Source organism: Mucilaginibacter sp. JRF, assembly GCF_015223065.1.
Lineage (GTDB): Bacteria > Bacteroidota > Bacteroidia > Sphingobacteriales > Sphingobacteriaceae > Mucilaginibacter.
The window spans coordinates 1-115343 of sequence record NZ_JADFBY010000004.1; the positions used below are offsets into that span (position 1 = coordinate 1).

The 115343-nt window shown below is 44.5% G+C and carries 111 protein-coding genes (1 of these 111 running past the window's edge); 49 read left to right on the top strand and 62 right to left on the bottom strand.

Features of this window, described 5'->3' with window-relative positions:
• The 9 genes from IM792_RS11315 to IM792_RS11355 form a co-directional block, all read left to right on the top strand.
• On the top strand, positions 1 to 644 hold a 644-nt coding region (locus tag IM792_RS11315; protein ID WP_228085042.1), incomplete at its 5' end, for a thioredoxin domain-containing protein.
• 298 nt (positions 645 to 942) lie between these two features.
• Complete coding sequence (locus IM792_RS11320; protein ID WP_194101979.1) at positions 943 to 3681, top strand: TonB-dependent receptor; 2739 nt, start codon at positions 943 to 945, stop codon at positions 3679 to 3681.
• Between the two features lie 16 nt (positions 3682 to 3697).
• Positions 3698 to 5044, top strand: coding sequence for a DUF4876 domain-containing protein (locus tag IM792_RS11325; RefSeq protein WP_194101980.1), 1347 nt, complete (start codon positions 3698 to 3700; stop codon positions 5042 to 5044).
• Between the two features lie 6 nt (positions 5045 to 5050).
• Positions 5051 to 6583, top strand: coding sequence for a DUF6850 family outer membrane beta-barrel protein (locus IM792_RS11330; protein WP_194101981.1), 1533 nt, complete (start codon positions 5051 to 5053; stop codon positions 6581 to 6583).
• Between the two features lie 4 nt (positions 6584 to 6587).
• Positions 6588 to 7727 carry a cytochrome c peroxidase gene (locus IM792_RS11335; RefSeq protein ID WP_194101982.1) on the top strand — a complete coding sequence of 380 codons (1140 nt, stop codon included), beginning with the start codon at positions 6588 to 6590 and terminating at the stop codon, positions 7725 to 7727.
• 90 nt (positions 7728 to 7817) lie between these two features.
• Positions 7818 to 8411, top strand: a complete 594-nt coding sequence (locus tag IM792_RS11340; protein WP_194101983.1) for a hypothetical protein — start codon at positions 7818 to 7820, stop codon at positions 8409 to 8411.
• A gap of 46 nt (positions 8412 to 8457) precedes the next feature.
• A complete protein-coding gene (locus tag IM792_RS11345; RefSeq protein ID WP_194101984.1) occupies positions 8458 to 8961 on the top strand; it encodes a hypothetical protein in 504 nt (167 codons plus the stop codon).
• Positions 8962 to 9419: 458 nt separating this feature from the next.
• Positions 9420 to 9689 carry a hypothetical protein gene (locus IM792_RS11350; RefSeq protein WP_194101985.1) on the top strand — a complete coding sequence of 90 codons (270 nt, stop codon included), beginning with the start codon at positions 9420 to 9422 and terminating at the stop codon, positions 9687 to 9689.
• Between the two features lie 343 nt (positions 9690 to 10032).
• Positions 10033 to 10623 carry a hypothetical protein gene (locus IM792_RS11355; protein ID WP_194101986.1) on the top strand — a complete coding sequence of 197 codons (591 nt, stop codon included), beginning with the start codon at positions 10033 to 10035 and terminating at the stop codon, positions 10621 to 10623.
• Here IM792_RS11355 and IM792_RS11360 read toward each other — a convergent pair.
• Positions 10620 to 11171: an AAA family ATPase gene (locus IM792_RS11360; protein WP_194101987.1), complete on the bottom strand. Its 552-nt coding sequence runs from the start codon at positions 11169 to 11171 to the stop codon at positions 10620 to 10622. The genes IM792_RS11355 and IM792_RS11360 overlap by 4 nt on opposite strands.
• A gap of 122 nt (positions 11172 to 11293) precedes the next feature.
• Between IM792_RS11360 and IM792_RS11365 the strand changes: the two genes are divergently transcribed.
• A complete protein-coding gene (locus IM792_RS11365; RefSeq protein ID WP_194101988.1) occupies positions 11294 to 11566 on the top strand; it encodes a hypothetical protein in 273 nt (90 codons plus the stop codon).
• Positions 11563 to 12327, top strand: a complete 765-nt coding sequence (locus IM792_RS11370) for an MBL fold metallo-hydrolase (RefSeq protein WP_194101989.1) — start codon at positions 11563 to 11565, stop codon at positions 12325 to 12327. The genes IM792_RS11365 and IM792_RS11370 overlap by 4 nt, the downstream gene beginning before the upstream one ends.
• A 5-nt stretch (positions 12328 to 12332) precedes the next feature.
• Here IM792_RS11370 and IM792_RS11375 read toward each other — a convergent pair whose 3' ends face one another.
• The 4 genes from IM792_RS11375 to pfkA form a co-directional block, all read right to left on the bottom strand.
• Entirely contained in the window at positions 12333 to 12950 is a 618-nt protein-coding gene (locus IM792_RS11375) for a hypothetical protein (RefSeq protein ID WP_194101990.1), read from the bottom strand.
• Positions 12951 to 13088: 138 nt separating this feature from the next.
• Entirely contained in the window at positions 13089 to 14084 is a 996-nt protein-coding gene (gap, locus tag IM792_RS11380; protein ID WP_194101991.1) for a type I glyceraldehyde-3-phosphate dehydrogenase, read from the bottom strand.
• Between the two features lie 5 nt (positions 14085 to 14089).
• Positions 14090 to 14938 carry a hypothetical protein gene (locus IM792_RS11385; RefSeq protein WP_194101992.1) on the bottom strand — a complete coding sequence of 283 codons (849 nt, stop codon included), beginning with the start codon at positions 14936 to 14938 and terminating at the stop codon, positions 14090 to 14092.
• Positions 14939 to 14941: 3 nt separating this feature from the next.
• Complete coding sequence (gene pfkA / locus IM792_RS11390; RefSeq protein ID WP_194101993.1) at positions 14942 to 15928, bottom strand: 6-phosphofructokinase; 987 nt, start codon at positions 15926 to 15928, stop codon at positions 14942 to 14944.
• A 125-nt stretch (positions 15929 to 16053) separates the two neighbouring features.
• On the opposite strand from pfkA, the gene IM792_RS11395 reads away from it, so the two are divergent.
• Entirely contained in the window at positions 16054 to 16758 is a 705-nt protein-coding gene (locus IM792_RS11395; RefSeq protein WP_194101994.1) for an NUDIX domain-containing protein, read from the top strand.
• A gap of 82 nt (positions 16759 to 16840) precedes the next feature.
• Here the strand turns inward: IM792_RS11395 and IM792_RS11400 are convergent, their stop codons facing one another.
• Entirely contained in the window at positions 16841 to 17701 is an 861-nt protein-coding gene (locus IM792_RS11400; protein ID WP_194101995.1) for an N-acetylglucosamine kinase, read from the bottom strand.
• 316 nt (positions 17702 to 18017) lie between these two features.
• On the opposite strand from IM792_RS11400, the gene IM792_RS11405 reads away from it, so the two are divergent.
• Together IM792_RS11405 and IM792_RS11410 are read left to right on the top strand one after the other, a co-directional pair.
• A complete protein-coding gene (locus IM792_RS11405) occupies positions 18018 to 18509 on the top strand; it encodes a hypothetical protein (RefSeq protein ID WP_194101996.1) in 492 nt (163 codons plus the stop codon).
• A gap of 83 nt (positions 18510 to 18592) precedes the next feature.
• Positions 18593 to 19102 carry a hypothetical protein gene (locus IM792_RS11410; RefSeq protein ID WP_194101997.1) on the top strand — a complete coding sequence of 170 codons (510 nt, stop codon included), beginning with the start codon at positions 18593 to 18595 and terminating at the stop codon, positions 19100 to 19102.
• Positions 19103 to 19124: 22 nt separating this feature from the next.
• On the opposite strand, the gene surE is transcribed toward IM792_RS11410, so the two are convergent.
• Positions 19125 to 19865 carry a 5'/3'-nucleotidase SurE gene (surE, locus tag IM792_RS11415; RefSeq protein WP_194101998.1) on the bottom strand — a complete coding sequence of 247 codons (741 nt, stop codon included), beginning with the start codon at positions 19863 to 19865 and terminating at the stop codon, positions 19125 to 19127.
• 79 nt (positions 19866 to 19944) lie between these two features.
• Between surE and IM792_RS11420 the strand changes: the two genes are divergently transcribed.
• A complete protein-coding gene (locus IM792_RS11420; RefSeq protein ID WP_194101999.1) occupies positions 19945 to 20841 on the top strand; it encodes a diacylglycerol kinase family protein in 897 nt (298 codons plus the stop codon).
• A 194-nt stretch (positions 20842 to 21035) separates the two neighbouring features.
• On the opposite strand, the gene IM792_RS11425 is transcribed toward IM792_RS11420, so the two are convergent.
• The 8 genes from IM792_RS11425 to IM792_RS11460 form a co-directional block, all read right to left on the bottom strand.
• Positions 21036 to 22430: an outer membrane beta-barrel protein gene (locus IM792_RS11425; RefSeq protein ID WP_194102000.1), complete on the bottom strand. Its 1395-nt coding sequence runs from the start codon at positions 22428 to 22430 to the stop codon at positions 21036 to 21038.
• Positions 22427 to 22978 carry an RNA polymerase sigma factor gene (locus IM792_RS11430; protein ID WP_194102001.1) on the bottom strand — a complete coding sequence of 184 codons (552 nt, stop codon included), beginning with the start codon at positions 22976 to 22978 and terminating at the stop codon, positions 22427 to 22429. The genes IM792_RS11425 and IM792_RS11430 overlap by 4 nt, the downstream gene beginning before the upstream one ends.
• A gap of 76 nt (positions 22979 to 23054) precedes the next feature.
• Positions 23055 to 23507 carry a hypothetical protein gene (locus IM792_RS11435; protein ID WP_194102002.1) on the bottom strand — a complete coding sequence of 151 codons (453 nt, stop codon included), beginning with the start codon at positions 23505 to 23507 and terminating at the stop codon, positions 23055 to 23057.
• A gap of 66 nt (positions 23508 to 23573) precedes the next feature.
• A complete protein-coding gene (gene mazG, locus IM792_RS11440) occupies positions 23574 to 24377 on the bottom strand; it encodes a nucleoside triphosphate pyrophosphohydrolase (protein WP_194102003.1) in 804 nt (267 codons plus the stop codon).
• A gap of 192 nt (positions 24378 to 24569) precedes the next feature.
• Positions 24570 to 25247, bottom strand: a complete 678-nt coding sequence (gene mnmD / locus IM792_RS11445; protein WP_194102004.1) for a tRNA (5-methylaminomethyl-2-thiouridine)(34)-methyltransferase MnmD — start codon at positions 25245 to 25247, stop codon at positions 24570 to 24572.
• A gap of 9 nt (positions 25248 to 25256) precedes the next feature.
• Positions 25257 to 26012, bottom strand: coding sequence for a DUF4262 domain-containing protein (locus IM792_RS11450; RefSeq protein ID WP_194102005.1), 756 nt, complete (start codon positions 26010 to 26012; stop codon positions 25257 to 25259).
• Between the two features lie 11 nt (positions 26013 to 26023).
• A complete protein-coding gene (locus tag IM792_RS11455) occupies positions 26024 to 27364 on the bottom strand; it encodes a rhodanese-like domain-containing protein (RefSeq protein WP_194102006.1) in 1341 nt (446 codons plus the stop codon).
• A gap of 239 nt (positions 27365 to 27603) precedes the next feature.
• A complete protein-coding gene (locus IM792_RS11460) occupies positions 27604 to 29649 on the bottom strand; it encodes a M13 family metallopeptidase (protein ID WP_194102007.1) in 2046 nt (681 codons plus the stop codon).
• Between the two features lie 426 nt (positions 29650 to 30075).
• Between IM792_RS11460 and IM792_RS11465 the strand changes: the two genes are divergently transcribed.
• Both IM792_RS11465 and IM792_RS11470 read left to right on the top strand, forming a co-directional pair.
• Positions 30076 to 32814 carry a valine--tRNA ligase gene (locus IM792_RS11465; protein ID WP_194102008.1) on the top strand — a complete coding sequence of 913 codons (2739 nt, stop codon included), beginning with the start codon at positions 30076 to 30078 and terminating at the stop codon, positions 32812 to 32814.
• 204 nt (positions 32815 to 33018) lie between these two features.
• Positions 33019 to 34695, top strand: a complete 1677-nt coding sequence (locus tag IM792_RS11470) for an ATP-binding protein (protein WP_194102009.1) — start codon at positions 33019 to 33021, stop codon at positions 34693 to 34695.
• Here the strand turns inward: IM792_RS11470 and IM792_RS11475 are convergent.
• On the bottom strand, positions 34692 to 35150 hold the full coding sequence (locus IM792_RS11475) for a type I restriction enzyme HsdR N-terminal domain-containing protein (RefSeq protein ID WP_194102441.1): 459 nt from the start codon (positions 35148 to 35150) through the stop codon (positions 34692 to 34694). The genes IM792_RS11470 and IM792_RS11475 overlap by 4 nt on opposite strands.
• Before the next feature lie 119 nt (positions 35151 to 35269).
• Here IM792_RS11475 and holA point away from each other — a divergent pair, with 119 nt between their 5' ends.
• Positions 35270 to 36292, top strand: a complete 1023-nt coding sequence (holA, locus tag IM792_RS11480; protein WP_194102010.1) for a DNA polymerase III subunit delta — start codon at positions 35270 to 35272, stop codon at positions 36290 to 36292.
• 19 nt (positions 36293 to 36311) lie between these two features.
• Here holA and IM792_RS11485 read toward each other — a convergent pair whose 3' ends face one another.
• The gene (locus tag IM792_RS11485) at positions 36312 to 37337 is read right to left on the bottom strand and encodes a hypothetical protein (protein ID WP_194102011.1); all 1026 of its coding nucleotides are present in this window, start codon (positions 37335 to 37337) and stop codon (positions 36312 to 36314) included.
• A 169-nt stretch (positions 37338 to 37506) separates the two neighbouring features.
• On the opposite strand from IM792_RS11485, the gene IM792_RS11490 reads away from it, so the two are divergent.
• Together IM792_RS11490 and IM792_RS11495 are read left to right on the top strand one after the other, a co-directional pair.
• The gene (locus IM792_RS11490; protein WP_194102012.1) at positions 37507 to 37911 is read left to right on the top strand and encodes an EVE domain-containing protein; all 405 of its coding nucleotides are present in this window, start codon (positions 37507 to 37509) and stop codon (positions 37909 to 37911) included.
• Positions 37912 to 37938: 27 nt separating this feature from the next.
• Positions 37939 to 38856 carry a DUF72 domain-containing protein gene (locus tag IM792_RS11495; RefSeq protein WP_194102013.1) on the top strand — a complete coding sequence of 306 codons (918 nt, stop codon included), beginning with the start codon at positions 37939 to 37941 and terminating at the stop codon, positions 38854 to 38856.
• Here the strand turns inward: IM792_RS11495 and IM792_RS11500 are convergent.
• From IM792_RS11500 to IM792_RS11510, 3 genes are all read right to left on the bottom strand, one after another.
• Entirely contained in the window at positions 38853 to 39197 is a 345-nt protein-coding gene (locus IM792_RS11500; protein WP_194102014.1) for a hypothetical protein, read from the bottom strand. The two genes, IM792_RS11495 and IM792_RS11500, sit on opposite strands and share 4 nt — an antisense overlap.
• Before the next feature lie 192 nt (positions 39198 to 39389).
• Positions 39390 to 39950, bottom strand: coding sequence for a hypothetical protein (locus IM792_RS11505; protein WP_194102015.1), 561 nt, complete (start codon positions 39948 to 39950; stop codon positions 39390 to 39392).
• Between the two features lie 166 nt (positions 39951 to 40116).
• Entirely contained in the window at positions 40117 to 40407 is a 291-nt protein-coding gene (locus IM792_RS11510; RefSeq protein ID WP_194102016.1) for a hypothetical protein, read from the bottom strand.
• An 86-nt stretch (positions 40408 to 40493) separates the two neighbouring features.
• Here IM792_RS11510 and IM792_RS11515 point away from each other — a divergent pair, with 86 nt between their 5' ends.
• Positions 40494 to 41639, top strand: a complete 1146-nt coding sequence (locus IM792_RS11515; protein WP_194102017.1) for a tetratricopeptide repeat protein — start codon at positions 40494 to 40496, stop codon at positions 41637 to 41639.
• On the opposite strand, the gene IM792_RS11520 is transcribed toward IM792_RS11515, so the two are convergent.
• Complete coding sequence (locus IM792_RS11520) at positions 41636 to 42220, bottom strand: riboflavin synthase (RefSeq protein ID WP_194102018.1); 585 nt, start codon at positions 42218 to 42220, stop codon at positions 41636 to 41638. The two genes, IM792_RS11515 and IM792_RS11520, sit on opposite strands and share 4 nt — an antisense overlap.
• Positions 42221 to 42275: 55 nt before the next feature.
• Between IM792_RS11520 and IM792_RS11525 the strand changes: the two genes are divergently transcribed.
• Positions 42276 to 42743, top strand: a complete 468-nt coding sequence (locus IM792_RS11525) for an NUDIX domain-containing protein (RefSeq protein WP_194102019.1) — start codon at positions 42276 to 42278, stop codon at positions 42741 to 42743.
• Positions 42744 to 42746: 3 nt separating this feature from the next.
• Here IM792_RS11525 and IM792_RS11530 read toward each other — a convergent pair whose 3' ends face one another.
• The 11 genes from IM792_RS11530 to IM792_RS11580 form a co-directional block, all read right to left on the bottom strand.
• Positions 42747 to 43475, bottom strand: a complete 729-nt coding sequence (locus IM792_RS11530) for a (Fe-S)-binding protein (protein WP_194102020.1) — start codon at positions 43473 to 43475, stop codon at positions 42747 to 42749.
• Positions 43476 to 43489: 14 nt separating this feature from the next.
• Positions 43490 to 44809, bottom strand: coding sequence for an MFS transporter (locus IM792_RS11535; RefSeq protein ID WP_194102021.1), 1320 nt, complete (start codon positions 44807 to 44809; stop codon positions 43490 to 43492).
• A 559-nt stretch (positions 44810 to 45368) separates the two neighbouring features.
• Positions 45369 to 47273 carry a 7TM diverse intracellular signaling domain-containing protein gene (locus IM792_RS11540; protein WP_194102022.1) on the bottom strand — a complete coding sequence of 635 codons (1905 nt, stop codon included), beginning with the start codon at positions 47271 to 47273 and terminating at the stop codon, positions 45369 to 45371.
• 100 nt (positions 47274 to 47373) lie between these two features.
• Positions 47374 to 48603, bottom strand: a complete 1230-nt coding sequence (locus IM792_RS11545) for a cellulase family glycosylhydrolase (protein ID WP_194102023.1) — start codon at positions 48601 to 48603, stop codon at positions 47374 to 47376.
• 48 nt (positions 48604 to 48651) lie between these two features.
• On the bottom strand, positions 48652 to 49848 hold the full coding sequence (locus tag IM792_RS11550; protein ID WP_194102024.1) for a multiheme c-type cytochrome: 1197 nt from the start codon (positions 49846 to 49848) through the stop codon (positions 48652 to 48654).
• A 94-nt stretch (positions 49849 to 49942) separates the two neighbouring features.
• Positions 49943 to 51385: a glycoside hydrolase family 30 protein gene (locus IM792_RS11555; RefSeq protein ID WP_194102025.1), complete on the bottom strand. Its 1443-nt coding sequence runs from the start codon at positions 51383 to 51385 to the stop codon at positions 49943 to 49945.
• Between the two features lie 41 nt (positions 51386 to 51426).
• Positions 51427 to 52884 (bottom strand): glycoside hydrolase family 30 beta sandwich domain-containing protein, encoded by a 1458-nt coding sequence (locus IM792_RS11560; RefSeq protein WP_228085044.1) that lies wholly within the window; start codon positions 52882 to 52884, stop codon positions 51427 to 51429.
• A gap of 127 nt (positions 52885 to 53011) precedes the next feature.
• Entirely contained in the window at positions 53012 to 53872 is an 861-nt protein-coding gene (locus IM792_RS11565; protein WP_194102026.1) for a glycoside hydrolase family 16 protein, read from the bottom strand.
• A gap of 69 nt (positions 53873 to 53941) precedes the next feature.
• A complete protein-coding gene (locus IM792_RS11570) occupies positions 53942 to 55456 on the bottom strand; it encodes a RagB/SusD family nutrient uptake outer membrane protein (RefSeq protein ID WP_194102027.1) in 1515 nt (504 codons plus the stop codon).
• Positions 55457 to 55480: 24 nt separating this feature from the next.
• Positions 55481 to 58561: a TonB-dependent receptor gene (locus tag IM792_RS11575; RefSeq protein WP_194102028.1), complete on the bottom strand. Its 3081-nt coding sequence runs from the start codon at positions 58559 to 58561 to the stop codon at positions 55481 to 55483.
• A gap of 498 nt (positions 58562 to 59059) precedes the next feature.
• Positions 59060 to 59587, bottom strand: a complete 528-nt coding sequence (locus tag IM792_RS11580; RefSeq protein WP_347343813.1) for a DUF481 domain-containing protein — start codon at positions 59585 to 59587, stop codon at positions 59060 to 59062.
• Here IM792_RS11580 and IM792_RS21290 point away from each other — a divergent pair.
• Positions 59538 to 59705 (top strand): hypothetical protein, encoded by a 168-nt coding sequence (locus IM792_RS21290; protein WP_228085051.1) that lies wholly within the window; start codon positions 59538 to 59540, stop codon positions 59703 to 59705. The two genes, IM792_RS11580 and IM792_RS21290, sit on opposite strands and share 50 nt — an antisense overlap.
• A gap of 197 nt (positions 59706 to 59902) precedes the next feature.
• On the opposite strand, the gene IM792_RS11585 is transcribed toward IM792_RS21290, so the two are convergent.
• On the bottom strand, positions 59903 to 60748 hold the full coding sequence (locus IM792_RS11585; RefSeq protein ID WP_194102029.1) for an aldo/keto reductase: 846 nt from the start codon (positions 60746 to 60748) through the stop codon (positions 59903 to 59905).
• Between the two features lie 214 nt (positions 60749 to 60962).
• Between IM792_RS11585 and IM792_RS11590 the strand changes: the two genes are divergently transcribed.
• Both IM792_RS11590 and IM792_RS11595 read left to right on the top strand, forming a co-directional pair.
• Positions 60963 to 62105: a putative sensor domain DACNV-containing protein gene (locus IM792_RS11590; protein ID WP_194102030.1), complete on the top strand. Its 1143-nt coding sequence runs from the start codon at positions 60963 to 60965 to the stop codon at positions 62103 to 62105.
• A gap of 23 nt (positions 62106 to 62128) precedes the next feature.
• Positions 62129 to 62359, top strand: a complete 231-nt coding sequence (locus tag IM792_RS11595) for a hypothetical protein (RefSeq protein ID WP_194102031.1) — start codon at positions 62129 to 62131, stop codon at positions 62357 to 62359.
• Positions 62360 to 62362: 3 nt separating this feature from the next.
• Here the strand turns inward: IM792_RS11595 and IM792_RS11600 are convergent, their stop codons facing one another.
• From IM792_RS11600 to IM792_RS11610, 3 genes are all read right to left on the bottom strand, one after another.
• Positions 62363 to 63022, bottom strand: a complete 660-nt coding sequence (locus tag IM792_RS11600; protein WP_194102032.1) for a YceH family protein — start codon at positions 63020 to 63022, stop codon at positions 62363 to 62365.
• Between the two features lie 102 nt (positions 63023 to 63124).
• On the bottom strand, positions 63125 to 64237 hold the full coding sequence (locus IM792_RS11605; RefSeq protein ID WP_194102033.1) for a serine protease: 1113 nt from the start codon (positions 64235 to 64237) through the stop codon (positions 63125 to 63127).
• A gap of 12 nt (positions 64238 to 64249) precedes the next feature.
• Entirely contained in the window at positions 64250 to 64822 is a 573-nt protein-coding gene (locus IM792_RS11610; protein WP_194102034.1) for a sigma-70 family RNA polymerase sigma factor, read from the bottom strand.
• A 251-nt stretch (positions 64823 to 65073) separates the two neighbouring features.
• Between IM792_RS11610 and IM792_RS11615 the strand changes: the two genes are divergently transcribed.
• On the top strand, positions 65074 to 65274 hold the full coding sequence (locus tag IM792_RS11615; RefSeq protein ID WP_194102035.1) for a hypothetical protein: 201 nt from the start codon (positions 65074 to 65076) through the stop codon (positions 65272 to 65274).
• A gap of 148 nt (positions 65275 to 65422) precedes the next feature.
• The gene (locus IM792_RS11620) at positions 65423 to 65620 is read left to right on the top strand and encodes a hypothetical protein (RefSeq protein WP_194102036.1); all 198 of its coding nucleotides are present in this window, start codon (positions 65423 to 65425) and stop codon (positions 65618 to 65620) included.
• 78 nt (positions 65621 to 65698) lie between these two features.
• Here IM792_RS11620 and IM792_RS11625 read toward each other — a convergent pair whose 3' ends face one another.
• Positions 65699 to 66880: a glycosidase gene (locus IM792_RS11625; RefSeq protein WP_194102037.1), complete on the bottom strand. Its 1182-nt coding sequence runs from the start codon at positions 66878 to 66880 to the stop codon at positions 65699 to 65701.
• A gap of 23 nt (positions 66881 to 66903) precedes the next feature.
• Positions 66904 to 68727, bottom strand: a complete 1824-nt coding sequence (locus tag IM792_RS11630) for a sodium:solute symporter family protein (RefSeq protein WP_194102038.1) — start codon at positions 68725 to 68727, stop codon at positions 66904 to 66906.
• Between the two features lie 454 nt (positions 68728 to 69181).
• On the opposite strand from IM792_RS11630, the gene IM792_RS11635 reads away from it, so the two are divergent.
• Positions 69182 to 70057 carry an AraC family transcriptional regulator gene (locus IM792_RS11635; protein ID WP_194102039.1) on the top strand — a complete coding sequence of 292 codons (876 nt, stop codon included), beginning with the start codon at positions 69182 to 69184 and terminating at the stop codon, positions 70055 to 70057.
• A 44-nt stretch (positions 70058 to 70101) separates the two neighbouring features.
• Here the strand turns inward: IM792_RS11635 and IM792_RS11640 are convergent, their stop codons facing one another.
• From IM792_RS11640 to IM792_RS11670, 7 genes are all read right to left on the bottom strand, one after another.
• The gene (locus tag IM792_RS11640) at positions 70102 to 70443 is read right to left on the bottom strand and encodes a helix-turn-helix transcriptional regulator (protein WP_194102040.1); all 342 of its coding nucleotides are present in this window, start codon (positions 70441 to 70443) and stop codon (positions 70102 to 70104) included.
• Positions 70444 to 70527: 84 nt separating this feature from the next.
• Positions 70528 to 71889 (bottom strand): Mur ligase family protein, encoded by a 1362-nt coding sequence (locus IM792_RS11645; protein ID WP_194102041.1) that lies wholly within the window; start codon positions 71887 to 71889, stop codon positions 70528 to 70530.
• Between the two features lie 87 nt (positions 71890 to 71976).
• On the bottom strand, positions 71977 to 72816 hold the full coding sequence (prmA, locus tag IM792_RS11650) for a 50S ribosomal protein L11 methyltransferase (RefSeq protein WP_194102042.1): 840 nt from the start codon (positions 72814 to 72816) through the stop codon (positions 71977 to 71979).
• Between the two features lie 108 nt (positions 72817 to 72924).
• A complete protein-coding gene (tpiA, locus tag IM792_RS11655) occupies positions 72925 to 73689 on the bottom strand; it encodes a triose-phosphate isomerase (protein WP_194102043.1) in 765 nt (254 codons plus the stop codon).
• 24 nt (positions 73690 to 73713) lie between these two features.
• Complete coding sequence (locus IM792_RS11660; protein ID WP_194102044.1) at positions 73714 to 74904, bottom strand: putative sugar nucleotidyl transferase; 1191 nt, start codon at positions 74902 to 74904, stop codon at positions 73714 to 73716.
• Positions 74905 to 74967: 63 nt separating this feature from the next.
• Positions 74968 to 75216, bottom strand: a complete 249-nt coding sequence (locus IM792_RS11665) for a type B 50S ribosomal protein L31 (RefSeq protein ID WP_194102045.1) — start codon at positions 75214 to 75216, stop codon at positions 74968 to 74970.
• Between the two features lie 92 nt (positions 75217 to 75308).
• Positions 75309 to 75719: a hypothetical protein gene (locus IM792_RS11670; protein ID WP_194102046.1), complete on the bottom strand. Its 411-nt coding sequence runs from the start codon at positions 75717 to 75719 to the stop codon at positions 75309 to 75311.
• A gap of 112 nt (positions 75720 to 75831) precedes the next feature.
• Here IM792_RS11670 and IM792_RS11675 point away from each other — a divergent pair, with 112 nt between their 5' ends.
• The 3 genes from IM792_RS11675 to IM792_RS11685 all read left to right on the top strand — a co-directional run bounded on the left by IM792_RS11675 (position 75832) and on the right by IM792_RS11685 (position 78011).
• Complete coding sequence (locus IM792_RS11675) at positions 75832 to 77043, top strand: IscS subfamily cysteine desulfurase (RefSeq protein WP_194102047.1); 1212 nt, start codon at positions 75832 to 75834, stop codon at positions 77041 to 77043.
• 120 nt (positions 77044 to 77163) lie between these two features.
• Complete coding sequence (gene iscU / locus IM792_RS11680; protein ID WP_194102048.1) at positions 77164 to 77577, top strand: Fe-S cluster assembly scaffold IscU; 414 nt, start codon at positions 77164 to 77166, stop codon at positions 77575 to 77577.
• Between the two features lie 107 nt (positions 77578 to 77684).
• A complete protein-coding gene (locus IM792_RS11685; protein WP_194102049.1) occupies positions 77685 to 78011 on the top strand; it encodes an iron-sulfur cluster assembly accessory protein in 327 nt (108 codons plus the stop codon).
• A 416-nt stretch (positions 78012 to 78427) separates the two neighbouring features.
• Here IM792_RS11685 and IM792_RS11690 read toward each other — a convergent pair whose 3' ends face one another.
• Genes IM792_RS11690 through IM792_RS11705 form a run of 4 tightly spaced genes read right to left on the bottom strand, consistent with a single transcriptional unit; the run spans position 78428 to position 81365 of the window.
• Complete coding sequence (locus tag IM792_RS11690; RefSeq protein WP_194102050.1) at positions 78428 to 78727, bottom strand: hypothetical protein; 300 nt, start codon at positions 78725 to 78727, stop codon at positions 78428 to 78430.
• Positions 78728 to 78771: 44 nt separating this feature from the next.
• Positions 78772 to 79521 carry an ATP-binding cassette domain-containing protein gene (locus IM792_RS11695; protein ID WP_194102051.1) on the bottom strand — a complete coding sequence of 250 codons (750 nt, stop codon included), beginning with the start codon at positions 79519 to 79521 and terminating at the stop codon, positions 78772 to 78774.
• Complete coding sequence (locus IM792_RS11700; protein ID WP_194102052.1) at positions 79521 to 80387, bottom strand: ABC transporter permease; 867 nt, start codon at positions 80385 to 80387, stop codon at positions 79521 to 79523. The genes IM792_RS11695 and IM792_RS11700 overlap by 1 nt, the downstream gene beginning before the upstream one ends.
• The gene (locus IM792_RS11705) at positions 80388 to 81365 is read right to left on the bottom strand and encodes an ABC transporter substrate-binding protein (RefSeq protein WP_194102053.1); all 978 of its coding nucleotides are present in this window, start codon (positions 81363 to 81365) and stop codon (positions 80388 to 80390) included. It lies immediately after the preceding gene.
• A gap of 175 nt (positions 81366 to 81540) precedes the next feature.
• Here IM792_RS11705 and IM792_RS11710 point away from each other — a divergent pair, with 175 nt between their 5' ends.
• From IM792_RS11710 to IM792_RS11735, 6 genes are all read left to right on the top strand, one after another.
• Entirely contained in the window at positions 81541 to 82686 is a 1146-nt protein-coding gene (locus IM792_RS11710; protein ID WP_194102054.1) for a methionine aminotransferase, read from the top strand.
• Positions 82687 to 82743: 57 nt separating this feature from the next.
• Positions 82744 to 83520, top strand: a complete 777-nt coding sequence (locus tag IM792_RS11715) for an amidohydrolase (protein ID WP_194102055.1) — start codon at positions 82744 to 82746, stop codon at positions 83518 to 83520.
• Between the two features lie 119 nt (positions 83521 to 83639).
• On the top strand, positions 83640 to 85883 hold the full coding sequence (locus tag IM792_RS11720; RefSeq protein WP_194102056.1) for a GH92 family glycosyl hydrolase: 2244 nt from the start codon (positions 83640 to 83642) through the stop codon (positions 85881 to 85883).
• A gap of 92 nt (positions 85884 to 85975) precedes the next feature.
• A complete protein-coding gene (locus IM792_RS11725; RefSeq protein WP_194102057.1) occupies positions 85976 to 88303 on the top strand; it encodes a transglycosylase domain-containing protein in 2328 nt (775 codons plus the stop codon).
• 64 nt (positions 88304 to 88367) lie between these two features.
• Positions 88368 to 91589: a DPP IV N-terminal domain-containing protein gene (locus IM792_RS11730; RefSeq protein WP_228085053.1), complete on the top strand. Its 3222-nt coding sequence runs from the start codon at positions 88368 to 88370 to the stop codon at positions 91587 to 91589.
• An 11-nt stretch (positions 91590 to 91600) separates the two neighbouring features.
• Entirely contained in the window at positions 91601 to 92200 is a 600-nt protein-coding gene (locus IM792_RS11735) for a fasciclin domain-containing protein (RefSeq protein ID WP_194102058.1), read from the top strand.
• 154 nt (positions 92201 to 92354) lie between these two features.
• Here IM792_RS11735 and IM792_RS11740 read toward each other — a convergent pair whose 3' ends face one another.
• A complete protein-coding gene (locus IM792_RS11740; RefSeq protein ID WP_194102059.1) occupies positions 92355 to 92714 on the bottom strand; it encodes a GIY-YIG nuclease family protein in 360 nt (119 codons plus the stop codon).
• Positions 92715 to 92796: 82 nt separating this feature from the next.
• On the opposite strand from IM792_RS11740, the gene IM792_RS11745 reads away from it, so the two are divergent.
• The 4 genes from IM792_RS11745 to bioD all read left to right on the top strand — a co-directional run bounded on the left by IM792_RS11745 (position 92797) and on the right by bioD (position 95816).
• Positions 92797 to 93570: a LexA family transcriptional regulator gene (locus IM792_RS11745; protein WP_194102060.1), complete on the top strand. Its 774-nt coding sequence runs from the start codon at positions 92797 to 92799 to the stop codon at positions 93568 to 93570.
• A gap of 68 nt (positions 93571 to 93638) precedes the next feature.
• The gene (locus IM792_RS11750) at positions 93639 to 93998 is read left to right on the top strand and encodes a hypothetical protein (protein ID WP_194102061.1); all 360 of its coding nucleotides are present in this window, start codon (positions 93639 to 93641) and stop codon (positions 93996 to 93998) included.
• A gap of 80 nt (positions 93999 to 94078) precedes the next feature.
• Positions 94079 to 95209 carry an 8-amino-7-oxononanoate synthase gene (locus IM792_RS11755; protein WP_228085055.1) on the top strand — a complete coding sequence of 377 codons (1131 nt, stop codon included), beginning with the start codon at positions 94079 to 94081 and terminating at the stop codon, positions 95207 to 95209.
• Positions 95199 to 95816 (top strand): dethiobiotin synthase, encoded by a 618-nt coding sequence (gene bioD / locus IM792_RS11760; protein ID WP_194102062.1) that lies wholly within the window; start codon positions 95199 to 95201, stop codon positions 95814 to 95816. The genes IM792_RS11755 and bioD overlap by 11 nt, the downstream gene beginning before the upstream one ends.
• Before the next feature lie 78 nt (positions 95817 to 95894).
• Here the strand turns inward: bioD and IM792_RS11765 are convergent, their stop codons facing one another.
• From IM792_RS11765 to IM792_RS11795, 7 genes are all read right to left on the bottom strand, one after another.
• Entirely contained in the window at positions 95895 to 96740 is an 846-nt protein-coding gene (locus IM792_RS11765) for an SDR family NAD(P)-dependent oxidoreductase (protein ID WP_194102063.1), read from the bottom strand.
• A gap of 86 nt (positions 96741 to 96826) precedes the next feature.
• The gene (locus IM792_RS11770) at positions 96827 to 97771 is read right to left on the bottom strand and encodes an AraC family transcriptional regulator (RefSeq protein ID WP_194102064.1); all 945 of its coding nucleotides are present in this window, start codon (positions 97769 to 97771) and stop codon (positions 96827 to 96829) included.
• Positions 97772 to 97854: 83 nt separating this feature from the next.
• A complete protein-coding gene (locus tag IM792_RS11775) occupies positions 97855 to 98829 on the bottom strand; it encodes an ankyrin repeat domain-containing protein (protein WP_194102065.1) in 975 nt (324 codons plus the stop codon).
• A 20-nt stretch (positions 98830 to 98849) separates the two neighbouring features.
• Positions 98850 to 100295 (bottom strand): ankyrin repeat domain-containing protein, encoded by a 1446-nt coding sequence (locus IM792_RS11780; RefSeq protein ID WP_194102066.1) that lies wholly within the window; start codon positions 100293 to 100295, stop codon positions 98850 to 98852.
• On the bottom strand, positions 100285 to 100791 hold the full coding sequence (locus IM792_RS11785; RefSeq protein ID WP_194102067.1) for a CDC27 family protein: 507 nt from the start codon (positions 100789 to 100791) through the stop codon (positions 100285 to 100287). The genes IM792_RS11780 and IM792_RS11785 overlap by 11 nt, the downstream gene beginning before the upstream one ends.
• Before the next feature lie 44 nt (positions 100792 to 100835).
• Entirely contained in the window at positions 100836 to 101540 is a 705-nt protein-coding gene (locus tag IM792_RS11790; RefSeq protein WP_194102068.1) for a hypothetical protein, read from the bottom strand.
• A 90-nt stretch (positions 101541 to 101630) separates the two neighbouring features.
• The gene (locus IM792_RS11795) at positions 101631 to 101963 is read right to left on the bottom strand and encodes a DUF4870 domain-containing protein (protein ID WP_194102069.1); all 333 of its coding nucleotides are present in this window, start codon (positions 101961 to 101963) and stop codon (positions 101631 to 101633) included.
• Positions 101964 to 102180: 217 nt separating this feature from the next.
• Between IM792_RS11795 and IM792_RS11800 the strand changes: the two genes are divergently transcribed.
• Positions 102181 to 104121: a LuxR family transcriptional regulator gene (locus IM792_RS11800; RefSeq protein WP_194102070.1), complete on the top strand. Its 1941-nt coding sequence runs from the start codon at positions 102181 to 102183 to the stop codon at positions 104119 to 104121.
• A 4-nt stretch (positions 104122 to 104125) separates the two neighbouring features.
• On the opposite strand, the gene IM792_RS21410 is transcribed toward IM792_RS11800, so the two are convergent.
• Entirely contained in the window at positions 104126 to 104248 is a 123-nt protein-coding gene (locus IM792_RS21410; protein WP_255521482.1) for a hypothetical protein, read from the bottom strand.
• Between the two features lie 68 nt (positions 104249 to 104316).
• On the opposite strand from IM792_RS21410, the gene IM792_RS11805 reads away from it, so the two are divergent.
• Positions 104317 to 104772: a GNAT family N-acetyltransferase gene (locus IM792_RS11805; protein ID WP_194102071.1), complete on the top strand. Its 456-nt coding sequence runs from the start codon at positions 104317 to 104319 to the stop codon at positions 104770 to 104772.
• Between the two features lie 5 nt (positions 104773 to 104777).
• On the opposite strand, the gene IM792_RS11810 is transcribed toward IM792_RS11805, so the two are convergent.
• Positions 104778 to 107486 carry a carboxypeptidase-like regulatory domain-containing protein gene (locus IM792_RS11810; protein ID WP_194102072.1) on the bottom strand — a complete coding sequence of 903 codons (2709 nt, stop codon included), beginning with the start codon at positions 107484 to 107486 and terminating at the stop codon, positions 104778 to 104780.
• A gap of 207 nt (positions 107487 to 107693) precedes the next feature.
• Complete coding sequence (locus IM792_RS11815) at positions 107694 to 108677, bottom strand: aldo/keto reductase (protein ID WP_194102074.1); 984 nt, start codon at positions 108675 to 108677, stop codon at positions 107694 to 107696.
• A 155-nt stretch (positions 108678 to 108832) separates the two neighbouring features.
• Here IM792_RS11815 and IM792_RS21295 point away from each other — a divergent pair, with 155 nt between their 5' ends.
• From IM792_RS21295 to IM792_RS11840, 6 genes are all read left to right on the top strand, one after another.
• Positions 108833 to 109144, top strand: a complete 312-nt coding sequence (locus IM792_RS21295; protein ID WP_228085057.1) for a hypothetical protein — start codon at positions 108833 to 108835, stop codon at positions 109142 to 109144.
• Positions 109145 to 109167: 23 nt separating this feature from the next.
• Positions 109168 to 109728 carry a response regulator transcription factor gene (locus IM792_RS21300; RefSeq protein ID WP_228085059.1) on the top strand — a complete coding sequence of 187 codons (561 nt, stop codon included), beginning with the start codon at positions 109168 to 109170 and terminating at the stop codon, positions 109726 to 109728.
• 83 nt (positions 109729 to 109811) lie between these two features.
• Complete coding sequence (locus tag IM792_RS11825; protein WP_194102076.1) at positions 109812 to 111209, top strand: sulfatase-like hydrolase/transferase; 1398 nt, start codon at positions 109812 to 109814, stop codon at positions 111207 to 111209.
• A 1001-nt stretch (positions 111210 to 112210) separates the two neighbouring features.
• Positions 112211 to 113050, top strand: coding sequence for a beta-1,6-N-acetylglucosaminyltransferase (locus IM792_RS11830; protein ID WP_194102077.1), 840 nt, complete (start codon positions 112211 to 112213; stop codon positions 113048 to 113050).
• Between the two features lie 18 nt (positions 113051 to 113068).
• Positions 113069 to 113443: an FdtA/QdtA family cupin domain-containing protein gene (locus IM792_RS11835; protein WP_194102078.1), complete on the top strand. Its 375-nt coding sequence runs from the start codon at positions 113069 to 113071 to the stop codon at positions 113441 to 113443.
• Positions 113440 to 114528 carry a DegT/DnrJ/EryC1/StrS family aminotransferase gene (locus tag IM792_RS11840; protein WP_194102079.1) on the top strand — a complete coding sequence of 363 codons (1089 nt, stop codon included), beginning with the start codon at positions 113440 to 113442 and terminating at the stop codon, positions 114526 to 114528. Before IM792_RS11835 ends, IM792_RS11840 begins: the two co-directional genes overlap by 4 nt.
• Positions 114529 to 114603: 75 nt before the next feature.
• Here IM792_RS11840 and prfH read toward each other — a convergent pair whose 3' ends face one another.
• Positions 114604 to 115212, bottom strand: coding sequence for a peptide chain release factor H (gene prfH, locus IM792_RS11845; protein ID WP_228085061.1), 609 nt, complete (start codon positions 115210 to 115212; stop codon positions 114604 to 114606).
• A 14-nt stretch (positions 115213 to 115226) separates the two neighbouring features.
• On the bottom strand, positions 115227 to 115343 hold the 3' end of the coding sequence (locus IM792_RS11850; RefSeq protein ID WP_194102081.1) for an RtcB family protein. It continues 1284 nt past the right edge of the window; the window shows 117 of its 1401 coding nt (coding positions 1285–1401); its start codon lies beyond the right edge, outside the window — the gene reads right to left on this strand; its stop codon occupies positions 115227 to 115229.

A 115343-nucleotide genomic window follows, 5' to 3' on the forward strand; every position in this document is an offset into this window, starting at 1 on the left:
ATAGGGACACAAGAATGATCGCATATGATATAGAAGAATTGATTAATGAATTTGATAAAAATGAAAAAACTACTCTATTATCTAAAGATGAAATTAGAAAGGTTGGTAATGCAAAAGCTACAGTGGCTGCTTTTAAGGCTATAAAGTGTGGCATTGCAGTGGATGGCCCTTATGATGCTAACGTTACAATAATAATGTTCGGTGACTATCAATGTCCGTATTCGGCTAGGGCCAATGAAATATTTGAACTGATTAGATCTCGATATAGAGGACAAATAAGGTTTTCTTTTAGAAATTACCCTTTACCATTTCATAATCATGCATTAAGTGCTGCAAAAGCTACAATAGCCGCATCGAGACAGGGCAAATTTTGGGATTTTCATCATGAATTATTCAAATTAAATACATCCTTAGATAATAATACAATTGATAAAATAGCAATAAAACTTAATCTGAATATAGATTGGTTCCGTCGAGATATTAAAGATCCGGAAATCGCACAATTAATTGCTAATGATATCGCTGATGCAACTCGATTAAACGTCAAGTCTACACCTACTTTATTTATTTCTAATACTGAAATTACTGGTTGTAATAATGAACAAATAGATTCAGTATTATCCCAACTATTAGCAAAAAGATAAGATTCAATTTAGACACGCTGTATTAAACTAGTATTTTCATTCCTTATCAAAAGCGACTCTTGCGGTAGCGATGATAATAGATAAAGCTAATAACCCGTTGCCAACCAGAACATCAGAACTACCCAAGCATTTATAATTCAGACGATTCCGATACTGAAAATATGATTTATGCTATTTAAAACGCATTAATCCGGTATTACTCTGTAGAAAAAATGTTACAAAGTGTAGTAATAACACTTTAGCATTTGTAGATAATTTCAATACTTTTGTGTTTTTATTTAGATTAAGTCCAAATTAATTGAAGATTATTTACTTAATTATTGCTGCTGTTTTTATCCCCTGTTGTGTTGCTCATGCGCAATCAAATGTTATATCGGTATACGGTAAAGTGGTTGATGAAAATAATAACCCCATAGAGTTTTCAACCATTGGCAGTGCCGATGCTAATGCCTCAGCCTTCTCGAACGCTGATGGTGAATTTACCTTAAGGCTAAAAAATACCGGTACCGATTCCATCAAACTGAGTATAAGTTTTGTGGGCATGCGTACCGTAAATATGCGGGTGAGCGGCAAGGCATCTACCCAAAACCTGCTCATCAGACTACAGGCGCTCAGCCTTACGTTAAATGAGGTTCAAATTAGTTCGCAACGTAAAAAGAGTGATATCTCCAACTCGGCCATTGTGTTTGATCGTGAAGCTATTGAGCAGGTGCAGGCCTACAGTTTGGCCGATATTATGAACAATTTGCCGGGCAAACGCATGTCGGCCCCTGATCTGCAATACAATCAGCAACTTACCTTACGCTCTGCAAGTACCGGCGATGCTACCCAACAAAATAACAACGCCCGTGGAGTAGCCATTTTTGTTGACGGTATAAGGCAATCAAACGATGCCAATATGCAAACCCGCAGTGTGGGCGTTAGGGGTGTTAACGGCGGTGCAATAGGCAACGTGCGCGATATACAAACTGGTAGTCCGCAATACGATAGTCCGTTTGGCGGTATCGATATACGCAACATTCCGGCTGATAATATTGAAAGTATTGAAGTGGTATCGGGCGTGGCATCAGCCAAATATGGCGAACTTACTGATGGCGCGGTCATCATCAATCGTATGGCAGGTAAAACTGACTACCGGGTTAACCTTCGCCTCAACGGTGCATCAACCAACGCCTCTATCTCCAAAGGGGTTTTATTAGGTAAACGCGCGGGAGCCATGAACGTGAATTTCAATTACCTGAACAGTATTCAGGACCCTCGCGATAACATGAAGATATACAGCCGCATAAGCGGTGGCGCCATGTGGACGGTTAACCTAACCGACGATATAAAAAACACATTTAGTGTTGATTACAGCCAAAAAATGGATGATGCCAAGCTTGACCCGGATGATGATAATCAGCAAATTATGTACTCAAAGGATCAGCGGATAAGCCTGAGCAACCGCCTCTCGGTGGCGTTGACCAATAGCTCGTGGTTAAGGCGCATTGGTTTCAGCGCATCGTACGATGAAGGATACCAGGAGAGCTACAGGCAACGACAAAACAACGGCGCACCCGTTGGTATTGCCGATAAAGATACCACCGGCATATACGAAGGCTATTTCATCCCCGGTAACTTTACATCAGTTGATCATATCAAGGGCAAGCCATACAACGGCAGCGCGTCGCTTGATCTGAGTAACACCCTCCGTTCGGGTAAAATAACGCACAACCTGTCGTTAGGCAGCAACTTCTCTTTTTCGGGCAACAAGGGCGAGGGCGTAATTGCCGACCCAACCAAACCTTACATCAACACCCCGGGCAATAAAAGCGAGCGGCCTTATGATTTTGATCTGCTACGCGATATATACAGCCTTGGCTTTTACCTTGAAGATAAGGCAAGCACATCGATATTTAACCGCCCGTTAAGCGTTAGTGCCGGTTTACGGTATGATATACAAAACGGTTATGGCAGCTGGCAACCACGTGTTAACGCAAGTTATGATCTGAGTAAAAAATGGGCGGTAAACGCGGCGTTCGGTATGGCCAGCAAAGCGCCATCCATGTCATTCAGATACCCTGCCCCTACCTATTTTGATATTCCGTTGCTTAACCTATATAATGGTTATGTTAACGAGAGTGTATTTTTAGTTTATACCGAAAAAATAATCAAAGATAACAGCAACATCAAACCATCACGATCAAACCAAATGGAACTTGGTGTAAGTTATGATGGAGGCTGGTTCAACTCCTCGTTATTTGGTTACATAAAACGTAACCGCGATGGCCTAACCAGTGCAATGAACTATGTGCTTCGCTACCTCCCCACTTACGATACCGTTATCACTCCCGGCCAAAAACCGGTATACACCCCCACAGGTAATTTGCGTGCCTACCCGGGTTTGCAGGATAACAGCATAACAAACTCCGTACGGTCAGACAATTATGGCATCGAGTGGTTCATCAGCACACGTAAGGTGAGGGCTATACAAACATCGTTTGATCTGAATACCTCGTACAGTTACAGCCGCTACAATAACCTTGGCACATCCATCAGGATAGCAGGCGAATCGTACCTGAACAACAACTTTAAGGCATGGTATGGTATATATCCGGCTACAAATACTAAAAACCGCACCATAACAAGTAAACTTACCACCAACACGCACATACCTAAGCTGGGCTTTGTAGTTAGTTTGATGGCCGATGTTTACTGGCAAAACATTACCGAAACATTGGGTAACAGCAATTTACCAGTAGCTTATATTGACCGCGACGGCAACCTGGTACCTATTGAGGTATACGATGCCAACAATACCGATTACAATTACCTGGCACTTACACCAACCGCGGCCAACAAGTTATCGCAACCGCCATTTGTATACACCAATATGAGCTTAAGGGTATCAAAAGAGATACGCAAAAAAATATGCATATCAGTATACGCCTATAACTTTTTGAACATCATAGTGCGCGATTACAATGAAATACTCAGGAATTTAACAACCTACAATAACCCGGTGAATGTGGGCGCAGAATTATCATTTAAATTTTAATTAATTAATATATAATATGAAACATCTTAATTACTTTTTACTATTTATGGGCATGCTAATATTAGGCTCATCCTGTAAAAAAACCGACAATAATGATGTTGTGCTGGCAAGCCTGTCGGTAACAACTGCATTTGATGCCGATAATGCCAACTTAGGCTTTGACATGACCAATGTTAGCGTTCAGGCTACAAATTTGGTTACCAACCAAGTGTATACCGCCAAAAGTAACGCAACCGGTATAGCTACATTTGAACTACCTGCCGGTAACTACAACATAGCGGCATCAATAACCATTAGTGCTGCCGATTACAATACCAAGGCCGGTACCAATGTTGAGGATGATGTTATTTTTAACGGTACCATCAGCAACCAAAATGTGGTTCAAAGCAGCACGGCATCAATTAGCCTGAGAGCCGGCCGCATTGGCGATTTTGTTATTAAGCAGATATACTATGCCGGATCAAGCACCAGGGATGGCGCCTTATTCCGCGATCAGTTCATCGAGATATACAATAACTCAAACGATACCCTTTATGCCGATAGCCTGTATTTTGGACAAGTAGAAAATGTTAGCACCGCGGTTTCGCGTATCGACTCGACCAGGAGCTACTACCAACGCAGCGGACAATGGAACTGGAGTGAATCATTGAACATGATAGCCACCAACCCAAATACCGATTACATATATGCCGAAACCATGTTCATGATACCGGGCACCGGCAAGCAGCACCCTGTTTTACCCGGCCAAAGCATTATTATAGCCGCCAACGCCATTAACCACAAAGCACCTTACACCAACGCAAGCGGACAAACCGTAACCGTAAACAACCCCGACCTAACCGTTGACCTGCAAAATGCCGATTTTGAGGTTTACCTTGGCAGCCAACCGGGCATTAACCCATTAGCATCAGATGTTGATAACCCTGCCGTTACAAACGTTACCGTGGTTAGCCGTGGTGGTAACCGCGATCTGGTAATGGATAATCTTGGTCGTGAGGGTTTGTACATATTCAAAGCTAACTCTGATGTTAATATGTTGCCTAAATACGCTACGCCCGATCAAACAGCTATTACCACAACTACCGAGCTGTTTATACAAATACCTGCAAGCTTAATTATTGATGGTGTTGGCTTACAGCACGCGGTAACCGCGTCGCGTGTGCCTAAACGTATGCCTGATGTGGTTGATGCCGGCGAAACATTTGTTACAGGCGGTTCATACTCATCGCAATCAGTAGTACGTAAAACACGCCGTACCACTAACGGTCGTGTAGTTTTGCAGGATACCAACAACTCTACTAATGATTTTGGTGTGATACTTAAGGCCGATGCTTCAAAATCAGCTTCATCATTCATAAACTAATTCTGAATGCGAGTATTCATTATACTATTATTATGTACGCTGCCCCTGGCTGTATCTGCACAGATACAGCCGGACAGTGTGCTGCTTTACGGGCAGGACAGGCAATCCGTTAATTTTGCCTCATCTAACGCTACACAGCTCATCAGCGCGCCGTATGTTAAGCTTACTGATAATAGTTTAAGTTATAATACCCAAAGCGGGCATTTCCGCACATCGCAGCAGGCTGAAAATAACTCGGCCATACACTTTAATACCAACGGCATACAGCAGCTTGGCCGGTTCAAGGTTCAGGGATCATTTGATTTTGAACGTATGAACGAGGATAGCCTGGCCAATACCATGCGCGGCCTGAGTACCGATGTTAGCCCTTACTATTACATGGCCTTAAAAGCCGGCCAATACCGCAGGCTTAACTATACCATTAGCGGTATGGTGAGTTATGAGTTGCTGCCCGGTAAGCTATATGTAGCATCGGGTATTAATTATTTGTTCAACACCACATCTCGCTCGGTTGACCCTCGCCCATCAGCACAAACCTATAATATACAGCTTAAGCCCGAGCTGGTTTATCGTAGCGGCAACAATTACCTGGGTTTAGGTACCGATTGGGGCTATGGTAATGAAAATATATCTGTGGGTTACAAAAACTCAACATACGCCACAGGCAATACCTACCCCGACAGATTTTTATACCTGATAAGAGGATATGGCTACAGCGATCGCGCCGACGACTACCGGTTTAAAAAGAACTATGATTTTACGGGCTACCATATCAACTACTCAAGGCAAACGGGCAAGTTAAATATGGGTGTAAACCTTAGCTACAGTAAGCAAAAGGAAGAAAACGTTTTCCCGCTAACCAACTCCGTTAGCGACAGATTGTTCGGCACCTTTCAACTGAATAGCTATGCCACCAGCTGGCTGGCTACCTATACCGGCAAAAATTCAAAGCACCAGTTTTACCTGAATACAAACTGGCAAAACGGCTATGATTTTAACGTAACACTGAGCGGCAGCAACTATAAATACAAAAACAACCTTATTAAAGGCGGCTACAGCATAATTAAGCACAACAGCAATTATGAGCTGGTGCCCGAGGTTGGCTTTAACATACTTTACAACCAACTGCACCATCGTGATATAAGCGCCGGGGTGTTGGTTGATCAGAGTTACGTTCAGCCGGGTTTATTGCTGGCCTTGTATAAAAAATATCGTAACAGCAACAGGGCATCATTAAGGTTTGAACCCGCTTTGCGTTTGCCGCAGCAAAGGTCAATAACTACAACACCGGGCATATTCAGCTATTTTACTGATAACATTGCCTTTCCTGATTATATGTACTACAATACCAAAGCCGGGCTCGTTAATGCCGAACTAACCTTTTTAACCCCATACCTGTTTAAAGGAGTAACCAGCGGACTGAGCGTTAAAACTACATACATACAATCTTTTGATACCAATAAGGTGATGTATGAGTACGCTTTTATGCCATCAGGACATAGGTTGCTTACATCTTTTAGCTTTAATATTTATTTTTGACCCGATGAAGAAGGTTTTGTTTGGATTGACGGCGTTGTTATTGGCGTTGATACAATTTTCTTTTAATAATGCAGGGTTGCTTTCTATACTTCCATCTGCCGACTCGCTACGCGCTATATACAACCGCCCACCTGCCGAATGGCCCAAACCAAATGTTGATAAGGATGTAAAATGGAAAGAGCTGGGTTTGCTGCCCAAGCCCCCGGTTTCGTTACAATCAACCGAGGCTAAGAATATGATAGAGCTGGGCAAGGTTTTGTTTTATGATCCACGTCTGTCGGGCTCTAACCAAATATCGTGCATTAGCTGCCACGCGCCCGAAATGCATTGGTCTGACGGCAGGCAGGTATCATTAGGGCATAATCAAATGGCCAACTCGCGTAATGCACCGTCGTTAGAAAACGTGTGGTATTACCAAAAGCTTTTTTGGGATGGCCGGGCAAAAGATCTGGAAGAACAACTGGTTGGCCCCATATCATCAGACATTGAAATGCACCAGGATTTTAAGGCACTGCCCCAAAAGCTGACCAAAATAAAAGGCTACTTACCCCTATTCGCCGATGCCTTTGGCGATAATAAAATTACCGGTGAGCGTATTGCCAAGGCTTTGGCAACCTATCAGCTAACTTTTACCAGCCGAAAATCAGACTTTGATTACTTTTTGGAAGGGAATACCAAACGCCTAACCGATCAGCAAATTGAGGGCTTACACCTGTTCAGAACCAAGGCCCGTTGCATGAACTGCCACAGTGGGCCGTTATTTACGGATAATGATTTTCATAACGCGGGTTTAACCTATTATGGTCGTGCTAAGTACGAGGATCTGGGCAGGTACAACATCACCAAAAAGGTTGAGGATGTGGGTAAATTTAAAACTCCCGGCTTGCGCGATGTAATGAATACCAAACCATGGTTTCATAACGGCTTGTTTGATAACATGGAAGGCGTGATGAATATGTACAATGCCGGTATGCCCCAACCAAAAGCTAAAGGCGAACAGGTTAACGACCCGCTTTTCCCGAAAACTGACCCGCTGCTAAAACCACTTGGGTTAACTAAAGAGGAACGCCTGGCCATCATCGCCTTTCTGCAATCCATCACTACCGAACCCTGGCGTATAAAAGCACCGGTTATGCCGATGTAATATGGAAGCTTTCTGGTGGTGATGAATCAGGAAGCTTTTTTATTTTAAAACTATATATTAAACCCTAAAATCTGGTAACGCATAAAGGTTATGTCTAAAATTCAAAAGTTCACTACACACCAAAGATCCAAGATCAGGCATTTTGCATATTACTTGGTAAATGGAACATTAAACTTTGATATACTTAATAATCAGCTGACAACTGATTATCATACCTTCTTAGCGACCAATCCGCAAGTATTTTTTAGAGCTTGCTGCGCTTATATAAATCATGAACTTAGATTTAACGCTGATTGGCCGGATGTTAAACGCCTTGGCGGGATGATAGCACAGTGGATAGAACCTGAAAAATTTGCTGAGTTAGTTAATATCGAAGAATGGGAATTAGATGTAAACATAGATCAGGCTGGTTTTAAAGGAGCATTTCAGTCATTCGCTCACTGGATATCCATCGAACATTCAAGAAATCCTTTTGTAGAGAATGCTTATTACAGTGACCTGATAACCGATGGCGCAACCAATGTAGAAACATGCTTTGCAATATGGGCCAACGTAATTGAATTTAAAGATGGATCAGCCATCAATTACGAATATTCATTAACACGGGTTCAAGAGTATTTGAAGATGTATTACGGACAAGGATATGAACCACAACTGGAAGATTGGGAATGGGAACTTCACTAATTTGAGATAGAGTTATATTTTTATTTGATAACATCAACCTTTTTATATGATCGAACTAAATAACCCCTTATGGCAGACTCTTGAAGGTGGTTATAAAGGTATTAAATATGATGCGTCAGTTGCTTTAAAGCAGTTGGAGCAGGCAACAACGTTAAATGAGGCCGACGCGATATACCTGGAGCTTTGGGACGAATTACATCATCAGGGCGATGTTGGTTTAGCATCCTACTATGCGGTTCCGCATCTTGTAAAAATAGCGAGAGATAAACAACTGGTTGATTACAATGTACTCGGCTTAATAACTGTTATTGAGGTGCAGCGCCATAAAAATAACCCACCGTTACCCACCCAATTGATTGATGGCTACAATGAAGCTATTGCAGGGTTAAAAGAACTTGCTTTTTCAGTTGTTGATAAACAAATGGATGTAAGTTCTACATCGGCAATGCTTGCCGCAATAGCGGTATCAAAAGGAGAAATTAAATTGGCTAATGCAATATTGAATTTAGATAGCGAAGATGTGATAGACGAGTTTTTGGAAAATTACTGATCAGCAACCATCCCTCACCACACCTCAAAATACCGTATCACATTCCAAACGGTAAATACTAATAAAAAAAGTAAAATTAGCTCCATGCGCAATTAAAAAAAGCAGGTAAACTTGCGCTTACCTGCTACCACATCACCTACCCAACAATTAAATTCTGTTTTTATCTGCGTTTTTTTTCGAAACCAGAACCACAACATTCGCAATTACCAAACTTGAAATTATAGCTACCATACTACCTCCGTTTATTTGATAAGAGTAAGGCAAGCAGTATACCAAACACTTTTTAGCTTCAAATTGAATAGTTTTGTGGAAACTGGCAGGGGCAGTAGCAGCAGTAATTACACAAATTGAGAAAAGCAATCCTCAACTATTCTCAATTAAGTTACAAAAGCACATAAAGTTTGCTTAATAGTTTAATTGGCGCGATTTTAGACTGATACGTTGTAAATAACATTGCCATGAGAGTACAACTGAACAACAAAAAAACAGCTTATAACTTGCCTGAGTTTATCCCGAACGAGTTATTGAATGAGGAAAGAGCGATCAACAATCATGGCTTATGCCTTAAAAAGATAGATGAGCGCGGCGGAATGCGTGTAGACGAGATAGTTTGCAACATCTTAGGCCTATCAATGGAAGTTAAGCTGGTAATGAACGACAATACCTTTGCCGATTTATTGGCCAATTACCTACGCTTAAAAGGCATGCTTAACCAAAACTTAAATTAATCAACGCTTATTTCCCGGCTGTACAGATACCGCTTTCGGGAAAGCCTGATAAATATCATATGATAATCGTTCTATCCATGCCTGCACATTCAATATGAGTGCAACCGGATGCTATAATAATCTGAACTAACAAAAACCTATAAGAAATCTATACTCTCAATGGTAGATTGCCAATTGCTGCTCAACGGCATAGGGTAATTCATACACGTATTCACAGTTATACTTTGCTGATATTCAAGATCGGGTAATGCTGAAATAATTGACCGTCAATTATTTTTGTACGTCCATTAAACGTTTTATATGTAGTTTTATCAAACCTGTATAAACAAACCAATCTTTTATCATGAAAAAACTTATCCTTTTAGCCGCGATGGTTGTTTTTTTAACCAACGCCGTGCTCGCGCAAAGTAAATCTCCATCATTAAACTTTAATTATCCTGATCTGGCAGGGTTGAAAATACTGCCCAAAAGCACGCGCGACAGTATGATCCGTGAGATACGGAAATCGACAAAACAGATGGCCAAAGAAAAAACGGTATCGGTAAATGGCTCGCAAACAGGTGGTAAAATAGCCAAGGCTACTATGGCTTACTATTCGCAAATAGCCACGTTTATGATACAGGTGCTTGAAAACCCCAATGAAGCCCTTATTAACCGCAATGTGCGCAAGGTTGAACGCCTGAGCGCGCAATTCGAGTTTGATATGAGGTTATATGCCGAAGAAGAACAATACAAGCAGGAACGCCAGCGCATTATAGATGAATTTAACAGCGAAGAATACGAAGATGCCGGGGAGCGGCGCGATGCCCGCAAGGAAATGAAGGAAGACCTTAAAGACCTTGACGAAGACTACAAGGATACCATTAAGGACATGAAGGACGAGCGTAAAGACCGCCTTGAGGAAGAAGCCGAGCAGGACAGGGAAGATGTTTAGGCATTGGCTTTAATAGCCGCCAACACACGCTCAACCCTATCGTCCACCGTAGTGTCGCCGGTTATGCGCAGTACGGGGCAGGCCAATGTTTGCAACCAATTTTGCTGATTTTGCAGCGTGCGGCTGCTGGGCGCGGTATTATCATCGTACCCGGCAGCCCAATCCATAAACTGTACAAATTGTTGGTTACGCGATGCATCGGTATAAATAATATCGCCATAACGCTCGTATTCGCGTTTTTTTAGGCGGGCCATACGTATTTGCGGCGGCAGGTGCAAAAATACCACCAGGTCATACACCAATGGTTCGGCAAAGCCCCAGCCCATTACCGGGCCGCCTAATATCCAGTTACCGTGGCTACGCAGTTCATCCAGCATCATTTGGTTACGGTGAATGATGGGGCGCTTTATGGTATATGGATCGGCTTTGATGGTGTTATCCCAATAGTAAAAATCACTATCAACATAGGCATAGCCTGTTTTGTTGGCCAGGGCCAGCCCCAAGGTGGTTACGCCAACGCCCGAGGCACCTAATATGTTTATACGCATGGCTTTCGGCAGGTTTTATCTGCACGACAAAATTGCACTTTTATCATACAAACGAAAACTTTTTCGCAAACATATCATCCTTACCCTTTCTTTATTATTTTTGGAAGAATACGCTATTTACAATGCTTACACTAACAACCCATACGCTCGAAAAACTGGAGATGCTGTTAAAAACCAGCGGCTACCGGGTGCGTTACGAAAAGGGGAACTTTAAAACAGGAGCATGCCTGCTGCAGAGCAGTAAAATGATAGTTGTAAACAAATTCTCGAACCTGGAGAGCCGCATACAATCGTTAGTGGAGCTGCTGCGCGAGTTGGAGATTGACCATAAGCAATTAGACGAAAAACAGATAGCTTTTTTACATCAACTTAAACAAACCAACCTGCAACTGTGACCATTACTTTTTTAGGAACCGGAACTTCGCAGGGTGTACCTGTTATTGCCTGCCATTGCGAGGTATGCAAATCGCCCGACCCGCATGATAAGCGCCTGCGCAGCTCGATACTGATAGAAACCGGGGGCAAGAATGTTGTTATTGATTCGGGGCCTGATTTTAGATACCAGATGCTGCGTGCGGATGTACAGCACCTTGATGCCATTATATTTACCCACGAGCATAAGGACCATGTGGCTGGCTTGGACGATGTACGCGCCTTTAACTACATACAGCAGGCACCTGTTGATGTTTATGCCATGGAGCGCGTGCAGCAGGCGTTGAAGCGCGAATTCATTTACATATTTGATAACGCGGGTTACCCCGGCATTCCGCAAATTAATTTGCATACCATTAGTAAGGATGCCGGTTTCAATATAGGCAGCCTGGCCGTTACCCCTATTGAGGTGATGCACTACAAGCTGCCGGTATTAGGTTTCAGGGTAGGTGATTTTACTTATATTACCGATGCCAAAACCATTGCGCCCGAAGAAGTTGAGAAAATAAAAGGCACCAAAACCCTGGTGATAAACGCGCTGCAAAAGCAAACCCATATATCGCACTTTACGTTTGATGAGGCCATTGCCTTTGCCCAAAGCATTGGTGCCGAAAAAACCTATCTTACCCATATAAGCCACAGACTGGGCAAGCACCATGTAATATCGCAAGAGTTACCTGATGGTATCGAGCTGGCTTATGATTCGTTGCAGCTGTACCTGTAAATATATTACCGGTTTGTAAATTCTATTTTCTGTACCAGGTAAGCCTTGCCAAAGTGTTGCGGATCGTGTGTAACAGTGGCCTTCGCAGTTTGCCATTTAGGTTCGTGCACGGTTTGCGAATCATCCCGCATCTCCAGCGCATTGGCCCATATTTCGGCCAATTGTTTTTCCACCTCGGTGTTAGCGTAGGTAAATTGTATCTTTTCGGGGATAAAGTAATAATCGTTGTTCGTCTTATTGAGTCTGATCACCGGACCGCCGGGAACGTATGAAACAATAAGTTGCACACTGAATGGTTCGCTCCCCTTATACTGCTCCTTACTTATTACACTCACAAACTCATATCGATAAGGAGAGCCATCAGCCGGAGGATTTTCATCATAATGAAATCTGGCTTTTACTTTATAATTATACCCCACCTCTCTTTCTTCAAATCCAATAAGATAAGCATCTACAGGGTCATTACCACGCGCGGTTAATAAAACATCCTGATCGGCATAATAACGGTGATCAACCAGTAATTCAATTTCCTGTCCGTTCTTTAGGTTCAAAGGCCCGTAGGTAGCTTCCTTTTTGCACGAGAATAAGGTTACAGCAATTAAAAGCAGAATGATCTTTTTCATGTAGATAATGGTTTTGATTTATATTTTATAATACGCCGCAAACATACCAAACGCTACAATCGGGCTAAATAAAACCATCACAAAATAACAAAGCCGGCTTGCGGGCCGGCTTTGTTATTTTATTAAGCGAATAGGCTATTATAATTTGCCTAACTCTTGTACTAAGTCGATCAATTTGTTTGAGTAACCCCACTCGTTATCGTACCAAGAAACAACTTTAACAAAGTTATCATTCAGCGCGATACCGGCTTTAGCATCAAATATTGAAGTACGTGCATCACCTTTAAAGTCTTCTGATACAACTTCATCTTCAGTATAACCAAGGATGCCTTTCAGGTCACCTTCTGAAGCTTCTTTCATAGCGGCTTTAACAGCTTCGTATGAAGTAGCGGTTTTTAAACGAACAGTTAAGTCAACTACTGATACGTCAGCAACCGGAACGCGGAATGACATACCTGTTAATTTACCTTTCAACTCAGGTAATACTAAACCTACTGCTTTAGCAGCACCGGTTGATGAAGGGATGATGTTTTGGTAAGCACCACGGCCACCTCTCCAATCTTTTGCAGACGGGCCATCAACAGTTTTTTGAGTAGCAGTTACCGCGTGGATAGTGCTCATCAAACCTTCTTCGATACCGAATTTATCATTCAATACCTTAGCGATAGGCGCTAAACAGTTAGTAGTACATGAAGCGTTTGAAACGATGTTTTGATCAGCTTTTAATTGCTTGTGGTTAACACCCATTACAAAAGTAGGGGTATCATCTTTAGCAGGCGCGCTCATAACTACTTTCTTCGCACCGGCGTCGATGTGTTTTTGAGCAGTTTCCTGAGTTAAGAATAAACCGGTTGACTCGATGATCACCTCGGCACCAACATCACCCCATTTAAGGTTAGCCGGATCTTTCTCAGCAGTTACACGGATGGTTTTGCCATTAACAACAAGGTTACCACCTTCAACAGTAACCGTACCGTTGAATTTACCGTGAGTTGAGTCGTATTTCAACATGTAAGCCATGTAATCAGGCTCAACAAGGTCATTGATGCCTACAACTTCGATCTCCGGACGTTCAACAGCGGCTCTGAAAGCAAGGCGGCCAATACGGCCAAAACCATTAATTCCTATTTTCATATTGTTTAATTTTTGTTTGCGTAATACGTTAATAAATTATTTATGGGTGACCTGACAATGCTGCTTACGCTTATACCTGCATTGGCAGTTATGGGTTGCAATACGTCCTGAAAGTGCATAGCTACTGATCCTGAAAAATGCACCGGCGCTTCCGGATGCTGTTTGTGTAATGGTATCAAGTAAGTATTCACCATTTTTTCAAAACCTGTAGTCAAAAGGTTCCTGATATATTGATCGTCCTTGTTATCAATAAAGAAGTCATTAAATGAACTCAAAAACAGTGCCGTTTGCTTTTGGCGGTAAACTTTGTCTAAAATGGCATTCCGGTCAAAGTTATACTTCTTGGCAAATTTCTTACATAAACTATCCGGCATATCCTTGCTTATAAATGCTTTTAGCAATTGCCTGCCCAACCAATTGGCTGATCCTTCGTCGGCAAGCACATAACCAAGGCCAAAATTGTTGATTTTTATCTTGCGGCCGTCATACCAGGCGGCGTTGGTACCGCTGCCACAAATACAAACTATGCCTTGTTCGCCTTTACAGCCTGCCAGCGCAACTGCATCAATGTCATGCCCAACTGTAATTTTGGCAAATTTAAAAAAAGCTGTGAAAGCGTTTCTTATTATTTCTTTCATCTCGGGCGATGACAGGCCCGGGCCAAAGAAATATATCTTTTTCACCTCCTCGGCATGGTGTATGAGGTTGATGTTTTTATTGAATATCTGGATGATGTGTTTCTCATCATTAAGATAGGGGTTTATACCAATCGTTTTAAATGATGCCACAGTACGCCCTTTATCGGCAAGGCGCCAGTGTGCATAATGCGATCCGCTATAAACAACTGCTATCATTAATTAGATCGAGAGTATTTCCATCATCTGCATCAAATCGTCTTCCAGTTTAAACTCGTGCTGAGTCAGCGCTTCTTCAAGTGTGGTTAAAACAATGTTGTTTGCCTGCAAGCCTACCATTTGCTGTGTTTTACCGGCTATCATGGCGTTAACGGCGGCAAAACCTAAACGGCTACCCAAAATACGGTCGAAACTGCTTGGGCTGCCACCACGTTGCAGGTGGCCAAGTATGGTAACTTTTATATCGTAGTTCTTAACTTCCTTTTCAACAGCTTTGGCAATATCATAAACACCGCCGTTTTTATCACCTTCGGCAACAATTACAATGCTTGATGATTTTTTGTTGTACTGACCGGCTTTCAGGCTTACGATAAGCTCCTCAATGGCTGTTTCCTTTTCAGGCAGCATAATAGCCTCGGCACCGCATGATATACCTGCACGCAGGGCAATAGCCCCCGAATCACGACCCATTACTTCGATAAAGAAAAGGCGGTCGTGCGCGTCGGCAGTATCACGTATTTTGTCAATAGCCTCAATAACGGTATTGGTAGCGGTATCAAAACCCAGGGTATAGGTTGAGCCGTAAAGGTCATTATCAATAGTGCCCGGTACGCCTATAACCGCTATATCAGGGTATTTGCGAGAGAAACGAAGCGCGCCGGTAAAGGTACCATCGCCACCTATAACCACTAAACCATCAATACCACGTGCCTTTAAGTTTTTGTAAGCCAGCTCCATACCTTCATCAGTACGGAAAGGCAAGCAACGCGCGGTTTTTAAGATAGTACCACCCAGGTTAAGTATATTACTTACCGAGCGGTTATTCATATCGTACATGTTGTTATCAATAAGGCCCTGATAACCCTGCCTTACCCCAACTACCTCTAAACCATTATATAGTGCGGTTCTAACCACGGCCCTTATACAAGGGTTCATTCCGGGGGCGTCGCCACCGGATGTTAAAACAGCTATCTTTGAAAGTTTTTGCATCGCGTTTATTTGGTATCGAAATTCGGTACGAAGATAGTGTGTGCAATTTACACCATTAAATTTATTTTATATTTTTTTGTTTATTATTAACGCATATCTTTATCCAATTGTTATAAACTGATATTTTGGAAACAGTACTACCTAAATTCGACTCTGTATTTTCTATCGACTGTGTGATTTTTGGCTTCGAGGCCGGCGAGTTGAAGATATTACTGATAGAGCGTAACGAGGAGCCATTTAAAGACTGGTACGCCTTACCCGGCAACTTTGTTGGGCAGGAAGAAAGTATTGACGATGGCGCCAAACGTATTTTGTACGAGCTTACCGGCCTGCGCAATATGCCCATTAAACAGCTGCACACCTTTGGTGAGGTAAACCGCCACCCGCAGGGGCGTGTAATTACCGTTGCCTACTTTGCATTGATACGCATTAGCGGCCAAAAGGAGCTTACCCCGGTTACCCAATACGCCCGTAAAGCATTTTGGGTGCCTATTAATGAGATGCCTAAGCTGGCGTTTGACCATACCGAGATATTCCTGAGCGCGTTCAACAAGATCAGGAAACGCTTGAACTATCAGCCCATAGCGTTTGATCTGCTGCCTGAGAAATTTACGCTTACGCAGCTGCAATCGTTATACGAGATCATCCTGAACAAAAAGCTGGATAAACGTAACTTCCGCAAAAAAATGCTGAGCTACGGCTTTTTAAAGGAGCTGAGCGAGAAACAGAAAGGCGTATCATACCGTGCCGCTAAGCTGTATAAGTTTGATCGTCGTAAATACAACAAAATATTCCAGAACGATTTGAATATGGAGGCCATGCCTGCATAGTTACATACATACTAAAGCATATAAAAAATGCCCGTTTCAAATTGAAACAGGCATTTTTTATAATGTATAAAGCTTTTAGCAATTATATCTGGCTCGGAGCAAGATCAAGGTGATACTTCACCAGGTCATCTATAGGCGAGCGGATGATCTTACCTACTACCATACCGTTCTCGGTAACTACCTCTTCCAACACGTTGCGGAAGTTGTAACCTACCGAACCGATGCAATTGAAAGTGTATTTTTGATAGTCGGGATATTTGGTAACCACGTTTTTAAAGAAATCAACAAACGATGAGCGTACCAGGTTACGTGAGTACTCCAGGTGCACATTGTTATCATAAACGAATTTGCTGAAGCTTGCGCAAAAGCGGTTGGCTAACGGCTTGGTGTAAACCTGCTCGTTAACATCATCAGGTGTAAGCTTAAAGGTTTCCCAAAATAGTTTACGTACTGCCTCGGGCATGTAACCGCGCAGGTAATCAACCAAAAGTTTTTTACCAATGTGGCAACCACTACCTTCATCGCCTAAAATGTAAGCGCCCGAGTCGATATTTTGCAGAATGTTTTTGCCATCATAAGTACAGGTGTTCATGCCGGTACCTAATATAGCGGCAAAGCCTTCGGTATGGCCTAATAAAGCACGTGCGGCAGCAAGCAAATCATGACCAATATTTACCTTGGCAGATGTGAACACAACCTGCATTGATTCTTTTATCTGGTTACGCTTCTCCTCGGTTGAACAACCTGCACCGTAGTAATTTACTTCGGTAATTTTGTCCATCTCCAGATCGGTAGGCAGGTTTTCCTGTAACGATTTAATAACGTACTCTTTGCTTACAAAGTAAGGGTTATAACCTTCGGTATTGAAATATACTTTCTTGCCTTCCTCATTTACCAGGCACCAGTTAGTTTTAGTTGAGCCGCCATCGGCAATAATGATCATAATTGTTTTTTATTGATTAGAAATTCCGGTAAATGTATAATTAACTTATTGTAAAACGAACACTTTGGGCTTAAAAAACGATTTTTTTTGAATTAAACAACATATATCGATTGTTTTTATAAATGTTGTTACAACTTTTATTACTTAAGTTTTTCGCGTTGTTTAACGCCCCAAATATAAAGTTTATGTAAACAAACATCAACCTGTGCAGCTTTACATTATTCTTCACAGTATTACCACCAAAAAGTTTGAATGAAGATAATTATATTTAAACCTATTAACCGCCTATTTGTTTAACTCATATAAATTTATCAGGATGAAAAAGTTACTGCTTATGCTACTGTTAACCGGCGCAGTAGTACTACCATCGTTTTCACAAACCCTGCCGCGGATGGACAGGTATGATCTTGAAACTGAAGAAGGCGTTATAGATGCCGACTCCATTGCCCTGCCCCTTGCCGAATACCTGTTTAAGGTACCCGCCATAAAGGATGACCCGGCACGTCTCCGCGCCATGAATTTTTTGAATAAATGGATGGAAGAAACACCAAGCTTCGAGTTTATTTTGGACGAGGACATTATGGCCAACTTTGAGGAAGACCGCGACATAACCGACCTGTACATGGCCGCCCTCACCAAATACCAACTACAAAACCCCGATATTGAGGATGACCGCAAAATATCTATCGGCGCGCTGAAGCTGCTGCTTGATTATGCCGATAACGACGATAACTTTGTGCTGCTGCGCGATGATATGAGCCGGCTGATGGTGGCCTATAAAGAGGGCAAATTAGAGCAGGCGCTATAATATTTGCGGTGCGGATAAGCTGTATTTATGCTATATTCGCACCGTAAACAACGTAAATATTAATAAATAACCTTATCCTTATCATGAAGAAAGCCATTGTACTTTCCCTGCTGGCGATAGCTGTGTATTGCTCTGATGCTAAAGCCCAATCATTACCAGATTATTCTCAAATAAAGCTCGAAACTAAAGCAGATTATAACGATGCTGCCGATAGTGCTGCCCTGCATTCGGCTAATTATGTGCTTGGCACCCCGTACTTAAAAAATGACGTTGAACGCCTAAAATCATTAGAATACATGATAAAGTGGATGACAGGCACGCCTAAATATCAATTTAATCTTGATGAGTCGGCCAGTGCATTTTTGGGCGAGGATGATAATCTTGGTATGTATATGGCAGCCCTTGTAAAAGTGGCCATTAATCAGCCTGAAATAAAAGATCCTAAAAAGGCGGGGTTAGCAGCTACAAAACAAGTTCTGCAATATATGAGCGATCCTAAAAATCAGGTTAAGATGAGTAAAAAGGTAAAGGCGCTTGTTGAAGCCGACAAAAAAGGCGAGTTAGAGCAAACTCTATACAAAACAAAGCAATAACATATTAAAGCACAGCCGATGGTTATAAACCTACCGGCTGTGTTTGTATCATTTTTTTAAGTTCGGCCTCATTGGTCAAATCCAGCCTTAGTGGGGTGATCGATACCAGGTCGTTTTCAACGGCCCAGCGGTCTGTGCCCTCATCGGCAGGCTCAAGCGGGGTAACAGTGAACCAATAATGCTTGCGGCCTAACGGATCAGTACCCGGAATTACAGTACCATCATATAAACGTACCGATTGCCTTGTCCACGTAATATCAGTAGGATGTTCGGGGAAATTCACATTGTATAGCGCCAATGAGGTTTCCTCAAGTAATGAGCTTAGCACCTTCTCAACAAATGGCTCAAGCGCATGAAAATCGGGTTCGGTTTTACCTACAGGCGTACTTAGCGCTATACCTCTTATACCCAGCAATACAGCCTGCTTGGCCGCCGCCAGGGTACCCGAGTGCCACATGGAATTACCCAGGTTTGGCCCCATGTTGATGCCTGATAATACCACATCGGTTTTTGACCATAGGTGTGTGCCCAACGCCACACAATCCGCAGGAGTACCGTTAACCCTATAGGCCTCAATGCCCGGAAACTCGATGGGTGATTTTTTATAGCTCAAAGGGCGTGAGTGCGTAACCGCATGGCCCATTGATGATTGCTCCACGTCGGGCGCTACTACCCTAACCTCGCCAAACTTGCGTGCTATTTGCGCCAGGGCTGCTATGCCGGGGCTATATATTCCGTCGTCATTTGTGATTAATATTCTCATAACTTTTAACAGTTAGTTTATTATTTCAACCACAAAACAAAAGGTATGTTTTAATTGATTGTTAATTAAACATATACCCATGCCAAAAGCAAAACTATTGCATAACCCCCGAGCTGGCGATAAAGACCACTCCAAAGAAAACCTGATAGAACTGATAGAGAGCGAGGGCTTTACCACCAATTACTCATCTATAAAAGAAGATGGCTGGGAACAGATAGAACCCGGCACCGAAATAGTTATAATTGTTGGCGGTGATGGTACCGTACGTAAGGCAGCCAAAGCCATTTTGAAGAATGATGCGCACAACCCATATCGTATCGGTGTTTTACCATTCGGCACAGCCAACAACATTGCCAAAACGTTGAACATTAGTGGCGATATAAAAGATATTGTACACTCGTGGCATAGCAAGAACATTAAGGGTTTAGATGTAACCTATGTTAGCGGACTTGATGAACAAGTGCTGTTTTTGGAAGGATTTGGCTATGGCATTTTCCCACAGTTAATGCGGGATATGAAACAGATCGACAAAAAAAGCCTCGACACCCCCGAAAAGGAAATACAAAAGGCACTGGAAGTTTTAAAGGATATTGTGCTGAATTATGAAGCTCGTGAGTGCATCATTAAAGTTGACGGCGAAACCATTAGCGGCTGTTATTTATTGGTTGAGGCGATGAACATTTGCTCGGTTGGGCCAAATTTAAACCTGGCACCTGCGGCCGATCCGGGGGATGGCTTGCTTGAGTTGGTACTGCTACCCGAAAAACAACGCCGCCAATTTGCCGACTACCTGCAACACTTGATTGATGGTAATGATTGCCCGGCATTTGGCTACCAAACCTACACTGGCAAAAGCATATCGCTTAAATGGATGGGTACCGACCTGCATGCCGATGACGAACTTATAGATTACACACAACCCATAACGCTCGACCTATCAATAAAGCCAGGGCTAATGCAGTTTTTAGTACCATAGATGGGATTTATACCCAGATGTGGGTATTTCAAAATACAGACAAACACTATAGCTTTAAGGAATACACAACGCCTTAACCGTATCCGTTATTTGTTAAGCACTGACCACGCAGCGGGCATGCTTAATTAATAAAGCAGAAGCAACATGCGCGCCAGCATCCGTTCTTCTGCTTTGTTGTTTTAAGGGTATTTAACTTATTTTTTCCGGGTTTGAAAATTCAGTTTCAGGTTGATACCACCCGCGCCAAACTTTATCTGTTGCGCACCGAGCCCATCTAAGGGGTATTTAACAAATGGCTCAATTACCAGGCGGTTACTTTTACCCAGCGGATAACCTATACCAAAGGCCACGTTAAGCGTTTTGGCGAAGTAGAAATTACCTGCGCCCTCCTCTACTCTTTCGGTTACCACACGGTTATCATCACGCGATAGCGACGAGTAATTGTACCTATAATTATAATTTTGATTAAGGAACGTACCCGAACTTAAACCGGCTGATATGTAGGTATCATTTTTCTCCGGGTTGAACTCGTATTTCAAATTCACCGGCACATCAAGCCCCATCAGGCTGGCATTATAATTTTGCAGCGTAGGTGCCGCTATTGATGTATTAAAGGCTTTTTCATCGCCCGCTTTTAACGAGTTAGCCACTACCGATGCATCGGCAGCAGCGTTTGTTAATTGCATTGGGCTGCTAACATTGTAGTTGAACGAATTTTGCGCTATTGATACCCCTGTAGATAGTTTCAGGTTTTTGGTCAGCCTGAAATCAGACGATACACCCGCGCCAACATTCACCCGGTTATCGCTACCCTTGGCATAGTTAACGTAGGTTGCCGCATACACGCCAAAGTTTACCAGCTTTTCGCTTTTTTTCTCCTGCTTTTTGGTGTTGTTTTTGGCATAATCGGCCTCAAACATGGCATCAATATTCTTTTTAGGGGCTGTTACCGTAGGCTGATCTGTACCCGGTTGTTTAGTGGTTGCCACATTATCCGTTTTTTCAACAGGTGCCGCGGCTATGTATTGTTGCTGAGCCGCCTGCGGACGCGGAGTACTGATAACACTGTCTTTTTTCCCCCTATTAACAGTTGATGCAATGAGGCTTGGGGCCTCACTGTTGTTTTCAGCAACTCCGCGCCTTGCCGCAGTTACAGCTTGTTCGGCTAACACGCTCTCAGCAGGTTTGGCCAATGTTGGCGCAGCAGGTTTAAAACCTGTGGCGGCATAATTATCGGCAGTTGGCCTGGTAGCGCTTGTATTATTTTCGGTATTAGTATCTTCTTTTTTAACAGCCGGACTGTCATCAACCTTGCTTACTTCGGGCTGTGCTTTTTTAACCGGTTTGGTTACGGCTATCTGGTTATTTTGATCGGGCTGATCAAAGCGTATCCATAAACCTAAACCCAGGCACAGCAATATAACCGCGGCGGCCGAAAGCCACCACAACTTCATTACACCGCGGTTACGTGCCGGTGCCGGAAACTTCTCTCTGAGCAGCATCCATCCTGCATCAGCGCCCTGGTCTTCGTAATTATCAAAAACCTCGCTGATGCGTCTTTTTAAGTCGTCGTTAAGCTCGTCTTTCATAAGCTTTCTCCTTCCGTACTTAAAATTTTCCTCAACCTCTCCTTAGCCCTGCTCAGGTAAACTCGCGAAGAGCTGACCGGTATATCTAACATCTTGCCTATTTCTTCATGGTTGTACCCGTCTATCTCATATAAGTTAAATATGGTGCTTTGTATCTCAGGCAATAAATTCAGCAGTTTTAAAATATCCTGCGCGTTCATTTTGCTTATTACCGTGGCACCCTCACCAATTGGCGGCGCTTCGTCAATATCAGTGTTCGCCATAAACTTAAGGCCCTTGCGCCGCTGATCAATCGCGGTATTAACCACCACTGTTCGCAGCCAGGCCTTAAATGGCTTATCCTCGTTATATGTATGTATAGCGTTAAAAACCTTTATAAATGCGTCATTAACTACCTCTAAGGCATCATCACGATTAATGCTGTACCGCAAACTAACACCCATAGCATAGCCATAGAACTGCTTATACAGCACTTCCTGGTATCTGAGGTTGCCTTGTTTACATTGACTGATGAGCTCGCTCTCAGCAATGCCTTTGGTTAGATGCATTAACGGTTTCGCCTGATTAGTTGTGTGTTCCCTTTGGGGGATGATAAAGGTAACTAATGACACAATTAATCAGTAGTTAATTAGCCGTTTTAGTCAAATTGTAAACCCATCTGGTAGTATCCGGATTTGAACCACGTGCTATCTGGAATTTTGTACCATCGTAATAGTAGGCATAAATATCAACCAGGTGCTTGCGTTTTGATGTATCAGAGTAAGTTTTATCAGTAAACTTGATGTACGAGTAATCGTAAGCGAAGTTACCGTTGCTGTTAGCGTGTACTAAAGTACTATCGGTACGTAGTGTGTAGCCGCTATCAGCCTTTAAACGTAATGATACAGGGATCTTTTTGGCGGTATCAAAACCGGTACCGTTAGTTCTTCTTTTAAGGATGTAGTATGAGCCTTTAAAATTTCCTGTAAGCTCAGGTAACGGAGTAACATCATTATTGTTATTCTTTAAACACCCGGTGCCTAAAATGCTTACCAGCAAAGCACCTACAACCATCACATTAGTCAGTTTTCTATTCATTTCTCTTAAGCTTTTTAACCATTACGGCAGCTCAGGAAAAAACGATACACCGGTGCTGAAAAATTTTTAAAGTTTTTTCGCTTCGTTCCAAAAAACGTCCATTTCGGCCAGCGTCATATCGTGCAGTTTTTTGCCTTGCTCGTTGGCCTTTGTTTCGAGGTATTGAAAACGCTTGATGAATTTACGGTTGGTTTTCTCCAGCGCATCCTCGGGGTTTATGTTGATGAAACGTGCGTAATTTATGAGCGAGAACATCAGGTCGCCAAACTCACCTTCGGCCTTTTCGTGGTCGATATCGGTGCCGTTATCCACATTAAATTCGGCTTTGAACTCCTGCATTTCCTCCTCTACCTTTTCCCAAACCTGACTTTTGTCCTCCCAGTCAAAACCTACGCCGCGGGCTTTCTCCTGTATGCGCGATGCCTTTACCAGCGCAGGTAACGATGCAGGTACACCACCTAAAACAGATTTATTGCCCTCCTTAAGTTTGATCTGCTCCCAGTTACGTTTTACGGCAGCTTCATCCTCAGCCTCAATATCGCCGTAGATATGCGGATGGCGGTTGATCAGCTTATCGCAAATACCATTCACCACATCGGTAATATTGAATTCATTAGTTTCTGACGCTATGCGCGCGTAGAATACCAGATGCAGCATAATATCGCCCAGTTCCTTTTTAACTTCCTGCAGGTCACCGCTCAGTATAGCGTCGGACAGTTCGTAGGTTTCCTCAATGGTAAGATGCCTGATGCTCTCGATGGTCTGCTTCTTATCCCACGGACAATTTTCACGCAGATCGTCCATGATCTTCAACAAACGTTCAAAAGCTACGGTCGGTGTTGAGCCGGTTACAGGCGGTATCAGAGGCATAATGCTGTGTTTTTGGGCAAAGGTAGTTCCTTATTTCGGATTTCGAATTTTCAATTTCGAATGTTTATTTATTTCGAATTTCGGATGTTCAATTTCGAATTTACTATAATCTTAATTTAGAGTTTAGTATTTAGATCTTAGAGTTTGCTCTTTATATTTTCCTTTTAGAATTTAGGGTTTAGCATTTAGAGTTTAACTCTTTATCGCCCTTAGCATCTCCCTTTTACCGGGCGCTCCGGGGGCTTTTTCAACCTTTAGGCCGAGGGCTTTGATGCTGCGTTTCAGGTTGCCGGTAATGGCGTAGGTAACAAATACACCACCGGGTTTCAAAAATTGCAGGGTGTGTGCAATGGCCGTATTATCCCACATTTCGGGTTGATGGATGGCGGCGAAGGCATCAAAATAAATCACATCAAACTGTTGGGCCGATGTAAAATCAAGCAGTTTGGTATGGGCTATTGTAAGATCACAATAGTCGTTCAGTTGAGCCTCACCTGTTAAGGCATCCGCGTAAGCACCGGTGAATTGATGCCATAATTGCGGCGAGCAATAGGCATCGTAGCCGGTTTGCTCAAGCATCTCCTGCGTTAGCGGGTAGGCTTCAATACCTGTATAGTTTAGTTTGATTTGCTGCGCGAAGCAATAATCGGCACTCAGTAAAAAATTCAAGCCGGTACCAAACCCTACTTCGAGCACCGATACTTCTTTTACATCTTCGCCTGCCAAAAAATAACGCAGACCAGAGTTCAAAAACACATGCTGACTCTCCTGCAAAGCACCATGTTTTGAATGGTAATTCTCGCCCACGGCCGGGTTATAAATGGTTTTGGAACCATCGGCAGTGGTGACTATTTGAAGTTCATGGTTCATGGTTGATAGTTATTGGTCGTCTTCTTCATAAGGTGCATATTGCCATTTTTCTTCTTTCGAACTACGCCATGCGCTCCAACCATATTGTAAATGATAAATATTATTGATGGATGGATCTGATTTTACAATCTCCTCAAGACTGACTATTCTACCATCATCTGTATTCGGATCGTCATTTGAATGAAACTGCCAATCCCCATCCAAATTATGATATACATACAACACAGGTTCTCCATCCAAAACCTGTTTAGTGGTAAAAGCAGTAGTATTTCGTGCTTCGTAAAACTTAAAATCGGTATTCCGATCTAATAACGGTTGAGTAAATACCCAATCCTTGTTAAAATCATCATCCCAAGGGAAATTATGCTGTTTATCAGGCCAAACAAGCTGCACTGCCGGAAAATCAACATCTGCTCCGTAATAATTTATCGCGATGCCCAAATAATCGTCATGGTGCTCTTTAGCAACATCAATAAAAGTCACCTTATAATTATCAAGAAATTCATCGTAAAGCCCTCCCGATTCTAAGCGCTTTCCTTTACTTATTATGTCACAAGCCTCATTGATCAGTTCGTGCATTGTTTCCAGTTTCAACCCAAAGCAGATAATTTCGGGATGACCAAAATTCTTGTACAAACCAATTGAATACGCAAACCCCGGAAGATAACTATCAGCCTGAACCATAGTAACATGGCAGCCATATTTCTCAATATTTTGTTGTATACGTTCAGTATCTACGGGTTGATGATTGCACTCGTATTCCATAAAGTATAAAATTATGAACCAGCTACCATTAACTCTTTTATCCTCTCCCCATAATCATACACCGGCACATTAGTTACAGCAGCCTCAACAATGCTGCTTGCCGCTGCTGAACGATAGCCTGCCGCGCAGTGTACTACAATGGGTTTGTCGGTTGGTATTTCGTTCACACGTTCACGCAGTTCGGGCAGCGGTATGGTGATGGCATTTTTAAATACCTTGCCTTTAGCTGTTTCGCCGGTGTTGCGTACATCAACTATGGTATAGTTGTTTTGATCTTTTACAATGTCGCCGGTAAATTCTTCATCCTGTATTAACTCCCCCTTTAATGCGGTTGACGCAGCTATGATATTCTTTTCGTAACCTATTTTGGCTGCTTTGGCAACAACTTCGTTAATGCAATATTCGCTGGCCGCGATGATGTAAAACTGCTCATCCGGTCCAACTATGGAGCCCAGCCAGGTTTCAAACTTCTCGCCGTCCTGTAAGTTAATGGCACCGGGTAAATGGCCTTTTTTAAATTGCACGGCAGGGCGGGTATCTATTATCAATGCTCCATCCTGAGCATTGATGCTGTCGACTATCTTAACCGCATCAATACCCGGCTTAAAAGCAGGGGCACCGGTTTTATTGGTTTCCACATCGTACCCAAAGTATTTGGGCACAAATGGTTGATCGGCAATCAGCAGCTTTACAAAATTCAGCTCCTCCATTAGTTGCAGGGCATAGTTTTCGCGCAGTTCGCGGCCTATGGTGGTTTGCAGGTCAGCACTAATATTTTTACCGCATAACGAGCCGGGGCCATGTGCCGGGTAAACCGTAACATCTTTAGCCAGGGTCATTAATTTATGGCGGGTGGTATGGTACATCTGGTGCGCCAGTTCTTCCTTTTTCGCCTTGATGTTGCCAGCACTCTCGCGCAGGTCGGGTCTGCCAACATCGCCTACAAAAAGGGTATCGCCAGTGAAGATAGCTGTATCCTTCCCGTTCTCATCCTCTACCAAAATGCAGATAGAATCGGGCGAGTGGCCGGGGGTGTTAATGGCTTTCAACTTAATATCGACCAACTGGATCACGTCGCCATCATCAAATGTTTGGTGCGGGTATTCGGCACCGGCCAGCTTGCTGATATAAACCGTAGCGCCCGTGGTTTGATGTATCTCGAGGTGCGAGCTTACAAAATCGGCATGCAGGTGGGTTTCAATAACGCCTACAATTTCGGCTTCGTGCAGCGTGGCCAGGTCATAATACTGCTGCGGGTTGCGGGCAGGATCAATAACCACCATTTTACCGGCGCGAATAATGCCATACGAGGCATGCGCCAGTCCTTTATCATAAAATTGGTTGATGAACATGATTGCCGCAAAGATAAGTTTTGCGGTATAATTAATGTAAGCACAACATACGGTACAACTAATTTTACAAATGGATAGCTGTGCATGGTAATAAAAAAAAGCCCGGCAACGTACTGCTGCCGGGCTTTTTCAAGTTTCACACTGTCATTTCGAGCGATAGCGAGAAATCTGTCGCTTTGCGATGAACGCAGACAGATTTCTCCTCGTACCTCGTTCGAAATGACATACAAAATATTTATTTACCAAATCCTCGCTCTGTCTTCGGGTTTCTTATACATCTTGTCGCCTGGTTTAACGTCGAACGCTTTGTACCAGGCATCAATGTTTGTTATTGGGGCATTGGTGCGGTGCTCCTCCGGCGAGTGCGGATCTGTCAGGATGCGTTGGGCGGCGGTTTCTGCCAGCTGCTTGCTGCGCCATACCTGCGCCCACGATAAAAAGAAACGCTGATCGGGCGTAAAGCCATCTATCTTTTCTCCGCCCTGGCCTTGCTTGGTTTTTTTCCAAGCATCGTAAGCAATGCTTAATCCGCCTAAGTCGGCCAGGTTTTCGCCAAGCGTTAAACGACCATTCACATGCATAGTATCTAATACGGTAAGGGCATTGTATTGCTCAACCACCTTATCGCTGCGTTGCTTAAATTTATCGGCATCTTCGGCTGTCCACCAATCGCGAAGGGTACCATCAGCATCATATTTACGACCTTGATCATCAAACCCATGTGTTATCTCGTGACCTATAACCGCGCCTATACCACCATAGTTAATGGCATCATCGGCATTAAAATCAAAAAACGGAAAGCGCAGTATACCAGCCGGGAAAACAATCTCGTTATTTACCGAATTATAGTAAGCGTTCACGGTCGGCGGCGTCATGCCCCAGCGAGTTTTGTCAACCGGTTTGCCCAGGCGGGTAACCATGTAATTATATCGCCATACCGATATATTGCGCAGGTTGCCCGCGTAATCATTACGGCTGATGTTCAGGCCATCATAGGTTTGCCATTTATCCGGATAACCAATTTTAACCGTAAAGGCATTCAATTTTTTAAGTGCACGATCCTTTGTAGCGGCACTCATCCAATCCAGATTTTTGATGTGCTCGGCATAAGCAACCTTCAGGTTGTTCACCAATTTTTCCATATACTGTTTGGCCGCAGGCGGAAAATACTTGGCCACATACAGCTGCCCTAACAATTCGCCCAAACTACCATCAACCAATGCCGACATACGCTCGCTGCGCGGAGCCTGTACCTTTTGGCCGCTAAGCACGCTGTTAAAATCAAAGCTGGCCTTTACAAATGGTGAGCTTAATGAGCTTGCCGCACCTTTCAATATATTCCATTTCAGATACACCTTTACATCATCAAGCGGCGTAGCGGTCAATAACGAGTCGGCTGTTTTCATGAATGCCGGGTTTGATACCAGCATAGAGTCCTGTCCCGGTGTTTTCAGCTTGGGTAATAACACAACCCAATTAAGGTTTGGCGTAGTTTTGCTGAAAGCGGCAACGGTGAATTTATTATAAGTAGCATTCGGATCGCGCATGGCTACACGGCTAAGTTGGGCCGCGGCCAAAGTTTTTTCGGCTTGCCAGATGATGGCCGCGTTCTTCTCGGCAACATCGGCAGGCGTGCCTGTCAGAGTAAACAGCTGGATGATGTATTTTTTATACGCATCCTGAATCTTTTGGCTGCGGGCATCGCTTTTCAGGTAATAATCACGATCGGGCAAGGTAGTACCACCTTGACCAAGGCTCACGATGTATTTAGTGGGATTCTTTGAATCCTGGCCTACACCAAAACCAAACAGCGGGCTGCCCAGGCCATTCACCCGTTCGTACACTAATTCGTTAACAACACCTTGTACCGAGGCTATTTTATCAATACGTTTCAGGTCTATTTTAATAGGATTGTAGCCCTTCTTTTCAATAGCGAGGCTATCCATAGCGCTGGCATACAGATCGCCAGTGCGTTGTTTTATGCTGCCTTTGGGGTTATCGCTTTGCTTGCTTACCTCGTCCAGTATGCTGATGAGTTTATCAGTGCTTTCCTGCCTCAGCATAATAAAGCTGCCCCAACGGGTTTGCTTGGCGGGTATTTCGTTATGTTTTACCCAACCACCGTTGGCATATTCAAAAAAGTCATCACCGGGTTTAACGGCGGTGTCCATATTTTGGGTATCAATAAATTTTTGAGGCTGATCTGTTTTGCCACTCTGAGCAAATGTGGCTGAAGTAGTGCATAGCACTGCCGGGAGTGCTAAACTCAGGTACTTTAATTTCATGTTAGTCGGTTAATATGAAATTAAAGTTAGGTAAATGCTTATAAAAACTGCAATTACTATTAACGGTTGAACCAGTTAACCAGAACCTCAAGCCCTGATTTTTTTAACAACTCGTGCACAAACCTATTGAACGACAGTGTTTTCATGTTGATCAAAACTTATGTACTATATATAACTGAGTATTTGTAAAAATATTGTTCTGGTGAAGTAGTCCATAGTCGATGGTCCATAGTCCATGGTAAATAAGGGTGAGTAGTTATGATTTACATATCATGCTGTTGATTAACTATTACCATGGACTATGGACTAATAAGGCTATAAATATCATACTGTTAATTAACTATTGCCATGGACTATGGACCATCGACCATGGACTAATAAAATTGACCACTAACAATAACCGCAGGATTATTATTTTTGCGCACTATGAGTAAATATCAGCCACAGGAATTTGAAGATAAATGGTATAGCTACTGGTTGCAGCAGCAGTTTTTTAAATCGGTACCCGACGAGCGCGAGCCGTACACTATTGTGATACCTCCGCCAAATGTTACCGGGGTGCTGCACATGGGCCACATGCTTAACAATACCATTCAGGATGTGCTGATACGCCGCGCCCGCATGAAAGGCAAAAACGCTTGCTGGGTACCCGGTACCGATCACGCCAGCATCGCTACCGAGGCTAAGGTTGTGGCCATGCTCAAAGAAAAAGGCATCAGCAAAAAAGACCTAACCCGCGACGAATTTTTGAAATACGCCTGGGAGTGGAAAGAAAAATACGGCGGCATTATTTTAGAGCAGCTTAAAAAGCTGGGCGCATCATGCGATTGGGATCGTACCGCTTTCACCATGGACCCGCACATGAGCGAGGCCGTGATCGATACCTTTATTGATCTGTACAAAAAAGGCTGGATATACCGCGGCGTGCGCATGGTTAACTGGGACCCGCAAGGCAAAACCGCCGTTAGCGACGAGGAAGTTATCCGTAAAGAGGTAAACCAGAAGCTTTATTATATCAATTATAAAGTAGTTGGGGCAGAAAGTCAGAAAGACGAAAAGCCACAGGTTGTAATTGGCGATGATGAAAAGCAAGAAGTAATTTCAGCTTTGCAAGATTTACACTCTGATCTACAAGAAAAACTTTCGGACTCTCCGACTTTCGGACTTTCGGACTTCTTAACCATCGCCACCACCCGTCCTGAAACCATTATGGCGGATAGCGCTATCTGCATCAACCCTAATGATGAGCGCTACACGCATCTGCATGGCAAAAAAGTGCTGATACCACTTATTGACCGTGAGATACCGGTAATACTGGATGAGTATGTGGATATGGAATTTGGTACCGGCTGTTTAAAGGTTACCCCTGCACACGATTTGAATGACTACCAGTTAGGCCAAAAGCACAACCTGCAAGTTATTGATATTTTAAATGACGACGGCACCCTTAACGAAAGCGCACAGATATTAGTTGGAGAAGATCGCTTTGCTGCCCGTAAAAAGATAGCTGTGCTGCTGGAGGAAGCCGGATCATTAGCTAAAACTGAGGATTATAAATCACAAATAGGTTTTTCGGAACGTACGGATGCTGTTATTGAGCCTAAGCTATCTATGCAATGGTTCTGTAAAATGGCCGAGATGGCCAAGCCAGCGCTTGATATGGTGTTGAACGGCGAGGTAAAACTGATCCCCGAGAAATTCATTAACACCTACCGCCACTGGATGGAGAACGTGAAAGACTGGAACATCAGTCGCCAGCTTTGGTGGGGGCAGCGTATACCGGCCTGGTACAACGAGAAAAACGAATGGGTAGTTGCCAAAACCGAGGAAGAAGCTAAGGCTGAGTTCGGAAAGGCAGGCATCGCCTTTACCGAACTGCGCCAGGAAGATGATGTGGTTGATACCTGGTTCTCATCATGGTTATGGCCAATATCAGTATTCAACGGTATTGCCGAGCCTGATAACGAGGAGATAAAATACTACTACCCTACTAACGATCTGGTAACCGCGCCCGAGATATTATTCTTTTGGGTAGCGAGGATGATCATGGCCGGCATTGAATGGCGTAAGGAAGTACCTTTCCGCAATGTATACCTTACCGGTATTGTGCGCGATAAGCTGGGCCGCAAAATGTCGAAATCATTAGGCAACTCGCCTGATCCACTTGATCTGATCGAGAAATACGGTGCCGATGGTGTACGTGTGGGTATGCTGTTATGCTCACCCGCCGGTAACGATTTAATGTTTGATGAATCGTACTGTGAGCAGGGCCGTAACTTTGGTAATAAGATATGGAACGCTTTCCGCCTGGTAAAAGGCTGGGAAGTTGACGATAGCTTGCCATGCCCTAATACTACGTCGATTGAATGGTTTAAGAGCCGCTTTAACCAAGCTTTAACCGAGATAGAAGATAACTTTACCCAATACCGCTTAAACGAGGCCTTAATGGCCACTTATAAACTGGTATGGGATGATTTCTGCGCCTGGTACCTGGAAATGATAAAACCGGCCTACCAGCAACCTATTGACAGGCAAACTTACGAAGTGACCATCCGCTACTTTGAGGATATATTGAGGATATTACATCCGTTTATGCCTTTCACAACTGAGGAGCTATGGCATGATGATCTGTTTGGCGAACGTGAGGAAAATGATTGTTGCATTGTGGCACAAATGCCCGCAAATGGGGAAGTAAATACCCAGCTAATCAACGATATTGAGGTAGTAAAATCAATTATTGGGCAAGTGCGAAATGTGAGAAGCAAAAATCAGCTATCTCCTAAAGAAAGTTTACAACTTATAGGAAAAATAAACTCAGGTATTGGGTACACCAATTACACAGGTATTATCCAAAAGCTTGCCAATGTTAGCGAGTTAACCTTTACGGATACCAAAGTGAGTGGCGCTGTGGCATTTATGGCCTACACCGACGAATTTTTTGTACCGCTTGAACTAAACGTTGATGTTGAAGCTGAAAAGAAACGCCTTGAAGATGATAAAGCGTATTTAACAGGCTTCCTGAAAAAAGTTAATGGCATGCTCAACAACGAAAAATTTGTTGCCAATGCCAAGCCCGAAATCATCGAAAACGAGCACCGCAAAAAGGCTGATGCCGAGGCAAAACTGGCCATAATAGAGGCAAGCCTTGCATCTTTGGCCAATTAATTGCAGGTAAAATAGACAGAGAATCCGGCAAAATATGGTTTGCCGGGTTCCCTTACCCTGTTTATTTGAACGTATATATCAATGAGTACCCGGGCTGGTTTTTTAAACTTTTCATTAAAACGCATACTCAATAGCGATCAATCACTACTTGATCAAGCTCGTATTAAGTTACTTTATTACGGATTGATCTTCGTAATTGTTTCAATGCTGATGTTATTAATCAGCGTTAACTCAAAAGAACAACCCGGCATCACCCTTATCTCCGCAGCTTTATTGCTGAGTGTGGTAAGCATGTTTAAATATCTTACCCACAAAGCCGACTGGGCAGGTATTTCGCATTGGTTACTCATAATAGGCACCCTTATCACACTGGGAAATATTTTTGTGATATTGCAGGATGTGAACATGATGACCGTGCAGATCATCATTTTGATCATCATATTCTCTTTTTACATGCTGGGCTATCGCTGGGGTATAGCTTACTCCCTGGCTAACTTGCTGCCTACCCTTGGCTTTTTGTTATTACAGCACGAAACCAGCTATATTATTGATTTTAAGCCCGAAAAGTTTGATCAATCCACCATCATTATTTGCGTATTTGCCAACTTTATACTTACCATATTTGTAATAGGGCATTTTTATAACGCGTTTATCGCCAATATACGTCAGCTTAAAAGCGTTAGCGATGAGCAGGCGCAGCTTAACCGTAAGCTGGAACTGGCTATGCAAAAGGCCGAAAAATCGACCCATGCAAAATCGGAGTTCCTGTCAACCATGTCGCACGAGATACGTACGCCGCTTAACGCGGTTATCGGCATGACTAATTTGTTGCTGATGAACAATCCGCGCGGCGATCAAAAAGAAAACCTCGATATACTTAAATTTTCGGCAGGCAACCTGTTATCTATCGTGAATGATGTACTGGATTTTAACAAGATAGAATCGGGCAAGGTAGCTTTTGAGAATATCCGCATCGATCTGCCTGAATTGCTCAACAACATTTGCGGCGGCTTTATAATCAAAGCCGAAGAAAAAGGATTACTATTCAAACTTGATGTTGATAGTCGCCTCAAAAACAAAGTGTTTTTTGGCGACCCTACCCGCATCACCCAAATCATATTTAACCTGGTAAGCAACGCCATAAAATTCACCCAGCAGGGTAACGTTTGGGTACGCGCCACTTGTGTTGAGGACAGGCATAATACCAGCACCGTTTTATTCTCTGTTAAAGATACCGGCATCGGCATAGCGCAAAATAACCTGGAGGCTATTTTTGAACCCTTCGCGCAGGAAAACATTACCGTTACCCGCCAGTATGGTGGTACCGGTTTAGGCCTGGCCATTGTAAAACGCTTGCTTGAGTTACAGGGTTTGCAGCTTAACGTAAACAGCAAACCGGGTGTTGGGTCGGAGTTTTCATTCCAGATGGAGTTTGATGTATCAACCGAGGTTATTGAACCTGTTGAAGCTCCCAAACCACTGCCCGACGCTAATGACCTGAGCTATTTACAGGTACTGATAGCCGAGGATAACATTGTGAATGTTATGCTGATGAAAAAGCTGCTCTCTAAATGGAAGATCACCCCTACCATTGCCGAGAATGGTGCCCTGGCTGTACAAAAACTGCAATACGGTAATTTTGATATCGTGCTGATGGATTTACAAATGCCGGTAATGGATGGCTTTGAGGCTGCCCGCGAGATACGCAAGCTTGTTGATCCTAAAAAGGCTAATACGCCTATCATCGCGCTTACAGCATCGGCTTTGTTTGATATACAGGAGCAGGTTTATGAATCGGGCATGAACAATTATGTATCAAAACCATTTAAGCCGGAAGACCTGTTCGAGAAAATGCAGGCACTGGTATCCATAGCCAGCTAAAGTTCATTATATCCCGGCAAATCAGCAATAAACTGATAGCTGCCCTGCTCATGGTCAATACGGCAATAATAATGCTGCAAGCCATTGGTAACGGCCAACAAATTCACCTTGTGCGCCATGTTGTAACGGGCAATCTGGTCAAACACCTTTTGATCAATATTTACCGACGGCGCCTTACATTCCACCATTAAAATACGCTCGCCATCGCGGTTAAAAACCACAATATCGGTACGGCGGCTCATGCCATTTAGTTTTAGGCCACCCTCTAACCGCATTAATGCCTTTGGGTATTGCTTTTGGTTGATGAGGTATTGCACATAGTGCTGGCGCACCCACTCCTCAGGTGTTATGATGATGTGCTTTTTGCGCAATTCATCAAACAGGGTGAGCTGTCCGTTAGCTTCGGTAATTTTAAAGGGGTATGGGGGCAGCGCCAACGGTTGCAGCAAACTCATATCAACTATCACAAATAATTTAGCGCCGCAAGGTACAAAAACCTTTAAAGTAATTTTAAAATGGCCGCCCGTGCGCCTCGCCTTTGCCATTTGTATTGTGTAATTTTGACCCTTACGATATGACTGCTACTGATATTTTAAAGGACCTCAAAAACCGTAAGTTCAAGCCCCTGTACCTGTTGCATGGCGAGGAACCTTACTATATCGACCTGATAAGCAATTATATTGAGCACAATGCCCTGCCCGCTGCCGAACGCAGCTTTAACCAAACGGTATTGTACGGCAAGGATACCGAGATGATGACCGTGCTCAACGCCGCCAAACGCTACCCCATGATGGCCGACTACCAGGTGGTACTGGTTAAGGAAGCCCAGGAAATGAAATGGGGTAAGGACGACGACGACAAAAAGCACATAAACCCGCTGCTGGCCTATCTTGAAAACCCGCTGCCAAGCACCATATTGGTATTTTGCTACAAATATGCCAAGTTTGATAAGCGCAAGAAAACTTATAAAGCCATTGAAAAAAGCGGATTGGTATTTGAATCGACCAGTTTGTATGATAACAAGATACCCGGCTGGATAGAGGGATTTGTGCAGGATAAAGGCTATCGCGCCAATCAGCAGGCTACCAATATGCTGGCCGAGTACCTGGGTAACGATCTTTCAAAAATTGCCAACGAGCTTGAAAAACTGATGCTCAACGTACCGCAGGGCGAGGAAATTACACTGAAGCATATTCAGGATAACATCGGCATAAGCAAGGAGTATAATGTGTTTGAGCTACAGGCTGCCCTCGCCAAAAAGGATGTGCTGAAAACCAACCAGATCATCAATTATTTTGAGGCCAACCCGAAAGCCAACCCCATTGTGCTGCTGTTTGGCAACCTGAATAACTACTTTAGCAAGGTGCTGGTGTACCATTACGTAAAGGATAAAACCCCGCAAAACCTGGCTAAAGAAATGGGTGTAAACCCCTACTTTGTAAAGGACTACGAACAAGCCGCCCGCAACTACAACTTTGCCAAAACCATGCAGATCATAGGCCTGCTACGCGAGTATGACCTGAAAAGCAAAGGCGTAGAATCAAACCTCCCCCCCGGTGAATTGATGCGGGAGTTGATGTTTAAGATTTTGCATTGAGAGAAAGTTTTATTATACCTTATTTGAATAAGCTTGCTACAGCTTCAATATTGAGGCTTAGCCCAGCATAAATTGAGTAAAGAGGAGAATATCTGGGAAATAAACCTCGTATATCTGTCCCCAAAACTATCTTAGAATTATTGGACAGCTTTTCTGTAAAATATGCTCTTACAAGATAAAATGTATTCCATTTATCCTGATCACGTCCCCTCCTTCCAAGGTTAGATTGAAAATTTGGGAAATTAGTTGTCCACCCAAATGTCGGTTGAAAGAAGAATGATCCACTTTTTCCAAACTTTAAATCAAAAGTAAATCCGGCTCCAAAATATCCATTTAAATTACTTGTTTTATAAGTAGGAGGATTTGATTCTGTTACATTTCCTCTTGCTACAAAATTACTGGAAGCACTATCAGCAGCGGTAAAGACCAGCGAATCCTGCGCCATAGTAGTGTATGAAGAACTCACCTTTGTATTAAATATTAATAACTCGTTGTGTAGGTGAAACATTACTCGATTAAAATCATCATCACTGTAAAGTGTAAATGTTGGCTGTATGTATAAGCTATAAGCTGTATTCGTGACTATTTTATCATATTTATTTAATTGCCTATTATATGAATCTCCAACCTTAAGGTCTTTAATGGGATTGGTTAAAATATTTTCACGTTGATAAATAATACTACTATCACTATTATAGGATATTTTCATGATACCCGCATTAAACCCTAATTTCCCTCCCCTAATACTGGGGCTATAAATATTTATGTGCCCTAAATAATTGGATTTACCTATACCATTCACATCGAAATCAGCTGCATTAAGAAAACTAAAAACCGTCGTAGTATCTCTTTTACTCGTGTCCTTTTGGACTGTATCTCTTTTGGTCGTATCTCTTTTAAGTAAATCCAATCCGTAAGAAGAAAGACTTAAAAAGATCAATAATCCTGTAACTATGAATCGACTGGTTTTACTAAACAAACTTTTTTCAAAGCAGGGAACAAGATACAATTGTCGTTGTGGTGCTCCACATATTTTCTTTTCCATATGCGATAGGATTTTTTATAAAAATATACCCTATCATCTCATTTTCAAATAACTACAATTAGTCATATTATCAAATAATATCAAAACACATCATCATATTACGGCAAAAAATTTCTTGTACTCATTCTGTTAATTTTTAACATTTTTGCAATTGTTTAATTTTCATAACATGAACTACTGGTTAGTAAAGAGTGAACCGTTTAAATATAGCTGGGAAAAATTCAATGAGGATGGCCGTACTTTTTGGGATGGCGTGCGAAATTACCAGGCGCGTAACAACCTGAAGGGCATGCAAAAAGGCGATCTGGTGATGTTTTACCATAGCAACGAGGGTAAAGAGGTTGTGGGTATTGCCAAAGTGGTTAAGGAGTTTTACCAGGACCCTACTACTGATGATGCCAACTGGGTGGTAGTTGATCTATCGCCGGTGGAAGCGTTGAAAAAGCCGGTTACCCTGGAGCAGATCAAGGCTGATGAACGCCTGAAAGATATTAGTTTGGTGCGTCAGGGTCGCTTGTCGGTTATGTCGCTCAAACCCGAGGAATTTGACCGTATTGTTGAGTTAGGCAGTTAATTATTCATCCCCCAAAACACCTACCCTATGGAATTTGGCCGCGTTACTCCCGAAGAACTTGAAACGATAGATTTCTCGCTCAAAGCTGATCCGCAGATCACCATTGACACCTTAGCGGCATCAAACCGCGAAGGCGATTTGCAGGTGCATGTAGGTTGCGCCAAGTGGGGGCGTAAGGAGTGGGTAGGTAAAATATATCCGCCCAAAACCAAGGATGCCAATTTTTTGGATGAATACGTTAAGCACTTTGATTGTATTGAACTTAACGCCACCTTTTACCAGGTTTACGGCGAGGCCACAATTGCCAAGTGGAAAGATAAGGCCGACCTGAACCCTGATTTCAGATTTTGCCCTAAGTTTTCACAGAGCATCAGCCATATCCGTCGCCTCAAGAATGCCGAGGATATTACCACCAGTTTTTACGAGGGTATTGCCGCTTTTGGCGATAAACTGGGGCCGCTGTTTTTGCAGCTGAGTGATAACTTCACCCCTAAAAGCTTCCCGGAGTTAAAGGCATATTTAGAGCATTTGCCTACGGACGTGCCGGTATTTGTTGAGCTGCGCCACAAGGATTGGTTTGCCGTGCCCGAAAACAGCGAAAGGGTATTTAACTTATTTAAGCAACTGAACATTGGCGCCGTGATAACCGATGCCAGTGGCCGTCGCGATTGTGTGCACATGCACTTACCTACACCGCATGCCTTTATACGCTTTGTAGGCAACAGCCTGCACCGCACCGATTACGAGCGTGTTGATGCCTGGATAGACCGTATTAAGCAATGGAGCGATAAAGGCCTGCAATCGGTGTGGTTTTTTATGCACCAGCATGATGAACGCTACTCGCCCGAGTTGAGCGATTACGTATCTGATCAGTTCAACAAAAAATTAGGATTGAATTTGATGCGCCCCAAATTCATCGGTAAAGACAAGGGATTATTTGATTAAGCCGATTGCGGACGTTCAACCGCCTTGCGTACCAGTTTACCTGTAAGCGCGGCAAAACCGCCAAGCAAGCCGCCTATAACCACCGTTACCAGCAACAAATATAACCAGTGCGGCAGATGGAACAGCGTTGCCATGCGCGTAGCCAACACATTGTTATTAGGCAGGCTTTTTAGCAGTGAGAACGCCAGCCACGCCAACCCCACTCCCGCGAAGCCCGACCAAAACGCGCTCCCGGTTGTTCTAACAAAATAAGCCACCACCAAAGCTATCAGCACAGCAAACCACCAGGGCAAAAATAAGCCGCTGATGAATGTTAATGCGAGTATGATGGCGAATAGCATATTGTTATGTATTGTTTGTGAAACCCCTCCCTGCCCTCCCGGGGGAGGGAATTGATTTAATATACTATTAATATTTGTCATTTCGAGCTATCGCTCGAAATCTGCACACGTTCACAACCCCTCCTAAATCCTCCCCGAAGGGGAGGACTTTGCTTTTTTAAGCCCTCGCTTCGGGAGGGTTGGGTGGGTCCGTTATTTCAACTCAACCCCTACACTTGCACGGGTTTCGTCAAAAAACAAGTTAAGCGCTTTGGGTTTGGCACCTGCCGGTATACGGTAAGTGATCTCGTCAGACTCTGAGGTCGACTCCGGTTGTACCGAAAAATAACCACCGTTGGCTTCATTGATCGAGGTATTGTTATCCAATACCAACCTGAAATTGTTGGTAGCTATGCCAATGCTGTTACCGCCTATCTTCTCTTTATTAGTACCGCTTATTTTAAATTTCAGCTCAATACCTTGCGATTTTCCGTCAGGATCGCTCAGGTCGGTAGCGCTAACAGCAACCAGTTTCAGCAGGGCTTCTTTCTTTTTACCTAATATGGCGCTGTCCGGAGTGAAGGTAACAGTATAAGTTTTGGTTTCGTTAGCAGGCTGAGAGGCTTCGGTTGATGCGGCAGCGGGTTTTTCGGTCGCGGCCTCGGCCGATTCAACAGCGGCGGTGCTGTCGGCAGCGTCTTTGTCTGCTTTTGATTTGCACGAATAAACAACAGTAGCTACGGCTAAAACAGCCATCAAAGTAATTTTTTTCATAAGTGATATTAGTTGATGTGGTGCTAAATTATACTATATTAACAAGTTAAGCAACACCTTTTTGGCCATAATGCTTCAACAGTATATTATTTCGAGAAATATATGAGCAAAAAAATATCCCCGCCTTAACGGGCGGGGATATTTACCAATATTCAGTTACTACTGGTTATACGTTGTTTATTGCTTCCTGCTCTTTCAGGGCAGCAATATTGTTGTTGTTGCTGTACTGATCTGTTTGCTGTGCAAAATCATCAAGTATACCGGCAATGGTATCCAGGTTATCAGCTACACGCTGGTGCATGTCAGGCAGATCTTTCTCTAACCTTTTATCGCCAAGGTCGATATTATCAACCTCAATTTTAGCTATTTTTTGTATCAGCGCCTGCTGACTGTTCTTTAAATCCTCAAGCTCATGGACAATTTTCTCCATCAGCGCGAACTTCTTTAACTTATCCATAGTATTTTAATTATGATGTGCCAGGTATAAAACAATAACTCTGCCAAGATTTGGAATTGTCAATATCAACTAATAACTTAGTTAATATGAAAAGCCTGCTAACCTTTATAATCATAATGTGCCTTTTTACTACTTTAAACGCACAAAATACGCCGAAACATGATGCAACCATATTGCTCGATCATTACCAAAATCAGCGCTATGCCGATGCCTTTAGTTACCTGCATGGTATTTATGGCGATACTGTAGCAGATACCAAAATACTGTCTGCACTGGCATACACTGCGCAAATGAGCGGCAAGCTGCCACAGGCCGAACAATACTACCTGCGCATGCTCGAAACCGATTCACTCAACGTACCGGTGTTATTCAATTTAGGCAATATCAATAACCGCCGGGGCAATAACGCTAAGGCTATCATCTACTACTTAAAAATTCTGAAAAAGGATAGCACCAACTTTAACGTGTACCGCCAGCTAAGCACCCTAGCCAAAAATGTTGGCGATTTTGGTTCATCAATATATTACATGCAGCAGGCCAACAAAATAAACCCGCTGGATGGAGATGTGGCTTTTGACCTGAGTATTTTTTATTTAGGGTTGAAGCAGATAGATGAAGCCGAAAAAGTAATATCACCAGCTTTGGAAGCCGATAGCACTAATCTTACGCTGATACTGGGTAAGGCCAAGATCACCTTTCAGCAAGGTAAAACAGCCGAAACCATTGCCCTGTGTAATAAACTGATGCAGGAAGGCGATCAGTCGGGCGCGGTGATCAGTATGCTGGGTACATCCTATTATCTCGAAAAAAAATATCAGCCATGTATCGATACCTATAATAAACTGGCCGACGATGTACAAACCGAGGCTTCGCTATACTACACCGGCATGGCCTATAAGGGCTTAAAAGATCAGCGCAAGGGCATTGCTTATCTGGAAAAGGCTATTGACAAGGCCATATCCAAATCAGTTGATACGTATTACGGCGAGATAGGTGAAAGTTACGACAGGCTCAACAAAACCAAACTATCGTTATCTGCCTACCAAAAGGCATTGCAATACAACGAGCGACCGGTTACCCTGTACGCGCTGGCTATTTTGTATGATGATAAGTTGAAGAACCGCAAAATGGCTATCAAATACTACAAAAAGTACCTGGCATCAAAACCGCCAAAAAACCATCAGCAATACATGGCTTACAGCACTTCGCGCATTGAGGCGCTGAGCCGTTAGCGCTGCATCAGGCGGGCAACGTATTTGCCTATGATATCGAACTCCAGGTTAACTACCGAGCCAACACGCACGTGCTGCAAATTGGTATGCTCAAAAGTGTAAGGGATAATGGCTACCGAGAAGCTGTTGGCTTTTGAATTAACAACCGTAAGGCTAATGCCATTTACGCAGGTAGATCCTTTTTCTACAGTTACGTTACCTATCGCGCTGTCATATTCAAAGGTATATTCCCAACTGCCGTCATGCTCGGCAAAGGCGGTGCAGATGGCGGTTTGGTCTACATGGCCTTGTACAATATGGCCATCTAAACGGGCATTCATTTGCATGCAGCGTTCCAGGTTTACCAGATCGCCGGTTTTGAGTTCGCCAAGGCTGGTTTTGCTCAGCGTTTCGTCGATAGCGGTAACGGTATGTAAGCCATCAGCCACGGCAACTACCGTAAGGCAAACGCCGTTATGAGCAACCGACTGATCTATCTTCAACTCATGCGCAATGGCCGATTCAACTGTGATGTGCAGGTTGCTTTGCTCCTTTTCGAGCGTTACTACCCTGCCAAGTGTTTCAATGATACCTGTAAACATGCGGCAAAACTAAATATAAAAGCAATGGTTTTAATAGCAAATCAAAATATTGACCATGCCACAACAAAGCGCCGGTATTTTACTGTACAAGATGCTGAATAATGAGCCGATGATATTCCTGGTTCACCCCGGCGGACCATTTTGGAAGAACAAGGATAAAGGCGCATGGTCTATACCCAAAGGAGAACTTGATGAGGGCGAAGATACCCTGACAGCCGCGAAGCGCGAGTTTGAAGAAGAAACAGGCCAAAAGGGTCAGGGTAAATTCATACCCCTGCCACCTGCCAAACAACGCAGCGGCAAAATAGTGAATGCCTGGGCTGTTGAGGGTGATGTGGATACCACTAAGATAGTAAGCAACACCTTCGCGCTACCGTGGCCGCCCAAATCGGGCAAAACCATTGTGATACCGGAGGTTGATAAGGGCGATTTTTTTACGGTAGCCGATGCACGTGTTTACATCAACCCCGGCCAGATACCGTTGATCGATGCTTTGCTTGAAATACTCGTGGGCGATAAATAACTATTACACATTGCCCCAGCCATTAGCCAGTACATCAGCCAGGTGGTAGGTTTTTATAGGCAGATTATTTTTATCGATATATGCTTGCAAGTGCAGCAGACATGAGGCATCCGTTGAGATAATGTAGTCGGCACCGGCAGCAAGGGCATTATCTACCTTTTGCTGGGCCATAGCGCTGGCAATAGCCTCGAACTTTACAGCGAACGTACCACCGAAACCACAGCAGGTTTCGTTATCCTTTAGTTCAACCAGCTCTAAGCCGAATACTTTTGAGAGTAATTGGCGGGGCTCATCCTTAATGTGGCACTCGCGCAGGGCACTGCAACTATCATGGTAAACGGCACGACCATCCAGCTCGGCGCCAAAATAATCGAACTGAAGTATGTTTACCAAAAAATCCGAAAGCTCATATATATTGCTCTGAATGTTGCGGCATTTGTTGTGCACAATGGTATTGGTGAACAGATCGTTATAATAATTTTTCACCATGCCGGTGCATGATGCTGATGGCGTTACGATAATGCTGTCCTGCTCAAAATCGTTCAGAAACTTGTTACCCACCTCTTTAGCCTCATCCCAAAAACCGGCGTTAAAGGCAGGTTGCCCGCAGCAGGTTTGGTTAGGGTTGAACGCCACGTTACAGCCCGCTTTTTCAAGCAACTTTACCGTGTTAAAAGCCGTTTCGGGATATAACTGGTCAACAAAACAGGGTACAAATAACTCTACCTTCATCCGCACAAATAAAATTAATCGGCGCTAAAATCAGCAATTTTCCTGTGTTTTTTCTCTGCCGCTAATAAAACAAATAATAGTATCAGCCCGATAGCGAAGTAAAAACACAGCGCCAGCGTTGAATTACGCATGCTGCCGCTTAGCTCCTCAATAAAACCGAAGCTGAATAAACCGCCTACAATGGCCAGCTTTTCGGTAACATCAAAAAAACTAAAGAACGATGCCGTATCCGGAATGTTTGGCGGAAGATATTTTGAATAGGTTGAGCGCGACAGCGATTGTATGCCACCCATTACCAAACCTACCAGCACCGCCAGTATATAGAATTGTGTGGCCGTAGTAATAAAGTAGGCACACACACATACCACCACCCACAGCATCACCACAAAAAGTAATATGCGCACGTTACCAAACTTAACCGCCAGGCGCGACATTAAGATGGCACCGCCAATGGCCACTAACTGTATGATCAGTATGATGGCGATCAAGGCTTCCTGCGGTAAACCCAACTCCTTTGAGCCGAAACTGGTGGCTACCAGCATTACGGTTTGTACCCCCATCGAGTAAAAAAAGAATGCCGGAAGAAATTTTTTGAGCAGCGGCATCTGCCCTATCTTTTTCCAAACCTTGCCCAGCTCGGCAAAACCGCCTTTGATGATGTTTTTATGGTGAGTTTGTGCATTGGGCGCTCCTTTAGGCAAAATGGTAAACGGTATTTGCGCGAAGGCTATCCACCACACGCCCACCAACAGGAATGATAATCGTGGTGGTAACGATGCATCAGTTATACCGAACCATTCGGGTTTTAATACAAAGGCAAAGCAGATCAATTGCAGTAAAACACTGCCGATATAACCGTAGGTAAAACCCTTGGCGCTCACCTTATCCTGCATATCAACACTGGCAATTTGGGGCAGGTACGAGTTGTAGAACACAAAGCCACCGCAATAGCCAATGGCCGCCATAGCGAAGCAGATGATACCCAGCTCAATGTTATTTTTATCAAACAGGAACAGCAGCCCGCAGCTTATGGCCCCAATCAGCGTGAAGAACTGCATGAATACTTTTTTGTTGCCACGATAATCGGCAATGGCAGTAAGCACCGGCAGCATGAGGGCGATTACAAGGTAGGCGGTCGCCAAAGCGTAATCGGCAAGGGCGGTGTTTACAAAGTTCCACCCAAAAAAGTTAACCCTATTGCTGCCATTATTGGCGGTGATGGTTGTGTAGTAAACCGGGAATATAGTAGTAGTGATAACCAGGTTGTAAGCCGAGTTGGCCCAATCAAACATAGCCCACGACCAAATGGTGCGTTTATTGTCTTTCAGTTGCATTGATGAACTAAAAGTATGTAAATTTTGATATTTCAACGAATTGGTGCCGCTGCGAGGCTTAGCAATGTATGCCAAGAATTTCTGTCATAAAAAACACGTAAACAAAAAACATTAAAATCGCCGAAATAAAGCCCGTAAAGACCTTTCCTGATGACGAAAGCAGAAATTCTTTAACGGCAGATTCAGGGAAAGTTTTGATTATTAACTTCAATATTTTATAGATACCGAAAACCAATAAAGCTGCAATAATGAAAAACGCTATCTCTTGCATTGTAAAGCCTGATAAGTTTTAAATATTAGCAACGTATACCAACAATATTTACCATTACAAATGCGTAAATGCTAAACAATATTACTACCGAAATAAAAATCAGCAAAACCTTTCCGAAAAATGAAAGCATAAATGATTTAAAGCCCGAATCATCAAAAGCTTTGACAATCAGCTTCAATAATTTATATAAACCAAAAACAAGTACAGCAGCAATAACTAAGGGTATAATCTCTTGCATTATAAAGCGCGATAAGTTTTAAATATCAGCTAAGATATAAATTCCCTCCATCAATCATCATCCACATCAATAACCAGCTTGCTCCAGCCTTTGTGGCCGGCGTTGCGGAGTTCTTTCTTTTTCACCTCCATAACTTTTTTTATGCGCGAGCTATAGGCCCAGCAGGTACTCTGGCGAATGTCCAATACTTCTGATAGTTTATGCGATGATATTTTACCCTTGGTAGAGTACATCAAAAATATCATGTAAAAAGCTTTGTTGATAGGTATGCGGGTATTTTGCAATATGGTGTAAGCAATCACCGATTCTTCATACCCGCATTTTGAGCAGCGCCTGCTGTAGGGCAAGTGCCCGCCGCTGTAATGCGTATGCTCGCAACGGCGGCAGTTATAGCCTTTCTCCCATTTCAGCTTAGCCAAAAAGCCAAAGCAGGTTTCGCGGTCGGGGTAAATACGGCTAAATTCTTCAAAATCTACTTCGGCAGACATCACCCTGTCGTGCGTTACCTTTTCAATATCGTTATGCAAGGTAATGTTATCCTTTTCGAGCAGTACGTTAATGCGCGATATTTCTTCGGATTGTTCCTGGAGCAGCAGGTTCATGGCCTTCAACTCCTCGTACTGCTGCTCAATAACTTCTGATTTTACCGATAGCTCGCGCGTACGCTCCATCACCTGCTGTTCTAACTGGCGATTAATATCGTCCTTCAGTTCCTCATTCTGCTTCATCTGCCTGATGATACGGCGCTGTACATAATCCTTCTTCTTTTTAAGGGCACGCACTTTTTCAGCTATCGCGAACGAGATGAACAGCATCTCCATTATAAAACAAAAGCTCAAACTATAATGCGTAACCGGCCCGAAAGGCAGCCAGGGCACATCAAGCGCTATGAGTAGTTTGATGATGAAACCCACGAACAAAAAGCTGTAACCCACTACAAAAAAACGTGCCGGCCAGTAACCTTTGCGCATCACGTAAAAGCCGGTATAACAGGCCAGCAGCAATGGCACTATTTCGATAATTTTGTAATTGAACCAGCTTTTATCGATTAGCAAACAGCATACAAAGAAAACAGAGCGCAGGACTATCGCCCAAACAAATATCCGGTACATTTGCGGGGCGCGGGCCTTTACATGCAGCAGGCTCAAAGTAAATAACATACCCGATACGCTGGCGAAATACAGGGCTACTCCATAAGCGTACTGGTTCCAATGCGGTGAGTTTGTCCACACGTATTGGTAGGCAATACCATCGGTGCACATCTCGTAAAAACCTATGCTTACGTTATACATTACATAGTACAGGTATTGCTTTTGCCTTATGGCGAAGAACATCATGAGGTTGTACAGCCCGAACACGGTAAGCATACCGTAAAAAGCGCCAAAAAACAGGTATTCATCCAGCGCGTAATGGATGAACCAGTTTACCGAGCGCAGCACCACAATAACATTTACCGGCTGGTGCGATACTATGCGGATGTAATAAGTATGCGTACCGGCCAGATCGCTACTGATGTTGTGGGTAAAGTTTTTGTGATGATACTGCCTTTCATCAAAATGATAGGCCGCTCCGAATGATGTTTTGCTATAGCCACCCTTGCGCGGCGAATAAACTGTAATACTGTCAATGGTTTGATCCATAAACTCAAGCAACCAGTTCTTTTTAGATGCCTCGGTATGATCAATGCGGATGCGATACCAGAAGGCCCCTGTTTCACCTGTGGTTTTTGGGGTGGATAGTTCGCTCGGCTTAAATTTAGCGGCGTACTGTTTGCCAAACACCTGCCCAAATGTTAGCGAAGCGGCAGGATCATCCAGCACCTCTATCTCCCTGAAAGTGAAAAAACGCTGATTAACCTCGTCATCCAATGGCACGGCTACCTGTGCCGACAACGTGAAACACGTCAGCATAAAAAACACAATAAAGGCAAAACGCTTTATTAAAGTTTTTGGCATACAGATAGTTAATAGCTTTTGTAAAGCCCCGCTAACGCGAAGCCTTGTTTATAATGGTTTATGCTGCAAACATAGCTTTTTTATCGGCACAATTAAAAAACTATTGTCCGGCTGTAAGTCCCAGCGCTTCAATGTAGCCCTTGTTAGGCTTGGTGTTTACAAATTTGCTGTTCTCCAATACCTTAAAAAGTACTTCCTTTATCTTCTTACGGTCTTCGGGTGTGGCTTTGCGTATGTCCTCAAAGGTTTGGCGGTTCTTCTCGGTATAATCAAATACCTTGTCATAACCTTCCGGCTGCGCGAATGTGCGGAAACCGCGCTCGTTATCCATCTTTTTATATGGCCAGTAATGCCAGCCAATGTTATTTTTCTCCAGCAGTATGCGAAAATCGCGCACCCATTCGTCGGTATTCTCACCCGTTTCACCAACGTATATTGGCACATTGTATTTGTCCCTAAAATCAATATAATCCTTAATTACATCGATAGTGGCTGGTGTCCAGTATTTATGAAAGGTGTAAACCAGCTTATTATCAAACGGTTGGCCGAATGGCTTAAAATTGCTGTCCCACTGTGCGCCACCTAAAAATATCAGGTGGTTCTTGTCAACCGTGCGTACGGCCTGAGTGATCTCTTTGTACAATGGCTCCAGGTATGGGTTCAGGCTGTCAACCTTGAAATAATGGGCAATAGGCTCGTTCAGCAAATCGTAACCCAATATGATGCTTTCGTTTTTGTAGCGATTAGCTATCTCCTTCCATATCTTGATGGTGAGCAACTGGCTCGGCCTGTTCTCAAACAAAAACGGGTAACCATAGCCATCATCAATATTATCGCCGGTTTGGCCGCCGGGGGCGCAGTGCATATCCAGTATCACGTACAGGTTTTCCTTTTTACACCAGGCAATGGCCTTGTCCAGGTATTTGAAGCCACGGGTGGCATCGTTGTCGCCCATGTAATCCTCATTGGTAAAAAGCTTGTAGTTGAAGGGTATGCGTATGGAGTTCATGCCTGTAGTTTTCAGGTAATGAATGTCCTCGGCAGTGATGTAGGTATCTAAAAACTGTTTCCAGAAAACGTGCATATCATCCGGACCTATCATCTCGGCAAATGCCTGGTTAATAAGCCTTGGCGAGTTGATGCCTTTCAGTTTGAACATATATCCCTCGGGCACCAGCCAGTTACCCAGGTTGGTACCTCGTATCAAAAACGGCTTACCATCGGTACCGATAATGTCTTTTCCCTTTACGGATATAAATTCGCTTTGCGCGAATGATCGCACCGAAAATATGGCCAAAAGCATGGCCAATACAGGTAATATTTTCTTCATAAATAAGGCAGTTAATTGGTTCTTAAATATGTGAATTTTATTCGGAATTTACTTCTTGTTCAGGAACGATAAAACCTTTTCCACCTCCTGCGGATATACCGCTATACGGTGCGTGCGTACATAATAAGGGGCAGCCCTGCCCTGCGCTGATGTTTGCACCGCAATAATAGCCGACGGACGTTCGGGCATATGGCAGTCCACACAATTATTTTTTATTGAAACACCTATTTTCGACGCCATTTTGCAAAAATTGTGTCCATCGGCCTTATGGCAGCTCATGCAGCGCTGCGAGTACAGGGCCACATTGCCCTTATCCTTTACATGCGTGTTATGGCATGTGTTACAATCCATTTTACTTTGGATAAAGCATTGGCTGGCACCCAGCATCTGGCTTTGGTTGCCATGCACATCTAACTGCGCGGCATCGGTACGTACAGTAGGATAATAGTCGGTTTCTAAAAAATGCGACAATGTATCGCCCGGTTTAAAAGCAAACATTGACCGTACCGGCATACTGTTATTACCCGAGTGGCACGATGCGCACATGTCTATTTTTTGCTGCCGCGATAACGATGCGTAAGTGGCTATATACTTCGCGTTCTTCTCCTCCGGATAATCGCTGTGGAAATTAACGTGATTAGCCGAAGGGCCGTGGCAACGCTCGCAATCAATACCGTTTATCAGTGTAGCCTTATCAAACTTTACCACAGCGGCAAGGCTTTGCACCTGCCCCGGCAGTTGTTTTATGTACGAGCTATGGCACTCAAAGCAACGCTTGCCTATCATCCGCCCAAAATCAATACGGGTGGTATCATAGCCGGGGCTGTTTGTCCAGTTGTGCAGGCGCTTAAAGTACGATATGGGTAGCTGATAAGTTGTGCTATCCTTCCAATACAAATAGGTTTCGGCCTTTACACCGCCAAATACAATATCAAAACGTTGCTCCTGCTGCTTTTTACCATTAACATAACCAACCTGAAACAAACCGTTAGCCCGCTTTTCCAGCACTACTTTCAGGCTATCGTTAAACGTGAAGCTGTTATGGCCATCCATAAAATTACCCTGAATGGTGCTGTCTGCCGCATCGCGTGTACTTTGAAAATGCGCCGTGTGCAGGTAATTATTATAAACATCGCTATGGCATTTTACGCATGATGCACTACCCGCGTACAGGTTACCACGTGGGTCGGCTTCCTCCTTACTAAACAGATTACCGCATTGCGAGAATATAAAAATGAGGGGCAACAAAAATATCCCTGAAAAAAGAATGATCCTTTTACCCCTCATGTTTGGTTAATACGACTTATTGTTTGGTTATAATGGTAAACAAATTTAACAATTATTGTACAACAAGTGTGGTGATGGAGTGCGGTAAACTTTTGGTTTTAGCAGCGTTACCGGCTATCCATAGTTGGTACGGCAATTCATCATCGCTCAGGTTAAGTACTATTACCACCAGCTTACCTTCGGGACTTACAAAGGCTGTGGTTTGCAATTTATCACGGTTTGATGAGCTGATGATGCGCTTGGCACCCGGCTTAACAAATTTAGAGAAGTGGCCAATGTAGTAGTACGAATTCATATACGTGATCTCGGCGGTTTTGGTGTTGGCATGTACCGGCGCATAGCAAAAATTGCCTACATGGTTAGGGCCACCGGTTTGATCCAAAAATATATTCCAGTCCGTCCATCCTACTACACCATTGTTAAAATCATTCACCATTGATTTGCCGTACATTTCGCCCCACTGCCACTCGTTAATGCGCTCCATGTTAAAGCGTTCGCTGCATCCCTCGGTAAAAATCAGGTTCTTATCCGGAAAGGCTTCCTTTACTCGTTTTACGTTCTCAAAAACATCGTGCACATACCAGTGAAAACCAGTACCCCATACGTACTTGGCCGCTTCCGGATCAGACAGGATGGTGGTAGCACGCTGGTACAACAAGTCGCGGTTATGATCCCACACGATCAAATTTTTGTTAGCCATACCGCTTTTGTGCAGCGTTGGGCCCAGGTAATTCTTCACAAAATCGCGCTCCTCCTCGGCAGTGTACATGCACGATTCCCAGGTTTGTTTAGCCATCGGCTCATTTTGTACCGATAGCCCCCACACCGGTATACCCTCCTTCTCGTAAGCGTTAATAAACTTTACATACATATTAGCCCATGGCTGATAAAAACCGGGTTTTAGCTTACCGCCTTGCAGCATGTTGTTGTTATCCTTCATAAACGCGGGTGGGCTCCACGGACTAACGTACATGGTTATCTTACCCCCCGCAGCCGCTATAGCTTCTTTAATAAATGGTATGCGATACTTTTTATCGTGCTGTATGCTGAAGGTTTTAAGTGCCGCGTCACCCCCCTTTACGTAACTATAGCTCCCGCTCGAAAAATCGCAGCTTTGTATGTTGGTACGGGCAAGCGTGTAGCCTATACCTTTATCGGTATCGTAAAAGTCGGTCAGCAGTTGCTGCTGCTTATCCTTGGGCAACTTGTAAAAGGTTTCGGCCGAGGCATCAGTAAGCGCCGCCCCTATGCCCAATACCGATTGGAATGTTTTTGCCGGGTCGATAAAAATGCAAGCCTCGGTTTCAAAAGGCTGCGGGTTGGGGGTAAAATTCAGCGTTTCGGTTTCGGATAATCTGAACTTGGTATCCTTGGCCGTGGTGTAAACCTTTACCGTTTTACCGGCCACCGGCGAGGCCGCCGTTTGTGCCAGTGCCTGTTGCCATAACTGCTGCGATATAAGCAGCACGGCGGCTAATTTGTGTAAGTTGCGCATGTATTTTGAGTTTTATAAACCTAAGTGGCTTTGTGTTTTTATTACCAGATGTAAGTACCTACCGCCCCGCCTGCCAGCGTGCTCGCGGCAATTTTGTTGTTATACTTAATGTTGAATGTTAGCGTATTGGCGGTATTATTAAATACGATAAGCACCTTTTTGCCCGACGGCGTTTTGTAAGCCACACTTTGCAGATCGTTAATTGAAGTTGAGCCGATACGTACCGACCCCGGCCTTACAAATTTGGAGGCATGCGCCACAATGTAGTACGATACATTGCGCGCTACCGAGTTACCTACCGTGATGGCTCCCTGGCAGGCATCGCAGCCACCAACAGTGTGCGGGTCAAACTGCGGGTCGGAGGCCAGGTTCCATTCAATAACGTTGCGGCTCCAGTTGCGCATGGCGCCTATAATGAGGTTGCTTGTATGCCATTTTAAATCGCCATCAAAACTACCGTTGCCAAAGGTGGCCTGCTCAGTAAAATATACGTTTTTGGTTGGCGCGGCATCATGTACCGTACTCATGGCGTTGATGTTACCGCCATACAGGTGAAACGCCGAACCATCAATATATTTAGCCGCGGCTGCATCCCTTAAAATATCGGTAGCATATTCCGGGTGATCGAGGTTATGATCGTAGATCAGTATTTTGGTGCTGATGCCTGCCGACTCGAACGCCGGGCCCAGGTTATCACGCACAAATATCTTTTGGTCTGCCGATGACATGAACATGCTTGGGTTATTGTAAGCATTCAATGGCTCGTTTTGCGGTGTAATGGCATCAATGGTGATGCCTTCGGCCTTCATGGCGTTAATGTATTTTACAAAGTATTGGGCGTAAACGCTGTAGTATTCTTTTTTAAGGCTGCCGCCATAATAGCCCTCATTATCCTTCATCCAGGTTGGGGCCGTCCATGGGCTGGCTAATATTTTTATGTCAGGATTAACAGCCAGTATCATTTTCAATACCGGTATCAGATCCTTCTTTTCCATATCGATGCTGAACTGCTTTAGTTCGGTATCGCTTACGCCGGTTGTTATCTCATCATAGGTAAAAGGCGCAACGCTCAGATCAGACGCGCCCAGGGTTACCCGCAGATAACTTATACCTATTCCACCGCCATCGGTACCAAAAAGTTCCCTGATCAGGGCTTCTTTATCGGTTGCGTTCAGTTGATTGACGAGCATGGCACTACCGCCCGTAAGCGCGAAGCCAAAGCCATCAACCGGTTGGTAGGTTTGTGTACTATCCACCTCAATGGTGGCATTGCTATTGGTTTCCTGCTTAAATAATATAGCTACATTCTGCTTGGCAAACAGCGATGTTCTGTCGCCCTTGGTAAGCCAAAAGTCAACATCGGTAGTTACGGGTGTAACCGGCGGCGGTACTACCGGGTCAACCGGGTCGGGACTATTTGAGCCCGATTTACTGCACCCACCAGCTATGCCAACCAGCAGCAACAGGGTGTAAAATGGGTATGTAACACTTTTCATCATAGGGGTTATTTTTTCGGTAAATGATCTTTTTAGGCAAGCCGATGGCCGTTGTTACAGCTTTCGGGCTTTAACAATGCTTTTTTTTCGATACTATTTTTGTGTTATGTAAAAGCGGTGGTGTGTGCCTTTATTTATCTATCATTTTATAAAATCTCACATAATCAACCTGCATACTTGCCGGGAAAACCGTATCATCAACCCCTTGCACTCCACCCCAGTTACCACCAACGGCAACATTAAGCAGCAAGTGAAATTTTTGATCGAACGGCCAGGTTGATGAGCCTTTACCATCATTCACGAAAGTGAACACCAGCGTATCATCATAATATCCACGGAGCGCGTATGGCGTCCAGTCTACCCGGTATTTATGGTAATCGGTTAACGCGGTTTCAATCATCCGGCCTGATGTTTTAGAGTTGCCGCCAAAGTTCACCGAGTTGTGGATACTGAAATGCACATTTTTAGGATCGTAACCCACATGCTCCATAATATCTATCTCGCCTGATGCAGGCCAGCTGCCATACTCATAAGTATCGGGCAACATCCAAATAGCCGGCCAGGTACCACGCCCGGCAGGTAATTTAGCGCGAACCTCAACCCTGCCATACTTAATGCTATGCTCAAATTTTGATACCATGCGCGATGATGTATAGTTCATGCCCTGCATAGCCTCTTTTTTGGCCGTAATGGTGAGTATGCCATCCTTTATGGATGCATTGTTTTCGGTATTGGTATAAAATTGCAACTCGTTGTTGCCCCAACCACTACCACCGGTATCATACATCCAGTTGGCATCGTTAGGTTTGCCATCGGTATTGAACTCCTCGGCAAATGAGGCCGTGGTTTCAAACTCCCAGCCCTTATCGGTAGGCGGTTCGTTCTTTATAGGGCCGATGTTGGGCGCCGGGTCGCTTTTTTTGCTGCCGCAGGCTATCAGCACCAGGCCGGTAAAGGCACAAAGTAATATGGAGGTATTAATTTTTATCATGGGCAAAGTTCAAAAAATTCACTAACCACCCCTTGCGAGCGGTTAGTGAACAGCATGTGTGTTTATTAATTAATAACCTGGGTTTTGCTTTAACTGGGTATTCTGCATATCCTGTAACGGAATTGGCAGTATATCGCTTGTTCCGGTTTTGTAGCCTTTTGATGCCAGCACGGTTGCAGCCTGGCCAGTGCGCACCAGGTCAAACCAGCGGTGACCTTCGGTAGCCAGTTCAAAGCGGCGTTCGTTATACACATTTTGCAATGTGGCCGGTACCGGTGTAAGCCCTACCCTTGCACGCACGGCAGTTAGCAACTCCAACGCGCGGGCAGCGCTGCCACCACCTTGCAGTAATGCCTCGGCTTCCATCAGGTAAGTATCAGCCAGCCTGATCTCGATATAGTTATTCGGGAAGTTTAGCTCGGCAGTACCGGTAGGCGCTTTATACTTTTGCAGCGGCGCGTACTTTTGAATAAAATAGCCGGTGTTTTGGTAGCTTGCCTCGTAGCTGGTACCTGTTGCTTTGGTCAAGCTATCAATGTTTGCAACGGTATAACCATAACGCGGGTCGGTTTTCATGGCGGTGACCAGGCCGGTCATTACCGGGCTAAAGCCCCATCCGCCCCAGTAAGTTGGGCCATTGTAACCACGCGGACCAACCATTTGCACGTATACGTTCGATTTAAACTGGTTCCAGTTGCTCCAGCTATAGCTTTGCGAACCGGTAAAGTTCAGCTCGAATATTGATTCGCTGTTAAACTTATTATCCGGACTGAATATCTGGCCAAAGTTGGTTTGCAGCTTATAGCCATAAGTACCTGTGGTACCACCCGGAGTGGTGCCATTTACCTGCGCTAACTGCGCCGCGGCCTCCGTCCATTTTTTCTCGTACAAAAACACCTTACCTAATAAGGCAATGCCCGCGCCTTTGGTAACACGGCCGTTCTCAGCGGTTGGTACAGTTACCGGCAGATCAGGGATAGCGGCATTCAGGTCGGCCTCAATTTGCGCGTAAACCGCTTCGGGCGCTACTTGTAGTTGGGTATAAACATCCTGCGGCTCTAATGGCTGCACAATAAGCGGAATGTTTTTGAACAAACGTACCAGCCAAAAGTAATAGTAGGCACGTAAAAATTTAACCTCGGCAATGTAGCGTTTCTTGGTATTGGCATCCAAAAAAGTAGCCGGTTCCATTTTTGAAAGGATGATATTACAACGGCTAACTCCCTTAAAATTACGCCCCCAGTACTCGCCTTGCGGGCCAACGGCCGGTGTTACGGTATAGTTGTTCCAGGCTTGCCAGGTACTCATATCAGTTGGGCCACCACCACCGGCTACACAATCATCAGAGGCGGCATTGAGCGGGCCGAGCGGGCCTGAGTAAGTGTTATTTAAACCACCGGTTTCGGTAACCAGCGGATCGTAAGCGGCTACTACGCCGGTAAATATTTCCTCGGGTGTGCTATAGTAATTAGCTTCGAGCGTTTGGCCTGCTGGTGTTGTTTCCAGGTACGATTTTTTGCAGGATACAAACCCGGCCAGTCCCATCAATACCACTGAGCCGCATATAATGTATTTTCTTTTCATGACGATCAATTTTTTAAATTCAGTTTATAGTGTAAAATCTAAACCAACCATAAAGGTGCGTGCCTGCGGATAGATACCGCGGTCAATACTTCCGGCAATTTCAGGGTCAAAACCATCGTATTTGGTAATGGTAACCAGGTTATTGCTGCTGATGAAGATGCGCGCCTTTTTAACATCTATTTTGCTTAACACGGCTGTAGGCAGTGTATAACCCAATTGCAAAGTTTTAATGCGGAAGTACGCGCCGCTTTGCAAATAGAAGTTTGATGGATTTTTGAAGTTATTGTTCGGGTCCAGATCGCTAAGGCGTGGATAGTTGCTGCCTGCGTTTTGAGGAGTCCAGGCATCAAGCGCCGCGGTTGAATAGTTGGCCGTAGCAATATCTAACCTGCGGTAGCCCTGGAATAATTTATTACCCCAAACACCCTGACCAAATACCATCATGTCGAAGTTTTTGTAATTACCGCGCAGGTTGATACCGTAGGTCCATTTTGGCAATTGGCTGCCCAGGAAGGTACGGTCACCTTCGTCTATCACGCCGTTGCCATTGTTATCAGCCCATTTAAAATCACCGGGTTTTGCATTAGGCTGAATTCTGGTGCCGTTTAAAGTATAGGCATCAATTTCGGCCTGAGATTTAAATGTACCCAACTCCTGGAAACCGTAGAACGATGCTACCGGCTGTCCGCTTTGAGTACGGAACAATGGGTAGCTTGAGTTTTGGAATGAGCCACCATCAATATATGGCCTTGAACCCAGGAAGGTAACCTCATTTTTATTGTAAGAGATATTACCGCTTACGTTGTATTTAAAGTCGCCGCTTTTACCGTTGTAGCCAACTTCTAACTCAATACCTTTGTTTTCCAGATCGCCGATATTGTCAAAAAACTGACCGTTATAGCCGGCATAACCCGGCAGGTTAAAGCTTTGCAGCATACCCGAGGTTAGCTTGCGGTAAACATCAACAGTAACGTTGAAATCTTTAAAGATCACCGCGTCGAAACCAATATCAGTGGTTTTGGTTGATTCCCATTTCAGGTTAGGGTTTTGCGGACCTTGCGGCGAATTACCTATTACCAAACCACCCGGACCAAATACCGCGTTGCTACCACCGGCAACAACCGAGGTATACTGGAAGGTACTTAATGATAACTCATTACCCACCTCACCGTATGATGCACGCACTTTCAGGAAATCAACAAATGAGTTTTTAGGGAAGAAATCCTCACGTGTGGCAACCCAACCAACCTGTGCCGATGGGAAGGTACCATACACATTGTTTGAACCGAATTTAGATGAACCATCGCGACGGATAATACCGGTGAACAGGTACTTCTCATCAAAGCTATAATTCACACGACCAAATATTGAAGTCACACGGTAAGGTTGAGCTTCGTAAGATGACGCTATACGGTTTTCGTTAGGTAAAGCATAGTTGAATGATACTTTACGGTAATCATCAACCGGCAGGTTGTTGTACGTACCGCTCAGGCCAACTTCGCTTTGCTCCTGCGCGCTGGTACCTAACAATACTGTGAAATCGTGCTTGCTTATCTGGCGGTTGTATGATATGGTGTTATCCCAGTTCCAGGTAAGGTTACGGTTGCTACCTCTTGACGCGCTGCGGTTAGTGGTATTATTATTTTGAGTAGTTAAGTAATACAGCGGAGTGTATGACTGGCTGCCCCAAAATGCTTGCTTACCGTTAATTTGAGTTTTTAAACGCAGGCCTTTAATCGGTTGTATCTCTACAAAAGCGTTACCCAATAAGTTGTGCGACCAGCCGTAGTTGCCGCGTTGTGTTTCAAGATACGCCAACGGATTACTCATTTCCTGGCCAACGTATTTTGATATAGCATACGGGCGACCTTGTGCATCCTTAACAACCGGTTTATCGGTATAAGGAGTACCATTCAGATCTTCCTGAGCGGCTAATATCGGTGTGATCGGGTCAAGGTTCAATGATGAACTTAGCGGACCGCCAAACTCGTTGTTAGTGCTAAAGTTACTTTGGTTACGGGTGTAAGTGTAAGCAAAGTTTTGGCCTACGCTAAGCCATTTTTTAGGCTGAAAGCTGGTATTGGCGGTAAAGTTGTATTTCTTAAAGTTCGATATATCCGACAATACGATACCCTGCTGATTGAGATAACCGAATGATACATAGTATTTGCTGGCATCGGTACCACCCTGTACCATCAGGTTATGGTTTTGGATGGCAGCGCTCTCGCCAAAAATAACATCCTGCCAGTTGGTGCCTGTGCCGTATTGGCCGGGGTTAGCGAATGGCGCAGTGCCACCATCATTAGTTACCGCCTGGTTGCGCAGCGTAGCGTATTGTGTAGCGTTAACCACATCAAATTGTTTCGTGGCTTTTTGCGTGCCGTAATAACCATTGTATGATAGGGTTGGCGCGCCCGATTTACCTTTTTTGGTGGTAACCAGCACAACACCGTTTGATGAACGCGAACCATAAATAGCCGCCGATGCATCCTTCAAAACCTCGATTGATTCGATATCATTAGGGTTAAGGTTTTCGAGGCCACCGTTCAGGCTCACCACCCCATCTATCACATATAACGGATCGGTATTGTTGATAGAGGTGATACCACGCACACGGATGATAGGTGCCGCGTTTGGCGCGCCCGAACCGGCTACCACCGTAACACCTGATGTACGGCCTTGCAAAGCCTGATCAAAACGGGTTACCTGCTGGTTTTCCAGGTCGCTTGCTTTCACGCGCGAAATTGAACCGGTAACCACGCTCTTTTTTTGCGTGCCGTAACCTACTACCACCACCTCGTTAAGGCTTTTTACGCCCTCGGTCATGGTAACGTTGATGCTGCTGCGGCCAGATACGGCTAATTCCTGCGTATCATAACCAATGTACGATAATACCAGCGTGGCGTTTGATGGCGCGTTCAGGGTATAGTTACCGCCCACATCTGTTAAGGTACCGGTTTGTGTACCCTTAACCGTTACCGATACACCGGGCAACGGCTGTGAATTTTGGTCGACCACTTTGCCTTTAACGGTAATGTTTTGGGCCATGGCTGTAGTAATTCCTGCTACAAGCAGAAACAGTAAAAAAGTAAGTTTTTTTCTCATGGATAATTAGTTAATAATTGTTGGATGTTGGAAATAGGTAAGCATCAATTGGCGGGATGCTTTTTCAATAACAACCGCCCATCAGCCATAGGCAAGCCATTGGTACAATTCTCTGCACATAAGTTTTATTGGTTTATAAGAGTTAAATGGTTAGCAAGCGGCCCTATAATTGGTCAAAGATGGAACCGCTTAACAGCTCAAATTTATCAAAGTAAAAAAGTAAAAAGCAAATAAATTTTTCATAAATAACTGATTTTTAGTTATTTATGTTGATTTTGAAACGCTTTAATAACAAGTGATAATTAGGTTATGTATGCTTATTATCAGCCACAAACGTTTTTTAATACGTTATAACCACAAAATTTTGATACGCTTTGTTCCAGTATCAAATTCGTGAGGTTTTTAGAGCAAAAAATAGCCGTTTTGAGCAGTTTTTGATGTAATGTTTTTTTGACACTTATTGCGTTTTCAGCCCAAAAACGCACATTTAGTGTTAAATTATTTAAAGTACTTTTCGAGTGTGAGGCCGTAAGTAAATAGTAAATTTTCGCTGTTTGTACGGTTTTGGCGATTATAGTTCAGCGCTGTGGTTAGGGCCAGCCATTTATTCAGTTTGAATGATAATGAGTTAGTCGATCGCACTATATAATCATCGCCCTTGTTTAATGAGCTTTGCAAAAAAGTGCTGCTCTCCAACACCACAAAACCTTTAATGTTAAATCTGAATGCCAGCCTTAACGAGTTACGAAAGGTGTGATAATCCTCGCGCGTGGTACCGTTCAGCATCAGGTCGCTTTTATCATACAGTATACCATCACTTATGTTCAGCCATGAGTCAGGTTTGTCGATCAGGTTATATGCTATGCCCAAGCCGGTGAGTAATTGGTTATTTATCTTAAGTGAATAACTTGTGTTATAATTAGCCAATCCCCAGTAAAAAAAGTGCGGAAAGGTTTTGTACAAGTTGAAATCGAACATGGTTGAAAAATCGTTATTGGTCAGCTCATCCTGCTGGCGGCCGTATATCCAGGTATTGGTAAAGTTGAGGGAAACATCCTTCTTTTTAATGCCGAACCGTGCACCGTTATTTAACAGGTACGCGGTACCATCGGCTGTTTTATTGATGGAGCCTGATGAGGTATAATTTCACCTATAGTGGGTACTATCTGAAAACTGAGCATAAGCATTACCTACCATTAACGCCAATATAAACACAAAACATAGTGTGAGCCTTTTTATACGCATAGCTGTTTAAAACACAATCGGCACGTAAAAAAGGTTTGCAACAAACAAGGCGAACCGTTTTATAATGCGCCTTGTTTACTATATATGGATAGCTGATTATGCCGATAATTGCTCAAACTCCTCATCGGTCAGCTCAATATTGGCCGCCTGTAAGTTCTCGGTGAGGTGGCCTGTTGATTTGGTGCCCGGTATCAGCAGAATATTATCAGCACGTTTAAGCAACCAGGCCAGCGCTACCTGGGCGGTGGTGGCATTGTGTGCCGCGGCTATTTTTTCTATCTTATTAGCCAGCGAATCAGGCCCCGAAGCCAGCGGGAACCAGGGGATGAATGCCAGATTATTTTGCGTGGTATAATCCAGCACAGCCTCCCATTTGCGTTCGCCCAGGTTGTACAGGTTTTGTACCGATACTATTGGCAATATTTTTTGTACCTGCTCTATTTCGGCAATGCCAACTTCCGACAGGCCTACGCGTTTTATTTTACCTGCCTTTACCGCGTCAACAACCGGGGCCAGGGTATCTTCAACCGGCACTTTCGGGTCAATACGGTGTAGTTGCCAAAGGTCAATAGTATCAAGCTTAAGGCGCTTAAGGCTGCCTTCAATATTTTCGGCAATAAATTCGGGTTTACCATTGGGCACCCAATTGTTGGGCCCCGGGCGGTTAAAGCCGCCCTTGGTAGCTACTACAAGCCCTTGCTTGTACGGATGCAGGGCATCAGCTATCAGGCTTTCGTTAAAATGCGGGCCGTAAGCATCGGCCGTATCAATAAAGTTTACACCTTGCTCAACAGCGGCTTGCAGCACTTTTATGGCATTATCCCTGTCGGCAACTTCGCCAAAAACGCCATCGCCGGTAAGCTGCATGGCACCATAGCCCAAACGGTTAATTTGCAGATCGCCCCCTAAATTATAAGTGAGGCTTGTTTTTACTTCTGTCATGTTTTTTTGATTTAAATTGATATGATAGGCAGATACCTGTCAGCATCATTTATCATACCAACAAACACTGAAATTTAGCCCGTACATGTATTTGATACTGGTATGACCGAAGTTTGTGCATGTTTACATTTTATCGATCTTACCCAAAACGCTTTGCCAATCAATTATGTTAGTTTTGCATAATATAAACACACCGAACCACCGTTTTTTGGCTATGCTTTCAGAACCAACATATCTTGCCGCGCGTATGGTGGCCCCAACTATTGAGGCTCACTTTGATAAACACATTCAGGCTGCCAAACTTACAGGCGAGCTTAATGTGGCCAATAACCCCGGCAGCCATATTATTGAGGCCGTTATTGATATAGCCTTTTGGGCAAGCCTGCGCCGAGAGGAAGGCCGTCCGCCAAAAATATCACTGGCCTTGCTGCACCCTAAACAGTGCGATCAGCCCCTGAGCTTTGGCGAGCCGCTGCGCCTAACCCCGCAAACATTAATAAAACTTGCCCCCGCGGTTGAGCAGCCCGGCATACACCTGGGCGTTTGGTTTGATGATGACAGCCTGTATATATGGGGCACTACCCACGTAATACCCGGTATTTGTTTTGTACTTGAGGTTGCCGAGCCGGGCCTACTGGTAATAAAGCACAAGCGTATTGATGGCTTTGGCAAGTTTGTTAACGTGGCCGTGTTAAAAGGCGACGATGTAAAGATGATAGACGAAGAAAGCTCGGGCCTTAATGGCTGCCCGCAGTTGCTTAAATCGCTGTTAGGTTTGCCCCTGCCCTACCGTACCGGTAAAAGCGTTAATATACTGGTGCAGTTGGCAGCGGTGATGCGCTTGCATGGCAGGGGTGGTATTGTGCTGGTGGTACCTCCTAACTCTGAGCAATGGCGCGACTCAATCGTTCAGCCGGTTACCTATCCGGTTAACCCGGCCTATACAGTGATTAGTAACCTGATGCAGCGCGAGGAAGAAGATGGCGACACCTTGGAATGGCAGGAGGCTGTTTTACAGGCTGTACAACTTATTGGTGGCTTTACTTCGGTTGATGGGGCAACAATCATCACCCAGGATCATGAATTGCTGGCCTTTGGTGCCAAGATATCCCGATCGGAGAATAGCCTGCCTATAGAGCAGATCATTTTTAGCGAACCGGTGGTTGATGGTCGCGCCGAACGCCGACACCCTACACAAACCGGTGGAACAAGGCATTTATCGGCAGCGCAGTTTGTGTATGATCAGCATGATGCTATTGCCTTGGTAGCCTCGCAGGACGGGCATTTTACGATCTTCTCCTGGTCTGACGATCTGAACCTGGTGCATGCCCACCGCATTGATATCCTGTTATTATAATTAACTGTACTATATTTGCCCTGATGACAAAAGATCCGTTAAGTGCTTCGCTGTTTGAGATGCGTTTGGAAGAGATACACCGCGAGCACCCCTGGCTTAAGTACGATATTTCGCAGGCTGATTTTGTGGCGTTATTCTTCCCTTTAAACTACAAGAACGGCGTACCCATCAGGCCTGATCAGCCGCCAACATTCCCGCTGGAAAGGAATATTTATCTATCTGTATTAGTAGCCTTTAAGCAATCATTTAACTGATGCTTAGCCCATCAGCTCTTTCATCAGCTTATTAAAATTTTCTTTTAGTTCAGCCAGTTCTTGCTCCAAAGTAGCAACACGGGCTTCTAAAGCGCCTGATGATGATGTACGTGCTGACGATACTTCGGCATCCTCATAAGCATTCACATCGATCTCGCCACCTAATAAATGAGCGTAACGTACTTCTTTTTGTCCGGCACGTTTAGGGAGTTGCTGTAGGTAGATGGTATCGCCTGATGATAGCTTATCCAGTATCTCCTGTACTTCCTCTAACGATTCAAACTCATACATCCGGCCCGAGTTGGTATTGATCTCGCCGGGCGTTTGCGGGCCACGCAAAATAAGCAAACCTATTACCACCACCTCGGCAGGCACCAATGGATAGATCACCGCGAAGTTATGCTTGTACTTGGTAGCACGGCTTGAACCACCAACAACTGTTGATATCAGGGTACGTTTCTTTAATGAATCCAGCGCGGCTATTACGGTTTCCTCATCATACTCAACCACCGGTTTACGGGCTGTTTTTTGGTTACAAGCCGTGGTAAGACTATTCAGCGTTAGCGGATAATACTCGGGCGTTGTGCGCGATTTTTCTATCAGCGCGCCTAACACACGCAGTTCGGTATCAGTTAATACGGGTAATGTTTGCGGTTGCTCCATGCCTCAAATATAGTAAAGGCAGGCAAAGTGTATAAATAAAAAACCCGGCCGCTTAGTGCAAAAGAGCCGGGTCAACGTAATATGGTTTGGGGGTGATGGTAATTAATTATAAACCTTTACCATAAACACGTAGTTACGCAGTTTTTTGATCTGCTGCGTGCGGCTTAAACCAGCAAGCCCGTTACGTGTATTCAGATTAAGCGGCTTCACCAATGAATCTGACGGTATGTTTTGAATAGCCTTTAATAAATAGCTCGATTTTTTAGCGAATGATAAGCTCTCGTAAGATGTTTGCTTACCGCTGATGATACCGATAAGGTTACCCTTATTATCCAGCAACGGACCACCGCTATTACCCGGACGAGCCAGTAATGATAACTCATAAGCTGAACTATCACCGTTAAAACCGGCCGGTGAAGTTAAGGCGCCTTCGCTAAAGGCAATAACGTCAGCAGGGTAACCTACAGTGAATACTTCTTCGCCCAGGTCGCTTTTGGCGCGCTTAAAATTATATGGTACCGAGCCTAATGATTTGAATGATGCGTCGTTGATCTGCAAGAAAGCGATATCCTGCGCAGGTTCTGAGTAGATCACTTTGGCATGGAACGATTCGCCATCTACATTTTGTACGTAAACCGAATCAGCACCTTTAATTACGTGATAGTTAGTAACCAGGTAACCATTTGAGGTAAGCGCGAAGCCCGTACCGCTGAACTTGCCCGGATTAACTATTGTTTTACCATCCTTAGATGATGATAATTGCTGCTTGATTTTATGGCTTTGCTCGTTAAGTAACAGTGTAGAAGTACGAACACTCGCTATCTCCTTTTTCAACTCAACATACGCGGTATCGTGCTTTTTAAAGCCACCGGTTAACAGCAACGTGGTCAACACCGCGAATATGGCGATAGATGCCGCCACAGATATTTTTGAATGGTGATGACGCCACAGGCTTACAATCCACGATGGTTTTATCATCAACTCCTCGTGCAGGGTATGTACGTCTATTTCCTCGTGTATAGCATTTAGGCGCTGCTCCAGGTCAAGGCGTTCGCCGTAGTGTTTTAGCGCGCCTAAAAAATTGCGATGCTCACTTATCTGGCTGTCAACAGCAGGGTTATCCTTGCGCAATTGCTCAAAGTTGGCCAGCTCCTCACCGCTCATTTCACCGTTTATATAACGGTCAATTTGTTCCAGTAATCGGTAATCACTCATCACTCTCTGTTTTTAGTTTTGCTGAAAAAACAGCTTTTTTAGCCTTTGCAGGCATTTGTACTTTTGTGTTTTGGCGTTATCGGCATTGGTATACCCAAAACGCTCGCATATCTCCTGCATTGACCGGTTGTGGATGTAAAAATCCTCCATAATGGTTTTACAGGGTTCGCCCAACTGCCCTAACGCTGCCTGCATCTTTCCAAATTGAAGGTCGCGGTCGGCATGTTGTTCATGGTCTTCTTCCTCAAGCGGCAAGTGCTCCTCAAAATCCCGCAGATCGCCGCCATAGCGGTTCATCTGTGTTAATCTTTTAAGCCATAGCCTGCGGCTTACCGAATATATATAGGTTTTCAGTTTGCTGCTCAGCTCAAAATTGCCGGCTTTTACTTTATTATAAAGAACGATAACGGCTTCCTGATAAATATCCTTCGCATCGTCGGCACTGCCGTTATTATTTATGATGAGTTGCAATACCATCGGAAAGTAAGCCAGGTATAAACGCTTTAAAACTACATCGGAGTTATTAAGTATACCTAAAATAACCTCGCTATCCGTTGGAATTGAACTATTTGCTTTGCTACTCACTATTTAATACAGTTTATGCGAAAATGTAACCCATTATTCACAAAAAAAAATTAATGTGATAAAAGTTACAGCCCTTGTTAATACTGATGATTGATTAAAGTAACCCTGTTTTTTTACCGGCAAACCGGTATTTTTCACACAAAACACTATCAATCAGTAATCTATAACGAAAAATTTGAACAAAATGGCTTTTTTGGGGTTACCTTTTTGATATTTAAGTATTAACCTTTAAACAAACACAAAAAACGATCATGAAAAACGCTTTCAAATTCGGCTTTTTAGCCTTAGCTATCTCAATCGCAGTTTCAGCTTGCGGAAGTTCATCAAGCACAGTAGGTTCTGACACTACAGCAGTAGATTCAGGCGCCGTTGCTACTGATACCGCTGCCGCTCCTGCTACCGATACTACTGCTACTACCGATACTACAAAGGCTGATACAGCTAAAATGTAATTGCGTAAACAGCAATAAAACTCACTAATAATGAGGCACCTGAAAGGTTGAAAGATAATTTTTTAAATTTTTTTCAAAAAACCGGGTTACCTTTTAAACTTTCGGGTATTAAAGTAAAACTATTAATCACTATTTAAAGATTTTTAAAATGAAAAATGCATTCAAATTCGGCTTTTTAGCCCTTGCTATCTCTTTGTCAGTTGTTGCTTGTAAAGGTTCTGGTTCATCAGAAGGTGATTCAACTGCTACTGATACTACAGTTGTTGATACTGCTGCTGCTGATACCGCTGCTGCTGACACTGCTGCTGCTGATACTGCTGCTGCTGACACTGCTGCTAAAATGTAATTTTACATTTTCAGAGAAAATAATAAAGGCTGTACCATTGCGGTACAGCCTTTATTATTTTATATACTTTCCTGATCCTTATATAAAGGTCACATTCTTATCCACCAATTCATTTATCGCCTCAACTGATGCAGCCGAGGTAAGGCCATCCTCCGGAGTATTCATAGTATAATCCACCAATTGCGCAATGCTTGATACGGCTACATGCATCCGCGTGTCCGACGAGGCGTAGTATATATAAACCGTGCCATCATCATCGGTTATCCAACCGTTAGAGAATACTACGTTTGATACATCACCCACCCTTTCATCTCCCTCGGGAGCCAAAAAGTAGCCTGCCGGTTTATGGGTTATTTTTGTCAGATCATCCAGCGCCGTCATAAAAACATATAACACGTAGCGCAGCCCCGCGGCAGTATTGCGCACACCATGCGCCAGGTGCAACCAGCCCTTATCTGTTTTTATAGGGTGCGGACCAAGCCCCAGCTTAGCCTCGTTAATGGTATGGTAAACCTTGCTGTCTATTACATACTCCTTTTCAACCACGGCGTTGGTGATATCGGCAGCCAGACCATAACCGATACCGCCGCCGGTACCTGCCTCAATAAAACCATCCTGCGGACGGGTGTAAAAAGCATACTTGCCATCTACAAACTCCGGGTGCAGTACCACGTTGCGCTGTTGCGGCGATGGAGTTTTCAAATCGGGTAGTCGCTCCCAGTCCAACATATCCTTAGTACGCACTATGCCGCATTGCGCTATGGCTGCCGATTGATCGCCCGCGCCGGCATTAGGGTCACGGCGTTCAGTGCAAAACAGACCGTAAATCCAGCCATCCTGGTGCGCGGTGAGGCGCATATCGTAAATATTGGTATCTGCTTCCTGATCGGGGTGCTGGGTTACATATATCGGCTTATCCCAAAAACGAAAATTATCAATGCCATTAGGGCTCTCCGCCACTGCGAAAAATGATTTACGATCATTACCCTCAACCCGTGCCACCAGCAAATATTTACCATTAAATTTGATGGCTCCCGCGTTAAAGGCAGCATTCACGCCGATACGCTCCAACAGCAAGGGGTTGGTTAGCGGATTCAGATCATACTTCCAAAAATAGGGCGCATGCTTACCCGTTAATATGGGGTACTTATAACGCTGATAAATGCCGTTGTTATCAGCAACAGGTTCGTTAGCCTGTGTTATCAATGCTTCGTACTCGCCGCGTATATATTGCAAACGCTCGTTAAAAGATATATTCATCGTATTGATAATTTCATTTTTTCTTAGTCTTCCAGCTTATCCCACCATGTTTTTTTCAGGATGATAACGATAACCGCCAACAGCGCAACCGTTACCAGCAAAGGCAACTGCATCCAAAGCACTACATACATTGGCAGCAGGGTTAGCAGCAACTGCGCTATAATACCCAGCACCACGTTAAACATATCCAGCTTAAAACGTTTATTGGGCATAAATGCCGGGTCTAACTGCATCACCTTATCGTGCACCGGCCCCCAAAAGCCCCAGGGCCTTACGGTATGGTAAAAATTGGTCAGCACTTTTTCATCTGTCGGCGGGGCAGCGTAAGTACCGGCTATGGAGCCGATAATAGATATCAGGAAGAGCAAGGGCCAGTTATACAAAGGCAAACCCGTAAATATGAACGGGAACACCAATGCCGCCGAAATGCCCGATACCATGCCCCAGAAAAAGCCGCTGGCATTAAACCGCCACCAATACCACTTAAGCACATTGGCCGCGATGTAGCCGCCGTAAAGCGCGCCAACTATCCACTGCAAAATGGAGTTAACATCCTTAGCGAAAAAGCCTAACGCCACACCTATTACCACCACTACTACACCGGTTATGTAATTGGTGGTTATTATATTTTTGTTGGATGCCTGCGGATTGATGTATTTCAAATAAATATCGTTAACCACATAAGCCTGTGCCGCGTTCAGCGTACCGGAGAATGTGCCCATAAAAGCCCCCATTAAACCTGTTACCACTAAACCCAGTATACCTACAGGCAAAAAGTTGTTGATAGCGGCGGGCAGTATGCGTTCAAAATCGGTACCGTTGGCGGTGCTTACATCCAGTTGGTTATAGTACAGCAAGGCCAACACGGTAAGGCCGATGATCATGCTGTAGCGGATAGGCAGCAGGATAATACTTACAAAGCCCGTCATTTTCGAGGCTTCCTTTGGTGAGCGCGACGATAGTACCTTTTGCATATCGTAATTTGGCGCAGGACCGGCCATACTGGCAAACACGCCCTTGAACAGCATCATCATAAAAAATATACCGAACATGCCGAAACCATCCTCGGCTATCTTTTTATTAGCTTCGGGTTCAATGCCGCTCCAATCTAACGATAGCTTCCAGCCGAACAGCGGGTCGTTCCATCCACCGGGTACATTCAGTTGCTTGCCATCAAGATGCTGCATGGCTATAATGCCTATGGCTATACAGCCCACCGTCATGATGGCGTACTTGATCACATCGCCCAGTACAATGCTGTGCATCCCTCCTAAAATGGAGTAGAACATAGCGAACAGCGTGAATATGATTCCGTAAAAATGAGCTACATACTCAGGCGGAACGGTGAATGGCACGTAAGGCTCAACAACATTCCATGGGATAAATATTTCAACGAACTTACCGAGGCCTACAAACCCGTAGGCCAGATAACCCAAACAACCTATCAGCGCGAAGGCTACCATAATACCGTGCGATGATTTTACACCTACACCACTTATACCAAACCGTGTGGCCATCCACCCGGCGCCGGTATCGGCATTGGAGCGACGCAGCCATTTGGCCATGAACATCATATTGAACACCTGGTTAAACACCGGCCACAGCCAGGGTATCCAGATGCTTTTAAAGCCGTACACAAAGCATAACGATACCATCCACATGGTGCCGCTGATATCAAACATATCCGATGCATCACTAAGGCCGAGCATATACCAGGGCAGCTTTTTGCCCCCCATCAGGTAACTCTCCTTATTTTGGCGTGCCTTGTTACGGTAATACCAGCCAATAAGCACCATCATTACCAGGTAGCAAACCAGTATCAATACATCAAGTAATTGTAATTTCATTAAATTGTAATAAGCGGTCTATAAATTGGTCATGTTCATCTCGTGCGAACATTGTTTTGGTAATTTATCGCTTTAAAGCCGCATAAAAAAACCTTTTTACTTGATTTTGAACCTCTACCAAAATTAATGCGGCATCGGTAATGGTTTTAATAGTTTTTTAACCAAACATGGTATTAACAATTCAATTAACCTGTGGGCTTATCCACTAAATGTTTTTTGAAGATCGTGATGATACTTTTTGCATGATGGAATGATACAATTATACCCCGTGGCCAAATGTGCGATACGCACATATAAGCAAGCATTTATCTATTATTTCAACAGGCAGCAATACATATAACTATCAGTTAATTTCAGCAGGTTTAAGAATGTTTAGTTATTTAATATGAGCTATTTGAAATAATAGTTTTTTAACTATATTGCAATACAATTATAACCTTTATAACCCCTAACTATGTTCAAGAATGTTTCGCGGGAGATCACTCCCCTGACGCAGAGCGACTGTTTCACCATATTTACCCGTGAAAAACAGGAGTTCAATTTTCCGCTGCATAATCATGAGGAAATGGAACTTAACATGATACTGAATGCAGCCGGTGCCAAGCGTATTGTTGGCGATCATATTGATGAAATAACCGATATGGAACTGGTATTGGTAGGCCCCAACCTTCCGCACGGCTGGTTTACGCACCATTGCAAAAGCCCGCTGATTACGGAGGTTACCATACAATTCCATAAGGATTTGATGGATGACCGGTTTTTAAAAAGGAATCAGCTCAACTTTATCCGTAACATGATAGAAGCGGCTAAGAAAGGCATCATGTTCTCACGCAAAACCATTGAGCATATAGCTCCACGTATACTGGCGCTTAATAAACAGGCGGGGTTTGATTCGATACTGGAACTGTTCGCCATATTCAACGAGCTATCCATAGCGCGGGATTACCGTACCTTGTCCGACTCAACCTTTCTGCACAAGCAGGATAACTACAACAGCCGCCGTATTGAGCGCGTGTTCGAGTACATGAACACCAATTTTCACAAGCAGATAACGCTTGATGAGGTATCAAAAATAGCCAACATGCCCAGCGCATCGTTCAGCAGGTTTATACGTAAGCGCACAGGCTCAACCTTTATCAGCAGCTTGAACGAGATCAGGCTTGGCCATGTATCGCGCATGCTGATTGATACTACGCATTCCGTATCAGAAATTGCGTATAAATGCGGCTTTAATAATATGGCTAACTTTAACCGTACTTTTAAAAACAAGAAAGGATGTACCCCCAATGAGTTCAGGGATAACTACTCAGACAACAGAGTGTTTGTATGAGCGGGAGGGCAAAAAATAAAAGCCCGGTGCTTGCCGGGCTTTTATTATGCTGTAACTTTTTTTAAGCGTAGCTCTTCAAAAAGTTCAATCACCTTTTTCTGGAGATCGATAACTTCCGTTTCGCGCTCAGTCAGTTTTTTATGGATGTTTTCAAGTTCGCTTGCAAACTTTTGCTCCTCCTGAGTGTCGTTAAACGTAAGTAATTGTACTACAGACATTTCAAACAGAGTGGCTATTTGCTCAAGCCTTGAAAGGTTAATGTCGGTAATACCTGTTTCGATCTTTGAAAATGCGGGAATTGATATGTCTAATTTTTTTGCAACATCTTCCTGGCTCCATCCTTTTTGATGGCGTAGCAGCCTGATTTTTTTTCCCAGTGTTTTCATTTTTTTAATTGTTCAATTAAGGGTGCGGGTTTTCTCAATAGTTAATAAAGTTATAACATTTTTTCATCAAATACCAACAGGATATTATAATTTTAATAAATTATTTTTCAACATAACTAAATCTACACCGCCAAAATTTCCTGAACTCATTAACAGCAAATTAGCGTTGGTTATATTAATATCCTCTAAGTATTTTAATAATATTTTTGGCTCATTAAAAAATATGAGATCCTGGCGCGAAAAAGCACTTTTCACAACTTCTTCACTATATGGTTCCATATTTTTTTGCTCAAATGTGCGCTTATCAATAAACACAATAGCTATATCAGCCTCGGTCATTGTACCGCTGTACTCGGCCAAAAAATCTTTTTTTAAACTGCTAAATGTGTGTAACTCTATAGCGGCAATAAGCTTACGGCCTGTAAATTGAGCCTTAACGGCGTGTATAGTGGCCTTTAATTTTGATGGCGAATGCGCGAAATCCTTATAAATATTAGCTGTTTCAGTTTTACCGAGCAATTCCAGCCTGCGTGCCGCCCCTTTGAATGAACTAATGGCCGTGTAGAACCTTTCGGCACTAATATTAAGCTGCGCGCACACGTTTTGCGCTGCCTGAATGTTCAACAAATTATGCTCACCAAACACTTGAAGTGGGTAAATATTATTCTCAAAAACAATATTTGTAACGCCATTTTCAATGGTGAACTGTGGTAAGTTGTAAGGATATACCTTAGCATCCGTAGCTGTTTCGGCAACGGTTTGTTTCAGCACCTCATCAGCTTCGCAGTAAATCAGCGAACCGCCGGGTTGTATGGTTTCAATAAATATCTTGAACTGATCGGTATAGCTTTTAAACGTAGGGAATACGTTGATATGATCCCACGCTATGCCGCTTATAACACCAATATCAGCCTTGTAGATATGGAACTTAGGTCGCCTGTCGATAGGTGAAGCCAGGTATTCATCGCCTTCTATAACAATAAGCGGCGCATCATCGCTTAAGCCTACCATGGTTTCAAAACCATCCAGTTGCGCGCCTACCAGGTAATCAAACTTCATATCCTCGTGCTGCAACACATGCAGTATCATGGAGGTGATGGATGTTTTACCATGACTGCCACCAATAACTACACGCAGCTTATTTTTTGATTGCTCGTAAATATAATCGGGGTATGAGTATATGGTGACGCCCAGCTCCTGCGCCTTAAGCAATTCAGGATTATCAACACGGGCGTGCATGCCTAAAATTACGGCATCAAGTTCAGTTGTAATTTTTTCGGGATACCATCCTTCGTGCTCCGGCAATAAGCCGTATTTGGCTAACCGGGATGCTGAGGGTTCAAATATGTGGTCGTCAGACCCACTAACGGCAAAACCTTTTTTATGTAAGGCGATGGCGAGGTTATGCATGGCGCTCCCTCCTATCGCAATAAAATGAACCCTCATTTATTAATTATTATTTAAAGATGGCGGTTTACAAATAAACAAAAAAATTATCTGTTTGAACTTACGCTATCTTAATTTTAACATAAATTAACGCATAATAAAACGCGCTGCCACCCAATCGTTACGGGTTAGGTGGCGTGTATATGTTAATCTATACGCCGCGGCGGCCTCTTTTATTATATCCAGATCAGGCGATTCATAAAATCCGCTAAAAAATATAACACCACCCGGTTTCAACACACCGGCATAGCTGGCCATTTGGTCGAGCAGTATGTTGCGGTTTATGTTGGCCAGTATTACATCGTACTGCGCATCGGGTATCACCTCTTTCGAGCCGCAAAGCGCCTGTATACTATCCGCATGGTTAAGCGTAGCGTTTTCGATGGTGCTATCGTAACAAACCGGGTCGTAATCAATAGCCATTACCTGATCGGCACCCAATTTTGAGGCCATAATGGCCAGTATACCTGTACCACAACCCATATCCAACACCTGCTTGCCTGCAAAGCCCTCGCTCAGCATCAGCTTCAGCATCATTGATGTGGTTTGATGATGACCGGTACCAAAGGCCATCTTCGGGTCGATCACTATCTCATACGGAAAGCCCTCTTTAGGCTGATGAAAAGTAGCCCGAACAAATATCTTATCCTGGATCTCTATCGGCTCAAAGTTACTTTCCCAGGCCTCGTTCCAGTTTTTTTGTGGGATGAGGTTTACCTGATAGCTGTAATCAACCACCCCGTTATAGGCAGCTAACTGCTCGTCAATAACACTCTGATCAAACTCAGCCGATGGGATATAAGCCTTAAAACCTGTTTCGGTTTCCTCAAAAGTATCGCAACCCAAACCGGCCAGGGCATCAATCAGCAAATCGCGCTGATAATCCTCCGCCGCGGGCAGGGTAAAATCTATCTCATAATAATCCATTGGGGATAGTGGTTAGTAGTGAGAGGTTAGTGATTAGTGGTTGGAGATCAGTTAAGAATACATTTATTATTTCATTACTAATCTCTAACCACCAACCTCCAATCACTATTAATTAAACACCTTAACTATATCGGCAAAATCGCGCGATTTTAGTGACGCGCCGCCGATCAAACCACCGTCGATGTCTGCTTGTGCAAACAGTTCGCCGGCATTTTTAGGGTTACAGCTACCGCCGTAAAGTATGGTTGTAGCATCAGCAACCGGCTGGCCGTATTTAGCGGCAATTTCCTTACGGATAAAGGCGTGTATCTCCTGCGCCTGATCTGAAGTTGCGGTTACACCGGTACCGATAGCCCAAACAGGCTCATAAGCGATAACCAGTTTGCCGAAAGCCGTTTCATCTAAATGGAAAACACCTTCAACCAGTTGCGATTTGATGATATCAAAATGGGTATTAGCCTCACGCTCCTGCAAGGTTTCGCCAATACAGAATATCGGTTTTAAACCATTGGCCAGGGCAGTATCAGTTTTTTTAGCCAACAGCTCGTTGGTTTCACCAAAATACTGGCGACGCTCTGAGTGACCTAATATAACATACTCAGCACCTACTGATTTAATTTGCTTTGCTGATATCTCGCCGGTATAAGCACCGCTTTCGGCCTGGTGTGCGTTTTGCGCGCCTACCGATACCTTATCATAACCTTTAGCTAACTGTACCAGGCTGTGCAGGTGAATAAACGGACTGCAAACAACGGCTTCCTGAGTACCGGTTACTTCATCTTTTATAATGTTGATAACCTCTGAAAAAAGGCTTAAACCCTCGTTATAATCAAGGTTCATTTTCCAGTTACCGGCAACAATTTTTTTTCTCATGATATTTTATGTTATGTATTACAATTAAAAACGCCTGAATTGTTCGGTCAGTTCAAAAACGTTAGTTAGTATATCCTTTTCAATTTGGTTAAAATCGCGGCCCTCTTTGCGTTCAAATACCTTTTCGGTAGTTTCAAACACCTTTTTCAACCCGTAAGTTTCAAAACCCTGCGCGCCGCCCCAGGCAAAATCAGCCACAAAGTTACGCGGATATCCGGCACCATACACATTGGCGCTTACGCCTACCACCGTACCGGTGTTAAACATGGTATTGATGCCGCATTTTGAATGATCGCCCATAATGAGGCCGCAAAACTGCAAACCCGTACGGCGGAAACGCTGGCTGGTATAATCCCACAGCTTAACCTCGGCATAATTATTTTTAAGGTTGGAGTTGTTGGAGTCGGCACCTATGTTGCACCACTCGCCCAGCACCGAGTTACCCAGGTAACCCTCGTGGCCTTTAGAGGTATAACCCCATATTACGGCGTTATTGATCTCGCCGCCAACGCGCGAATGCGGGCCAACCGTTGTAGCCCCATAAATTTTAGTACCCATTTTAACCTGCGAGTGACTACATAAAGCAAAGCCACCGCGTATGTTAGCGCCTTCCCAAACCTCGGTATCGGCAGCCAGATAGATGGGGCCGAATTTGGTATTGAATGTAGCGCATTCGGCCACGGCGCTTTCTTCAGCAAAAAACTGACTACTATCGCCAATTATAGTATTGGTGGCGCTTATGGCAGCGCTTGCACGGCCTTTGGTTAACAGCGCGAAATCCTTTTTAAGTTCGATGCCGTTGTTCCTGAAAATATCTTCGGTGTAATTTATGGCGACGTATGGCTGGGTATATTCTTTTACGCTATCAAAATTACCGGCCGGGGTAAAACTTTTAGCGCCGGTTTCGTCCAACTTTAAGGCAATAAGCACATTGCCTGCCTTTAAAGCCTCACCATTGGTAAGTTTATCAATAGCCTCAACCAAACTATCATCAGGGCAAACGGAGCCATTGATGAATATATTTTGACTTTGAATATCGAGTTGGAACTTTCCCTGCAAATAATCGCGGGTGAGGTATGAGTATGCCTGGCCTAAGTATTTGGCCCACTTTTCATCAATAGTGAGTATACCTATGCGCAGGTTGGCAACAGGCCGGGTGTAGGTAAGCGGTAATAGGGTATTTTGTGCGTTATCGTCAAACAGGATAATTGCCATGGCGCAAAAATAAAAAAAGTCCCGACTGCTAAGCCGGGACTTACAAATATTTTAAACGAGCAATTACTTTTTGTTGTAACGGCTACGGAATTTATCGATACGACCAGCAGTATCTACCAACTTCATCTTACCGGTATAGAAAGGGTGTGAAGTGTGAGAGATCTCTAATTTCACCAATGGATATTCGTTACCATCTTCCCACTGAACTGTTTCACGGGTATCGATGCATGATTTAGTGATGAAAGAATACTCGTTAGACATATCTTTAAAAACCACTAATCTATAATTTGACGGATGCAGATCTTTTTTCATTACTTTATACTTTCCTTATAAAAGAGGCGCAAATATAGTGATCTTATTTTGATTATAAAACATTAACACAAAAAGTTTTCCACGTTTTTGAATCATTGCTTCATGCGTGTATAATATGTTGTGGCCGACTGATCTGCCAAAACCAATGTATCACCTTTAAATGATACTTTAAAAGTTAACACCTCATCATTATAATCAATATTTATGCTATCCCCTTTCCACTTATATTTATATTGAGTGTCCATATCATGGTCGGGGTACATAAAGGTATTATCATCAATTACAAAAGTAACATTACCGGTTTCATCTTCTGTTGAAACCCATTCTCCCTTTATTTTTTTAGCCAGAACTGCAGCTTTGGGCGGAGATGTTTTAACCGGGATATTTACGGTGGTATCCTTTATCGTAGTATCAGTTTGCGCCTGCTCAGTTTTTTGGGCAGGAGGTTCGCAAGCGGAGAGTATTGCTACGGCACTTATAAGCGCTAATGTTTTCTTATTCAATTTATTGATGGTTTAAGTTCAAAAAATAGTCTACCTGCGCACTTGTTTATGACAGTGAGCGAACAATTTTAAATAAATTATTTGTATATCTTTGTATTGTTAAACTGATACAATGAACTTACCGATTTATTTAGATAACAACGCTACAACGCCCATGGACCCCAGGGTGCTTGAAGCTATGATACCATATTTTACGCAAAAGTTTGGTAATGCCGCAAGCCGTAACCACCACTTTGGCTGGGTAGCCGAAGAAGGTGTTGATTATGCCCGCGAGCAGGTTGCCAAACTGATTGGCGCTACCGAGAAAGAGATCATCTTTACATCAGGCGCTACCGAGTCAGACAACCTGGCTATTAAGGGTGTGTTTGAAATGTATAAGGATAAAGGTAACCACATCATCACCGCGGTTACTGAGCATAAAGCTGTGCTTGACGCTTGTAAACACGTTGAAAAACTGGGCGGCAAGGTTACTTACCTACCTGTTAAAGAGGACGGTTTGGTTGACCTTGAACTGCTTGAGCAAAGCATCACTCCTGAAACCATCCTGGTATCTATCATGTATGGCAATAACGAGATCGGCGTTGTACAGCCAGTTAAAGAAATTGCAGCCATAGCGCACAAGCATGGCGCCCTGTTCATGACAGACGCTACACAAGCCGTAGGTAAAATTCCGGTTGATGTTAACGCTGATGGTATTGACCTGTTAGCACTTTCGGCCCACAAAATGTACGGCCCTAAAGGTGTTGGCGCTTTATACGTACGCCGTAAAGGCCCTCGTGTTAAGGTTACAGCACAAATGGACGGCGGTGGTCACGAGCGTGGCATGCGTTCGGGCACTTTGAACGTACCGGGTATTGTTGGCCTGGGTAAAGCTTGCGAATTAGCCCGTTTGGAGATGGATTCAGAAGCTCAACGTTTATCAGCATTGCGCGATAGATTAGAGGCATCATTAAGCGAACTGGAAGAAAGCTATGTAAATGGCAACGTACAATACCGTTTACCACACGTAGCCAACATATCATTCAAATACGTTGAGGGCGAAGGTTTGATGATGGCCATGAAAGATCTGGCGGTATCATCAGGTTCTGCTTGTACTTCGGCATCGCTTGAGCCATCATACGTACTGAAAAGCTTAGGCCTGTCAGACGATCTGGCGCATTCATCAATACGTTTTGGTTTGGGCCGTTTCACTACTGACGAGGAAGTTGATTACGCCATCGAGGTAACTAAAAAAGCGGTTACCCACCTTCGCGAACTTTCACCACTTTGGGAAATGTTTCAAGAAGGCATCGACCTTAACTCAATTGAGTGGGCAGAACACTAAGAAGATGTGAAAATATGCAGATGCGCAAATGTGCAGATGCTAAACGATAAGTAAATTATATAGTGAGTGATGAATTAATCAATAATTCAAAAACTCAATAACTCAATAATTAAAAAGACAATGGCATATTCAGATAAAGTAATTGATCATTACACCAACCCGCGCAACGTGGGTACATTAGATAAAAGCAGCCATAAAGTAGGTACCGGTCTTGTTGGTGCCCCTGAGTGTGGCGACGTTATGCGCTTGCAAATTGAGGTTGACGATAACAACGTTATTACCGATGCTAAATTCAAAACCTTTGGTTGCGGTTCGGCTATCGCGTCATCATCATTAGCTACTGAGTGGTTAAAAGGTAAAAGCATTGACGATGCTATGGCTATTGATAATATGGACATAGTTGAAGAACTTGCCCTGCCACCAGTAAAAATTCACTGCTCGGTATTAGCCGAGGACGCTATTAAAGCTGCCATTAACGATTACCGCGTTAAAAACGGCTTAGAGCCAATTGAATTAGAAAAATCGCACCACTAAAATTTAGTGAGTAATGAATAGTGAGTAGAGAGTGGCATTAATGTCAACTACCCTCTACTTGCTTTTGATAATTAAAAAAACTCACTACTCACTATTAACAACTAACAATGGTAACCGTAACTGATAAAGCTAAAAGTAAGATTGATGACCTGATACAAAACGCCGGGCTTGATGCCTCGTATTTTTTACGTGTATCGGTGCAGGGTGGTGGATGCTCAGGCTTATCATACAACCTTGATTTTGATAACGAGGAGAAAAAAGGCGACCAGTTTTTTGAAGATAAAGGCGTGCGCATGGCCCTGGATATGAAATCGTTTTTATACCTGGCCGGCACTGAGCTTGATTTTTCGGATGGATTAAATGGCAAGGGGTTCAATTTTCATAACCCTAATGCTACCCGCACCTGCGGCTGCGGCGAAAGCTTCTCGGTTTAATTACATCATCAAAACATAATGAAATAAGAAAGGCGCTTAAAATTTAAGCGCCTTTTCTTTTTTTGTTCACGATACTAATAATCACTTTGATCAATCATTCTTCACTTTATCCATTCATCACATCTACTTCACAATCAAACCCACTGCGCAGATCCACTCTCTCTTTCACTGCTCTCTCACTTAATCTCTCTCACTCAACTGCTCCGGATCGGGCGCGTAATCGTCCTAACACATTACCATACGCACACCTGCTATTGATCAAAATCCACTCCGCACTTATCGCGATCAATTAATAAAGTCACCATCGGTTGCCGGAATATTTCTACTATCACAAAAACTTCCTCAACTTTACACACATCCGGCATTAACCAGGGGTGACAATCTCTTTTTTATTTCAAACCTGAGCGTTAACTAACTCAGGCACTTTTCAAGTTATTTATATCAGCAAAAAGCTCAGTAGCGTTAGCTACGCCGGCATCAATGGCTTTGCTTTTTACAGCTTCTATCAGGTAGTTGTTCTTCAGCTCGTTCTCTGATACCATTACGCTGAAATCCTTGTACATTACCCCTTCTTCAAAAGGGTAAACGGTATAACCGCGTTTGTCAGGATCATAGTGGCCAAGCTCAAAAACTTCTTCCTGTTTCTTACCTCTTATCTTAGCGCCCTTAACCAATTGGTAGGCGTCTGTTATCATTACAAATTCATTGTTCTTCATAGTGATTAGAAGAATACAATAACTTTGCCATTTTTAAGGCAGCCTCAAGAAAACCAGTTAAAAATTTCATTTTGAGATAAGCGGCCCTTGTCGTCGCCTGAGATATCGCGCAGAATTGCGCCCTCATTCATCTGTATAATGCGCGAACCGTACTGGTAAGCGTCCTTTAAATTATGCGTGATGAGTACAGAAGTGAGTTTAAAATCGTGGATTAGCTTATCAGCAGTGCGCATTACGGTATCTGCCGAGCGTGGATCGAGGGCTGCTGTAGGTTCATCAAGCAATAGTACTTTACAGCTATCCATTACACTCATTACCAGGGTGAGCGCCTGCCGCTGCCCGCCGGATAGGGTACCCATTGGTTGTTCCAGTTTGTTTTCGAGGCTCATTCCCAAAATGGCGATATGTTGCCTCACTTTCTCCCTAAAATTCCCCGTTACCCCTATTGATAGTCCTTTGCGTTGGGTACGTATGGCTGCCAGCCTGAAGTTGTCAATAATACTCAGATCGGGCGCGGTACCGCTTAGCGGATTTTGGAATACACGTGCCACCCATTTGCTGCGCTGATGATCGGCCATGCGGGTAACATCATTACCATCAATGTGTATGCTGCCCGCGTCCGTAAAAATACTACCGGCAACCAAATTAAGCAACGTAGTTTTACCTGAACCATTTGAGCCTACCACCACCACAAACTCGCCCGGTGCAATATTGAGCGATATATTATTGATGGCCGTAACCGCGCTGGCTTTGCCTTTATTAAATACTTTATGTACGGTATTAAGGGCTATCATTAATTTTTATTGAAAGATAAACGTGGCAGGCTAACTATCAGCAGTACAAATACCGCGGTAACCAGTTTAAGCAGATTAGCATCAACGCCTATGCTTAGTGTTACCGCCAGCACCATCTGGAAGGCTATGGCACCCGCTATAACCAGCGCCAGGCTCAGCCATGCCGAAGTAATACGCAGCCAATTGATAATGGTTTCGGCAATAATTACAGAGCCAAGACCGGTAATTACGATGCCTATACCCATATTAATATCGGCAAAGCCCTGAAACTGCGTCATGAGGTAGCTGCTAAGTGCTATCAATCCGTTAGCTAAGGCTAAGCCAGCAATCTTCATGCTATTGGTATTTACGCCGAGGGCGCGTATCATAGTTTCGCTGTTGCCCGTAGCCCGCATGGCCAGGCCGAAGTCTGTTTTAAGCAGATAGCCTATCAGTAAGGTTATCAATAACACAACCATCGATAATATGATACCTGTGTTCTGATTAGGATCAGCCAGCAGCGGCAATTTATCAAACAAAGTTTTAGAACCTACCAGCGGGATGTTTGATCGCCCCATCAGGGTAAGGTTTACCGAGTAAAGAGCTGTCATCACCAAAATACCGGCAAGCAGCGGGTTAACCTTCAGGCGGGTGTGTATCAGTCCGGTTATGGCTCCAGCTAAGGCTCCGGCCAGTATCACCGCGGGTAAAACAATATATACCGGTTGCTGATGGGTTAGCAATATAGCCGTAACCACCCCGCCCAGTGTGTAGCTGCCATCGGTAGTAATATCGGGTATGTTAAATATCTTCATGGAGATATAGATACCCAGCGCTATGCCCGAGAAACATAAACCCTGCAATAAAGCGGTAAGGTAAAAATCCATCTATTTTATCGCTTCAAAATTTGATGGTAAGGTAAGCTTGTATTTTTTAGCCACCCCGGCATTATAAACCCGTTTCCTGATCTTTACCAGTTCGGGCTTCAGGCCATCGGTTTTGTGTGTTTTAAGATACTGAGCAGCCTGCTCGCCTGCCTGGTATCCCCATTGGTAAATATCGGCACCAAAAGCAGCTACCGCGCCACGCTGAACCAAACCGGCCTCGCTGGTAAATATGGGTACATTTTTGGCATCGCAATTCTTTTTAATGGTTTCAAAGGCAGCAAATACGGTATTATCGGGGTTAGCGAAAAAAGCGTCAATGCCCTTGGCTAATAATGATTGCGTTACCAGCGGCGCTTCGGATGAATTGTTCAACGGCAATGCTACCAAATTCACATTCAGCTTGGCGGCCAAAACTTTTATGCGCTCCATCGCGTCGGCCGATTGTGGTTCGGCCTGGTTATATATCATGCCTACCACCAGCTTAACGCCGGCTTTGGGTTTTAATATTTTAGGTATGATGGAGAATGAGGTATCAATATAATTCAGATCCTCCAGCGCGCCGAACAGGTTAGCCGGGGCCTTGCCATTGGCATCAAGCACCTTCATGCGCTCGGGTATGGGCGATACCATGGCAAATACGGGGATGGTCTTGCTTTTTTGCAATGCCGTTACGGTTGATAGTGTGGTTGATGTAGCCAACACGTCAACCTGTTCGCTAACATAGTAATTCACTATCTGTGTAAGCTGTGGTATATCGCCCTGGGCGTTGCGGTATTCTATTTTAACGGTATGGGCATCCTCGCTAAAGCCGCCTTTTTTTAACGCGTCGGTAAAGCCGGTACGGGCCTGGGCTATGGTAGCATCCTCAAAGGCATCAACAAATCCAACTACGGGTACAGTATTGCTTTTATTTTTTTGCTGGCACGATATAATGGTTGTAGCCACGGCAAGCGCGGCCAGGAGTTTTACAGGCTTCATACCACTAAAGTAGTTATTAAACCTTAAAGCTGAAACATAAGCACCCGCAGGTTGTAAAGCGGGCATCGGCTTATTACCCGAACCTGACATTGAACCATGATACGGTGGACAATTAACACCACATTTTATCAACAATTAAGCAAATAATTTAGTTATTGCGCTATTTTAGCCACTGATGATACCTATAATATCAAAACTGCCGCAAACGGGCACCACTATATTCACCACCATGTCGGCATTGGCTGCCGAGTTGGGGGCTATCAATTTGTCGCAGGGTTTTCCTGATTATGATTGCCCTGCCGAACTAAAGGAGCTGGTTAGCCACGCCATGCAGCAAGGCCATAACCAATACGCCCCCATGGCCGGTTTAATGAGCCTGCGTGAAGTAATAGCCGCTAAAACCGAAAAGCTATACGGTGGTAAATATGATCCGGATACAGAGATAACCATCACCGCTGGAGGCACGCAGGCTATCTACACCGCTATCAGCACGGTGATAAACCCGAACGATGAGGTTATCATTTTTGAACCCGCTTACGATGCCTATGCCCCGGCTGTGCGCATGATGGGTGGTTTGGTAAAATCGTTACAATTGGAGCCGCCCGATTATCGTATAAACTGGGAAATGGTGAAAAGGCTGATCACCAACCGCACCCGCATGATCATCCTGAACTCGCCGCACAACCCTACGGCTACTATTTTGCAAAAGGAGGATATTGATCAGCTGATCAGCATCATCAGCAACCGGGATATATTTATTTTGAGTGATGAGGTGTACGAGCACCTGATATTTGATAACCAAACGCACCACAGCATGGCCCGCTATGCCGAACTGCGCGACCGTAGTTTTATCATTGCATCGCTGGGCAAAACCTTTCATGTTACCGGGTGGAAGCTGGGCTATTGTATTGCCCCTGCTTACCTCACCAAAGAATTCAGGAAGATACACCAGTTTTTAGTGTTCAGCGTGAATACCCCCATGCAGTTTGCCGCTGCGGAGTACTTGAAAAACGAGGAGCATTATAATTACTTACCCGGCTTTTTTCAGCAAAAGCGCGATCACTTCAGGGCCGGGCTTGAGCAGAGTAGGTTTAAGTTGCTGCCATGTAATGGTTCGTACTTTCAATCAGCATTTTACGATGCCATAAGCGATGAAAAGGATACTGATTTTGTGATACGCCTAACCAAAGAGTTTGGTGTTGCCGCCATACCTACATCGGCCTTTTACAGCAAGGGTACTGACTATAAGGTGATACGCTTTTGTTTTGCCAAAACACAAGAAACTTTAGATAAAGCCGTTGATAGGTTAATTAAAGTTTAACCAAAATTTAACAAATTGCAATAACATTTAGCCCCGGAGGCTAAGCTATACTTGCCTATGGATAATCTGAAAATTACTGTTTTCCAGGGATACCTGTTCTGGGAAAATGCCGATAAGAACTTGCAGAACATTAGTTTGCGATTATCAAACATACGCGAAAAGACGGATCTGATCATTCTGCCCGAAATGTTCAACACCGGCTTTACCATGAATGTTGAGCCTTTAGCCGAGGAGATGGATGGCAAAACCGTACAATGGATGGCCGCCACCGCCAAAAAGTACGATTGCGTAATAACCGGCAGCCTCATTATAAAAGAGAACAACCACTACTATAACCGCCTGGTATGGATGCGCCCCGACGGCAGCCATGAGCATTACGATAAGCGCCACCTGTTCGCGCTGGGTAAGGAGCATGAAAAATTCACAGCCGGCAACAAACGCCTGATAGTTGACCTGAAAGGCTGGAACATTTGCCCCATGATATGCTATGACCTGCGTTTCCCGGTGTGGCAGCGTAACGTTAACGGCGAGTACGATCTGCTGCTTATTGTAGCCAACTGGCCCGAGCGCCGTGCCTTACACTGGCGTACCCTGATACCTGCCCGCGCTGTAGAGAACCAAAGCTATGTGGTGGCGGTTAACCGTGTTGGGCATGATGGTAACGAGGTATACCACTCCGGTGATTCTACCTGCATTGATCCTAATGGCAAGGTGATCTATTACAAACGCGATGAGGAGGACCTTTATACCTTTACCATTGCCGCTTTTGAGCTGGAAAAAACACGCCGTGCACTACCTTTTTTAAAGGATGCCGACAGCTTTACCATTAACTAAGCAGCATTGGGGCAAAAACTTTTACTCACCTTGTAGCGTAATCTGTTTTTATTTGCGTATCAATAAAATAAACAACTTATTTTGCGTTCATAAAAACGGTAATTTCTACAACAAGCTCCATGAAGTTTACATACAGCAGTGCCTGCTTAGCGGCGATGTTATTATTCATCGCCATTAATTCGTCGGCACAAAAAAAGAAGGACCATACACCGCTTGTAAATACCTTTATAGGTACGGCAGGCAGCGGCCACTCCTACCCCGGCGCGGCAACGCCTTATGGCATGGTGCTGCTTACCCCTGTAACCGGCGCGCCGCAAAATGGTTATTTGTATACCGATAGTACAATACATGGCTTTACCCATGCCGTTTATGCCGATGCCGCCGGGTTACCACACAGCGAGATATTGTTTATGCCCACAATCGGCACTACCGAACTGAGTTTGGCCAAACGCGCCGCATCATTCAAAAAGAAGTACGAAAAGGCATCAGTAGGATATTACACCGTTGCTTTTAATAATAAGATAGAGGCTGAGCTAACAGCCACTACCCGCGCCGGTTTACAGGTGTACGATTTCCCGACCGCGCCAAAGGCTAATGTTATTATTGATCTGCAATATGGCGGCGAGGTAATTAACAGTGAGATCGAGGTGGTGAACGACCGTGAACTGCGTGGCTCGCGCACATCAGCAACAAGCGGCGGGCAAAGGCAAACCTACTTTTACGCCAAGTTTTCAAAACCTTTTAAAACTTATGGCATAGCGGTTAATGGCGCTGTGCAGGTGGGACAGAAAAAAGCATCAGGCACTGATGTTAAAATGTATGTACAGTTTGATGATCCGGGAGAGGTGGCTATCCGCACAGGGCTATCGCACGTAAGCGCGGCGGGAGCATTGAAGAATCTGGATGCAGAGATACCCGATTTCGATCAGCGTAAAATACAAAAGGCAGCAAAGGCAGCATGGTTTGCTGAGCTAAGCAAAATGGAAGTGATAGGCGGAGCGCCGCCAATGCCAAGGGTTGAAGAAGCTACGCCTGCAACCTATAACCCGTATGGCAGGCCATCGCCACGTGTGGTTAAGCTACCTGATTTTGCCGCATTAAAGCAAAACGTGTTTTACACTGCTATGTACCACACCATGCTTACGCCAAACATAGCCAGCGATGCCGATGGCACCTACAGCACAGGCAACAACCAAACAGCCAAAGCCGAGGGCTTTACTTATTATAACGTACACCCTGTGGCAACCTTTGGCGCACGCTATCAACTGCTTACCCTTACCGACCCTAAACGTGTAGCCGACTTTATAAAAAGCTACCAGGCGGTAAACAACGGTAACGGCGATCTGGCTTTTAACGAGCTGATAGTGGATGCACTGGCAAAGGATATTAAAGGTTTTGATGCCGATAAGGCTTATATACAATTACGCGCCGCGCTGGATGTTTTAAATAACGAGGGCCTTAAACAAAACGGCTTTATTGCCGGCGACAAACCGGCTTCGGTAAGCAAAACATTGTATTACAGTTATTACAACTGGCTGGCAGCACAAATGGCCCGATCCTTAAAAAAGACGGATGAGGCTGCGGAATATGACCGCCTGGCATCATCATGGAAAAATGTGTTCAACAAAACCACCGGTTTTTTTCAGGCTAAAACAGGCGATAAATTCCAGGAACCATTTAAGCCGGTTGATACCGTGGCCTATGAGCGCGGCAACGGCTGGCAATACGCCTTTATGGTTCCGCATGATGAGGAAGTTTTGTTAGATATGATGGGCGGCAAGGATGCCTTTGAGGAAAAACTCGACGGATTTTTCAATACCCTTACCGAGCATCCTACCTATGTTGATGGTTTTACGGGGCAGTTCAGCGTGGCGTACTTGTATAATAACTTTATGCCTTACCTGTATTCGTTTACCGAAAATCCGCAGAAAGCACAAAGCTATATTAACCGCATCATCAACCAACTGTACGCGCCTGATGCTTCGGGCTTAAGCGGCAATGATTATAACGGGCAGATATCGGCCTGGTATATCATGAATAGCCTGGGCTTTTACAGCCTGGTACCGGGCGGACAGTATTTTATCGGCCTGCCGCAGTTTGATAAGGCTACCATCAGTCTGCCCAATAACAAACAATTTACAATAGCCAATGGCGGCACGGCCATAACCCGCAAAAACTTTTACCTGCAAGGCCTGAATCTTGATAAAAGCAGCTACAATAAACTATTCATCAACTACAGCGATATTGCCAAAGGCGGAGATTTTGAGGTATTTACCGGCACCATGGCCAACAAGCTTTTTATGCAGGATCTGGAAAAACCCACATCAAAGCAACAACAAACCGGGCCCGCGGCGCAAAAATAATTTACGCCGAATAAAATTTACAGGCTTGGTTTACGTTGTTAATTTTTGTTATCCTGTTATGATTTAGCTTCATAATTTTACATCTTTACCAAATGTTCAAACGCATTAAGTACCGCGTCCTGCGCTATCTTGTAATATTTATATACTTTGTAATCATCTTTTTTTGCGCCATTGAGCTTAACTTTTTGTGGTTATTTGGCTATTCGCCGGATATGGAGGACATCAAAACCCCAACCATGTCGGTAGGTTCAGAAGTATTTACCGCCGATGGTAAACTCATTGGCCAGTTTTATAAAGAAAACCGTTCGCCTGTTGAATTTAAAAACATATCACCAAACCTCATAAACGCCCTCATATCTACCGAAGATTCACGCTTTTATAGTCATGGTGGTGTTGATTTCGTGTCGTTTTTCAGCAGTATGCTCTCAACCGCACAAGGCGATCGCCGGGGTGGCAGTACTATTACACAACAGCTGGCTAAAAACCTGTTCAGCACCCGTAAAAAGAAATCGAGAGGCGTACTGAGCAAAGTACCGGGTTTGGGTACCGTTATCTATAAATTTAAGGAGTGGCTTACCGCTTATAAAATAGAGCACCTTTACACCAAGCAGCAAATACTCACCATGTATTTTAATACCGTGCCGTTTGGTAACAACTCGTTCGGTATAAAAACGGCAACGCTTAAATATTTTAATGAGCAGCCCGATAATGTTAACCCGGCACAAGCGGCCACGCTTATCGGTATGTTGAAGGCTACATCTACCTACAACCCCATCCGTAATCCGGAAAGATCAACCGAGCGCCGTAATGTGGTTTTGAGCCAGATGCGCAAGTACAACTTTATTAGCGAGGCAGAGCAGCAACGCTACACCAAAGCGCCCATGAAGCTTGATCTGAGTTATATAGATCAGGATTCGCACGGCGACTCGTACCTGCGCCGTGCTGTTGAAAAATGGCTGGACAAATGGTGTAAAGAGAATGATTACAACCTATATGAGGACGGCTTGAAAATATATACCACCATTGATTCGCGCCTGCAAAAATATGCCGAGGAGGCCGTGGCCGATAAAATGAGCTCGTTACAGCGCAGGTTCAACAATGTGTGGGGTAAGCAAAACCCCTGGCGCGATTCAAAAGGCAATGAGATAAAGGATTTTATACTGAAATCAGAGCAACGCCTGCCTATATACAGCATCCTGAAAAAGAAATACAATGGTGATACCACTAAAATTCAGGAGTATTTTAATACCAAGAAAAGGATGCGTGTGTTTACCTGGAAAGGCGATCAGGATACTACATTTTCAAGCATCGACTCTATAAGATATTACGCCCGTATACTCAATACCGGTATGATGACGCTTGAACCATCATCCGGAAAAATAAAAGTTTGGGTTGGCGGTATTGATTACAAGCACTTTAATTACGACCACGTTATACAGGCCAAGCGCCAGGCGGGCTCAACCTTTAAGCCCTTTGCCTATCTTACCGCTTTGGATAATGGCTTTACCCCTTGCGATAAGTTTACCGATAAACCAGTAACCATTCGTTACAAGGATGAGGGTAAGGATGAGGAATGGTCGCCTAACAATGCCGATTTCAGCTTCTCGTATCGCGAAATGTCGTTACGCTGGGCCATGGGGCGTTCGGTAAACTCAATTACCGCGCAACTTACCGAGCAGGTGGGTTGGGATAAGGTGGTTGAATACGCGCACAAATGCGGTATTGAAAGCTATCTGAAATCAGTGCCATCGGTATCATTAGGATCAAACGATGTATCGGTATATGAGATGGTGCGTGCCTACAGTACCTTCCTTAACAAAGGCGAAAAGCTCGACCCACTATTGGTAACCCGTATTACCGACCATCAGGGTAATGTGATCGAAGAATTTGAATTGAAGAAAGAGCGCGTGATCAGCGAGGAAACTGCCTGGTTGATGCTATACATGTTCAGAGGTGGTATGGAAGAACCGGGCGGTACATCGCAAGGGCTTTGGGAGTACGACCTTTGGAAAAAGAACAACCAGATAGGCGGCAAAACCGGCACATCATCCGACTATGTGGACGGTTGGTATATGGGCATCACCAAGGATCTGGTTACAGGCGTGTGGGTTGGCGCTGATGATCGCAGCGTACACTTTAAAACATCGCAAACAGGCGAAGGCTCGCGCACGGCGCTGCCTATATTCGGCAAGTTTATGGAGATGGTTTATGCCGACCCAAAATCGGGTTATACCGAGGGGCAGTTCCCTAAACCCTGGGTAAAGATCACCAAGAATTATATGTGTCCATCGCCACGCATACGGGTTGATACCGCGGCTACGGATAGCACCGGCGTAAGTGCCGATAGCACAGGCGTAGAACCAACACTCACCCTGCCCGATAATCCGGATGGTGGCGAAACACCGCCACCGGGCCAATAATTTTTTCGCCAGTAACTAAACTTTATATATTTCAGTAAATTAGCTTCATCCTATCATAGCATATATGAACAAACTTTACACCTGCATTTTTACCGGTAAAACTGCCCGCTACACCTTAGCGGTTTTAGGTATGTTGGCCTTCGCGTTGCTTAACCCGCAGCAAGGTAAGGCGCAGTACTTCGGTCAAAATAAAGTACGTTATAAAAAGCTCGATTTCAAAGTGTACAAAACGCCGCACTTTGATATCTATTATTACATGAAGAATGATAGCCTGATACGCCGTTTCGCGCAGGAGAATGAACTTTGGTATACATTACATCAGCAGGTTTTCAGAGATACCTTTTTGCGGGCTAACCCTATCATTATATACAACAACCACCCCGACTTTCAGCAAACCACCGCTATTGATGGCGAGATAAGCGTGGGTACAGGTGGTGTTACCGAGGGCTTAAAAAACCGTGTGGTAATGCCTATTATGGAAACCAACCACACCACCCGCCACGTATTGGGCCATGAGTTGGTACATGCCTTTCAGTACCATATTTTGTTAGGTAAGGATTCAACCAGTTACGAAAACCTGAACAACATTCCGCTGTGGATGATAGAGGGTATGGCCGAATACCTGTCCATCGGTAAAAAGGATGCTTACACCGCCATGTGGATGCGTGATGCTTATCTGAATAAGGACATCCCAACGGTAAAAGATCTGACGGAGAGCAACAAATACTTCCCTTACCGTTATGGTGAGGCGTTTTGGTCGTTCATTGGGTCGACCTATGGTGATACGGTTATTGTGCCTTTCTTTAAAAACACGGCGCGTTTTGGCTTGCAATACGGCATCAGGCGCACATTTGGGTATGATGATAAAACCCTGTCGACCTTGTGGAAGAACTCTATCGAGTCCACCTACAAACCTATGCTGAAGGACACCGCCCAAAAAACCATTGGCTTTAAGGTAGTAGATAATAAGAATGGCAGCGATATGAACGTTGCGCCAAGTGTTAGTCCGGATGGTAAGTATATCACTTTCCTATCATCGCGAGATCTGTTCAGTATCGACCTCTTTTTAGCGGATGCAAAATCGGGCAGGATAATCAAGAAGCTGACCAGCAAAATATCAAACACGCACATTGATGAATTTAACTTCATCGAATCGGCGGGCGCGTGGTCGCCGGATGGTAAGCAGTTCGCCTTTAGCGTGTTTAATAAAGGCCGCAACCAAATGGTGGTTATTGATGTGCCAAGCGGCCGCATGAGGCATAACATACCTATGGGCAAGGCCGAGCAGTTCAGTAACCTCTCGTGGTCGCCCGATGGTAAGAACATTGTTTTCCAGGGCTTGTACGAGGGCCAGGGCGACCTATATTCCTACAACTTTGATACTAAAAAGGTAACACAGCTTACTAACGATAAATATTCAGACTTTCAGCCAAGCTATTCAAAGGATGGCAAGAAGATAATATTCAGCAGCGACCGTACCACTTACGATAAGGGTACCGCGCAGGATATTCCTTTCAACCTTGCCGAGCTTGATATTGCTACCGGTAAGGTAACTGATATTAAGATATTTGATGGCGCTAACAACCTTAACCCGCAATATTCGGCTGATGGAAGTAAGATATACTTCCTGTCAAACCAGGATGGTTTCCGTAACCTGTACAGCTACGAGCTGGCCACCGGTAAAACCGACAGGATGACCAACTACTTTACAGGCATCAGCGGTATAACGGAGTTTTCGCCGGCGTTAAGTGTATCAAACAGCGATGATATTGTTTACTCGTATTACCGTGCTCAAAAATACACCCTGTACAACGCCAAGGCTACCGACTTTAAGCCCGAAACCGTGCAAACCGGCGTGGTTGATTTTACAGCGGGTATGTTGCCTCCGCCACGTTCGGTAGGTGTTGATCTGATCAACTCAAACCTGAATAACTTTTTGGCCTACCCTCGCCTGCGTACCGATTCAATAAAAAGCGCACCATACAAACCCATGTTCAAGCTTGATGCTTTGGCAAGTAGCGGTATAGGTATTGGTGTTAATAGCTTTTACGGCACCGGTCTTTCAAGCGGTATACAAGGTATTTTTAGTGATATACTGGGGCAAAACCAACTGTATGCTGCGGCATCAGTAAACGGACAGATATATGATTTTGGCGCGCAGATAGCCTACATCAACCAAAAAAGCCGTTGGAATAAGGGTATCAGCGTATCGCATATTCCGTATCAGTTTGGTTTTTATAATACTGCGGTTGGCACACAGGAGATCAACGGCAACCAGGAAAGGGTTTATTATGAGGACAGCTACATCATCCGTAACTTTGAGGACGCGGTTAACCTGTTCACCTCTTACCCGCTCTCGCGCATCAACCGTATTCAGTTGGGTGTAGGTGCATCATACAACACTTACCGTACCGATCGCTACCGTAATACTTATGTGATAGATACCACCACATCGGCATTGTACTATTACAATTTCGAGCGCAAAAAAATTCCAAATTCCGAAGTTGATAACCTGGGTTTTGGGTTTAACCTTAACTCGTTCGCGTTGTTAAACTCAAGCCTGGCTTTGATAGGCGATAACTCATTTTTTGGTATTGCCGCGCCATTGAACGGCTTTAGATACCACATTGAGGCGCAATATGTATTCGGCACATACAAATTCTTCGCCCCTACTATTGATTTACGTAAATACCTGCGTGTAGCACCTGTTACCTTTGCAGCCCGCTTGTATGGTACCGGCCGGTTTGGCGAGAATAACCTGTATCCGTTATATGTAGGTTATCCGTTTTTGATCCGCGGTTACGAATCGCAAAGCTTTTACAATGCCGATAGGTTGCCAAGCAATGGCTTTGGCTTTAACCAGCTTTCGGGTAGCCGTATAGCGGTGGCTAACTTTGAGGTAAGACTACCATTTACCGGTCCGGAGAAACTGGCGCAAGTAAAATCGAACTTTTTGTTTACTGATTTGAACCTGTTTTTTGATGCCGGTTTAGCCTGGAACGCGGGCAACCAGATCAAATTCCAAAAAGGACCTGACTTTTTAGGTTATGATGTATTGCGTGATGAAACAGGCGAGCCTGTTCGTGATACTAACGGCCAAACCTTTGAGGATAGAAACACGCCGCTGTACAATAACAACCAGCGTGTACCGGCATTAAGCGCGGGTATATCATTACGTGTAAATTTATTTGGCGCGCTGATATTGGAACCATATTTTGCCATACCATTTAACCGTACCGATGTTAAAAAACCTGTGTTTGGCTTCAACTTTACGCCGGGCTGGTAGTTATTAGGTATATGTATAATTTATTTTTTATGCGTTTTAAGGCGCTTGTATTTGTATTGATGTTTGTTTTGGCGCAGGCCACGTTTGCTCAAACTACTGCTGTAACCTCAAAAAATGTGGAGGGCAGCATTATGGCATCAAATAAAACGGCTTATGATAACCTGAAGTTCGCACCCAATTTTTCGACATTTATAGGGTTGGTAGATGCCGCCGGATTAAAAAGCGCCTTAACCGCGCAAAAACCAATTACCGTTTTGGCACCTGCCAACAAAGCATTTGAGGATTTACCCGTAGGTGTGTTAGATACCTTACGCAAGCCCGAAAATAAGGTAGCGCTTATCAACTATGTCAAGAGTTATATTATACAAGGCAAATACACCTCGGCTGATTTGGCGAGGCAAATAAAAACAGGCAATGGCCAGGCGAAATTAACTACCATAGCGCCAACCACATTATTAGCTAAGGTAAACGCCAACCGTAACGTTACACTTACCGATGCGTTCGGTTTGCAAACCATCATCAGCAGGTACGATATTTTGGCCAGCAACGCCGTATTGCATACCCTCACAGCGGCTTTATCCGTAAGCCTGCCTATCCCACTAAATAAATAGCGAAAACAGCTGGCCGTTACATTCGGCAAAGTGGGCAATAATTTGATAGGAACAGACCCCGGGCTTGGGATCAGGATAGGATAAGGTTTTTATCGGGATAACATCTCATAACTCAATATATAATAATATATCGGGTTAATGGCCGTACTATATATTAAAAAGTAACGGCCGAACGGCGTGAGCTGCTTAATGATGGGCGCATCATTGGTCTTTGGCGCATGTTGTGCTCCATGTTGAGGCCGATGGTAAGGTCTATCCACTCCTTATTTACCGATCTTATCATTTTCTCTTTTTGCGGGCGGGTAAAAGTGCTTACATATTTAAAGCGTTCCATAGCCTGCTCCTCCGAGTTGATCTCCTCAAAATAAACCAGGCGGCTTAATTGCTGCGCGCTGTCAAAAAACAGGGTGGGCATTTGCTTGTAAAAATCCAGTGTTTTTAGCAAATCGGCACAAAGGCCTACGTGTAAGTTGTTGCGGTTACGGTCGGTTATGATATAAATATAGCGTTTCATGACAATAAAATTTGCTGTTTAAAAAATAATTACTAATTTTATGAGCATAAAAATACTAACAATTTTAGTAAATCCAAATTTTATGTCAATTATTTCATCAAATATTAAATTTCTCAGAAAAAAGAAAGGCTTAACACAGCAACAGTTTGCAGATCAGATAGGTATAAAACGATCATTAGTGGGTGCATACGAGGAGCAACGTGCCGAGCCGAAATATGATTTACTAAAAATTATAGCAGCTTTTTTTGAGATCAGCATTGATGATTTTATAAATGAAACCATTGATGATAAATGGGCGCCAAAACCAAAAGGCAATCCGGCTAATTTAAGGGTGCTCAGCATATCGGTTGATAAGGATGATAACGAGAATATTGAGTTAGTACCTATGAAAGCCAGCGCAGGCTACCTTAATGGTTATGCCGACCCTGAATATGTGGCGCAGCTGCCTAAGTTCTACCTGCCCATGTTTAACCAGGGCACTTACCGCGCGTTCGAGATAAAAGGCGACTCGATGCTGCCCCTGCCATCAGGCGCTATTATTATAGGCCAGTATGTTGATAACTGGGCCGAGGTTAAACCCGGTGAAACCTATGTGGTGATCTCAAAAAATGATGGTGTAGTATATAAACGTATCGGCAATAAATTCAAGGATAATAAAAAGTTGAAACTAATGTCAGACAATCCGGCTTATGACCCATATGAAATAAGCGGCGAGGATGTACTGGAAATTTGGAAGGCCAAAGGTTACATATCTACCGAGTTGCCTCAGCCAACACCTGAGCCTACCATGGAGAGCATGACGGCGATGATGGCGCAGATGCAACGCTCCATTTCAAAGCTGCAAGGCAACAATTAAGTTACACGGATGCAACTAAACTATTTGGCGGTACATTTATCCAAGCATCTGTAACACAACTTAAAAACATGAAAAAAATTCTGTTAATGTGCTGCCTTTTTGTATGTATCGCGGCAGCAAGCCACGCCCAGGGCGGCGGCAGAAGGTTTAACCCCGAAGACAGGGCAAAACAGCTACAAACTGAATTAAAACTGAGCGATGAGCAAACTACCAAAGTAACCGCTATATACAAAGCGCAGTTTACTAAGATGGATAGTTTACGCAAAGCCGGTGGCGATTTCCGTAGCTCAATGCGCCCGCTTATGGATTCAACCAACAAGCAGGTTAAAGCTATTTTAACCCCCGAACAAGCGGCTGCTTTTGATAAAGCACAGCAAGAACGCATGAACCGTATGCGCCAGGGTGGTGGCGGTGGTGGCCCGCAATAAGGCTTACCATTTTAATTATTAAAGAATACGAAAGCGGCTATCTGCCGCTTTTTTTATTTTTGCCCAAACACATAGGCAATTTGAAACGGGCAGCAGATATTATTAAGCATCGATTGGCAGACAGGCAGCAGGCCGGTAACTACCGCACCCTGAAGCCAGAAAACAGCCTGATCGATTTTTGCTCGAATGACTACCTGGGCTTTGCCCGATCGCCCCGGTTAAAGCAAATGATAGCCGGTGAGATCGCGGCACATCCTGAAAGTCATAATGGTTCGGCAGGTTCACGTTTGTTAGCCGGTAACCTTAATTATACTGAACAGTTGGAGGCAAGCATAGCCGCGTATCATGATTGCGAGGCGGGATTATTGTTTAATTCGGGATATGATGCTAATATCGGCCTGTTCTCCTCCCTCCCGCAACGTGGCGATACCATTATTTTAGATGAACTCGCACACGCCTCCATTATTGATGGCGCAAGGCTGAGCAATGCTAACCGCTATACCTTTAAGCATAACGATCTGCAAAGTTTGGAGGATAAGCTAAAAGCCGCCAAAGGCACCATATATATAGGTATCGAAAGTATCTACTCCATGGATGGAGATGCCCCGCCCCTTGCAGCCATACTTGATCTGGCCGACAGCTACGGGGCAGCCGTTATAGTTGACGAAGCACATGCCATCGGCTTATACAAAAACGGACTGGTGCAACAGCTTGGTTTGCATTATCGGGTATTTGCGCGGGTAATAACCTTCGGCAAGGCAATGGGCTGCCACGGAGCGATAGTTTTAGGGAGCGATGATCTGCGTAATTATCTCATCAACTTCGCGCGATCTTTTATTTATACTACGGCGGCATCTTTTCATCAGGTGGCATCCATTCAATCGGCATATCAGTTTTTGGGTGGGGCTGATGAGGCTATTTCCGCATTAAAAAATAACATTGCCCAATTTAAAAGTAACATTATAAAACATCCCGACTATCCGCTTATTGAAAGCAATAGCGCCATACAATGCATCGTTTTAAAGAGTAATGATAAGGCTAAGCAAATAGCCACGGCGCTACAACAGGCGGGTATTGATGTTCGGCCGATTTTAAGCCCTACCGTGCAGCAGGGCAGCGAACGCATCAGGATATGCCTGCATGCCTATAATACCGCGGCCGAAATAACCTTACTTACTGATACCATTAACCACTACCTGAATGAGCAATAAGCAACCCATATTTATAACCGGCATTGGCACCGGCATCGGCAAAACCATTACATCGGCCATAGTGGTTGAAAACCTGAAGGCCGATTACTGGAAACCTATACAATCCGGCGATCTGGATCAGAGCGACACCTTGAAAGTTAAGGCGATGATAGGTAACACCACAACCACCTTTCATCCGGAAACTTACCGACTTACCCAACCATATTCGCCACATAAATCGGCGGCATTGGATGGTATCACCATTGATCTGCAAAAATTCGTATTGCCGCAAACCGATAACCAATTGGTAATTGAAGGCGCAGGCGGGCTGATGGTGCCGCTTAATGCCGATTATTTGATTGTCGACCTGATAAAACAATTAGGGGCGAAAGTTATACTGGTATCGCAAAACTACCTGGGCAGTATTAACCATACGCTGCTATCGGTATCGTTGCTAAAACAATACGATATAGCTATCGAGGGCATCATTTTTAATGGCGATGCCGACAAATACTCCGAAGATTATATACTGAACTATACCGGTATAAAATTACTCGGCCGCATACCTCACCTACCATCGCTGGATCAGGCTGCTGTGGCAAGGGCGGGGGCTTATCTTAGCCTATAAATCATCGCTACGTTATAAAAAAAGCGGCAGACCATCATGATCTGCCGCCTTTTCTATCAGTCGTTTACAGGGGTACTATTACTTTTGAAAATCGGTTGATTTGCTGATGCTTTCAAAAGCGGCCAGGTCATGCTGAACGGCCTCTATCTTGCTGTTAGCCATACCGAATGAATCAGAACCCAGGAACAGGTGCAATGGGCGTTCTTCCATTTCGGCTACTTTGATAAAAGCAGCGGCGGCATTTTCAGGATCGCCGGGCTGGTTACCGATGATCTGCTCGTTGTGGATCACTTCCAGATCGCGGGCTTCCTTGTAATCAGCTATTGGGTTGGCAGCGGTACGCAGCGAGCCTTGCAGCAGAAAGTTGGTTTTAAAATATCCCGGATAAACAATAGTGGCTGAGATACCCATTGATTTTACTTCTGCCGATAATGCCTCGGTAAAACCGGCCACGGCAAATTTGGTGGCATTATAAACTCCCCATCCCGGGAAGGTGCCCAAAAAGCCAGCGATAGATGAAATATTGAAGAACGCGCCTGCCCTTTTCTCGCGGAAGTGAGGCATTACGTTGCGGATAACGTTTAACGAGCCGAACACGTTAACATCAAAATTTTGACGGGCCTCGGCATCGCTCAATTCCTCCAATGTACCCAGCTGACCGTAGCCCGCATTGTTTACCACAACATCAATACCGCCTAAAGTGGCTATAATTTGCGCGATGGTTTTGGCTACGCTATCATTATTGGCGATATCCATTTGCAGGGGTAAAAAATCGGCACCGGTGTAGCCTACTTCTTCGCTCAGCGCCGCGGCATCGCGTGATGTGGCGGCTACCTTGTAGCCCTCATTTAGCAAACGTTTTACAAGTGTTAAACCTAAACCTTTTGAAGCTCCTGTAACGAACCATACTTTTTGTGTTTTCATGACAATGATTATTTAATTGTATGACACAAAGGTGGCTACAATGGCCCGGCAAGCACTTATTCAGATCATAGGGATATTTGCGAGTTTCAAATATTGGCGGGAGCCAGCGTACTTTTCCTAAACACCGATGGCGACAGATTAGCCTTCTTCCTGAAAAATGAGGTGAATGCTGCCTGGCCTGAAAAGCCGAGGCCGTCGCTTATTTCGCTGATGTCCCAGTCGGTTTGTACCAGTAATGATTTGGCTTCGTATAGCAGCCTGTCCTGTATATGTTCGCGCAGGGTTTTGCCGGTATGGTTTTTAACCAGCGAGTTGAGGTAGTTGGGGTGCACATGCAATTCATCAGCAAACTCGGCGGCGGTTTTTAGCTTCACCATGCTATCGCGCTGCTGTACCCTAAAGGCCGATTCCAGTAGGGACAGAAAACGATAAATATATCCGTATCCCTCGGTTACCGGTGTTTCGGGGCGTGTGCGCCCGGCACGCTGGCTTTCAAGCAACAACATTTGCAGTTGCAGCAATATAGCCTGCTTTTTATCCTCATTACTGCCCCGCTCCTCGTTCAGCATCACCTCAAAATAATTGTTGATGTTGGCGGATTGCGCTTCGGTTAGCTGAACAACACAGTTAACCGGTTTAAAATACGGGTACTGGCGCAACAGGTGCAGCACATGGTCGGCATCACGTTCAAAATAGGCCGGATGTATCAAACAAAAATGCCCACCTGTTTCTGCCGATGTGGTTTGCCATGACATGATCTCGTCCGGGTGAAGAAAGGCTATCTCATTCGGCCCCATCTCGTAACGGTGCAAACCGATGGTGAGGATGCCGGTCCCGGCCGTCATGTGGAAGATCTTGTAAAACTTACGGCGGTGCGGCGATATATAATCCTTAACCGGGTAGTTGTCGCGGTTTTGAATAACAAAGTATTTTGAATCAAGCGGATAATGTTCCAGGTTAAGCAGCGGCACCTTGTATTCATCGTGCGCAAACTTTTCCAGCTCCATGCGGGGTATCATTGATCCATCCATAAGGCAAATGTATTTATTTTGAATTTAAGCAAAATAGCGCATACGGTGGTATGCGCTATTCATTTTTAAACTATCAGGATGCCTTAATTTTCGGCACCGGCCATTAGCAGTTGCTCCACAATTTCGGTGTAGCCACGTTCGGTAACAAAGTGCATGGCGCTGTCGCCGTTATTATCAACCGCGTTAACATTGGCGCCGTTATCTATCAGCATGGCGGTAAAATCATTAAACCCGCATTGGGCAGCCACAATCAGCGGTGTTTCGCTAAAACTGTTACGGCCGTTAACCTCAGCGCCTGAGTTAATAAGCAGTTTACCCAAATGATGATTGCCTATACCCGCCGCGTAATGCAGTACCGAGTTACCGTTCAGCACGTTCAGGTTTACGTTGGCGCCATGCTTAATCAGCATTTCGGCCAGGTGCATGTTCGAGTTGTTGACCGCCAGGATCAGGGTACTAACCCCGGCGTTGTTCAAATCATTAATGTTTGATGCATCGGCAGATAAAAGCGCCCTTACGGTTTCGCTTTGGTTGTTGTATACCGCCTGGTGCAGCGGCGTGTTACCATGATCATCCTTTTGGCCCGGGGTGCCTGATGATATATCGGCTATCAGATCGCGCATACCATTAGCCGTGGCATGGTCAAGCACGTTGTAGCCCGCATTATCCTTCACTGTGGTATCGGCACCCAATGCAATCAGGTATAGGGCTGTTTCGGTTTTCATACCCAGCACGGCATAAAACAGCGGGGTTTGGCCGCTGTTGTTGCTCGCGTTAACATCAGCACCGGCATCAGTCAGTTGCTTAATAATATCCTTGCTGCCAATACGGGCGGCGCAGTGCATGTGCGTTTCGCTAATGTTGTTGGCCTGGTTAACATCGGCACCGGCATCAATCAGCATCTTAACAATATCCTTAGCGCCTTTCGCGCTCACGTAATAAAGCGGCGTATTGCCCAGGCCATCACGCTTATCCAGGTTGATGCCTCCTTTTTTCAGGAAGGCCTGAACTATTCCTTTTTGCGCGTTTTTGCACGCGTTTAAAAACATGTTATCCATAGGTAGATGTATAAATATTTTTATGCCATGGCGGTAAGCAACAGCTTTACCACCGGCTCGTTATCATTTTGTACGGCAATATCCATAGCGGTCTGTCCGGCATTGTCAACGCGGTCAACCGTCGAAGCATCCTGATCCACTATCAGCGATACCATCTTTTTGCCCGACATTTTATCGGCATTGCCCGCGGCGTACATTAAGGCGGTTTTGCCTGCCTTATCGGTATAGGTGGTATCGGCATTATTATCAAGCAGCAGCTCGGCAATGCCGTACTTTTCTTCGTTACCCTTGGTAGCGAAACTCATTAACGGTGTTTTGCCCCAGGTGTTTGGTTTGTTTATATCGCAACCTGCATCTATCAGTTCCTCCACCAGCGCGGCATTCAAATCGGCCAGGTAACCGGCCTGGCATACCAGGTTGATAGCCGTATCGCCATCGTTATTTACGGCTTCATCCAGCTCAAAACCGTGAGAGATTAATGCACGGAGCATCTTCACCACATCCTTCAAGTCCTGGCTCATGCCCCGGCCAAAATTGCCGATGGACTTGGTAAGCAGGCAATACATCGCCGTTTCGCCACTGCCCGATTTAAAGTTCACATCGGCCCCACCATCGGTCAAGGCCTTTACCAATGGCAGCGACGGATATTCGCAGGCCAGCATTAACGGTGTACGGCGATACTGGTCAGATACCTCATTGGCATCCGCTCCCGCTTTAAGCAATGCCTCAACGGCAACTACATCACGGTTCAGTACGGCTTCGTGCAGTGTCATGCCGCCGGTTACGGTATCGCTTTCATCGCCAGCTAACAGGGCGGCAATTTCTTTAACACCGCTGCGCTGGGCATAAGTTAGCGGTGTGGTACCATAAACATCTTTATCCTCTGTGTCGATCCCGCTTTTTTCGAGCAGGGCACGCACGGTTTGTGTAGCGGCCTCAATAGCGCCGGGAATAGTTTTGCGGTGAACCAGCTTTTCGCAAATAACATGCAGCAGGTTTTTGCCCTCGCCATCGGTAGCATCCATCTTTACACCGGCATCGCCCATGGCATTAATAAAAGGGAACATGTATAACAACCCCGCCTCAAAGTAAGCCAGCTTGCCGCTGTCGTTCTTCTTTTTAGGGTTGATGCCCAGCTCCAATAGTTGCTGCGCGGTTTGGTATATCTTATCGGCTTTAGTATCGAGTTCAGGGTTATTAAGATCAAACTTGGTAGTTACCAGCGCGTGCAGTGCCGTGTTGCCATATTTATCGGGGGAGGGTCTTAATCCGGCTTCTTTCAGGAATTTGATACCCTCTGCATCAGTAAAACGGGCGGCCAAATGGTATAAGCCTTCCTCCTGCTCGTTCACTATGGTAACATCGGGCAGTGCTTTATACAGGCCGGTTACGTCAATAGCATCTGCCGCCGAGGCGAACATATTTTTATGATAAGCATCCCTTATCGTGTTGAATTCATTTGTCATGGTTTAATTTGTTTTTGGCTATCTGCAAAGCATCGTTAACATTACGGTAGTTTTTGTATGCTATGGGCGATGCCAGTTCAATTACCCGGGCATACTCGCCCAATAAAAGCCAGCAATCGGTTTTTAGCCGCACAATGGCATCATGCACCTCGCCGGTAAACTGGGCCACATACTTTTTGCTGATGCTTTGCAAATGATCATTGGTTTGGTTTTGTTTATCAGATAATGCCTTGTGCAACTCATCAGTATGCTGCACTCCGCGATTGTTGGTCACGGGTAGCTGCGCCTGAGCATGATCAAGACACATAATTGTTTGGCGGTAGTTGTTTAACCAATAGCAGCACAGGGCAAGGTTATACCATGTTGATGCCTCATTGGTTGGGGCGCGCTTAAGCAAGGCATAAGCTTCGGCGTAGCGGCCCTGGGTTAGTAAATGTGTTATCAATACCTCATCGGTATTGGTAGCGGTGTTGGTTTGTGTTGATCCTAATAACATGGGCAGATGTAAGGTATTAAACTGACGGAGCAGTGTATTTGTTATCAAGGCTCATTCAACGGCATAATACTTACACGCAGGCATATCATTTTTGTTGAATCAACCTTATCAGTATAAAAAGGCACGGGCACGCTATCGGTATAGTTTATTTTTTGATATTGATCAGCACCGCGCACCTTTTGTTTTATGGGGTGAGCCAGCACAAACAGGTCGCCATCGGTTGGGTTTGAAATACCTACGGCATCAGCGCCGAGGGCGGCCCAGTACTCATCCATAATGGTATAATCAATACCGGGATAGGTTTGCCCGCGTTCGGGTTGCCTTACGGGGTTAAACATAAAGTACTCGTTAACCCTTTCATATACCTCCTGCTCCATGCCGTCGTTATCGTATTTACGACTGCTGGACAAGGTAAGATCCTGAAACAGCCAGTAGTAACCCCGTTTCTGAAAATCCCACATGTTTAGCATATTCTTGAACCTGAAGTGCAGTGTATCAACCCGCCACAGTTTGGCGGCCTTTTTATCAAGCATACGTATGCTGATGTGTATACGCTGGCCCAGGCTATCGAGCCGGTAAATGGTATCCTGCATATCGGGCTTGATGTAGCCCTTGCTCAACTTAAATATAAGCGGAACCTTGGGCAGCTTAAACGGCGCTACCGTATAGGTATCCTTTGAGTTGCAGGCGGCAAGCAGCCCTGATAGCAGCAGGCTTATTATTAAAAAATACTTGGTTGTAAACTTCATAACCGTTAAGGACTTTATGTTTCACTTAAACAGAAATTAGAGAGGAGGCCGCCCCTACAGTAGCCCCCTCTCAAGCAACAAGTATTCAGGTTATTTTGTAAAATCGAATTTGCCTTCAAACAGCTTGCCTACAACCGGCAGTGGTTTTATGGCTTCGTTATTGGCGGTAACAATACCCAATAACAGCAGTATTAATGATATTAATGTAACAGCCAGCGATATAAAATACAATGATGGCACTACGGCAACCAGTACTGATATAACTATACCCAACACAAACGACAAAATAATTAAGCCCAATGACTGGCCTAAATGGTAGTTTACCAATGCGCTTTTGTCAGCACGCTTTTTGTACTCCAGATACGAGATCACCCATCCTATGATGGTGATGTAAGCCACAATGGCCATGCTTTTGTTAGTCATGATATTTGTTTTTTTAAGTTAAATGATGGAAGCAAAATTATGACCGCCATCATCCCACACCAAATAATAGGAGCCTACAGGGTGTCTACAGCAAAAAGCAAAAGCGTCTACAAATCATCTACAACAAATTGCTAAGTATTTGTGTTACAATAGTTATCATTGCAAAACACGGCGTTAACCGATACAGTAATGCGCTGTGTATGATATATTTACCTTTATGCCTTATAAAAAACTACTGGCCGCAGCCGCATTTTTTATGCTGATGGGCCATAAACTACCTGTAGCCGCGCAATCGCTCATTATTGATTCGTTACAGCGTGCCTTACAGGCTGCTGACGATAAACACAAACCCGTAGTAATGGCCGAGCTGGCCCGTGCCGGTTTTGAAAAGGATATTGACCGCGCCATTAAGCAAAGCGAGCAAGCCATACTGTTAGCCAAAAAAAATAACGATAACGGCGCACGTGCCTTTTGCTACGCCACTATGGCGCATTTGCTGGTACAAAAGGGAATAAAAAAGCGAGCATCGAGCTATATTGACAGCGCGGTACGTTACGCCAATAAAACCAATAACCACGCATTGGCGGCTTTTGGATGGATGCGCAAAGGCTGGTTTGATTACGTTGAGGGTAATGATGAAAAGGCCATGTCGGGATTTTTGCAGGCCGAAAAACTGATAGAACAGGCAGAGGATCGCCGGTCGGTAAGCTACCGGGTGCTTATTAACCATTACATTGCCAGCATATACGCTTACGGTAGCGATACACTTAAGCACCATAAATACGCGCAGGCCTGCTACAATGATGCGCAACGCAGCGGCTACCCGGATGATATACAGCTGGGCTACATGACCATGGCGCACAGCTATTTCTCAGCTTTCGAGCGTGATACTACCAAACGGAAATTACTGAACACATCGTTAAACTATTACCGCCTGGCCGCGACCAATTATGAGCGTAACCGCGACAAAATATTGATACAAAGCAATGCCGCTGTAACGGCGCTGAATATGGCGAACAGTTATTTTAAATACTTCCCGCTCTCGTATCGCGATAGCGCCATAAAATATATTAACCTGGCCCTTGAAATTGGCAGGCGTACCAAAAGCAAGGAGGTGATAGCCAATTGCTACGGCATATTAAGCGAGTACGCCCTGCGCGAACGTAATTTTAAACAGGCCGAACAATATCTGCAAACCGGCATCGCTGAGCTTGCCGGTTCATCATCGGGGGTTGATATTACCCGCTCGCGCATGATGTTGGGGCTGGCCAACGTAGCCGAAAAGAGCGGCGACATCAGCAAAGCCCTCACCTATTATAAGCAATACACCGCTTACTATGCCAAGGTGTTCGACGCGCAAAAGCTGACCATAACACAGCAGTTGGAAGAGGATTATCAATCCACACAAAAGGAGAACGAGATCATTCGCCTGCGTGAACGTGCCGATTATAACCGGCGGCTAAACTGGCTGTATGTGCTTATTGGCTCGGTAGGTATCATATCGCTGGCATTGTTGCTTAGCTCGTACCATTTCAGACTAAAGGCTTCGCTAAAACAAAAGCAGCTAACCGAACAGGAAAAGGAGGAAGCTGAGCTGTTAGCCAAACTACAACAGGCCGAAGCTCAGCGCCTCACCCTCGAAAAGCAGGAAGCCGAACTACAGGCCAATCTGCGTAACGAGGAAAGCGCCAAACTGCAAGCGCAGCAGGAACTTTTGCAGGATCGTACCGAATGGCTCGAAAAAGAGCTGTTAGCCGGAACACTCAAGATAGAGGAAAAGAACGCTATACTGGAAGTGCTGAAAGAAAAAGCCCGCACCGCCGACTCGCCTACTGTGGCACGGCAGATCGGTCGGATAATCAACCAAAACCTGCGGATGGATAAGAACCTGGATGAGCAGCAACAGGCATTCAGCAACATACACCCTGGTTTTTTCAGCAGCTTGCAGGAGCGTGCCGATAACACGCTTACCCGCCTCGATTTGAAATATTGCGCCTACATATTAATGCGGCTGGATAACAAGGAAGTGGCCAACCGCTTAGGTGTTGAGCCCAAGAGCATCCGCATGGCACGTTATCGCCTAAAACAAAAATTAAAGCTTGATAAGGGTATGAACCTCGACCAATTCATCCAGTCGCTTGAGAAAGCGGAGGGTTAGGTGGTTAGGTGGTGAGTGGTGAGTGGTGAGTGGTGAGTGGTGAGTGGTGAGTGGTGAGTGGTGAGTGGTGAGTGGTGAGTGGTGAGTGGTGAGTGGTGAGTGGTGAGTGGTGAGTGGTACAGACCATATAGAGCCTTGTTTTGATATTTTTTAATTTATGGGTGATGTTGTGGCGTACATTTTTACTTTTACTGCATGGATACCATCACCCTGAAACGCACCAACAGTACCGACCCTGAATTCAGAACCCTGATAGCCGAACTGGATAAAGACCTGCGGGAACGTAATGGCAGCGTAATGGATATTTACGATCAGCATAACATCATAGAGTATGTTGATACCGTGGTAATTGCCCATATAAATAATGAACCGGCAGGATGCGGTTGCTTTAAACCTTACGATGCTGATGCCGTGGAGATAAAACGCATGTTCGTTCGTGCCCCGGCACGTGGGCAAGGCATTAGTAGCAAAGTACTTACCGAATTGGAAAAATGGGCCACAGAGCTTGGCTTTAAACAAACCGTACTCGAAACCGGCAGCAAACAAACCGAAGCATTAGCCCTGTACTGCAAAGCAGGCTATACCCAAATACCACCTTACGGCCCATACGTTGATTTGCCGGATAGTATTTGTTTTAGGAAAGAGTTGTAGCCAACCTATTCCACATTATAGTAAAATACGCTGCGGCCAAGCACACCCGATGCGCCAATACCTTCAACCGTAACTTTGTAGCGCCCGCTGCCATCGGCATTAAAATAGCTGGCTGTGGCTTTACCTAATTTATTGGTACGTATATCGGGGTTCCAGTATATGGTTGAGCGAAGGTCGGGAACATTGGGATCATTCTTCACATCATATCGTGGCGAGTAAAACTCTTTAACCCGGGCATAGCCGCGTGGCGTTGTCAATACTTGTGATGGGGTGTATGATTTTCGGGTAAACCCTCTTTTAGTTTGTATAACTATAGCCGGTGCACCCAACATAGATATTTGAGCCATGCTTGTACGTACCACCTGTATCTTTTGAATATCCGTTATGGCCATACCATTTCCATTTAAAAGGTCGCTTGCCTCTAATGAATCTATCCGCGATCCGTCAACTACTACTATCATGGGTGCAAGTTTATCAGCCATTCTTGAATGCGGCCAGTTAGGCAATGTACCGTTTTGAGAAAAGGTTACGCCACGCAACTCGCCCATCAAACATATCCATAACGCGCCACAAACTTTGGTTGAATCGGGTATGAAAACCTGGTCGGCGGCAGCTTCAGGAATACTGTACCCCCCCAATGCTCCTACCCTGTTTATCTGCTTGGCTTTGATCTTTACTTCATCAAGTTCCCTGCCTTGTGTTAAAGTACCGTACTTTTGATCTTCGGCCTTGCGCTTGTTTACAAAGGTTTCTGCATTCTTGTATACGTTGGTAAAAAGGTCGGGCTGGTTTTTATTCAGGCCTGTGCCGGGCGTTGTAGTTTTATCTAATACAATTTGCACATTGGTGCTGCCCTTGGCAGTTTTGCCCTGTACGTTAAACTTTATTGATTCGGGTATCACTACATTAAAAGTGAAACGGCCGTCGGCATCGGTAGTGGTATCAGTTAAGGGCATAGCGGGCGAAAACAGCAGCACATTGCCCCCCGCCACAGGCTTACCACCCAGCGTAAGTAATTTGCCCGATATTACTGTGGCCAGCTTTTCGGCCTTGAATTGCGGAGTTACCGGCTTGCCGCTTAACAATTCTTTCCACACAAAACGGCGGTAACCCTGCGTCATCATCAGGTTATCCAGATGCCGGGCAGCTTCGGCATTTTTACTGTTAAAATAATACCCCGGCTTTTCAACATACCCTTTCAAATCGGCGGTAAGTAACAACTGTGATTGTATGCTATTTTCATTATCCTCCTGTTCAGGCAACATGCTCTCGTTAACCGTGGTGATCGAAAAACTACCAATAACAGGCTTACCATCAGTTTGCAGGGCATCAATGTTTATGTTAACCTTTTCGCGGGTTTGGTAGACACTTTTTTCAGGGCGAATTTCCAGCACCATCTGGTCGTTCTTGTTTATAAAGCAAATGCGTTCGTTCAAAGGTTCGCTGTTTTGATCAAACAGTGAAAAATGTGCAATACCGGTTACAAGCGGCTTTTTTTCAACCCAAACAGATGTCATGGGTTTGGTGGGTTTAATAGTTGCGGCAAAGCCAATATCACCCCCATTGTGCGCCACTAAGGATACCGTTGCCCCCTGCTGCAATTGCGCAGCCGAAGTATAGATACGTACCAGCACACTATCGCCGGGTAAATTATGTATAGCGAGGGCATAGCCATTATCAACCGCGGCAGGCAAGGGTATCGTGGCTGCTGAGCCATCGGTATAATTTACTTTTGCGGTATACTTTTTACCCGTTTGCGGCATAAAGTTAAAAGTCCCCATACCCAAATGTGAGCTTTCAAATGCTACAACTTCCTGATTAATATCATCCAGCACCACGCCTTTAACATCAGTGCCTTTGCCATCGGGTGATACCGCCTTGAAAGCAACACGCGCAACAAAACCGTTAACCATTACTCCACCTTCAGGAAAAAACTGCATATCGCTTTGTACCAACCCCGGTTTTAAAGCAAAAACCTTAAGCACTTCGCGCTTAGCGGGCATTTCCATGGTGGTTTGTATGTAGGTTTGTTTGTAATTGGCTACCTGCTCGGGGCTAAGTTGTATTTTCACCTGGCCATTAGCATCAGTTTCTAAACGCTTTACGGCAATCTTGCTACCGTTTTTAATGTCGCATTTTACATCTTTACCTGCTATTGGCTGTCCGCCCTCATTGGTGTAGGTTAATAGGGCGTAAACCACCGGCTTACCATCGTGCTGTTCATACTGATATCTGATGTTGGCGGCAACTTCGGGATGCACCTTCACTACCGCCAAAGTATGGTCGAAAAAGAAATCATCGCCGGCATTACGCATCCACTCGGTATAAGCCCTTAAACGGTAATTGCCATCAGCCAGACCATCCTCAAGCGCGATAGTACCGCTGCTAAGCCCATTAATAACAGGCAGCTTAACACTTTTTTCGACCTGATTACGCTCGTTGATCAAATCAACATATACCGCGCCGCTAACTGCCGACAGCATGTGTTTTGCGCCTGCTGTAATGTAAGCTTTAAAATATAGTGTATCGCCTATGGCGTAGTAGGGTTTATCGGTATGTAAATAAATTTTCTCCTGCGGGATATTGGCCTTCCACTCCGCCAGGGCCGATGTAATTTTGTCGAGCGGAGCATCATCAATTTTAACAAAAGCCATTAGTGTAGCTACTGACAAGCAGACAGCCACAACAATAAAACGCGATAATAATTTAGGCATAACGTAACAGGGTTTGGTGTTACAATCCTATAAAAAAACCAACATAAAAGCAATAGCTATTTAAATGATTAATTGCCGGTTAGCCATTAAGGATAACGATTGTGTAATTTCAAATACAGGCAGACAAAATACTATACAAAAAAACGACGTACATACATTTTAAAGCTACTGTATATACGCCGTTTCCTAAGCTAATAGCTTATGCCATTACTTGCTCACATGCTTTTGCAGATGCTCAGGATAACGTGCCCCTTGCAAATCAATATTGGCGATAGCGCTTTCTATCTTGCTCAATGCATCGGCAGATAGTTCTATCTCAGTCGCGCCAATATTCTCCTGCAAACGGCTTAACTTGGTGGTACCGGGAATGGGCACTATCCACGGCTTTTGAGCCAACAGCCAGCCCAGGGCAATTTGCGCGGTGGTGGCATTAAGCTCCTGCGCGATACCTTTCAGTACCTCAACCAATGCCTGGTTGGCCTTAAGGTTTTCCTCAGTAAAGCGTGGTAATGTGGTGCGGAAATCACCACTTTCAAACTTAGTATCGGCAGTTATGGCTCCGGTTAAAAAGCCTCTGCCCAGCGGACTGAATGGCACGAAACCAATACCCAATTTTTCGAGGGTTGGCAATATCTCCGCCTCCGGTTCTCTCCACCAAAGTGAATATTCGCTTTGCAGGGCAGCCACAGGTTGCACGGCATGTGCCCTGGTAATGCTCTCCACATTAGCTTCTGACATGCCCCAATGCCTGATCTTACCCTCAGCTATCAGGTCATTTATAGTACCGGCTACGTCCTCAATAGGTACATTCGGGTCAACACGATGCTGGTAGAACAGGTCGATATAGTCGGTCTTTAAACGCTTTAGTGAAGCCTCTGCAACGCTCCTGATGTTTTCGGGGCGGCTATCAAGGCCGGTATTTGGCCTGCCATCCTTAAAACCGAATTTGGTAGCTATAATCACTTTATCTCTAAATGGCGCTAAGGCTTCGCCCAGCAATTCCTCGTTAGTGTAAGGGCCGTAAGCCTCGGCGGTATCAAAAAAAGTAACGCCGGCATCATAGGCATCACGCAATAGTTTTATACCCTGTTCTGTTTCTAACGCCTGGCCGTAAGCAAAACTTAAGCCCATACAACCCAAGCCAAGGGCTGATACTTCTAATCCGCTATTTCCTAAAATTCTCTTTTTCATTTTTGGTAAATTTATGATGCAAACTTAGGCACGTTGCTACTACTAAACTGTATACGCATTACTGTTTATACTACCAAATTTACTGATATGACCTTCGGCATATATACTACCACATTGTAATAACTAAATTTGTTTAACACCAACAGTAAAATACCATGCCCGATATAGTACAACTTGACAGCATAGCCCAGTATAACCAGATAAGGGGCATTGAAACCCTGCACCCGCTGGTATCGGTATTCAATATGGCCAATGCCAATTCCTTACCCGAGGGGACGTATAATTTTGGCCTGTATTCCATATTTTTCAAGGAGCTTAAATGCGGCGAACTGCGTTACGGGCGTAAACTGTACGACTACCAGGAAGGCACGCTGGTGTTCATAGCACCGGGACAGGTGTTGGGCGTTAAGCGTAAACCCGGTTTATCTGAGCCAAAGGTTGGACGCTATCCTTTCATCCCGAACTGATAAAGGGTACCCCGCTGGGGAAAATGATACAGGAATATTCATTCTTTTCGTACGATGCGGATGAGGCCTTGCATGTATCCGAAAAAGAAAAGCAACTATTGTTAGATTGCTTTGCCAAGATACGTTACGAATTGGAACAGACTATTGATAAGCACAGCCGCACGCTCATAACATCAAACATCGAGTTGTTGTTGAACTATTGCCGTCGTTTTTACGACAGGCAGTTCATCACCCGAGATAATGTACACAAAGGTTTACTTGAACGTTTTGAGGACTTGCTTAACAATTACTTTAGCTCAGACAAGCCGCAAACAGAGGGCTTACCATCTGTTGCGTGGTGCGCTGCTGAACTTAATCTATCTGCCAATTATTTTGGCGATCTCATCAAAAAAGAAACCGGCCGATCGGCAAATGATTACATCCACCTTAAAATAATGGATGTGGCCAAGGAGAAGATATTTGATACCCAACGTTCAGTAAGCGAAATAGCCTATCAGCTTGGCTTTAAATATCCGCAGCATTTTACCCGATTCTTTAAGCAGCAAACCGGGCAAACCCCTAACGAGTACCGTACATTAAATTAGGGTGATTGTATCATTTTCTTTATACATTAACAGCTTAGCTGTATAAAATGCTAATTTGGTATTACCTACCAATTAAAAGCATTATGAGGTTTTACACCACACCTATTAAGCTTGCGCTTGCCATCGTACTAACAACATCTGTTTTAGCTGCTATTATCAGCTGGCGCGATGTTGCTGATAACAAAGCGCCGGAGCGACCGAACATCATCTTCATTTTAACCGATGATATGGGCTATAGCGATATCGGCTGTTTTGGCGGCAGGTTTGTGCCAACACCTAATATCGACAGGCTGGCCAAACAGGGCCGCATGTTCACACAATACTACAGCGCGGCGCCAATTTGTTCGCCATCGCGGGCGGGCTTAATTACGGGTATGTACCCGGGCAGGTGGAACTTTTCAACTTATCTGGACAATAAAAAACATAACCGCAATGCTGAGCAGGCCGACTTTCTTGACCCGGCAGCGCCATCAATTGCCCGCTTTTTTAAGGATGTGGGCTATGCTACCGGTCATTTTGGTAAGTGGCACCTTGGCGGTGGGCGTGATGTAAAGAACGCGCCGGGATTTGAGCAATATGGCTATGACGAGCATGCCAGCACCTATGAAAGTCCGGATCCTGACCCGCTGATAACGGCCACTAACTGGATATGGTCTGACAAGGACAGCATAAAACGCTGGGATCGTACCAAATACTTCGTCGATAAAACGCTCGATTTTTTGAGCCGGCACAAAGGGCAGCCCTGCTTTATAAACCTTTGGCCCGATGATGTGCACACGCCCTGGGTTCCCCGAAAAGAAACGGAATACACCGGCAAATACCCCATGAATCCCGAGGAGGAAGATGCCTTTAAACTGGTACTTAAGGAATATGATGCACAAATAGGCCGATTGATGGATGGCCTGAAGCAAATGCGGATGGATAAGAACACCATTATTATTTTCACCAGCGACAATGGCCCGCTACCCAGCTTTAGAGGCAGCCGGGCAGGTGGCATGCGCGGCTCAAAACTATCGTTATATGAGGGCGGTACACGCATGCCCTTTATAATTGGATGGCCGGGGCACATACCCGCCGCCACTATCGATACCTCATCAATGATAGACGCTATCGACATGCTGCCATCCTTAGCGAAGATAGCAGGCGTTCATCTACCTAAAAACTACGCGGGCGATGGCGTTGACCGGAGTTCGGCACTATTGGGTAAACCATCAGCCCGAGCAAAGGAAATGTACTGGGAGTACGGACGCAATAATATAGCGTTCAGGTATCCGGCAGGCCGGGATAAAAGCCCAAACCTGGCCGTACGATCCGGAAAATGGAAACTGATCATGAACAGCGACGGCAGCGATGTACAGCTCTACAACATCAATACAGATCGTAACGAAACAAGTAATCTTGCTGAAAAGGAAGCTGATGTTACTAAAAACCTAAAGATTAAGTTGCAGAACTGGTGGGCTGGTTTGCCGAAGTTGAAGTAAATAATAAATCCCTCCCTGCCCAATTAGTATTACCCTTAAAAGCTGTAACCACAAATAACCAATCCTACCGGCATCAGAAATGCCCGGAGTAGCACAAGCCTTGCCCACGCACACCCTTTCACCGGGTAGGGCGTAGCCGGCAGTTTTTGCTTCTTTTGTCTGCACAAAAGAAGTTGAGGATAGGTAATGAAGATGCTCTGCTTTTACGAGAGGATTCAGCTTTAAACCAAAGGTTGTGCTTTAATTATCGTCAGCCTGCTCTTGGGCGCAGAGCCCAGTTACTTTACCTTAGATGCAAAGTAACCAAACATCAAGGCAGAAAAAACCTTCCTCCCACAGGCCATACTCCCTGGCCCGGTTTTCTGCCAGGCCGACGCTCTTTTTTATATTTAAGTTTGTTGGAAGTCCTCTCCATCGGGGAGGATTTAGGAGGGGTTGTACGAGTAATAATCTATCGCTTTGATATCAACGTGTACAGATTTCTCCTACGTCGAAATGACAAAGTTATTAGGTATTAAAAAAACGCGTCATTGTGAGGTACGAAGCAATCCCCGAGCGATTTGCTTGAAGAATGTCTTAAAGAGATTGCTTCGTTCCTCACAATGACGCAGTTGTTAAAACTCAGATAGGGTACGTGTTAAAACGATTTATGTAAAAACACCGTTTATAACATATGCTAACTATCGTCACAGTACTTTGCATACACATTCACGCATCGCATTACACATAAAAGTTTTAAGTATTGAGGTATTACTTTCCCAATAAGCGGGGCATTTTACCCCAAATTTTAAAGTTTCGTATAGCTTAAGGTTGTTTTATTAGAAAGAAATTAGAAACAACCTCACGTTTGAGTAATATTTAAATCAATAGTTAAACAATCAAAGAATTCACTATCAGATACTTAAATACAATATCAAGGTCTTTTTACATGGGTTTACACCCCTGTATGGCTGAATAATTGTATAATTTATGATTGCTATAATTGCAATAATTGACGAAAAATGCGTGTTGCCCATTTAATTTTAACATATACTGATCCGTTACTTACTGAGCGGTTGATCAAGAAGATCGCTCATCCTGATTTTGATTTTTACATACACGTAGATCTTAAATTCAGCATTGAGTCGTACCTGCATTTGGCCGACTTGCCTAACGTTTACCTGATAAAAAACAGGGAAGATGTGCGCTGGGCGGGCTATAATACCATTAAGGCTACGTTTAATTGCGTGCGCGAAATTGTTGAAACAGGTATTAAGTACGATTTTATCAACTTTTTAAGCGGGCAGGATTACGCCGTTAAGCCGGTTGAGTATATGGTTGATTTTTTCAAGAACAACACAGGCAAGCAATTTATACGCTACCAAAATGCCGAAACCACCTGGACCGAAGGCCAGAGCCGCGTTAGCCGCTATCATTTTGTTAATTTTAAGTTTAAGGGTAAGTACAGGTTAGAGTGGCTGATCAATTTATTACGCAGGCCACGCCGCCACTTACCGCAAAACCTGACCATGTGGGGCAAGGCCATGTTTTGGATGCTGAGTGCCGATTGTGCCATGTATGTAGTTGAGCGTGTTGAGGGCAGCCCGGAACTCCAAAAATTCCTGAAATATACCTGGGGTAGCGATGAATTCGTTTTCCAGACCATACTGATGGATTCGCCGTTTCGCGAGGCTTTGGTGAATGATGATTACAGATATATTGATTGGTCAAAGGGCGGAGCGCACCCAAAAACACTTACTGTGAACGATTTTGATAAGATAATGCAGTCAGATGCGTTATTTGCACGTAAATTTAGCACGAGTGTTGATATCGATATAATTGATAAGCTCGATAAGCTGTAACATCCACCACAAATACCTATGGCACATCTACTACATGTTGATACTTTTACTGACGACCGCGGAAGCCTCTCCGTACTTGATGAGGTGATCCCCTTCCCCATAAAGCGTTTATTTTATATTTACGGCGTTGATAATTCTTCGCGCGGCGGGCACCGCCACCATACTACAAGGCAGGCAGCTATTTGTATAAAGGGCAGCTGTACCATTCGCAATCACGACGGGCATAAAACCGAGGAGTTCGAGATGGATTCGCCATCAAAATGCCTGATACTGGAACCTGAGGACTGGCATGTAATGACCAATTTTAGCAGCGATGCCATATTGCTGGTATTAGCGTCGACACGCTTTGATCCGCACGATTATATCTTTGATCCGTACGCTACAACATCATGATAAAGTACGAAGATCTGCTTAAAGTAAACGAGCCTTTTACCCAAGAGCTGGGTAACGCGTTTAACGATGTGATAGCCAGCGGCTGGTACATTATGGGCAAACAACTCGAATTATTTGAACAGAACTTTGCAGCCTGGAACAACGCCGCCTATTGCACCGGCGTAGCCAACGGACTTGATGCCTTAACCCTTGCCCTCAAAGTGTTTGATCTGGAAGCGGGCAGCGAGGTAATCGTACCATCAAACACCTACATAGCCACCATTTTGGCCATCATGAACAATGGCCTGGTGCCGGTTTTGGTTGAACCTGATATTAATACTTATAATATTGACCCGGTAAGGGTTGAGCAGGCCATCACGCCTAAAACCAAAGCCTTGATGATAGTGCACCTGTATGGCAAATGCTGCGATATGGATGCCCTGATGCCCATTAAAACCAAGTATAACTTATTGCTTATTGAGGATTGCGCACAGGCACACGGGGCAAGCCTTAAAGGTAAAATGGCAGGTACGTACGGCGAGTTTGGCGCGTTCAGCTTTTACCCTACCAAAAATTTGGGTGCCCTGGGCGATGCCGGGGCTTTGCTTACTAATGATGAGCAGTTGAACAGCAGTATCAGGCGGGTGCGCAATTATGGCTCAGACACTAAATACTATAACGATGTGGTGGGCGTAAATTCCCGTTTGGATGAAATGCAGGCCGCGTTCCTGAACATTAAGCTTAAACACTTACACAGCATCAACGCTAAAAAAGCAGAACTTGCTGCTTTATATCATCAGTATTTAAAGGATGATTTTATAAAACCCCTTGCCACTGCCCAAAACGAGGTGCATGTTTACCACATATACAACATACGTCACCCCAAACGCGAAGCACTAAAGGCCTATTTATTAAAGCATGAAATTGGTACCGAGATACATTACCCCGTACCACCCCATCAGCAAAAAGCATTAGCCGATCTATTTACCGGCCAGCAATACCCCATAGCCGAGGAGATACACGCCACAACCCTCAGCCTACCCTGCTCATACGCCCACACCAAAGATGAAGTGATGAGGGTTATTGAGGTGATGAATAGGTTTTGAGGAATTAAAGTTCTATCAATAAAAAAACCGCCCAACACCCCATATTTATCGGATGTTGAACGGTCATCATTTTTATTAAACTAACTCCGCTTTTATAGTTTTTACCGGGTTACCACGTAGCAGCTGGTTATGCTGTTGCCATTGGTGCTGCTGTTGTTGCATAAGCTGCTCGGTTTGCCAAACCATTACTTTGGCTTCGAGGCGTGCAAGGCATAGCTTTTTGTTTTCGAGTTGCGAGCGGCTGTCCATAGCCATAACCTGCAAACCTGATGGCTGGTGGGTGCCACGTACGGCGGTTTCTACCTTGTTTACGTTTTGTCCGCCCGGGCCTGATGAGCGGCAGGTTTCCAGCTTAACATCTTTTGGGTTCCACTGCGGCATTTGTTTAATATCAAAAGCGGCTACGCCCACAAACCAGTTCTTGCGTTTATGAAACCTGCGATACGGGCTTTGCGCTATCCATTGTACCGTTCCCGCCCACTCGGCAATAAATGCGCCCAGATTTTCACCGCCGGCCATCATAGTGGCCGATAGCAGGGTGCCGTTCTGCTCGCCCGGTTTGTTTTCCAGCACTTCCAGTTTGATGCCTTGCTGTTTGGCCTGTTTCATCATCAGACTTTGCACACAGGCTACAACCCGGCAGCATTCTGCCGGGCCTTTGCCTGATGTTATTTGTATCATCATCTTTTCCACCGCTGTTACTCTTTATGCATCCTTACAGTGCGTGGTTGAAATTTGCCCTGCACATCAACCAGATCATGCTGCGCGGCTATAACGGCATCAATATCCTTATAGGCTAAGGGGTTTTCTTCAAC

Bases quoted from the DNA above. Each gene is read 5' to 3' on its own strand.
- IM792_RS11695 (WP_194102051.1), bottom strand. From the start codon at position 79,521: ATGATAGCCCTTAATACCGTACATAAAGTATTTAATAAAGGCAAAGCC.
- IM792_RS11720 (WP_194102056.1), top strand. From the start codon at position 83,640: ATGAAGTTTACATACAGCAGTGCCTGCTTAGCGGCGATGTTATTATTC.
- bioD (WP_194102062.1), top strand. From the start codon at position 95,199: ATGAGCAATAAGCAACCCATATTTATAACCGGCATTGGCACCGGCATC.
- IM792_RS11700 (WP_194102052.1), bottom strand. From the start codon at position 80,387: ATGGATTTTTACCTTACCGCTTTATTGCAGGGTTTATGTTTCTCGGGC.
- IM792_RS11330 (WP_194101981.1), top strand. From the start codon at position 5,051: ATGCGAGTATTCATTATACTATTATTATGTACGCTGCCCCTGGCTGTA.
- holA (WP_194102010.1), top strand. From the start codon at position 35,270: ATGACTGCTACTGATATTTTAAAGGACCTCAAAAACCGTAAGTTCAAG.
- IM792_RS11840 (WP_194102079.1), top strand. From the start codon at position 113,440: ATGATAAAGTACGAAGATCTGCTTAAAGTAAACGAGCCTTTTACCCAA.
- IM792_RS11565 (WP_194102026.1), bottom strand. From the start codon at position 53,872: ATGATAAAAATTAATACCTCCATATTACTTTGTGCCTTTACCGGCCTG.
- IM792_RS11375 (WP_194101990.1), bottom strand. From the start codon at position 12,950: ATGAAAAAGATCATTCTGCTTTTAATTGCTGTAACCTTATTCTCGTGC.
- IM792_RS11525 (WP_194102019.1), top strand. From the start codon at position 42,276: ATGCCACAACAAAGCGCCGGTATTTTACTGTACAAGATGCTGAATAAT.
- IM792_RS11705 (WP_194102053.1), bottom strand. From the start codon at position 81,365: ATGAAGCCTGTAAAACTCCTGGCCGCGCTTGCCGTGGCTACAACCATT.
- IM792_RS11600 (WP_194102032.1), bottom strand. From the start codon at position 63,022: ATGGAGCAACCGCAAACATTACCCGTATTAACTGATACCGAACTGCGT.
- IM792_RS21295 (WP_228085057.1), top strand. From the start codon at position 108,833: ATGCCCGATATAGTACAACTTGACAGCATAGCCCAGTATAACCAGATA.
- IM792_RS11815 (WP_194102074.1), bottom strand. From the start codon at position 108,677: ATGAAAAAGAGAATTTTAGGAAATAGCGGATTAGAAGTATCAGCCCTT.
- IM792_RS11635 (WP_194102039.1), top strand. From the start codon at position 69,182: ATGTTCAAGAATGTTTCGCGGGAGATCACTCCCCTGACGCAGAGCGAC.
- IM792_RS11630 (WP_194102038.1), bottom strand. From the start codon at position 68,727: ATGAAATTACAATTACTTGATGTATTGATACTGGTTTGCTACCTGGTA.
- IM792_RS11715 (WP_194102055.1), top strand. From the start codon at position 82,744: ATGGATAATCTGAAAATTACTGTTTTCCAGGGATACCTGTTCTGGGAA.
- IM792_RS11800 (WP_194102070.1), top strand. From the start codon at position 102,181: ATGCCTTATAAAAAACTACTGGCCGCAGCCGCATTTTTTATGCTGATG.
- IM792_RS11675 (WP_194102047.1), top strand. From the start codon at position 75,832: ATGAACTTACCGATTTATTTAGATAACAACGCTACAACGCCCATGGAC.
- IM792_RS11340 (WP_194101983.1), top strand. From the start codon at position 7,818: ATGTCTAAAATTCAAAAGTTCACTACACACCAAAGATCCAAGATCAGG.
- IM792_RS11615 (WP_194102035.1), top strand. From the start codon at position 65,074: ATGAAAAACGCTTTCAAATTCGGCTTTTTAGCCTTAGCTATCTCAATC.
- IM792_RS11355 (WP_194101986.1), top strand. From the start codon at position 10,033: ATGAAAAAACTTATCCTTTTAGCCGCGATGGTTGTTTTTTTAACCAAC.
- IM792_RS11725 (WP_194102057.1), top strand. From the start codon at position 85,976: ATGTTCAAACGCATTAAGTACCGCGTCCTGCGCTATCTTGTAATATTT.
- IM792_RS11590 (WP_194102030.1), top strand. From the start codon at position 60,963: ATGCTTTCAGAACCAACATATCTTGCCGCGCGTATGGTGGCCCCAACT.
- IM792_RS11830 (WP_194102077.1), top strand. From the start codon at position 112,211: ATGCGTGTTGCCCATTTAATTTTAACATATACTGATCCGTTACTTACT.
- IM792_RS11545 (WP_194102023.1), bottom strand. From the start codon at position 48,603: ATGAAGAAAATATTACCTGTATTGGCCATGCTTTTGGCCATATTTTCG.
- IM792_RS11510 (WP_194102016.1), bottom strand. From the start codon at position 40,407: ATGGATAAGTTAAAGAAGTTCGCGCTGATGGAGAAAATTGTCCATGAG.
- IM792_RS11365 (WP_194101988.1), top strand. From the start codon at position 11,294: ATGCTTACACTAACAACCCATACGCTCGAAAAACTGGAGATGCTGTTA.
- gap (WP_194101991.1), bottom strand. From the start codon at position 14,084: ATGAAAATAGGAATTAATGGTTTTGGCCGTATTGGCCGCCTTGCTTTC.
- IM792_RS21410 (WP_255521482.1), bottom strand. From the start codon at position 104,248: ATGGTCTGTACCACTCACCACTCACCACTCACCACTCACCACTCACCA.
- IM792_RS11470 (WP_194102009.1), top strand. From the start codon at position 33,019: ATGCTGATGTTATTAATCAGCGTTAACTCAAAAGAACAACCCGGCATC.
- IM792_RS11775 (WP_194102065.1), bottom strand. From the start codon at position 98,829: ATGGATAACATGTTTTTAAACGCGTGCAAAAACGCGCAAAAAGGAATA.
- IM792_RS11770 (WP_194102064.1), bottom strand. From the start codon at position 97,771: ATGGATGGATCAATGATACCCCGCATGGAGCTGGAAAAGTTTGCGCAC.
- mnmD (WP_194102004.1), bottom strand. From the start codon at position 25,247: ATGAACCATGAACTTCAAATAGTCACCACTGCCGATGGTTCCAAAACC.
- IM792_RS11425 (WP_194102000.1), bottom strand. From the start codon at position 22,430: ATGAAAGACGAGCTTAACGACGACTTAAAAAGACGCATCAGCGAGGTT.
- prfH (WP_228085061.1), bottom strand. From the start codon at position 115,212: ATGATGATACAAATAACATCAGGCAAAGGCCCGGCAGAATGCTGCCGG.
- IM792_RS11745 (WP_194102060.1), top strand. From the start codon at position 92,797: ATGTCAATTATTTCATCAAATATTAAATTTCTCAGAAAAAAGAAAGGC.
- IM792_RS11685 (WP_194102049.1), top strand. From the start codon at position 77,685: ATGGTAACCGTAACTGATAAAGCTAAAAGTAAGATTGATGACCTGATA.
- IM792_RS11690 (WP_194102050.1), bottom strand. From the start codon at position 78,727: ATGAAGAACAATGAATTTGTAATGATAACAGACGCCTACCAATTGGTT.
- IM792_RS11430 (WP_194102001.1), bottom strand. From the start codon at position 22,978: ATGCATCTAACCAAAGGCATTGCTGAGAGCGAGCTCATCAGTCAATGT.
- IM792_RS11585 (WP_194102029.1), bottom strand. From the start codon at position 60,748: ATGACAGAAGTAAAAACAAGCCTCACTTATAATTTAGGGGGCGATCTG.
- IM792_RS11495 (WP_194102013.1), top strand. From the start codon at position 37,939: ATGGAATTTGGCCGCGTTACTCCCGAAGAACTTGAAACGATAGATTTC.
- IM792_RS21300 (WP_228085059.1), top strand. From the start codon at position 109,168: ATGATACAGGAATATTCATTCTTTTCGTACGATGCGGATGAGGCCTTG.
- IM792_RS11350 (WP_194101985.1), top strand. From the start codon at position 9,420: ATGAGAGTACAACTGAACAACAAAAAAACAGCTTATAACTTGCCTGAG.
- IM792_RS11530 (WP_194102020.1), bottom strand. From the start codon at position 43,475: ATGAAGGTAGAGTTATTTGTACCCTGTTTTGTTGACCAGTTATATCCC.
- IM792_RS11570 (WP_194102027.1), bottom strand. From the start codon at position 55,456: ATGAAAAGAAAATACATTATATGCGGCTCAGTGGTATTGATGGGACTG.
- IM792_RS11555 (WP_194102025.1), bottom strand. From the start codon at position 51,385: ATGCGCAACTTACACAAATTAGCCGCCGTGCTGCTTATATCGCAGCAG.
- IM792_RS11410 (WP_194101997.1), top strand. From the start codon at position 18,593: ATGAAGAAAGCCATTGTACTTTCCCTGCTGGCGATAGCTGTGTATTGC.
- IM792_RS11475 (WP_194102441.1), bottom strand. From the start codon at position 35,150: ATGAGTTTGCTGCAACCGTTGGCGCTGCCCCCATACCCCTTTAAAATT.
- mazG (WP_194102003.1), bottom strand. From the start codon at position 24,377: ATGCCTCTGATACCGCCTGTAACCGGCTCAACACCGACCGTAGCTTTT.
- IM792_RS11785 (WP_194102067.1), bottom strand. From the start codon at position 100,791: ATGTTATTAGGATCAACACAAACCAACACCGCTACCAATACCGATGAG.
- IM792_RS11505 (WP_194102015.1), bottom strand. From the start codon at position 39,950: ATGAAAAAAATTACTTTGATGGCTGTTTTAGCCGTAGCTACTGTTGTT.
- IM792_RS11625 (WP_194102037.1), bottom strand. From the start codon at position 66,880: ATGAATATATCTTTTAACGAGCGTTTGCAATATATACGCGGCGAGTAC.
- IM792_RS11515 (WP_194102017.1), top strand. From the start codon at position 40,494: ATGAAAAGCCTGCTAACCTTTATAATCATAATGTGCCTTTTTACTACT.
- IM792_RS11420 (WP_194101999.1), top strand. From the start codon at position 19,945: ATGCCAAAAGCAAAACTATTGCATAACCCCCGAGCTGGCGATAAAGAC.
- IM792_RS11835 (WP_194102078.1), top strand. From the start codon at position 113,069: ATGGCACATCTACTACATGTTGATACTTTTACTGACGACCGCGGAAGC.
- IM792_RS11335 (WP_194101982.1), top strand. From the start codon at position 6,588: ATGAAGAAGGTTTTGTTTGGATTGACGGCGTTGTTATTGGCGTTGATA.
- IM792_RS11620 (WP_194102036.1), top strand. From the start codon at position 65,423: ATGAAAAATGCATTCAAATTCGGCTTTTTAGCCCTTGCTATCTCTTTG.
- IM792_RS11710 (WP_194102054.1), top strand. From the start codon at position 81,541: ATGATACCTATAATATCAAAACTGCCGCAAACGGGCACCACTATATTC.
- IM792_RS11345 (WP_194101984.1), top strand. From the start codon at position 8,458: ATGATCGAACTAAATAACCCCTTATGGCAGACTCTTGAAGGTGGTTAT.
- IM792_RS11735 (WP_194102058.1), top strand. From the start codon at position 91,601: ATGTATAATTTATTTTTTATGCGTTTTAAGGCGCTTGTATTTGTATTG.
- IM792_RS11660 (WP_194102044.1), bottom strand. From the start codon at position 74,904: ATGGCAATTATCCTGTTTGACGATAACGCACAAAATACCCTATTACCG.
- IM792_RS11810 (WP_194102072.1), bottom strand. From the start codon at position 107,486: ATGCCTAAATTATTATCGCGTTTTATTGTTGTGGCTGTCTGCTTGTCA.
- IM792_RS11665 (WP_194102045.1), bottom strand. From the start codon at position 75,216: ATGAAAAAAGATCTGCATCCGTCAAATTATAGATTAGTGGTTTTTAAA.
- IM792_RS11805 (WP_194102071.1), top strand. From the start codon at position 104,317: ATGGATACCATCACCCTGAAACGCACCAACAGTACCGACCCTGAATTC.
- IM792_RS11520 (WP_194102018.1), bottom strand. From the start codon at position 42,220: ATGTTTACAGGTATCATTGAAACACTTGGCAGGGTAGTAACGCTCGAA.
- pfkA (WP_194101993.1), bottom strand. From the start codon at position 15,928: ATGCAAAAACTTTCAAAGATAGCTGTTTTAACATCCGGTGGCGACGCC.
- IM792_RS11560 (WP_228085044.1), bottom strand. From the start codon at position 52,884: ATGATGAAAAGTGTTACATACCCATTTTACACCCTGTTGCTGCTGGTT.
- IM792_RS11405 (WP_194101996.1), top strand. From the start codon at position 18,018: ATGAAAAAGTTACTGCTTATGCTACTGTTAACCGGCGCAGTAGTACTA.
- IM792_RS11790 (WP_194102068.1), bottom strand. From the start codon at position 101,540: ATGAAGTTTACAACCAAGTATTTTTTAATAATAAGCCTGCTGCTATCA.
- prmA (WP_194102042.1), bottom strand. From the start codon at position 72,816: ATGGATTATTATGAGATAGATTTTACCCTGCCCGCGGCGGAGGATTAT.
- IM792_RS11400 (WP_194101995.1), bottom strand. From the start codon at position 17,701: ATGATCATTATTGCCGATGGCGGCTCAACTAAAACTAACTGGTGCCTG.
- IM792_RS11535 (WP_194102021.1), bottom strand. From the start codon at position 44,809: ATGCAACTGAAAGACAATAAACGCACCATTTGGTCGTGGGCTATGTTT.
- surE (WP_194101998.1), bottom strand. From the start codon at position 19,865: ATGAGAATATTAATCACAAATGACGACGGAATATATAGCCCCGGCATA.
- IM792_RS11490 (WP_194102012.1), top strand. From the start codon at position 37,507: ATGAACTACTGGTTAGTAAAGAGTGAACCGTTTAAATATAGCTGGGAA.
- IM792_RS11605 (WP_194102033.1), bottom strand. From the start codon at position 64,237: ATGAGTGATTACCGATTACTGGAACAAATTGACCGTTATATAAACGGT.
- IM792_RS11455 (WP_194102006.1), bottom strand. From the start codon at position 27,364: ATGTTCATCAACCAATTTTATGATAAAGGACTGGCGCATGCCTCGTAT.
- IM792_RS11640 (WP_194102040.1), bottom strand. From the start codon at position 70,443: ATGAAAACACTGGGAAAAAAAATCAGGCTGCTACGCCATCAAAAAGGA.
- IM792_RS11750 (WP_194102061.1), top strand. From the start codon at position 93,639: ATGAAAAAAATTCTGTTAATGTGCTGCCTTTTTGTATGTATCGCGGCA.
- IM792_RS11795 (WP_194102069.1), bottom strand. From the start codon at position 101,963: ATGACTAACAAAAGCATGGCCATTGTGGCTTACATCACCATCATAGGA.
- tpiA (WP_194102043.1), bottom strand. From the start codon at position 73,689: ATGAGAAAAAAAATTGTTGCCGGTAACTGGAAAATGAACCTTGATTAT.
- IM792_RS11485 (WP_194102011.1), bottom strand. From the start codon at position 37,337: ATGGAAAAGAAAATATGTGGAGCACCACAACGACAATTGTATCTTGTT.
- IM792_RS11730 (WP_228085053.1), top strand. From the start codon at position 88,368: ATGAACAAACTTTACACCTGCATTTTTACCGGTAAAACTGCCCGCTAC.
- IM792_RS11360 (WP_194101987.1), bottom strand. From the start codon at position 11,171: ATGCGTATAAACATATTAGGTGCCTCGGGCGTTGGCGTAACCACCTTG.
- iscU (WP_194102048.1), top strand. From the start codon at position 77,164: ATGGCATATTCAGATAAAGTAATTGATCATTACACCAACCCGCGCAAC.
- IM792_RS11575 (WP_194102028.1), bottom strand. From the start codon at position 58,561: ATGAGAAAAAAACTTACTTTTTTACTGTTTCTGCTTGTAGCAGGAATT.
- IM792_RS11595 (WP_194102031.1), top strand. From the start codon at position 62,129: ATGACAAAAGATCCGTTAAGTGCTTCGCTGTTTGAGATGCGTTTGGAA.
- IM792_RS11500 (WP_194102014.1), bottom strand. From the start codon at position 39,197: ATGCTATTCGCCATCATACTCGCATTAACATTCATCAGCGGCTTATTT.
- IM792_RS11450 (WP_194102005.1), bottom strand. From the start codon at position 26,012: ATGGAATACGAGTGCAATCATCAACCCGTAGATACTGAACGTATACAA.
- IM792_RS11435 (WP_194102002.1), bottom strand. From the start codon at position 23,507: ATGAATAGAAAACTGACTAATGTGATGGTTGTAGGTGCTTTGCTGGTA.
- IM792_RS11325 (WP_194101980.1), top strand. From the start codon at position 3,698: ATGAAACATCTTAATTACTTTTTACTATTTATGGGCATGCTAATATTA.
- IM792_RS21290 (WP_228085051.1), top strand. From the start codon at position 59,538: ATGGTTGAAAAATCGTTATTGGTCAGCTCATCCTGCTGGCGGCCGTAT.
- IM792_RS11645 (WP_194102041.1), bottom strand. From the start codon at position 71,889: ATGAGGGTTCATTTTATTGCGATAGGAGGGAGCGCCATGCATAACCTC.
- IM792_RS11780 (WP_194102066.1), bottom strand. From the start codon at position 100,295: ATGACAAATGAATTCAACACGATAAGGGATGCTTATCATAAAAATATG.
- IM792_RS11765 (WP_194102063.1), bottom strand. From the start codon at position 96,740: ATGAAAACACAAAAAGTATGGTTCGTTACAGGAGCTTCAAAAGGTTTA.
- IM792_RS11825 (WP_194102076.1), top strand. From the start codon at position 109,812: ATGAGGTTTTACACCACACCTATTAAGCTTGCGCTTGCCATCGTACTA.
- IM792_RS11385 (WP_194101992.1), bottom strand. From the start codon at position 14,938: ATGATAGCAGTTGTTTATAGCGGATCGCATTATGCACACTGGCGCCTT.
- IM792_RS11465 (WP_194102008.1), top strand. From the start codon at position 30,076: ATGAGTAAATATCAGCCACAGGAATTTGAAGATAAATGGTATAGCTAC.
- IM792_RS11460 (WP_194102007.1), bottom strand. From the start codon at position 29,649: ATGAAATTAAAGTACCTGAGTTTAGCACTCCCGGCAGTGCTATGCACT.
- IM792_RS11740 (WP_194102059.1), bottom strand. From the start codon at position 92,714: ATGAAACGCTATATTTATATCATAACCGACCGTAACCGCAACAACTTA.
- IM792_RS11540 (WP_194102022.1), bottom strand. From the start codon at position 47,273: ATGCCAAAAACTTTAATAAAGCGTTTTGCCTTTATTGTGTTTTTTATG.